This window comes from Janthinobacterium sp. SUN176 (assembly GCF_030587335.1).
Lineage (GTDB): Bacteria > Pseudomonadota > Gammaproteobacteria > Burkholderiales > Burkholderiaceae_D > Janthinobacterium > Janthinobacterium kumbetense.
In genome coordinates this window covers 2618777-2732100 of the sequence record NZ_JAPWIA010000001.1, presented here as the reverse complement: position 1 = coordinate 2732100, position 113324 = coordinate 2618777, and the positions used below count along the sequence as shown (strand labels likewise).

General features: G+C 62.8%; 109 protein-coding genes, 1 tRNA gene and 1 riboswitch (1 of these 111 cut by a window edge). Of the genes, 77 read left to right on the top strand and 33 right to left on the bottom strand.

Annotated features, from left to right (window positions below; all coding sequences use genetic code 11):
* The 5 genes from hscA to O3299_RS12350 all read left to right on the top strand — a co-directional run.
* Positions 1–231, top strand: the end of a protein-coding gene (gene hscA, locus O3299_RS12370) for a Fe-S protein assembly chaperone HscA (RefSeq protein WP_305062421.1). 1650 nt of this gene lie to the left of the window's left edge; the window shows 231 of its 1881 coding nt (coding positions 1651–1881); its start codon lies beyond the left edge, outside the window; its stop codon occupies positions 229–231.
* Positions 232–300: 69 nt separating this feature from the next.
* Complete coding sequence (gene fdx, locus O3299_RS12365) at positions 301–642, top strand: ISC system 2Fe-2S type ferredoxin (protein ID WP_034750070.1); 342 nt, start codon at positions 301–303, stop codon at positions 640–642.
* A gap of 1 nt (position 643) precedes the next feature.
* Positions 644–838, top strand: coding sequence for a Fe-S cluster assembly protein IscX (iscX, locus tag O3299_RS12360; protein ID WP_071322763.1), 195 nt, complete (start codon positions 644–646; stop codon positions 836–838).
* Positions 825–1742 (top strand): SAM-dependent methyltransferase, encoded by a 918-nt coding sequence (locus O3299_RS12355; RefSeq protein WP_251351407.1) that lies wholly within the window; start codon positions 825–827, stop codon positions 1740–1742. The genes iscX and O3299_RS12355 overlap by 14 nt, the downstream gene beginning before the upstream one ends.
* Before the next feature lie 99 nt (positions 1743–1841).
* The gene (locus tag O3299_RS12350; RefSeq protein WP_305062420.1) at positions 1842–2600 is read left to right on the top strand and encodes an rRNA pseudouridine synthase; all 759 of its coding nucleotides are present in this window, start codon (positions 1842–1844) and stop codon (positions 2598–2600) included.
* On the opposite strand, the gene O3299_RS12345 is transcribed toward O3299_RS12350, so the two are convergent.
* The 5 genes from O3299_RS12345 to O3299_RS12325 all read right to left on the bottom strand — a co-directional run bounded on the left by O3299_RS12345 (position 2597) and on the right by O3299_RS12325 (position 5361).
* Complete coding sequence (locus tag O3299_RS12345; RefSeq protein WP_289916432.1) at positions 2597–3025, bottom strand: group III truncated hemoglobin; 429 nt, start codon at positions 3023–3025, stop codon at positions 2597–2599. The genes O3299_RS12350 and O3299_RS12345 overlap by 4 nt on opposite strands.
* 63 nt (positions 3026–3088) lie before the next feature.
* Positions 3089–3625: an RDD family protein gene (locus tag O3299_RS12340; protein WP_099667145.1), complete on the bottom strand. Its 537-nt coding sequence runs from the start codon at positions 3623–3625 to the stop codon at positions 3089–3091.
* A complete protein-coding gene (locus O3299_RS12335) occupies positions 3615–4391 on the bottom strand; it encodes a DUF3106 domain-containing protein (RefSeq protein WP_305062418.1) in 777 nt (258 codons plus the stop codon). The genes O3299_RS12340 and O3299_RS12335 overlap by 11 nt, the downstream gene beginning before the upstream one ends.
* Positions 4391–4795: a DUF3619 family protein gene (locus tag O3299_RS12330; RefSeq protein ID WP_099667147.1), complete on the bottom strand. Its 405-nt coding sequence runs from the start codon at positions 4793–4795 to the stop codon at positions 4391–4393. The genes O3299_RS12335 and O3299_RS12330 overlap by 1 nt, the downstream gene beginning before the upstream one ends.
* Entirely contained in the window at positions 4792–5361 is a 570-nt protein-coding gene (locus tag O3299_RS12325; protein WP_034779551.1) for an RNA polymerase sigma factor, read from the bottom strand. The genes O3299_RS12330 and O3299_RS12325 overlap by 4 nt, the downstream gene beginning before the upstream one ends.
* A 496-nt stretch (positions 5362–5857) precedes the next feature.
* Here O3299_RS12325 and O3299_RS12320 point away from each other — a divergent pair, with 496 nt between their 5' ends.
* The 9 genes from O3299_RS12320 (at position 5858) to O3299_RS12280 (ending at position 15602) form a co-directional block, all read left to right on the top strand.
* Positions 5858–7588: an acetolactate synthase 3 catalytic subunit gene (locus O3299_RS12320; RefSeq protein ID WP_305062417.1), complete on the top strand. Its 1731-nt coding sequence runs from the start codon at positions 5858–5860 to the stop codon at positions 7586–7588.
* A gap of 2 nt (positions 7589–7590) precedes the next feature.
* A complete protein-coding gene (gene ilvN, locus O3299_RS12315) occupies positions 7591–8082 on the top strand; it encodes an acetolactate synthase small subunit (RefSeq protein WP_010399754.1) in 492 nt (163 codons plus the stop codon).
* Between the two features lie 74 nt (positions 8083–8156).
* Complete coding sequence (ilvC, locus tag O3299_RS12310; protein WP_034750044.1) at positions 8157–9173, top strand: ketol-acid reductoisomerase; 1017 nt, start codon at positions 8157–8159, stop codon at positions 9171–9173.
* 156 nt (positions 9174–9329) lie between these two features.
* Positions 9330–9740, top strand: a complete 411-nt coding sequence (locus O3299_RS12305; protein ID WP_305062416.1) for a hypothetical protein — start codon at positions 9330–9332, stop codon at positions 9738–9740.
* A 190-nt stretch (positions 9741–9930) separates the two neighbouring features.
* Positions 9931–11169, top strand: a complete 1239-nt coding sequence (locus O3299_RS12300) for an MFS transporter (protein ID WP_370385277.1) — start codon at positions 9931–9933, stop codon at positions 11167–11169.
* A gap of 206 nt (positions 11170–11375) precedes the next feature.
* Entirely contained in the window at positions 11376–12131 is a 756-nt protein-coding gene (locus tag O3299_RS12295) for an SIMPL domain-containing protein (protein ID WP_251351414.1), read from the top strand.
* A gap of 101 nt (positions 12132–12232) precedes the next feature.
* Complete coding sequence (locus O3299_RS12290; RefSeq protein ID WP_305062415.1) at positions 12233–13000, top strand: SIMPL domain-containing protein; 768 nt, start codon at positions 12233–12235, stop codon at positions 12998–13000.
* Positions 13001–13157: 157 nt separating this feature from the next.
* Positions 13158–14009, top strand: a complete 852-nt coding sequence (gene pssA / locus O3299_RS12285) for a CDP-diacylglycerol--serine O-phosphatidyltransferase (protein WP_077407095.1) — start codon at positions 13158–13160, stop codon at positions 14007–14009.
* A gap of 48 nt (positions 14010–14057) precedes the next feature.
* Positions 14058–15602, top strand: a complete 1545-nt coding sequence (locus O3299_RS12280) for a 2-isopropylmalate synthase (RefSeq protein WP_289898465.1) — start codon at positions 14058–14060, stop codon at positions 15600–15602.
* Positions 15603–15734: 132 nt separating this feature from the next.
* Here O3299_RS12280 and bamE read toward each other — a convergent pair whose 3' ends face one another.
* Positions 15735–16232 (bottom strand): outer membrane protein assembly factor BamE, encoded by a 498-nt coding sequence (bamE, locus tag O3299_RS12275; protein WP_305062414.1) that lies wholly within the window; start codon positions 16230–16232, stop codon positions 15735–15737.
* A gap of 185 nt (positions 16233–16417) precedes the next feature.
* Here bamE and rpsO point away from each other — a divergent pair, with 185 nt between their 5' ends.
* From rpsO to O3299_RS12110, 33 genes are all read left to right on the top strand, one after another.
* Positions 16418–16687 carry a 30S ribosomal protein S15 gene (gene rpsO, locus O3299_RS12270; protein ID WP_010399743.1) on the top strand — a complete coding sequence of 90 codons (270 nt, stop codon included), beginning with the start codon at positions 16418–16420 and terminating at the stop codon, positions 16685–16687.
* A 232-nt stretch (positions 16688–16919) separates the two neighbouring features.
* The gene (gene pnp, locus O3299_RS12265; protein WP_010399742.1) at positions 16920–19037 is read left to right on the top strand and encodes a polyribonucleotide nucleotidyltransferase; all 2118 of its coding nucleotides are present in this window, start codon (positions 16920–16922) and stop codon (positions 19035–19037) included.
* Between the two features lie 226 nt (positions 19038–19263).
* A complete protein-coding gene (locus O3299_RS12260; RefSeq protein ID WP_305062413.1) occupies positions 19264–19959 on the top strand; it encodes a hypothetical protein in 696 nt (231 codons plus the stop codon).
* A 9-nt stretch (positions 19960–19968) separates the two neighbouring features.
* A complete protein-coding gene (locus O3299_RS12255) occupies positions 19969–20265 on the top strand; it encodes a hypothetical protein (RefSeq protein ID WP_251351421.1) in 297 nt (98 codons plus the stop codon).
* A 121-nt stretch (positions 20266–20386) separates the two neighbouring features.
* Complete coding sequence (locus tag O3299_RS12250; RefSeq protein ID WP_305062412.1) at positions 20387–22339, top strand: methyl-accepting chemotaxis protein; 1953 nt, start codon at positions 20387–20389, stop codon at positions 22337–22339.
* A 162-nt stretch (positions 22340–22501) separates the two neighbouring features.
* Positions 22502–22711: a hypothetical protein gene (locus O3299_RS12245; protein WP_305062411.1), complete on the top strand. Its 210-nt coding sequence runs from the start codon at positions 22502–22504 to the stop codon at positions 22709–22711.
* 109 nt (positions 22712–22820) lie between these two features.
* Entirely contained in the window at positions 22821–23582 is a 762-nt protein-coding gene (locus O3299_RS12240; RefSeq protein ID WP_099388387.1) for a GIN domain-containing protein, read from the top strand.
* A 64-nt stretch (positions 23583–23646) separates the two neighbouring features.
* Positions 23647–24255, top strand: coding sequence for a tetratricopeptide repeat protein (locus O3299_RS12235; protein ID WP_289898460.1), 609 nt, complete (start codon positions 23647–23649; stop codon positions 24253–24255).
* A gap of 71 nt (positions 24256–24326) precedes the next feature.
* On the top strand, positions 24327–25307 hold the full coding sequence (locus O3299_RS12230) for an NAD(P)H-quinone oxidoreductase (RefSeq protein ID WP_305062410.1): 981 nt from the start codon (positions 24327–24329) through the stop codon (positions 25305–25307).
* A gap of 72 nt (positions 25308–25379) precedes the next feature.
* The gene (tpiA, locus tag O3299_RS12225) at positions 25380–26129 is read left to right on the top strand and encodes a triose-phosphate isomerase (RefSeq protein ID WP_305062409.1); all 750 of its coding nucleotides are present in this window, start codon (positions 25380–25382) and stop codon (positions 26127–26129) included.
* Positions 26130–26157: 28 nt separating this feature from the next.
* Positions 26158–26562, top strand: coding sequence for a preprotein translocase subunit SecG (secG, locus tag O3299_RS12220; RefSeq protein ID WP_034749996.1), 405 nt, complete (start codon positions 26158–26160; stop codon positions 26560–26562).
* Positions 26563–26753: 191 nt separating this feature from the next.
* Positions 26754–26838 (top strand) — tRNA-Leu (locus O3299_RS12215).
* A gap of 177 nt (positions 26839–27015) precedes the next feature.
* On the top strand, positions 27016–27375 hold the full coding sequence (locus tag O3299_RS12210; RefSeq protein WP_010399734.1) for an NADH-quinone oxidoreductase subunit A: 360 nt from the start codon (positions 27016–27018) through the stop codon (positions 27373–27375).
* A gap of 3 nt (positions 27376–27378) precedes the next feature.
* Positions 27379–27855 (top strand): NADH-quinone oxidoreductase subunit B family protein, encoded by a 477-nt coding sequence (locus tag O3299_RS12205; protein ID WP_010399733.1) that lies wholly within the window; start codon positions 27379–27381, stop codon positions 27853–27855.
* Between the two features lie 17 nt (positions 27856–27872).
* Positions 27873–28466, top strand: coding sequence for an NADH-quinone oxidoreductase subunit C (locus tag O3299_RS12200; RefSeq protein ID WP_289898458.1), 594 nt, complete (start codon positions 27873–27875; stop codon positions 28464–28466).
* A complete protein-coding gene (locus O3299_RS12195; protein ID WP_034749992.1) occupies positions 28466–29719 on the top strand; it encodes an NADH-quinone oxidoreductase subunit D in 1254 nt (417 codons plus the stop codon). The genes O3299_RS12200 and O3299_RS12195 overlap by 1 nt, the downstream gene beginning before the upstream one ends.
* A 12-nt stretch (positions 29720–29731) precedes the next feature.
* Positions 29732–30211: an NADH-quinone oxidoreductase subunit NuoE gene (gene nuoE / locus O3299_RS12190; protein WP_034749989.1), complete on the top strand. Its 480-nt coding sequence runs from the start codon at positions 29732–29734 to the stop codon at positions 30209–30211.
* Positions 30208–31503 carry an NADH-quinone oxidoreductase subunit NuoF gene (gene nuoF / locus O3299_RS12185; protein WP_010399729.1) on the top strand — a complete coding sequence of 432 codons (1296 nt, stop codon included), beginning with the start codon at positions 30208–30210 and terminating at the stop codon, positions 31501–31503. The genes nuoE and nuoF overlap by 4 nt, the downstream gene beginning before the upstream one ends.
* A gap of 22 nt (positions 31504–31525) precedes the next feature.
* The gene (nuoG, locus tag O3299_RS12180) at positions 31526–33859 is read left to right on the top strand and encodes an NADH-quinone oxidoreductase subunit NuoG (protein ID WP_305052717.1); all 2334 of its coding nucleotides are present in this window, start codon (positions 31526–31528) and stop codon (positions 33857–33859) included.
* Complete coding sequence (nuoH, locus tag O3299_RS12175; protein ID WP_071076363.1) at positions 33859–34941, top strand: NADH-quinone oxidoreductase subunit NuoH; 1083 nt, start codon at positions 33859–33861, stop codon at positions 34939–34941. Before nuoG ends, nuoH begins: the two co-directional genes overlap by 1 nt.
* 14 nt (positions 34942–34955) lie before the next feature.
* The gene (gene nuoI, locus O3299_RS12170) at positions 34956–35444 is read left to right on the top strand and encodes an NADH-quinone oxidoreductase subunit NuoI (protein WP_010399726.1); all 489 of its coding nucleotides are present in this window, start codon (positions 34956–34958) and stop codon (positions 35442–35444) included.
* 66 nt (positions 35445–35510) lie between these two features.
* Positions 35511–36143, top strand: a complete 633-nt coding sequence (locus O3299_RS12165) for an NADH-quinone oxidoreductase subunit J (protein WP_034779507.1) — start codon at positions 35511–35513, stop codon at positions 36141–36143.
* Positions 36140–36448 (top strand): NADH-quinone oxidoreductase subunit NuoK, encoded by a 309-nt coding sequence (gene nuoK, locus O3299_RS12160; protein WP_010399724.1) that lies wholly within the window; start codon positions 36140–36142, stop codon positions 36446–36448. Before O3299_RS12165 ends, nuoK begins: the two co-directional genes overlap by 4 nt.
* Positions 36449–36494: 46 nt before the next feature.
* Positions 36495–38597 (top strand): NADH-quinone oxidoreductase subunit L, encoded by a 2103-nt coding sequence (nuoL, locus tag O3299_RS12155; RefSeq protein ID WP_099667161.1) that lies wholly within the window; start codon positions 36495–36497, stop codon positions 38595–38597.
* A gap of 29 nt (positions 38598–38626) precedes the next feature.
* Positions 38627–40126: an NADH-quinone oxidoreductase subunit M gene (locus tag O3299_RS12150; protein WP_251351432.1), complete on the top strand. Its 1500-nt coding sequence runs from the start codon at positions 38627–38629 to the stop codon at positions 40124–40126.
* A 16-nt stretch (positions 40127–40142) separates the two neighbouring features.
* On the top strand, positions 40143–41645 hold the full coding sequence (gene nuoN, locus O3299_RS12145) for an NADH-quinone oxidoreductase subunit NuoN (RefSeq protein WP_099667163.1): 1503 nt from the start codon (positions 40143–40145) through the stop codon (positions 41643–41645).
* Between the two features lie 3 nt (positions 41646–41648).
* Positions 41649–41978 (top strand): DUF2818 family protein, encoded by a 330-nt coding sequence (locus O3299_RS12140; RefSeq protein WP_289910803.1) that lies wholly within the window; start codon positions 41649–41651, stop codon positions 41976–41978.
* A 74-nt stretch (positions 41979–42052) separates the two neighbouring features.
* Positions 42053–42610 (top strand): NUDIX domain-containing protein, encoded by a 558-nt coding sequence (locus O3299_RS12135; protein ID WP_070255807.1) that lies wholly within the window; start codon positions 42053–42055, stop codon positions 42608–42610.
* A gap of 8 nt (positions 42611–42618) precedes the next feature.
* Positions 42619–43314, top strand: coding sequence for a hypothetical protein (locus O3299_RS12130; RefSeq protein WP_180278728.1), 696 nt, complete (start codon positions 42619–42621; stop codon positions 43312–43314).
* 12 nt (positions 43315–43326) lie between these two features.
* Positions 43327–44040: a 2-C-methyl-D-erythritol 4-phosphate cytidylyltransferase gene (ispD, locus tag O3299_RS12125; RefSeq protein ID WP_305062408.1), complete on the top strand. Its 714-nt coding sequence runs from the start codon at positions 43327–43329 to the stop codon at positions 44038–44040.
* A 20-nt stretch (positions 44041–44060) separates the two neighbouring features.
* Positions 44061–44564, top strand: a complete 504-nt coding sequence (gene ispF / locus O3299_RS12120; RefSeq protein ID WP_305062407.1) for a 2-C-methyl-D-erythritol 2,4-cyclodiphosphate synthase — start codon at positions 44061–44063, stop codon at positions 44562–44564.
* Between the two features lie 36 nt (positions 44565–44600).
* Positions 44601–45764 (top strand): PQQ-dependent sugar dehydrogenase, encoded by a 1164-nt coding sequence (locus O3299_RS12115; protein WP_305062406.1) that lies wholly within the window; start codon positions 44601–44603, stop codon positions 45762–45764.
* 57 nt (positions 45765–45821) lie between these two features.
* A complete protein-coding gene (locus O3299_RS12110) occupies positions 45822–46124 on the top strand; it encodes a hypothetical protein (RefSeq protein ID WP_251351441.1) in 303 nt (100 codons plus the stop codon).
* 3 nt (positions 46125–46127) lie between these two features.
* On the opposite strand, the gene O3299_RS12105 is transcribed toward O3299_RS12110, so the two are convergent.
* Positions 46128–47342 (bottom strand): MFS transporter, encoded by a 1215-nt coding sequence (locus O3299_RS12105; protein ID WP_289916414.1) that lies wholly within the window; start codon positions 47340–47342, stop codon positions 46128–46130.
* A gap of 92 nt (positions 47343–47434) precedes the next feature.
* Between O3299_RS12105 and O3299_RS12100 the strand changes: the two genes are divergently transcribed.
* Positions 47435–48055 (top strand): TetR/AcrR family transcriptional regulator, encoded by a 621-nt coding sequence (locus O3299_RS12100; protein WP_077407037.1) that lies wholly within the window; start codon positions 47435–47437, stop codon positions 48053–48055.
* Here the strand turns inward: O3299_RS12100 and O3299_RS12095 are convergent, their stop codons facing one another.
* On the bottom strand, positions 48056–48394 hold the full coding sequence (locus tag O3299_RS12095) for an MmcQ/YjbR family DNA-binding protein (protein WP_099667171.1): 339 nt from the start codon (positions 48392–48394) through the stop codon (positions 48056–48058).
* A 518-nt stretch (positions 48395–48912) separates the two neighbouring features.
* Here O3299_RS12095 and O3299_RS12090 point away from each other — a divergent pair.
* Entirely contained in the window at positions 48913–49569 is a 657-nt protein-coding gene (locus O3299_RS12090) for a CCXG family PEP-CTERM protein (protein WP_305062405.1), read from the top strand.
* A 74-nt stretch (positions 49570–49643) separates the two neighbouring features.
* Here O3299_RS12090 and O3299_RS12085 read toward each other — a convergent pair whose 3' ends face one another.
* The 5 genes from O3299_RS12085 to O3299_RS12065 form a co-directional block, all read right to left on the bottom strand.
* Positions 49644–50624, bottom strand: a complete 981-nt coding sequence (locus O3299_RS12085; RefSeq protein ID WP_289898448.1) for an FHA domain-containing protein — start codon at positions 50622–50624, stop codon at positions 49644–49646.
* Positions 50621–52021 (bottom strand): serine protease, encoded by a 1401-nt coding sequence (locus O3299_RS12080; protein ID WP_305062404.1) that lies wholly within the window; start codon positions 52019–52021, stop codon positions 50621–50623. Before O3299_RS12080 ends, O3299_RS12085 begins: the two co-directional genes overlap by 4 nt.
* A 69-nt stretch (positions 52022–52090) precedes the next feature.
* Positions 52091–52744, bottom strand: coding sequence for a GTP cyclohydrolase II (gene ribA / locus O3299_RS12075; RefSeq protein WP_077407024.1), 654 nt, complete (start codon positions 52742–52744; stop codon positions 52091–52093).
* Between the two features lie 160 nt (positions 52745–52904).
* On the bottom strand, positions 52905–53306 hold the full coding sequence (locus O3299_RS12070) for a DoxX family protein (protein WP_305062403.1): 402 nt from the start codon (positions 53304–53306) through the stop codon (positions 52905–52907).
* A 27-nt stretch (positions 53307–53333) separates the two neighbouring features.
* The gene (locus O3299_RS12065; protein ID WP_305062402.1) at positions 53334–54035 is read right to left on the bottom strand and encodes a pirin family protein; all 702 of its coding nucleotides are present in this window, start codon (positions 54033–54035) and stop codon (positions 53334–53336) included.
* 166 nt (positions 54036–54201) lie between these two features.
* Here O3299_RS12065 and O3299_RS12060 point away from each other — a divergent pair, with 166 nt between their 5' ends.
* A complete protein-coding gene (locus O3299_RS12060) occupies positions 54202–55128 on the top strand; it encodes a LysR family transcriptional regulator (RefSeq protein WP_251351450.1) in 927 nt (308 codons plus the stop codon).
* A 153-nt stretch (positions 55129–55281) separates the two neighbouring features.
* The gene (locus tag O3299_RS12055; protein WP_251351451.1) at positions 55282–57441 is read left to right on the top strand and encodes a bifunctional diguanylate cyclase/phosphodiesterase; all 2160 of its coding nucleotides are present in this window, start codon (positions 55282–55284) and stop codon (positions 57439–57441) included.
* Here O3299_RS12055 and O3299_RS12050 read toward each other — a convergent pair.
* On the bottom strand, positions 57438–58364 hold the full coding sequence (locus O3299_RS12050) for a LysR family transcriptional regulator (protein WP_305062401.1): 927 nt from the start codon (positions 58362–58364) through the stop codon (positions 57438–57440). The two genes, O3299_RS12055 and O3299_RS12050, sit on opposite strands and share 4 nt — an antisense overlap.
* An 86-nt stretch (positions 58365–58450) precedes the next feature.
* Between O3299_RS12050 and O3299_RS12045 the strand changes: the two genes are divergently transcribed.
* Positions 58451–59674: an MFS transporter gene (locus O3299_RS12045; RefSeq protein ID WP_305062400.1), complete on the top strand. Its 1224-nt coding sequence runs from the start codon at positions 58451–58453 to the stop codon at positions 59672–59674.
* A gap of 3 nt (positions 59675–59677) precedes the next feature.
* On the opposite strand, the gene O3299_RS12040 is transcribed toward O3299_RS12045, so the two are convergent.
* Complete coding sequence (locus O3299_RS12040; RefSeq protein WP_305052705.1) at positions 59678–60568, bottom strand: DMT family transporter; 891 nt, start codon at positions 60566–60568, stop codon at positions 59678–59680.
* Positions 60569–60645: 77 nt separating this feature from the next.
* On the opposite strand from O3299_RS12040, the gene O3299_RS12035 reads away from it, so the two are divergent.
* Together O3299_RS12035 and O3299_RS12030 are read left to right on the top strand one after the other, a co-directional pair.
* Complete coding sequence (locus O3299_RS12035; protein ID WP_305052704.1) at positions 60646–61134, top strand: Lrp/AsnC family transcriptional regulator; 489 nt, start codon at positions 60646–60648, stop codon at positions 61132–61134.
* A 16-nt stretch (positions 61135–61150) separates the two neighbouring features.
* The gene (locus tag O3299_RS12030) at positions 61151–61972 is read left to right on the top strand and encodes an APH(3')-I family aminoglycoside O-phosphotransferase (RefSeq protein ID WP_305052703.1); all 822 of its coding nucleotides are present in this window, start codon (positions 61151–61153) and stop codon (positions 61970–61972) included.
* A 13-nt stretch (positions 61973–61985) separates the two neighbouring features.
* On the opposite strand, the gene O3299_RS12025 is transcribed toward O3299_RS12030, so the two are convergent.
* Complete coding sequence (locus O3299_RS12025) at positions 61986–62528, bottom strand: hypothetical protein (protein ID WP_143451502.1); 543 nt, start codon at positions 62526–62528, stop codon at positions 61986–61988.
* A gap of 117 nt (positions 62529–62645) precedes the next feature.
* On the opposite strand from O3299_RS12025, the gene O3299_RS12020 reads away from it, so the two are divergent.
* The gene (locus O3299_RS12020; protein WP_305062399.1) at positions 62646–63029 is read left to right on the top strand and encodes a glutaredoxin; all 384 of its coding nucleotides are present in this window, start codon (positions 62646–62648) and stop codon (positions 63027–63029) included.
* 8 nt (positions 63030–63037) lie between these two features.
* Here O3299_RS12020 and O3299_RS12015 read toward each other — a convergent pair whose 3' ends face one another.
* A complete protein-coding gene (locus tag O3299_RS12015) occupies positions 63038–63274 on the bottom strand; it encodes a DUF3820 family protein (protein WP_034749909.1) in 237 nt (78 codons plus the stop codon).
* A 144-nt stretch (positions 63275–63418) separates the two neighbouring features.
* On the opposite strand from O3299_RS12015, the gene O3299_RS12010 reads away from it, so the two are divergent.
* The 14 genes from O3299_RS12010 to O3299_RS11945 all read left to right on the top strand — a co-directional run bounded on the left by O3299_RS12010 (position 63419) and on the right by O3299_RS11945 (position 89776).
* A complete protein-coding gene (locus O3299_RS12010) occupies positions 63419–64630 on the top strand; it encodes an MFS transporter (RefSeq protein WP_099667185.1) in 1212 nt (403 codons plus the stop codon).
* A 139-nt stretch (positions 64631–64769) separates the two neighbouring features.
* The gene (locus O3299_RS12005; RefSeq protein ID WP_251351464.1) at positions 64770–66770 is read left to right on the top strand and encodes a PhoX family phosphatase; all 2001 of its coding nucleotides are present in this window, start codon (positions 64770–64772) and stop codon (positions 66768–66770) included.
* A gap of 206 nt (positions 66771–66976) precedes the next feature.
* On the top strand, positions 66977–68194 hold the full coding sequence (locus tag O3299_RS12000; protein ID WP_305052701.1) for a YeeE/YedE family protein: 1218 nt from the start codon (positions 66977–66979) through the stop codon (positions 68192–68194).
* 81 nt (positions 68195–68275) lie between these two features.
* Positions 68276–69754, top strand: coding sequence for a sodium:solute symporter (locus O3299_RS11995; protein WP_099668433.1), 1479 nt, complete (start codon positions 68276–68278; stop codon positions 69752–69754).
* 75 nt (positions 69755–69829) lie between these two features.
* Positions 69830–71704, top strand: a complete 1875-nt coding sequence (gene sppA / locus O3299_RS11990; RefSeq protein ID WP_289898435.1) for a signal peptide peptidase SppA — start codon at positions 69830–69832, stop codon at positions 71702–71704.
* 196 nt (positions 71705–71900) lie between these two features.
* On the top strand, positions 71901–72440 hold the full coding sequence (locus tag O3299_RS11985; protein ID WP_305062398.1) for a GNAT family N-acetyltransferase: 540 nt from the start codon (positions 71901–71903) through the stop codon (positions 72438–72440).
* Positions 72441–72847: 407 nt separating this feature from the next.
* Positions 72848–74200: an efflux RND transporter periplasmic adaptor subunit gene (locus O3299_RS11980; protein ID WP_305062397.1), complete on the top strand. Its 1353-nt coding sequence runs from the start codon at positions 72848–72850 to the stop codon at positions 74198–74200.
* On the top strand, positions 74197–77316 hold the full coding sequence (locus tag O3299_RS11975; protein ID WP_305062396.1) for an efflux RND transporter permease subunit: 3120 nt from the start codon (positions 74197–74199) through the stop codon (positions 77314–77316). Before O3299_RS11980 ends, O3299_RS11975 begins: the two co-directional genes overlap by 4 nt.
* On the top strand, positions 77313–80567 hold the full coding sequence (locus O3299_RS11970; RefSeq protein ID WP_305058312.1) for an efflux RND transporter permease subunit: 3255 nt from the start codon (positions 77313–77315) through the stop codon (positions 80565–80567). The genes O3299_RS11975 and O3299_RS11970 overlap by 4 nt, the downstream gene beginning before the upstream one ends.
* Positions 80564–81994 carry an efflux transporter outer membrane subunit gene (locus tag O3299_RS11965; protein ID WP_244517411.1) on the top strand — a complete coding sequence of 477 codons (1431 nt, stop codon included), beginning with the start codon at positions 80564–80566 and terminating at the stop codon, positions 81992–81994. Before O3299_RS11970 ends, O3299_RS11965 begins: the two co-directional genes overlap by 4 nt.
* A 139-nt stretch (positions 81995–82133) precedes the next feature.
* The gene (locus tag O3299_RS11960; protein WP_305062395.1) at positions 82134–84728 is read left to right on the top strand and encodes a chemotaxis protein CheB; all 2595 of its coding nucleotides are present in this window, start codon (positions 82134–82136) and stop codon (positions 84726–84728) included.
* Positions 84725–86845, top strand: a complete 2121-nt coding sequence (locus O3299_RS11955) for a PAS domain S-box protein (protein ID WP_289904259.1) — start codon at positions 84725–84727, stop codon at positions 86843–86845. The genes O3299_RS11960 and O3299_RS11955 overlap by 4 nt, the downstream gene beginning before the upstream one ends.
* Positions 86846–86932: 87 nt before the next feature.
* A complete protein-coding gene (locus tag O3299_RS11950; RefSeq protein WP_370385276.1) occupies positions 86933–89089 on the top strand; it encodes a S46 family peptidase in 2157 nt (718 codons plus the stop codon).
* 153 nt (positions 89090–89242) lie between these two features.
* A complete protein-coding gene (locus tag O3299_RS11945) occupies positions 89243–89776 on the top strand; it encodes a hypothetical protein (RefSeq protein WP_305052692.1) in 534 nt (177 codons plus the stop codon).
* 27 nt (positions 89777–89803) lie between these two features.
* Here O3299_RS11945 and O3299_RS11940 read toward each other — a convergent pair whose 3' ends face one another.
* Together O3299_RS11940 and O3299_RS11935 are read right to left on the bottom strand one after the other, a co-directional pair.
* Positions 89804–90295, bottom strand: coding sequence for a hypothetical protein (locus O3299_RS11940; protein WP_305052691.1), 492 nt, complete (start codon positions 90293–90295; stop codon positions 89804–89806).
* A gap of 52 nt (positions 90296–90347) precedes the next feature.
* A complete protein-coding gene (locus O3299_RS11935) occupies positions 90348–90983 on the bottom strand; it encodes a TetR/AcrR family transcriptional regulator (RefSeq protein WP_251351636.1) in 636 nt (211 codons plus the stop codon).
* Between the two features lie 67 nt (positions 90984–91050).
* Here O3299_RS11935 and O3299_RS11930 point away from each other — a divergent pair, with 67 nt between their 5' ends.
* From O3299_RS11930 to O3299_RS11920, 3 genes are all read left to right on the top strand, one after another.
* Complete coding sequence (locus O3299_RS11930) at positions 91051–91569, top strand: DUF2867 domain-containing protein (RefSeq protein WP_289910771.1); 519 nt, start codon at positions 91051–91053, stop codon at positions 91567–91569.
* A gap of 86 nt (positions 91570–91655) precedes the next feature.
* Positions 91656–92267 carry a nicotinamide riboside transporter PnuC gene (pnuC, locus tag O3299_RS11925; RefSeq protein WP_099667198.1) on the top strand — a complete coding sequence of 204 codons (612 nt, stop codon included), beginning with the start codon at positions 91656–91658 and terminating at the stop codon, positions 92265–92267.
* Positions 92267–92815 (top strand): ATP-binding protein, encoded by a 549-nt coding sequence (locus O3299_RS11920; protein ID WP_305053141.1) that lies wholly within the window; start codon positions 92267–92269, stop codon positions 92813–92815. The genes pnuC and O3299_RS11920 overlap by 1 nt, the downstream gene beginning before the upstream one ends.
* Here O3299_RS11920 and O3299_RS11915 read toward each other — a convergent pair.
* On the bottom strand, positions 92812–94959 hold the full coding sequence (locus O3299_RS11915) for a TonB-dependent siderophore receptor (protein ID WP_305062393.1): 2148 nt from the start codon (positions 94957–94959) through the stop codon (positions 92812–92814). The two genes, O3299_RS11920 and O3299_RS11915, sit on opposite strands and share 4 nt — an antisense overlap.
* An 85-nt stretch (positions 94960–95044) precedes the next feature.
* A riboswitch (TPP riboswitch) is annotated at positions 95045–95142 on the bottom strand.
* Between the two features lie 79 nt (positions 95143–95221).
* Positions 95222–96379 carry an iron-containing alcohol dehydrogenase gene (locus O3299_RS11910; protein ID WP_099667201.1) on the bottom strand — a complete coding sequence of 386 codons (1158 nt, stop codon included), beginning with the start codon at positions 96377–96379 and terminating at the stop codon, positions 95222–95224.
* Positions 96380–96521: 142 nt separating this feature from the next.
* Here O3299_RS11910 and O3299_RS11905 point away from each other — a divergent pair, with 142 nt between their 5' ends.
* Together O3299_RS11905 and O3299_RS11900 are read left to right on the top strand one after the other, a co-directional pair.
* Complete coding sequence (locus O3299_RS11905) at positions 96522–96827, top strand: hypothetical protein (RefSeq protein ID WP_034750230.1); 306 nt, start codon at positions 96522–96524, stop codon at positions 96825–96827.
* A gap of 125 nt (positions 96828–96952) precedes the next feature.
* Positions 96953–97432 (top strand): Imm26 family immunity protein, encoded by a 480-nt coding sequence (locus O3299_RS11900; RefSeq protein WP_099667202.1) that lies wholly within the window; start codon positions 96953–96955, stop codon positions 97430–97432.
* Between the two features lie 38 nt (positions 97433–97470).
* On the opposite strand, the gene O3299_RS11895 is transcribed toward O3299_RS11900, so the two are convergent.
* Both O3299_RS11895 and ompR read right to left on the bottom strand, forming a co-directional pair.
* The gene (locus O3299_RS11895; protein ID WP_077406916.1) at positions 97471–98829 is read right to left on the bottom strand and encodes a sensor histidine kinase; all 1359 of its coding nucleotides are present in this window, start codon (positions 98827–98829) and stop codon (positions 97471–97473) included.
* Between the two features lie 13 nt (positions 98830–98842).
* A complete protein-coding gene (gene ompR / locus O3299_RS11890) occupies positions 98843–99544 on the bottom strand; it encodes a two-component system response regulator OmpR (protein ID WP_223278807.1) in 702 nt (233 codons plus the stop codon).
* Between the two features lie 264 nt (positions 99545–99808).
* Between ompR and O3299_RS11885 the strand changes: the two genes are divergently transcribed.
* Both O3299_RS11885 and O3299_RS11880 read left to right on the top strand, forming a co-directional pair.
* Positions 99809–100198 (top strand): hypothetical protein, encoded by a 390-nt coding sequence (locus O3299_RS11885; protein ID WP_099378341.1) that lies wholly within the window; start codon positions 99809–99811, stop codon positions 100196–100198.
* Positions 100199–100357: 159 nt separating this feature from the next.
* Positions 100358–102217 (top strand): flagellar assembly protein A, encoded by a 1860-nt coding sequence (locus tag O3299_RS11880; protein WP_305062392.1) that lies wholly within the window; start codon positions 100358–100360, stop codon positions 102215–102217.
* Here O3299_RS11880 and arfB read toward each other — a convergent pair whose 3' ends face one another.
* Positions 102218–102616 (bottom strand): alternative ribosome rescue aminoacyl-tRNA hydrolase ArfB, encoded by a 399-nt coding sequence (arfB, locus tag O3299_RS11875; RefSeq protein WP_034779396.1) that lies wholly within the window; start codon positions 102614–102616, stop codon positions 102218–102220. It abuts the gene before it with no gap.
* Positions 102617–102811: 195 nt separating this feature from the next.
* Between arfB and O3299_RS11870 the strand changes: the two genes are divergently transcribed.
* A complete protein-coding gene (locus O3299_RS11870) occupies positions 102812–103294 on the top strand; it encodes a chemotaxis protein CheW (RefSeq protein WP_077406904.1) in 483 nt (160 codons plus the stop codon).
* Positions 103295–103333: 39 nt separating this feature from the next.
* On the opposite strand, the gene O3299_RS11865 is transcribed toward O3299_RS11870, so the two are convergent.
* From O3299_RS11865 to dapC, 9 genes are all read right to left on the bottom strand, one after another.
* Positions 103334–105331 carry an ATP-binding cassette domain-containing protein gene (locus O3299_RS11865; RefSeq protein WP_289897235.1) on the bottom strand — a complete coding sequence of 666 codons (1998 nt, stop codon included), beginning with the start codon at positions 105329–105331 and terminating at the stop codon, positions 103334–103336.
* 48 nt (positions 105332–105379) lie between these two features.
* Complete coding sequence (gene prmB, locus O3299_RS11860) at positions 105380–106270, bottom strand: 50S ribosomal protein L3 N(5)-glutamine methyltransferase (protein ID WP_099667205.1); 891 nt, start codon at positions 106268–106270, stop codon at positions 105380–105382.
* Positions 106271–106326: 56 nt separating this feature from the next.
* Positions 106327–107463, bottom strand: coding sequence for a succinyl-diaminopimelate desuccinylase (dapE, locus tag O3299_RS11855; protein ID WP_305062391.1), 1137 nt, complete (start codon positions 107461–107463; stop codon positions 106327–106329).
* Positions 107464–107511: 48 nt separating this feature from the next.
* Positions 107512–107868, bottom strand: coding sequence for an ArsC family reductase (locus tag O3299_RS11850; protein ID WP_099667207.1), 357 nt, complete (start codon positions 107866–107868; stop codon positions 107512–107514).
* Positions 107869–108013: 145 nt separating this feature from the next.
* The gene (locus O3299_RS11845; RefSeq protein ID WP_305062390.1) at positions 108014–108616 is read right to left on the bottom strand and encodes an RES family NAD+ phosphorylase; all 603 of its coding nucleotides are present in this window, start codon (positions 108614–108616) and stop codon (positions 108014–108016) included.
* A 10-nt stretch (positions 108617–108626) separates the two neighbouring features.
* Positions 108627–109352: a hypothetical protein gene (locus O3299_RS11840; RefSeq protein ID WP_305062389.1), complete on the bottom strand. Its 726-nt coding sequence runs from the start codon at positions 109350–109352 to the stop codon at positions 108627–108629.
* 115 nt (positions 109353–109467) lie between these two features.
* Positions 109468–111015, bottom strand: coding sequence for an FAD-dependent oxidoreductase (locus tag O3299_RS11835; RefSeq protein WP_305062388.1), 1548 nt, complete (start codon positions 111013–111015; stop codon positions 109468–109470).
* Positions 111016–111247: 232 nt separating this feature from the next.
* The gene (gene dapD, locus O3299_RS11830) at positions 111248–112075 is read right to left on the bottom strand and encodes a 2,3,4,5-tetrahydropyridine-2,6-dicarboxylate N-succinyltransferase (RefSeq protein ID WP_070282206.1); all 828 of its coding nucleotides are present in this window, start codon (positions 112073–112075) and stop codon (positions 111248–111250) included.
* A gap of 12 nt (positions 112076–112087) precedes the next feature.
* Complete coding sequence (gene dapC, locus O3299_RS11825) at positions 112088–113317, bottom strand: succinyldiaminopimelate transaminase (protein WP_305058295.1); 1230 nt, start codon at positions 113315–113317, stop codon at positions 112088–112090.
* Positions 113318–113324 lie beyond the last annotated feature (7 nt).

Sequence of the window (113324 nt, the reverse complement as noted above, 5' to 3'; positions counted from 1 at the left end):
CTCGATGAAGACGGCGGCTTGCTGGATGCAGACGAACGCGCAGCCGTCGACGGCTTGATGAACAAGGTGCGCGACGCTATTGCGCAATCGCAAAGCGGCGCCATCGACCACCAGGCCCTGAAGCTGGCGATCGAGGCGCTGGCCGACGGCACCGAGGATTTCGCCTCGCGCCGCATGGACCGCAGCGTGCGCACGGCTCTCACCGGCAAGTCCCTGGACCAGGTCGTATAAAACCAATTGAACAGCGGGCCGCGCACATGCCGCGGCCGCGCACCGAATGACAGACTGAAAGAAGACACCATGCCACAAATCGTTATCCTGCCGCACGCCAAGCTTTGCCCGGACGGCGCCGTCATCGAAGCACCTGCCGGCAAGTCCATCTGCGACATCCTGCTGGAAAACGACATCGACATCGAGCACGCCTGCGAAAAATCGTGCGCCTGCACCACTTGCCACGTGCTGGTGCGTGAAGGCATCGAATCGCTGAACGAAGCGACGGAACTGGAAGAAGACATGCTGGACAAGGCCTGGGGCCTGGAAGCCGTGTCGCGCCTGTCCTGCCAGTCCATCGTGGCCGAGGCCGACCTCGTCGTCGAAATCCCGAAATACACGATCAACCAGGTCAGCGAAGGCAGCCACTAACATGAAATGGTCCGACATTCACGTGATCGCCGAGGCGCTGTACGATGCGCATCCGGACATCGATCCCCTGACCGTGCGTTTCACCGACCTGCACAACTGGGTGGTGGAACTGGACGGCTTCGACGATGACCACACGCGCGGCGGCGAAAAAGTGCTCGAAGCGATACAGATGGCGTGGATCGATGAAGCGCGCTAAGGGCGCGGCAGCCGCCGCCACCGCAGTCGCCGCGCCGAAAGACGTCATCACCGCCGCCAGCAACATGCCCGAAATCAAGGATGGCCAGTCGGTCGCCTTGCTGCAGGAATTGCACATCCTGACGCGCGACGGCAAGATGAACCAGGACAGCCGCCGCAAGTTGAAACAGGTGTACCACCTGACGCAATTCATCGAGCCGCTGCTGCGCGAAGTGCAGCTCGACCACCCTGGCGTGTCGCTGGTCGATCACGGTGCCGGCAAGTCCTACCTGGGCTTCATACTGTACGACCTGTTCTTCAAGAACGGCAACGACGGTTCGCACATCTATGGCATCGAGACGCGCGAAGAACTGGTGCAGCGCTCGCAGGAGCTGGCGAAGAAATTCAAGTTCCCCGGCATGTCGTTTTTGCCCCTGTCCGTGGCCGAATCGACGGAATCGACCTTGCTGCCGCAGCAGATCGATATCGTCACGGCCTTGCACGCGTGCAATACGGCCACCGACGACGCCATCCATTTCGCCTTGAAGAAAAAGGCGAAATTCATGGTGCTGGTGCCATGTTGCCAGGCTGAAGTCGCCTCCGTATTGAAGAAGAACAAGGGCAAGAGCCTGGGCAAGAGTGTTTTGACGGAATTGTGGCGCCACCCGCTGCATACGCGCGAATTCGGCAGCCAGATCACCAACGTGCTGCGTTGCCTGCAGCTGGAAGCCCATGGCTACCAGGTCAGCGTGACGGAACTGGTGGGCTGGGAGCATTCGATGAAGAATGAACTGATCATCGCCAGCTACAAGAACTTGCCGCGCCAGCGTCCGACGGAACGCTTGCAGGAAGTGCTGCAAACCCTGGGCCTGGAAGAGATGGGGCACCGCTTCTTTGCCGAAGAGCTGGCCAAGGCGGGCGCGTAAAGTATCCGCAGGGCAAAGTATCCGCAAGGGCAAACGAGGGGAGGAGCGGGTCGGTTACAATACCGGCTTTCTCCTCCTCTTGCTTTTTGCGCCTCCTCCATGACCACACCTATTGAAATGCCCACCGTCCGCCTGGCCAAGCGCCTGTCTGAAGACGTGCCCTGTTCGCGCCGCGAGGCCGAGCTGTATATCGAGGGCGGCTGGGTGACGGTCGACGGCGTGCTGGTGGAAGAGTCGGGCGCGCGCGTGGCGGACAACCAGGAAGTGGTGCTGTTGCCGAACGCGACGCTGGAAGAAATGCCGCCCGTGACGATTCTGCTGCACAAGCCGGCCGGCATCAATGGCGGCATCGGCAGCGAAGGCAAGCCAGCCCTGAGCTGTTTGCGTCCCGAAGAGATCTTCACGCCGGAAAACGTGGCGCCCAGTTCCGTCACGCGTTTCCTCAAGCGCCACCTGATCGGCCTGACCATCACCAATCCGCTCGACACCATGGCGTCCGGCTTGCTGGTATTCACGCAGGATTTCCGCGTCGCCCGCAAGCTGGTCGACGAAGCGAAAACGGTGGAGCAGGAATTCATCGTGGAAGTGGCCGGCGACATCATGGAAAACGGCCTGGCGCTGCTCAATCACGGCTTGCCCTTCAATGGCAAGCCTTTGCCGCCGATCAAGGTCAGCTGGCAAAATGAAACGCGTTTGCGTTTCGCCCTGAAAAACGTGCAGCCGGGCCAGATCGCCCACATGTGCAAGATGGTGGGACTGGACGTCGTCGCCATGAAGCGCTTGCGCATCGGCCGCATCCCGATGGGCGCCATGCCCGTGGGGCAATGGCGCTATCTGCAGGGTTACGAACGCTTCTAAAGCTGCGGCGCCACGATGGAATGGCTTTCTGCAAAGCTTTTCCATAGCCGCTCGGCAATATTCAAGGCGATGGTGTCGGCCTTCTCTTGCAAGGCCGCATTGCCCATGCTCTCAGTCGTGGCGAAGAACAGGGTCAGCCAGCGGCGGAACATGCAGGGCGTGAGGTGTTCCATTTGCGCGTGCTGGGCCAGCGGCTTGCCGTGGTAGCGCATGGTGCCGCGCAGCAAGCCTGACCAGAAATCGACCAGTGTGGCCAGGTGGGCATCCCAATCCTTGACCTCGGCGGCAAAGATGGGGCCCAGCATGGCGTCTTCGCGCGCGGCCGCATAAAAGGTGTGGACGAGATGCTTGACTTCGTCTTCGCTGCAGACTTCCTCGCGGTAGGGAGCGAAGCGTGTGTGGGGGAGGGGGGCGGTAGTATTCATGGCATGCCATGATCGCAGAGCCCCCGTGGCGCTTCAATGACCCAGGTCAAGCCGCGTCAAAACTCAGGCGGCGACTTTCTTCGGCTTCTTCGCCGGAGCCGGTAATTGCACGATGTGCGTGCCCGCCAGCTTGTCGTGTAGAAATTGTCCATTGCCCGTGAACAGGGCCGTGCTGGACCAGGCCAGGATGCCGACACCGATGGCGCCCAGGGCGGTCCAGTGCTGCAAGTCCAGCAGGTACGATACCAGCAGGGCTGGCAGCAGCCACATCCATGACAGCACGTAGCGGTAGGCGGCCACGCGCAGCGGCACGTGGGCGTGGCCCGGCAGCACGACTTTCAGGCGCCACGTCTTCATGGCCAGGGTTTGCCCTTCGCGGCTCCATTGATGGATGAAATACGCACCCATGACGAGGAAGGCCAGGCACTGGCGCATGTGCTCCGTCAACGGCGTATGCGCACCCTGCACGGCCAGCTCGAACAGCAGGAAGGGCAGGAACAGCACGGCCAGGGCCAGCAGCGACTCGTACACCATGGAAATCAGGCGGCGCTTGATCGTGGGATGGGAAGTGATGCTGGCGGCAGGCGTGCTATTTGGCATTGGTTGGCAGTGGGGCAGGCGTAATAGATGGCGTAACAGATGGCGTGACGGGCACGGTGGCGGGGGCCGCGGCGGGATCGCTCGGCACGGCCGTCGCTGCGGGCGCGGGCGGCAGGACGGGCGCGGTGGCCGCAGGCGCTGCCGGCGTGGCGGGCAGCAGGATCGGGGCCGGCTTGCTCGTATTCGAATTGATCGCGGGCACTTTTTCCAGCGGCTTTTTCGGCACGAGTTCCGTCGCCAGTTTTTTCTTTTGATCTTCCGGCAATTGCTGGTACTGCTCCCATTGCGCGGTTTTTTGACCAGGATCAATCTTCTTCGTGCGCGTATAGTTTTCGCGCACGAGGCGGCGCTGTTCCGGCGTCAGCTTGATCCATTCGCGCATGCGTTCATGCACGCGGGTTTGCTCGTCCGGCGTCATGGAGGCGAAACGGCTGGCAATATCGAGCCATTTCTGCTTGCGCAAGGCTTCCAGCTTGTTCCATTCGCTTGCCAGCGGCTGCAGGGCTTCCTGCTGCGCGCGCGACAGCTTGTTCCACGAGGGATTCTCACCCGTCTTCGGCGGCGTGCCGCCCTTGCCGGCCGTGCGGGGCGAACCGGGCTTGGCTGTCGAGGCCGGCGCGGGCGCCACCACGGGCGCGGCTGCCACGGGAGGAGCGGCGGGCGCGGCATGTTGCTGCGCGCCAACCCAGGCGGCGCCGGCCAGGGCGCAGGCACCCAGGCCGATGCCGCCGGCCAGCCAGCCTTTGCGTACGCTCGAGCGTGTCATTATTGCTCGCGTTTCGTCAGGTAGGCGTTGAAGCCATGGTCCATGTAGGCGGAGAGCGGCAATTCGTCCGACAGCACGGCGGCGTCGATTTCTGCCAGTTCGGCAATATGTTGTTCTTGCTCAAACTGATAGATGCCTACCATGCCGCCGACCAGCAGCAGCAGGGGGATGATCACGCTCATGCGGCCCAGCCACGACAGCGGCTCGACAAACAGGCTGCTGGCCACGCCGGCGAACACATTCTGGCGCACGGCGACGGCGGCGGGCGCGTCCGCCTTCTTGCGCGACAGGGCCAGCTTGCGTGCCGCTGCCAGGCGATCGGTGGCCGATGCGGGCAGGTCGTCGAGTTTTTCGTTCAGTGCATGGCGCACTTTGTAAGCGAAATTGAGATCGTCGGTGTTCATAATTTAATTCCCTTGGCTTTCAGCGATTCGGCGAGCGTGTGGGTAGCTCTAGAGCAATGTGTTTTCACGCTACCTTCGGAGCAACCCATCGCTTCCGCTGTTTCAGCCACATCCATGTCCTGCCAATAACGCATGAGGAAGGCTTCGCGTTGACGTGACGGCAGTTTTTGTACCTCTGCATCAATCAAATCAAGGATTTGCGCGCGCTCGACCTGGTCGGCCGAGGATTCGGCGGCGCTGGAGCCCTGTTCCGATTCATAAGTGTCAAGTATATCAAAATCCTCATGCTCGTCGCCTGAGGGCTTCATGCCGGAAAACAGGCTGACCCAGGTGTTGCGGACTTTTTCGCGGCGGAAATAGTCGAGGATGGTGTTTTGCAGGATGCGCTGGAACAGCATCGGCAGTTCGGCGGCCGGCTTGTCGCCGTATTTCTCGGCCAGCTTGATCATGGCGTCCTGCACGATGTCGAGAGCCGATTCTTCCTTGCGGACCGCGTAGGCGGCTTGCTTGAAGGCGCGCCGCTCGACATTTTCTAGAAAGTCGGATAATTCTTTGTCTGTTGCCATGCGGTATGGGGGATCTTAGCGGCTGCGGGTGCGGTGGGCGAAATGGGGGCGGGTATGCTTTTTGCAACCCCGTGCATGCTAGCAAAAAATGTGCGTTTCCGCAGAGTTTTTGCACTCCGTGCGCGCAAAATGGCCTTTCGGCTGACATTTTCCTTGACCATAATGGTGCGACGCGATACCGTATAGGACGCTTTGAACACCCCAAAGCCCTATGGTCAGGTCGCGACCGGCACACAAGGCCATCCGCGGCAAGACGCGCTTTCATTTGTAGGCAGTTTGTTCTAACCCGCGCCACAAGCGCGAGCGGTTCGTACAGGCGCCACAGAAACTCCGGCCAAACGAGTTGCGTTAAGCGTTGTTTTGTAAGGTATCTATGGGTGCCCAAAGAAATTGCGTGACCGCATGAAAAGGGAAGCAGGAGCACTGTCGCGCACAGCGAACTTCGTCAGGAAAGAACATCCGATCAATCTCCAATGGACCTTGAAAGGAATGTTTCATGAATACCGAAGCAGCAGCAGGAGCAATTACGGGCGCAGAAATTGTCGTGCGCTGTCTGGCTGAAGAGGGCGTCGAGCACGTCTTTGGATACCCGGGCGGAGCCGTACTCTACATCTACGACGCCATCTTCCAGCAAAACAAATTCCAGCATATCCTGGTACGCCACGAGCAGGCCGCGATCCACGCCGCCGATGCCTATTCGCGCAGCTCGAACAAGGTCGGTGTCGCCATCGTCACGTCCGGTCCGGGCGTCACGAATGCCGTCACGGGCTTGTCCACCGCGTACATGGACTCGATTCCCATGGTGGTGATCTCCGGCCAGGTGCCGAGCCACGCCATCGGGCAGGATGCGTTCCAGGAATGCGACACGGTCGGCATCACGCGCCCCGTCGTCAAGCACAACTTCCTCGTCAAGGACGTCAAGGACCTGGCAGCGACGATCAAGAAAGCCTTCTTCATCGCCCGTACCGGCCGTCCGGGACCCGTGCTGGTCGATATCCCCAAGGATATCAGCATGCACAAATGCCATTTCGACTATCCGAAGGAAGTCGAGATGCGTTCCTACCGTCCCGTCGACAAGGGCCACTCGGGCCAGATCCGCAAGGCCGTGCAGCTGTTGCTGCAAGCCGAACGCCCGATGATCTACACGGGCGGCGGCGTGATCCTGGCGAACGCCTCGGCCGAGCTGAACAAGCTGGTCGACCGCCTGGGTTTTCCTTGCACCAACACCTTGATGGGCCTGGGCGGCTACCGCGCCTCGAGCGAGCAGTATGTCGGCATGCCCGGCATGCATGGCACCTATGAAGCGAACATGGCGATGCAGAATTGCGACGTCCTGATCGCCATCGGCGCCCGTTTCGACGACCGCGTGATCGGCAACCCGAAACATTTCGCCTCGCATCCGCGCAAGATCATCCACGTGGACATCGATCCCTCGTCGATTTCCAAGCGCGTCAAGGTCGATATTCCCATCGTCGGCAACGTCAAGGACGTGCTGATCGAGTTCCTCGCGCAACTGGATGCGGCCGAAGCCAAGCCGAACGTCAATGCCTTGAGCAACTGGTGGAAGCAGATCGCCGAATGGCGCGGCCGCGAATGCCTGAAATACCCGACCTCCGACCTCGTCATCAAGCCGCAATCGGTGGTGGAAAAGGTGTTCCAGATCACCAAGGGCGACGCCTTCATCACGTCCGACGTGGGCCAGCACCAGATGTGGGCCGCGCAATACTATGGTTTCGACAAGCCGCGCCGCTGGATCAATTCCGGCGGCCTGGGCACCATGGGTGTCGGCTTGCCGTACGCCATGGGCGTGCAGATGGCCAACCCGGACGCCACCGTTGCCTGCATCACGGGCGAAGGTTCGATCCAGATGTGCATCCAGGAATTGGCAACGTGCAAGCAGTATCACTTGACGCCGAAGATCATCATGCTCAACAACCGTTTCCTCGGCATGGTGCGCCAGTGGCAGGAAATCGATTACGGTTCGCGCTATTCCGAGTCGTACATGGATTCGCTGCCCGACTTCGAGAAGCTGGCCGAGGCATATGGCCACGTGGGCATGAAAATTGAAAAACCGGGCGACGTCGACGGCGCCCTGAAAGAGGCGTTTGGCATGAAAGACAGGCTGGTATTCATGAACTTCATTACCGACCAGTCCGAAAACGTGTGGCCCATGGTGAAAGCCGGCAAAGGCCTGTCCGAAATGATGCTCGGCTCGGAGGACCTCTAATCATGCGCCATATTATTTCTGTCTTGCTGGAAAACGAAGCGGGCGCCCTGTCGCGCGTGGTGGGCCTGTTCTCGGCACGCGGTTACAACATCGAAACGTTGACCGTGGCGCCGACGGAAGACTCGACCCTGTCGCGCATGACCATTGTCACCAGCGGCTCGGACGACATCATCGAGCAGATCACCAAGCACTTGAACCGCCTCATCGAAGTGGTGAAGGTGGTGGACTTGACCGAAGGCCAGCATATCGAACGCGAGTTGATGCTGATCAAGGTTCGTGCCGTGGGCAAGGAGCGCGAGGAAATGAAGCGCACCGCCGATATCTTCCGTGGCCGCATCATCGATGTCACCGAAAAGACGTACACGATCGAACTGACCGGCAACAAGGTCAAGCTCGACGCGTTCATCGATTCGATCGACCGCGCCGCCATCCTGGAAACCGTCCGCACGGGTGGTTCCGGCATCGGCCGCGGCGAACGCATCCTCAAAGTATAAAAATACAAGCAGCTCTACGCGGCCCTGGCGCCGTATTTAAAACAACAACGCATCATCAAATTATAGGAAATACCATGAAAGTTTTTTACGACAAAGACGCTGACCTCTCCTTGATCAAAGGCAAAAACGTTGCCATCATCGGCTACGGTTCGCAAGGTCATGCACACGCACAAAACCTGAACGATTCGGGCGTCAACGTCACCGTCGGCCTGCGCAAGGGCGGCGCGTCGTGGACCAAGGTCGAGCAAGCCGGCTTGAAAGTGGCGGAAGTCAACGACGCCGTGAAAGCGGCCGACGTCATCATGATCCTGTTGCCGGATGAAAACATCGCCCAGGTCTACAACGAAAACATCGCCCCGTTCGCCAAGCAAGGCGCCGTGCTGGCCTTTGCCCACGGCTTCAACGTGCATTACGGCCAAGTCGTGCCACGCGCCGACCTGGACGTGATCATGGTCGCGCCGAAAGCCCCGGGCCACACCGTGCGCGCCACCTACACCCAGGGCGGCGGCGTGCCTCACCTGATCGCCGTGTACCAGGACAAATCGGGCATCGCCCGCGATATCGCCCTGTCGTACGCCTCGGCCAACGGCGGCGGCCGTGCCGGCATCATCGAAACGAATTTCCGTGAAGAAACCGAAACGGACTTGTTCGGTGAACAGGCCGTGCTGTGCGGCGGCGCCGTGGAACTGATCAAGGCCGGCTTCGAAACCCTGACGGAAGCCGGTTACGCGCCTGAAATGGCCTACTTCGAGTGCTTGCACGAACTGAAGCTGATCGTCGACCTGATCTATGAAGGCGGCATCGCCAACATGAACTATTCGATCTCGAACAACGCCGAATACGGCGAATACGTGACCGGTCCTAAAGTCGTGACGTCGGCCACCAAGGATGCGATGCGTCAATGCCTGAAAGACATTCAAACGGGCGAATACGCGAAGAGCTTCATCCTGGAAAACAAGGCAGGCGCACCGACCCTGATCTCGCGCCGTCGTTTGACGTCCGAGCACCAGATCGAAGAAGTGGGCGCGAAACTGCGCGCCATGATGCCTTGGATCGCGAAAAACAAGATGGTCGACCAGTCGAAAAACTAAGCATTTTTTGCTGATTCACCATAAAAAAGCCGGCGCAAGCCGGCTTTTTTATGTGCGCCGGCGCCTGGCTGGCAACATCCGTTACAATCAGGCCCATTCAACAATACCGTCAGCCTCATGCTTGTTTTTTCTAAAGTTTTTGTCGGGAATCTTCATGTGGTCAAGCGCCCCGTTGCGGTTGCCGTCAGCTGCTGGTTTCTGGTCATCGGCTCGCTGTTGGCGCTGGTGTCGGCTTTCCTCGGCCGCCACGACCCCGCCATGCTGGCCGCAATGGGGGACGGCGCGATTCCCGCCGAAGTGCAATACGCGATTTTGCTCTTCAGCCAGGGCATCACCCTGGTGGCGGCGCTGGCCATGCTGCAACGGCAGCGTGGCGCGCGCACGGTGTATCTGGTGTGGGGTGTGATCGACATTGCGCTCTGCCTGGCGACCTTGCCGGTCAAGATGGACGTCTTGCCTGGCGCGCTCATGTTCGCCGTCATCTGCGCCTTCCTGTACAGTCCGAAATCGAATGCCTGGTTTTCGCCACGCAAGGCGGCTAATGATGCCTGCATGACGCCAGCCTGAGCATGGCTGCCTGAACACGGCTATTTCCCTGCGCACGCCGTCGCGGCGTTTGCGCTACAATTCCGCCCTTCCTTTGCAGTTTCATATCGCTGCATCTGTTTCGGTATCTGCCGACCGCAACGCGCATTACCGCTATTTGATAGCACGCCAGGCTCGTTGAGGCGCTGCCTGCGCAACCCGAGGTACCCACATGACTGACCGTATGACCGCCGCCGTGCCTGTTTCAGGCCCTGCCGGCACTGCCATTTCCCGACGCTTTCCGCTGGCCGCCTTGCTGGCGCTGGCGATGACCAGCTTTATCGCCATCCTGGCCGAAACCTTGCCCGCCGGCCTGTTGCCGCAGATTTCGCAGGGCCTCGGCATTTCCGAAGTCATGACGGGTCAGCTCGTTACGGTGTTTGCGATCGGCTCCATCCTGACCGCCATCCCCCTGACCGACATGACCAGCGGCTGGCGCCGCCGCAAGGTGCTGTTGCTGGCCGTCGGCGGCTTCCTGGTCTTTAATACCATGACGGCGCTGGCGCCCAATTACATGGTGGCGCTGGCTTCGCGCTTCCTGGCCGGCATGGCCGCCGGGCTGGCCTGGGGCTTGATGGCTGGCTATGCGCGCCGCATGGTCAGCGTGGAACAGCAGGGCAGGGCGATGGCCATTGCCATGATCGGCACGCCGCTGGCCCTGTCGCTGGGCGTGCCGCTGGGCACCTTGATGGGCGGCGTGCTGGGCTGGCGCAGCATCTTCGGCATCATGTCCGGCCTGGCTGTGGTCCTGGTCGCCTGGATACTGGTGGCCGTGCCCGATTATCCGGGGCAAAAGAATGGTGAGCGGCTGAGCATACGCCAAGTGTTCCTGACGCCGGGCGTGCGGCCGATCTTGGCGGTGATCGTCGCCTGGATGCTGGCGCATAACATTCTGTATACCTATATCGCGCCGTTCCTGGCGCCGTCCGGCTTGCGTCCCCGCATCGACCTGGTGCTGCTCGTGTATGGCGTGGGCTCGCTGGCCGGCATCTGGCTGGTCAGCCAACTGATCGACCGCTGGCTGCGCCCGCTCGTGCTGGGCTGCCTCGCCGCGTTGGCCTGCGTGGTGGTGGCGCTGGGCCTGGCGATGGACTCGCCGGCCGTCATCTATGTCAGCATGGCCATCTGGGGCGTTACCTTTGGCGGCGCCGGCACCTTGCTGCAGACGGCGTCGGCCGACGCGGCCGGCGACGGCATGGATGTGGCGCAGGCGATGGTGGCGACCATCTGGAACGTGGCCATCGCGGGCGGCGGCCTGGCGGGCGGCGTGCTGCTGGACGGCTATGGCGCGGCCTCGTTCCCCTGGGCCATGCTGGCCTTGCTGCTGGTGGCCTTGACCATCGCCTGGCGCGCGCGGCGTTACAGTTTCAAGCCGGGCCGGCGCAGCGGCGGCCCGGTGGCGGGCCACTAATAACATTGTTATTTTGAATGACGGTGTATTGAAATGTGAGCAGATGTGACTGGCAAGCACATTTTGTGACGATTTGTTAATTTGCGCCACAGGAATGAATGAGGCGTTAGAATCTACACAGTTTGACAAGTTTCTCAAGCGAAAGAGGTGGCAACAGCCACCCCTTTCGCGGGCTGTCAGCCATATTAACTACCTAGGAGTACCCCATGACCGTGATGAAATCCGTCCTTGTTGCCGCCGCAGCCACCGTTGCCCTGAGCGCACAAGCCCAATCCCTGCCGACCAACGGCACCCTGGTGGTCGTACCCGCGTTTGGCGAAGTCAAGCATGTCAATGACCAGGTGGTCGCTACCCTGGCCGTCGAAGAACAGGACAAGGACAAGGCTGCCGCCGCGTCGCGAGTCAACCAGAAGATGAACAAGGGCATCGCCATCGTCAAGCAGGCCGACCCGTCGGCGGCATTGAAATCGTACGGCTATTACACCTATCCCGTGTATCCGGAAGAGCGCCCATTGCCAGCCGGCGCCGTGGCCAAGCCGCGTTTGCCAACGGCCTGGCGCGTGGGCCAGTACCTGGAAGTGACGACGGCCAATCTGGCAACCCTGCCAAAAACCGTGTCGGCGGCGCAAGGCGTGCTGACCCTGAATGGCTTGAATTTCGGCCTGAAGCCGGAAACCATCCGCCTGCTGGACGATCAGCGCATCGCCGCCACGTATAAGAACCTGAACGAACGCGTGGCCGCCATCGCCAAGGCCATGGGCCGCAACGTTGCCGACGCCGTGCTCGATACGGTGGACTTCGAAGGTTCGGGCAACTATGTCACCGAAAACCGTGCTGCCGCCGCGCCGATGATGATGCGCAGCGCCAAGATGGCCGAAGACAGCACCGTCGCCGAACCGAGCTTCGAGCCGGGCGAAACGACGCTCGACATGCGTGTCGTCGGCAAGGTCAAGTTCAAGTAAGTGCATTAGCGTGGAAACAATTCCGCGTTAGACTGTTTTAAAAATCATGGGGCTGTTGGCCCCATGGTCGTTTTTGCCCCATTATTTTTCAGGAGAACACCATGACCGTCATGAAAACCATGCTGGCCGCCGCTGTCGTTACCGCCGCCGCTACCGTTGCCCTGGGCGCACAAGCCCAGGCCTTGCCCACTTCCGGCACCCTCGTGGTGGTGCCCGCCAACGGCGAAGTCGTGCATGCGAATGACCAGGTGACCGTCACCCTGGCCATCGAAGAGCAGGACAAGGACAAGGCCGCCGCCGCCTCGCGCGTGAACCAGAAGATGAACCAGGGCGCCGCCATCGTCAAGAAAGCCGATCCGCAAGCCGTGCTGAAGACCCAGGGCTACTACACGTATGCCGTGTACCCGGAAACGGCGCCGCTGCCGCCAGGCGTCGCCGCCAAGCCGCGCGTGCCGACGGGCTGGAGAGTGGGCCAATACCTGCAGGTCACGACGACCAACCTGGCCGCCTTGCCGAAAACCGTTTCCGCAGCGCAAGGCGTGCTGACCCTGAACCGCCTGAACTTCGGCCTGGCGCCCGCCACCATCCGCAAGCTCGACGACCAGCGCATCGCCGCCGCCTACAGGAACCTGAACGAACGCGTGGCCGCCATCGCCGGCGCCATGGGCCGCAACGTCAATGACGCCGTGATCGACACCATCGATTTCGAAGGCTCGGGCAATTACGCGCAGCGCGTCAGCGTGGCCGGCGCGCGCAACATGAGTGCCGACGCCATGGGCTATGGCGGCAACCAGGTGGCCGAGCCGAGCTTCGAGCCAGGCGAAACGACCCTCAACATGGGCCTGGTGGCGAAGGTCAAGTTCAAATAAGGCTAGCTTCGGGATCAATATTGTCAGCTTGACGCCGCTACGCTTTTCTTTGGCGGTAGCTCCTCTATAATGGCAATATCGGCGGGCGCATGGCGAGACAGTCATGCGCCCGCCATCTGGCACCGATTCCCCCGCAGTACACAAGATATGGAACAACATGGCAAACTTCCCCCGTCGTAGAGGCAAGAACGGCACCCCCGCAGCATCCAAAGCGTCCCGCTTCAGCAAATTCGTGCGCCAGCCGGTGACCGATGGCACTGGCAAGAAAACCTTGCGCCGCCGCGGCATCTATCTGTTGCCGAACGCCTTCACGACGGCAGCCCTGTTTTGCGGTTTCTACGCCATCGTCATGGCCATGAACCAGAAATTCGAACACGCGGCCTGGGCCATCTTCATCGCCATGATCCTCGACGGCCTCGACGGCCGCATCGCGCGCCTGACGAATACGCAGAGCGAATTCGGCGCCCAGTACGACAGCCTGTCCGACATGGTGTCGTTCGGCGCCGCGCCCGCGCTGGTGATCTACGAATGGTCGCTGCGCGGCATGGGCAAGCTGGGCTGGTTGGCCGCCTTCGTGTATTGCGCCGGCGCGGCCTTGCGCCTGGCCCGTTTCAACACGAATATCGCCGTGGTCGACAAGCGCTTCTTCCAGGGCTTGCCCAGCCCGGCGGCCGCCGCCATGGTGGCCGGCTTCATCCTGTTGATGAACGACCTGGAATTTGCCGGCAACCAGCTGGCCTGGGTGTCGTGGGCGATCGCCCTGTTTTCCGGCCTGACCATGGTCACCAACGTGCCGTTCTACAGCTTCAAGGATGTGAATTTCCGCAAGTCCGTGCCGTTCATCGTGGTATTCCTGCTGGCATTGTTCTTTGCGCTCATCTCCATCGACCCGCCGAAAGTGCTGTTCCCGATTTTCGTGGCCTATGGCCTGTCCGGCTACGCCGTGTTCTTCTGGCGCATGGCGAAGGGCAAGCCCGTCAGCATCATCCAGACCGACCCCGAGCATTGATGCGCTGAGTCGGTAGCGTCGCCAGTCTTCAGCCAGCCAGGAGCAGCCATGAGCACCAGCAACCGACTCATCATTTTTGACACCACCTTGCGCGACGGCGAGCAATCGCCGGGCGCCTCCATGACGCGCGAGGAAAAGCTGCGCATCGCCAAGCAGCTCGAGCGCCTGAAGGTCGACGTGATCGAAGCGGGCTTCGCCGCCGCCTCGCAAGGCGACTTCGAGTCGATACGGGCGATAGCCGGCGCCGTGCGCGAATCGACCATCTGCTCGCTGTCGCGCGCCAACGACCGCGACATCGCCCGCGCCGCCGAAGCGCTGGCGCCGGCCGAGCGCAAGCGCATCCACACGTTTATTGCCACGTCGCCCCTGCACATGCAGATGAAGCTGCGCATGACGCCAGAGCAAGTGCTTACGCAAGCGCAAAACGCCGTGCGCTACGCGCGCCAGTTCACGGACGACATCGAATTCAGCCCCGAAGACGGCAGCCGCTCCGACGAGGATTTCCTGTGCCGCGTGCTGGAAGCCGTGATCGCCGAGGGCGCCACCACCATCAATTTCCCCGATACGGTGGGCTACGCCGTGCCGGAAATCTTTGGCGCCACCATCAAACGCTTGCGCGAACGCATCCCGAACTCAGATAAAGCCATCTGGTCTGTCCATTGTCATAACGACCTGGGCCTGGCTGTGGCCAATTCCCTGGCCGGCGTCATGATAGGCGGCGCGCGGCAAATCGAATGCACGATCAATGGCCTGGGCGAGCGGGCCGGCAACACGGCGCTGGAAGAAGTGGTGATGGCGCTGCGCACGCGCGCCGCCTATTACAACTTGACGGTGGGTATCGACACGACGCAAATCGTGGCGGCATCCAAGATGGTGTCGCAGATCACGGGCTTTGCCGTGCAGCCGAACAAGGCCGTCGTCGGCGCGAACGCCTTTGCGCACGCGTCCGGCATCCACCAGGACGGCATCTTGAAGGCGCGCGAGACGTATGAAATCATGCGCGCCGAAGACGTGGGCTGGACGGCCAACAAGATCGTGCTGGGAAAATTGTCGGGCCGCAACGCCTTCAAGCAGCGGCTGCACGAGCTGGGCATCGCGCTGGAATCGGAAGCGGACATCAATGCCGCCTTCATCCGTTTCAAGGAACTGGCGGACCGGAAATCCGAGATTTTCGACGAAGACATCATGGCCCTCGTCAGCGAGGAACAGCAGGCGCAGGAAAGTGAGCACTACCGTTTCATTTCACTGACGCAGCAGTCGACGACGGGCGCCGTGCCGCATGCGCGCGTGGAATTCCTCGTCGGCGGCAAGCAACTGAGCTGCGAAGGGCGGGGCGACGGCCCCGTCGACGCCACCGTCAACGCCATCGAAAGCGCGGCCGCCAGCGGCGCGGAGCTGGTCTTGTTCTCCGTCAATGCCATCAGCACGGGCACGCAGTCGCAGGGCGAAGTCACCATGCGATTGTCGCGCGACGGGCGCATCGTCAACGGCGTGGGCGCCGATCCGGACATCATCGTCGCGTCGGCGAAGGCGTATCTGTCGGCACTGAATAAACTGCATGCCAAGGATGAGCGCATCGACCCGCAGCCGTAAGTCGGGGGTCAGACCCGCCGGGTCTGACCCCAGAATTTGATGCTCACCGTACCAGAGTACGGTTGCGCTTCTTAGCCACCTCTCTCTTCCGCTCGCTACGGTTTTATCAGGCGTTGTTGCACAGGTAATGAATCACCAGAAAAACCGCCGCTCCTCCTTGGCCGGATCGGGGCCGTTCATCATCATGCGCACGATGCCGTCGTGGTCGAAGTGCACGTGCATCATGGAATCCCACACGCCCGATTCCTTGTAGCGGTAGGACCAGACGTAGAGCTTGGGCAGCGGCAGGTAGGATTTTTCCGTCGGGCGGCCCAGGGTGTGCAGCACGTCTTGCTGGGTCGATACGCCCACCTTGATGCGGGCAAAGCCCGGCGTGTCGAGCACTTGCTCGTAGGAAATGAGCTTGTCGTCGGGGCCGAAACGGGCCATGTACGTGTACTGGCCGTAGGGACCCGTCGCGTATTCCAGTTCCGCGCCCGTGGGCAGCTGGTAGATGTTGCTTGGCCGGCCCAGGCGCGCTTCCACGGCGGCGCGCGGTTCGCCCGGCTGCGGCTGCGGGACGTTCCAGCTGGCGCAGCCGGCCAGGACGGCAAACAGCATGGGTGTTGCTAATTTGAGCAGATTTTTCATGTTTGACCTCCTGAAATGCAGGAAAACCCTATCATGCACCGAGAAAAGCGCGCACGGCAGGATACAGGCGGGCATTTTTCCGATATACTTGCGCGTCTGGTTGGCAGCATAGGCCAGTATTTTAATAATCGTAGTTCACGGTGGATAGGGTTCAGACTCTGTGCACCGCATGTGAAAGGTTTATCATGACAGTAGAAAACATCAACAAAGCCGCTATCATCGCGGACAACGCACGTGGTCAAAACGACACCGGCTCCCCTGAAGTGCAAGTTGCACTGCTGACAGCTCGCATCAACGAACTGAACGGCCACTTCAAAGCCCACTCGAAAGATCACCACTCCCGCCGCGGCCTGATCATGATGGTCAACCGTCGTAAGAGCCTGTTGTCCTACCTGAAGGCTAAAGACGCTACCCGTTATCGCGACCTGATCGCTAAACTTGGTCTGCGCAAGTAATTTTTGCCGTACAAGGTTTATACAGAAATGCCTGCGCCAGTTCGCTGACGCGGGCATTTTGTCATTTGAATTCCGGATTTATGTCGAGAAGTACAGTATTCTCTACCGATATCATGTTTTAAAAGTAAAGTAGCAAAGGTGGCAACAAGTAAAGGCAGCATTTTTACGCCGCCTGTGGTGAGGTGAACGACAGCCCCTGAAAATCTGTCGGCAATTAGAAAAGGGATACCCCATGTTTAACAAAGTTACGAAAACCTTCCAGTACGGTCAACATCAAGTGACCCTGGAAACCGGCGAAATCGCACGTCAGGCATCCGGCGCAGTGCTGGTGTCGATCGAAGATACCGTCGTTCTGGCAACGGTGGTGGCACGCAAAGATGCCAAGCCAGGCCAGGATTTCTTCCCTTTGACGGTTGATTATGTCGAGAAAACCTATGCTGCCGGTAAAATCCCGGGCGGTTTTTTCAAGCGCGAAGGCCGTCCTTCCGAAAAAGAAACACTGACATCCCGTTTGATCGACCGTCCTATCCGTCCGCTGTTCCCGGAAGGTTACCTGAATGAAGTGCAAGTCATCATTCACGTGTTGTCGGTCAACCCTGAAATCGATCCGGACATCGCCGCCATGATCGGCGCCTCGGCTGCCCTGTGCGTATCGGGCGTGCCTTTCAACGGTCCTATCGGCGCCGCGCGCGTCGGTTACGCCAATGGCCAGTACATCCTGAACCCGACCGTCCAGCAACTGAAAACGTCGGAAATGGACCTGGTGGTCGCCGGTACCGAAACGGCCGTGCTGATGGTCGAATCGGAAGCGAAACAACTGTCCGAAGAAATCATGCTGGGCGCCGTGGTCTTCGGCCACGACCAGATGAAAGTCGTCATCGACGCGATTCACGACCTGGTGCGTGACGGCGGCAAGCCGGAAGTGGAATGGGCGCCTGCGCCGAAAAACGAAGCACTGATCGCCCGCGTCGCGCATTTCGCCAACGCCAAGATCAATGACGCGTATCAAACCAAGGACAAGCAAGAGCGTACGGCCAAGCTGAAAGCAGCGACGTCGGAAGTGATCGCCGACCTGTCGGCCGAAGCGGCTGCCGCCGGCGGCGCATCGATCGACAGCGCTGAAGTCAACAACATCCTGTTCGACATCGAAGCGAAAATCGTGCGTACGCAAATCCTGGACGGCGAGCCACGCATCGACGGCCGCGACACGCGCACCGTGCGTCCGATCTCGATCCGCACCAGCGTGCTGCCACGCACCCACGGTTCGGCCCTGTTCACGCGCGGCGAAACGCAAGCGCTGGTCGTCGCTACCCTGGGCACCGCCCGCGACAGCCAGAAGATCGACGCGCTGATGGGCGAGTTCACCGATTCGTTCATGCTGCATTACAACATGCCTCCGTTCGCCACCGGCGAAACGGGCCGTGTCGGTACGCCAAAACGCCGCGAAATCGGCCACGGCCGCCTGGCCAAGCGCGCGCTGATCGCCGCCCTGCCAGCAGCTGAAGAGTTCAGCTACTCGGTGCGCCTGGTATCGGAAATCACGGAATCGAACGGTTCCTCGTCGATGGCATCGGTGTGCGGCGGCTGCCTGGCACTGATGGACGCCGGCGTGCCGATGAAGGAACACGTGGCCGGTATCGCCATGGGCCTGATCAAGGAAGGCGGCAAGTTCGCCGTGCTGTCCGACATCCTGGGCGACGAAGATCACCTGGGCGACATGGACTTCAAGGTAGCCGGTACCCGCAACGGTATCACGGCGCTGCAGATGGACATCAAGATCATGGGCATCACCAAGGAAATCATGCAAGTGGCACTGGCGCAAGCCAAGGAAGGCCGCGAGCACATCCTGGGCGAAATGCAAAAAGCCATGCCGCACGTCAAAACCGAACTGTCCGATTTCGCACCGCGTCTGATCACGATCAAGATCAACCCGGAAAAAATCCGTGACGTGATCGGCAAGGGCGGTGCCGTGATTCGCGCGCTGACCGAAGAGACGGGCACCCAGATCGACATCAGCGACGAAGGCGTGGTCACCATCGCTTCCGTCGACGCTGCTGCCGGCCAGGAAGCCAAGCGCCGCATCGAAGAACTGACCGCTTCCGTCGAAGTGGGCAAGACCTACGAAGGCACCGTGCTGAAACTGCTGGACTTCGGCGCCATCGTGCAAGTCATGCCAGGCAAGGACGGCTTGCTGCACATCTCGCAGATCGCCAACGAGCGCGTCAACGCCGTGGCCGATTACCTGAAAGAAGGCCAGCTGGTGCGCGTCAAAGTGCTGGAAACGGACGACCGCGGCCGTTTGAAACTGTCGATGAAAGCTGCCGAAGGCAACGAAGCGCCAGCCGCTTGATGTCCTTCAGGTTCGCCTGAGTGCGGCTTCGGCCGCATGCTCAAAAACCGCCGGCGCGCAAGCCCTGGCGGTTTTTTTATGCGCCGCGTTTGCGCTGTATCGAAGGCGTGTGCCGGCTTGCCCGCCTGTCTGCACCGGCCTTGATCCAGCGCGTATCGGCCGCCGCTGCTCTCTGTAGATTCGGCATGGGATCTTCCCCTGAACGAGTCTTCCAAGGAGATGCAGCATGCGCACATACTGCGGGCTGGCCGCCGCCTTTCTGCTTGCCTTCGCGCCCGGTGTCCGGGCGCAGCTGGACAGCGCACCGACGCCGGTGCCGTTGCCCATCCCTATCGCCGCCGCGTCCGCGGCCATGCCGGCGCAAGACCTCGACGCCTTGCGCGCCGTGCATGCGCGCGAAATCAATGACCTCAGCACCTTCAGGACGGCGGGCTTGCAGCGCGAAGCCATCGATCCCTACCTGGACAGCGCGCCGGGCCAGCAATTCCTGCGCGAACTGCGCGCCGCCGATCCTGCCGCCCCGGCCGAGACGATTTACGCGCGCGCGGTCGAGCAGCTCGCCTCCGGCAGCACCTTGCCCGATGTGCAAGCCATGTCGGCCGCGCTGGTGAAGATCGTGCCGCATGGCCAGAATGTGTCGCCGTACTCGCCGTATTTCACCACCAGCGCGCAATTGCAGCTGGCTTCGGGCCAGTGCGCCAGCCTGGCCGACTGTTTCGGCTTGCCCTTGAAGAGCGAGGCGCCGCTGTATGATGTGTATCAGGTCATGCCCAAGGGTACCGTCAGCGTGTTCGTCAGCCAGGTGGCGCCGACGGAAGAGCTGGGCGGGCTGGTGCGGCGCAAGGGCGGGGCGCAGCAGTATCTGCTGCCCAACCGCAGCCTGTGGTCGGCCCCCGTGCTGATCGGCACGATCAAGAATTGAGGAGAGATGATGGATCAACCGCGCCTGCAAGCCCATGCCGCCGAACTGGAACAGTTGCTGACGCGCCTGGCGCCCGCCGATGGAGAAGTGGCCGACCTGCGCAGCGCGCTGGAGCCGCTGCTGGCCCTGGCGGGCAGCGGCGCCTTGACGACGCCCCTGCCGTGGGGCGATATCCCCGGCGGGCGTTATTTCACGGAAGGCGGCTTGCGCCGTTACCCCGAGCTGGAGCAGGCATTCGCCCGTTTCCGCATCGAGGCGACGGGCGGCGAATCGCCGGCCCTGCGCAAGCTGCGCGGCGAGATCTGATTAATATATGGTATCAATTGTTGTTTATGGGTAATTGACTGTCAGTATTGCTTGACGACAAAATCTTATTCCCTGACCATGGCGCATCCCTCCCGATTTTCTCTTTTTTATTGGATGCACCATGTTGTCCTCCCTTAAGGCGCGGCTGATCGCCATCGCCGTTTCCATCGTCGTGCTGGCCATGCTGGCCGTCGCCATCGCCAACTTTTTCACTACCCGCTCCAGCACCCTGGCCGCGCTCGACACGCAGATGCTGCAGTTGTCGCACAGCCATGCCGCGGCCATCGCCGAATGGCTGCGCTCCAAGCAAGCCGTCGTGGGCTCGCTCAAGCAGGGCGCCACGGCGGCCGATCCGCTGCCGGCCCTGAAGGCGGCCGAGCAGGCCGGCACCTTTGACATGGCGTATATCGGCTTTGCCGACAAGCACGCCGTCTTTTCGCAGGAGCGCAAGCGCGCCGCCGACTACGATCCCACGGCGCGGCCCTGGTACAAGCTGGCGTCCGAAGTGGGCGGCCCCATCATCACGGCGCCCTACATCGGGGCCAGCACGGGCAAGCTTGTGGTGACGTTTGCCGAGCCGCTGGGCGGCAAGGGCAGCGTGACGGGCGTGATGGCGGCCGACGTGATGATGGATGCGGTGGTGCAAAACGTCGCCTCGATCAAGCCGACGGCGTCCAGCTATGCCTTCCTCGTCGATGGCGGCGGCAAGATCATCGCCCACCCGGACGGCAAGCTGACCCTGAAGCCGCTGGCCGAGCTGGACCCGGGCCTCAGTGCGCAGGCGCTGGCCGACATCGAAAAGAGCGGTGACGGCGCCGCCATCCGCCTGGGCGAACGCAATGGCATCTTGCATGTGAGTAAGGTGCCGGGCAGCGACTGGCTGCTGGCGACCGTGCTTGACCGTGCAGAAGCGACGCAAGCCTTGAGCTCCATGCTGCGCGCCTCGGCCTTGACGGCCTTGCTGGTGCTGGCCCTGGCCGCCACGGTCTTGAGCGTGCTGGTGGCGCGCGCCTTGCGCCGCCTGGGCCTGGTGCGCGACGCGATGGAAGCGATCGCCACGGGCGACGGCGACCTGACCAGCCGCCTCGACGCGGAAGGCACGGACGAGCTGGCGCAGATCGCCAAGGCGTTCAACTTGTTCGTCGAAAAGATCGCTACCGTGCTGGTGCAGATCCGCAGCATCAGCACCCTGGTGCGCAGCGAGTCGGCCGATATTGCTGCAGGCAATGCCGACCTGTCTTCGCGCACGGAAGCGCAGGCGGGCGCGCTGGAAGAAACGGCCAGTTCGATGGATGAGCTGACGTCGACCGTCAAGCAGAATGCGGAAAACGCGCATGCGGCCAATGAGCTGGCCGTGTCCGCCTCGGAAGTGGCGGCCAAGGGCGGCCGCGTGGTGCAGCAAGTAGTCGGCACCATGGCCGGCATCCAGGAAAGCTCGCGCAAGATCGTCGACATCATCGGCGTGATCGACGGCATCGCCTTCCAGACGAATATCCTGGCCCTGAACGCTGCCGTCGAGGCGGCGCGCGCTGGCGAGCAGGGCAGGGGCTTTGCCGTGGTGGCGTCCGAAGTGCGCAACCTGGCGCAGCGGTCTGCCGGTGCGGCGAAGGAAATCAAGGAATTGATCGGCGATTCGGTGGAAAAAGTCGATGCGGGTGGCCGCCTCGTCGATGAGGCGGGCCAGACCATGGACCAGGTGGTGGCGTCGGTGCAGCAATTGACGACCATCATGAGCGAGATCACGGTGGCCAGCCGCGAACAGAGCGCCGGCATCGGCGAGATCAATACGGCCGTCACGCACATGGATACCATGACGCAGCAAAACGCGGCCCTCGTCGAACAAGCCGCCGCTGCCGCGGAAAGCCTGCAGGAGCAGGCCGTGGACCTGGCGCAAGCCGTCGGCATGTTCCGCCTCGGTGATGCGGGCCCTGCCGCCGCGCCCGCGCCCGTGACCCGCCTCAAGGTGAAGCCGGCCGTTCGTGCTCCCGCGCCGCGCGCGCCAGCCCGCGCACTGTCGCCGGCCAAGCCCGTCAAGGCGGCCAAGTCCGGCGCCGACGAGTGGGAAGAGTTTTAAGCGTACAGCAATCGCGACGCTTATTTGGCACGTTCATCCGCGTTTTTGTCAGGCCAGCCTGCCAAAAGCGCAGTTCGTCGCAATCGGCGTGTCTGCCGGGAGCGGTATGGCTATAGTGACACCATACCGCAAGCCCACTGCCAGACACCCGAGGAGATTCAAATGAACGTCGCTAAAAACATGGAAGTCATCGCCGTTGCCGCCGCCATCCTGCTCGGCGCCAGCTGCTACGTCATCGCCCCGGCCGCCCCGGCCCTGCAAGTGGCCAGTTCCACGGCCACCCTGGCCGCGCCAGCGAACAAGGCGGCCATGCAAGTGGTGGTGGTCAAGGCCAAGCGCCTGACCGCCTTGGAAAAAGCCCGTTTTGCATAATTGATTGTCAGCAATTTTTGCTGCTGCTACAGTGGCAGCCAGCGGCGATGCGCGCGAGTCCCACGAGGGCGCCGCGACACATAAAAACAAGATACCGAGGATGCACTACATGAAAAAGACACTGCAATTGGCGCTGCTGTTCCTGGCGACTCTGGGCCTGGTGCGCGGCGCGGCCGCCGAGACCCGCTTGCTGGAAATGCGCAACATCGACGCCCGCGTGGTGCGCGTCAAGCTCGATGGCGTGATGGAGGTGCGCATTCGCCAGGGCAACGTGCCTTCGCTGAGCATCACGGCCGACAAGCGCTACATCGCCGACGTCAGCACGGCGCAAAGCGGCGATACCCTGCACATCGAAACGGAAGTGCGCGGCTTCAAGATCGGCCCTTCATCGATCCGCGCCGACCTGGTCCTGCCGAATTTGCGCGAGCTGAGCTCGGAAGGCTTCGGCAGCACGGACATCACGGGTTTCAAGGGCGAGGAACTGACCCTGTCGCTGGAAGGGGCGGGCAGCATCAAGCTGGTGGGCGACTACCGCAAGCTCAATGCCAGCCTGGGCGGCGTGGGCAGCATGCAGATATGGATCGGTAACAATGAGCGGGCCGAGCTGGACTTGCAGGGTGCGGGCTCTGTCGTGCTGGGCGGACGCGGACGACTCTTGAAAGCCAGCCTGGGCGGTCTGGGCAGCCTGAATGCGCAGCAATTCGAAGCGGACGCCGTGAACCTGGAATTGAGCGGCCTCGGCAACGCCACGGTGAATGCCCATACGAATGCCAAGCTGAACTTGAGCGGGCTCGGTTCGGTGGTGGTGTACGGCAAGCCGGTCAACCGCGATGTCAGCGTCGAGGGCCTGGGCAAAGTTAGCTGGAAGTAAAAGCATCCTGTCGCAGGCCGTATTGGCAGGACAAGAATAAGTAGTCAGACCACATCCCATTCCGATGAAAAAACTGATCATTACATTACTCATGCTGTTGACGATACAGCTACCCGCGCGGGCTGGCTTCGCCGAAGGCGCCAGTGCCTACAACAACAAGAATTACGCCTTGGCCTACAAGGAAATATTGCCCCTTGCCAAGACCGGCAGCGCCGATGCCCAGCACTTGCTGGGCTTGATGTATTACATGGGGCGGGGCTTGCCGCAGGATTACAAGCAAGCCATGTTCTGGCACCGCAAGGCGGCCGAGCAGGGCAAGGCCGACGCCCAGTATGTGGTGGGTGCCATGTATTACACGGGCAACGCCGTGCTGCAGGATCATAAGCAGGCCGTGGGCTGGTTCCGCAAGGCGGCCGAGCAGAACCATGCCGAGGCGCAGCAGGTGCTGGGCCTGATGTACCGCTACCACATGGGCGGCGTGCAGCAGGATAACGTCATCGCCTACATGCTGTGGAATCTGGCGGCCGCGAACGGCAACGCGAATGCGGCCGACCAGCGCGCCGCCGTGGTGCGCAAGATGACGCATGAGCAAGTCGAAGAGGGGCAAGCCCTGTCGGCGAAATGGAAGCCGGGCACGCCCTTGCCGCGCCAGTCGAAAACGGGCGCCGGTTAAGACGGGGCGGTGGTCTGCAGGGGAGGGCGGCTTGGCGTACAATCGCCGTTTTCCCTTGAGAGAGTCCCGCCATGCGTGCAGTTGCCATCAGCCAGCCAGGTCCCGCCGACGTTTTGCAGATCGCGGAACGTCCCATGCCGCAATATAAGGCGGGCGAACTGCTGATCAAGGTGCACGCGGCCGGCATCAACCGTCCCGACGTGCTGCAGCGCCTGGGCAAGTATGCGCCGCCCGCCGGCGCATCCGACTTGCCGGGCCTGGAAGTGGCGGGCGAAATCGTCGATGGCGACTTTACTAACACCGGATTCAGGAAGGGCGACCTCGTCTGCGCGCTGGTGCAGGGCGGCGGCTATGCCGAATACTGCGCCGCCCCAAGCGGCCAGTGCCTGCCCTTGCCGCAAGGCTTGACGGCGCTGGAAGGCGCGTCCCTGCCGGAAAACTTCTTTACCGTATGGAGCAATGTCTTCGACCGCTGCGCGCTGGCCGATGGCGAAACGTTACTGGTGCAGGGCGGCACGTCCGGCATCGGCGTGACGGCCATCCAGCTGGCGGCTGCACTGGGGCATCGCGTGTTCGCCACGGCGGGCAGCGACGAGAAGGCGCGCGCCTGCGAGGCGCTGGGCGCCGAACGGGGCATCAATTACCGCACGGAAGATTTTGTCGCCGTCGTCAAGGATTTGACCGGTGGCAAAGGCGTCGACGTCATCCTTGACATGGTGGGCGGCGACTACCTGCCGCGCGAAATCGATTGCCTGGCCGACGATGGCCGCATCGGCCTGATCGCCGTGCAGGGCGGCACCAAGGCGGAACTGGACCTGGGTAGCTTGCTGCGCCGCCGCCTGACGGTGACGGGTTCCACCCTGCGTCCCCGTTCCGTCGCCTTCAAGGCGGCCATCGCCAGCCATTTGCGCGCGACCGTCTGGCCGCTGATCGAGGCGGGCAAGATCAAGCCCGTGATCTATCAAACTTTCCCGTTGGAAAAAGCCAACGAGGCGCATGCCTTGATGGAGGCGAGCACGCACGTGGGCAAGATCATGTTGCAAGTTGCCTGAAACGGGGCACTGCCTGTTTGACCGGCATCGGTGCCGGAGTTAGAATGACGGGTTATTAGAATTTAGGCTACTATGCGTCGCAAACTCGTCGTCGGAAATTGGAAAATGAACGGCAGTCGCACCTCGAACGCGGTGTTATTGTCTGAAATAGTTGCTGGCCTGGCTGCCTCTGGCGCCGCCAGCGCCGTCTGTGTGCCTGCGCCGTATCTGGCGCAGTGCCAGGCGCAATTGGCAGGCACGGCTCTGGGCTGGGGCGCGCAGGATGTGTCCGCGCACGCCAGCGGCGCCTACACGGGAGAAATCTCGGCCGCCATGCTGCAGGATTTCGGCTGCGGCTATGTGGTGATCGGGCATTCCGAGCGCCGCGCCTACCATGGCGAGAGCGATGCGCAGGTGGCGGCCAAGACGGTTGCGGCGCTGGCGGCGGGCATCACGCCTATCGTCTGCATCGGCGAAACCCTGGCGCAGCGCGAAGCGGGTCAGACCAATGCCGTGGTGGCGCAGCAACTGGGCGCCGTGCTGGCGGCCATTGGTGGCGACGACGTGGCGAAACTGGTGCTGGCCTATGAGCCAGTCTGGGCCATCGGCACGGGCAAGACCGCCACGCCGCAAATGGCGCAGGACGTGCATCAGGTATTGCGCGCCCAGCTGGTGGCAAAGAATGCGGTAGCGGCCGCCGGCGTGCAAATTCTGTACGGCGGCAGCATGAAGCCGGAGAACGCAAAAGAATTGATGGCGATGCCGGATATCGATGGCGGTCTGATCGGTGGAGCAGCATTGAAGGCGGCGGATTTCCTGGCGATTATTCACGCCGCTGATTGAATTACTTTAAACTAAGAATGGAATTGCAATGAACATGATGTTCAATCTGGTAGTGGTAGTACAGGTTATTTCGGCATTGTCGATTATCGCGCTGGTGTTGTTGCAGCACGGTAAGGGCGCCGACATGGGCGCCGCCTTCGGTTCGGGCGCCTCGGGCAGCCTGTTCGGTGCGACGGGTTCGTCGAACTTCATGTCGAAATCGACGGGCGTTGCCGCCGCGATCTTCTTCGGCGCCACCCTGGCCCTGTCGCTGATGGCCAATCAGCGCGCCACCACGGTCGGCGGCGGCGTGATGGATAAAGTCGTCAAGCCAGTGCCGGTCACCGGCGCGGGCGCGATCCCGACGACGGTGCCAGCAGCAGCTCCGGCTGCCAGCGCTCCGGCAGCAGCGGCTCCGGTTGCCAGCACCCCGGCCGGCGCGATTCCGAAGTAATTCTGTATCAGCTCGATACCTCATCGAGAGTAATTCTCATTACGGGCAGATTATTGCTCAATGTTTTAGCAGTGCGGCAGGAAAAAATCGTGGCGCGCTGGAAGATGTAAAAATTTATCGTTTTTATCTGTGTTTTGATGCATTTGTGCATTAACTTTAGCGGCAAAGCAGAGTAGAATACGGGCCTTACCGCCGACGTGGTGAAATTGGTAGACACGCTATCTTGAGGGGGTAGTGGCGAAAGCTGTACGAGTTCGAGTCTCGTCGTCGGCACCAGAAATCAGAAGCCAGCAACGGCGCACGAGCCATGGCTCGTACAAAGTTGCTGGCTTTTTTTACGAGGATGTGTCGTTCGATCCTGGTCTTAGCTTTGATTGGGGTCGTGCGTTAGATACGCTGCAAATGATCGCAGCGTCCTCATTTAACCGATCGTTCAATATAAGCTCATCAATCGTGAACCTCGAAAATTACTTCCCCGTCCTGCTGTTCATTATTATCGGCCTTGGTGTCGGTATCGCTCCCCAGCTCCTGGGGCGCCTGTTAGGCCCTAACAAGCCCGACGCAGCAAAACTCTCCCCGTACGAATGTGGCTTTGAAGCATTCGAAGACGCGCGCATGAAATTTGATGTGCGCTACTATCTGGTCGCAATCCTGTTTATTTTGTTCGATCTGGAAACGGCATTCTTTTTCCCATGGGGCGTTGCAATGCGCGACCTGGGCTGGGCCGGTTTCGTCACGATGATGGTGTTCATCGCTGAATTCGTGGTCGGATTTTGGTACATTTGGAAGAAAGGTGCCCTTGACTGGGAATAAGCCATGGCTATTGAAGGCGTATTAAGCGAAGGTTTCATCACCACCTCGGCCGACAAGCTGATCAACTGGGCGCGCACCGGGTCTATGTTCCCGATGACGTTCGGTCTGGCCTGCTGTGCGGTCGAAATGATGCATGTGGGCGCAGCCCGCTACGATATGGACCGTTTCGGCGTCGTGTTTCGTCCGTCGCCGCGTCAGTCCGACGTCATGATCGTTGCCGGCACCCTGTGCAACAAGATGGCGCCGGCCCTGCGCAAGGTCTACGACCAGATGGCAGAGCCACGCTGGGTCATCTCGATGGGTTCCTGCGCCAATGGCGGCGGGTACTACCATTACTCCTATTCCGTGGTGCGCGGTTGCGACCGCATCGTGCCCGTCGACGTGTATGTGCCTGGCTGTCCTCCGACCGCTGAAGCCTTGCTGTACGGCATCATGCAGTTGCAGAACAAGATCAAGCGTACCAGCACGATCGCACGCTAACGGGGCCGCTTCAGATTATGACAACACATTTAGAAGTATTGCAAAACGCCCTCGGCACTGCCCTGGGCGATCGCGTTAGCACGACGGTTGCGCTGGGCGAAGTCACCCTGGTCGTCAAGGCCGAGGACTACCTGGCCGTGATGCTGACCCTGCGCGACGATCCGGCCCTGCATTTCGAGCAATTGCTCGACCTGTGCGGCGTCGACTACTCGACCTATGGCGACGGTAGCTGGGATGGCCTGCGTTTCGCGGCCGTTTCGCACTTGCTGTCGGTCAAGCACAACTGGCGCGTGCGCGTGCGCGTGTTCGCGCCGGACGACGACATGCCGCTGCTGCCCTCCGTGGTCGGCATCTGGCGTGCCGTCAACTGGTACGAGCGCGAAGCATTCGACCTGCTGGGCATCCTCTTCGAAGGCCACAACGACTTGCGCCGCCTGCTGACCGACTACGGTTTCATCGGCCATCCGTTCCGCAAGGATTTCCCCGTCTCCGGCTATGTCGAGATGCGCTACGATCCGGAACAAAAGCGCGTGATTTACCAGCCCGTGACGATCGAGCCGCGGGAAAACGTGCCGCGCGTGATCCGCGAAGAACATTACGGGATGAAATAATGGCTGAGATTAAGAACTACACCCTGAACTTTGGGCCGCAGCATCCGGCCGCGCACGGTGTGCTGCGCCTGGTGCTGGAGATGGATGGCGAAGTCATCCAGCGCGCCGACCCGCATATCGGCCTGCTGCACCGCGCCACCGAAAAGCTGGCTGAACAGAAGACCTACCTGCAATCCGTGCCGTACATGGACCGTCTCGACTATGTCTCGATGATGTGCAATGAACATGCGTACGTGATGGCCATCGAAAAGATGCTGGGCCTGGAAGTGCCGCTGCGCGCGCAATACATCCGCGTCATGTTCGACGAGATGACGCGTATCCTGAACCACCTGATGTGGCTCGGCACCCACGCGCTGGACGTCGGCGCCATGGGCCCGTTCCTGTATTGCTTCCGCGACCGCGAAGACTTGTTCGACGCCTACGAGGCAGTCTCGGGCGCGCGCATGCACGCGGCCTACTACCGTCCGGGCGGCGTGTACCGCGACTTGCCGGATGCGATGCCGCAGCACAAGGCATCGATCATCCGCAACGCCAAGGCCATCGGCAAGCTGAACGAAAACCGCCAGGGTTCCCTGCTGGACTTCATCGAAGACTTCGCGCGCCGTTTCCCGAACTCCGTGGACGAGTACGAAACCTTGCTGACCGACAACCGTATCTGGAAACAGCGTACCGTCGGCATCGGCGTGGTCTCGCCGGAAGATGCGCTGGCCATGGGCTTCACGGGCGCCATGCTGCGCGGCTCGGGCGTGCAGTGGGACTTGCGCAAGAAACAGCCGTACGAAGTGTACGACTTGATGGATTTCGATATTCCTATCGGCACCAACGGCGATTGCTACGACCGCTATCTGGTCCGCGTGGAAGAGCTGCGCCAGTCGAACCGCATCATCAAGCAATGCGTGGAGTGGCTGCGCAACAATGAAGGTCCTGTCATGACCAGCAACCGCAAGGTGGCGCCTCCGGGCCGCGTCGACATGAAGACCAACATGGAATCGCTGATTCACCACTTCAAGCTGTTCACGGAAGGTTTCCACGTGCCGCCAGGCGAGGCCTACAGCGCCGTGGAACATCCGAAGGGCGAGTTCGGCGTGTACCTGGTGTCCGACGGCGCCAACAAGCCGTACCGCATGAAACTGCGCGCGCCAGACTACGCCCACTTGCAGTCGCTCGACGAGATGGCGCGTGGGCACATGCTTGCCGACGCCGTGACCATCATCGGGACGCAAGATATCGTGTTCGGCAGTATTGACCGCTAAGAGGCAAAAAGTATGTTGTTATCAGAGCAATGCTATAAGAAAATTGACCGCGAGCTGGCCAAGTACCCGGCCGACCAGCGTCAGTCGGCCGTCATGGCCGCGCTGGCCCATGCCCAGGATGAACTGGGCTGGCTGGCGCCGGAAACCATGAAGGAACTGGCCGATTACATCGGCATGCCGGCGATTGCCGTGCAGGAAGTGGCCACGTTCTACAATATGTACAACGTGAAACCCGTGGGCAAGCACAAGATCACCGTGTGCACCAACCTGCCATGCGCCCTGTCGGGCGGCGTGCGCGCTGCAGACTACCTGAAGCAGAAACTGGGTATCGATTTCCGCGAAACCACCGCAGACGGCCAGTTCACCCTGGTTGAAGGCGAGTGCATGGGTGCTTGCGGCGATGCGCCTGTCTTGCTAGTCAGTAATAAAACCATGTGCAGCTGGATGTCGAACGAGAAAATCGACGCCATGCTGGAGGAACTCAAGAAATGACGTCACTCCACAACCGCCATATCGATCCATTGATCCTGAAGGATCTGGATGGCAAGAACTGGCATTTGCAAGATTATGTGAACCGCGGCGGCTATAGCGCCCTGCGGCGTATCCTGGAAGAGAAAATCACGCCGGAACAGATCATCGCCGACCTCAAGGCTTCGTCCTTGCGCGGCCGTGGCGGCGCGGGTTTTCCTACCGGCTTGAAGTGGAGCTTCATGCCGCGCCAGTTCCCGGGTCAAAAATACCTCGTCTGCAATACAGATGAAGGCGAACCGGGCACTTTCAAGGACCGTGACATCATTCGTTACAATCCCCATGCGCTGATCGAAGGCATGGCCATTGGCGCTTATGCGATGGGTATCACCGTCGGTTATAACTATATCCACGGTGAAATCTTCCAGGAATACCTGCGTTTCGAAGAAGCGCTGGAAGAGGCGCGCGCCGCCGGCTTCCTGGGCGACAAGATCATGGGCAGCGAGTTCTCGTTCCAGTTGCATGCGCACCATGGTTATGGCGCCTACATCTGCGGCGAAGAAACGGCCCTGCTGGAGTCGCTGGAAGGCAAGAAAGGCCAGCCGCGCTTCAAGCCGCCTTTCCCTGCCTCGTTTGGCCTGTACGGCAAGCCGACGACGATCAACAACACGGAAACCTTCGCGGCCGTGCCTTTCGTGCTGAACATTGGTCCAGAGAAATACCTGGCGATGGGCAAGCCGAACAACGGCGGTTCGAAGATCTTCTCGATCTCAGGCGACGTGGAAAAACCGGGCAACTACGAAGTGCCGCTCGGCACCCCGTTTGCGACCCTGCTGGAACTGGCAGGCGGCATGCGCGGTGGCAAAAAGATCAAGGCCGTGATCCCTGGCGGCTCGTCCGCTCCGGTGATCCGCGGCGACATCATGATGCAGACCGACCTGGACTACGACTCGATCGCGAAAGCCGGTTCGATGTTGGGTTCGGGCGCCGTCATCGTGATGGACGAAACACGCTGCATGGTAAAGGCGCTGGAACGCCTGTCCTACTTCTACTTTGAAGAATCGTGCGGCCAGTGTACGCCTTGCCGTGAAGGCACAGGCTGGATGTACCGCATGGTGCACCGCATCGAGCAGGGGCAGGGTCGTCCAGACGACCTAGACATGCTCAACTCGATCGCCGACAACATCCAGGGCCGCACCATTTGCGCGCTGGGCGATGCGGCTGCCATGCCGGTACGGGCCTTCATTAAGAATTTCCGTGAAGAATTTGAATATCATATCGAGCACAAGCATTGCTTAGTGCCCGCATATATCTAAGCTGCGTCAGGTAACGATCACCATGGTTGAAATCGAAATAGACGGCAAAAAAGTCGAAGTCCCTGCTGGTAGCATGGTGATGGACGCCGCCAACAAATTGGGAACCTACATTCCGCACTTCTGCTATCACAAGAAATTGTCGATCGCAGCGAACTGCCGCATGTGCCTGGTCGAAGTGGAAAAGGCGCCCAAGCCTTTGCCCGCTTGTGCGACCCCGGTCAGTGCCGGCATGATCGTGCGCTCCGCCAGCGATAAAGCTGTGCAGGCGCAAAAGTCGGTCATGGAATTCTTGCTGATTAACCACCCGCTCGATTGCCCTATCTGCGATCAGGGCGGCGAGTGCCAGTTGCAAGACTTGGCAGTGGGCTACGGCAAGAGCGAATCGCGCTACAAGGAAGACAAGCGCGTCGTGCAGCCGAAGGAAGCCGGTCCGCTGGTGTCCATGCAAGAAATGTCGCGCTGCATCCAGTGCACCCGTTGCGTACGCTTTGGCCAGGAAGTGGCCGGCGTGATGGAGCTGGGCATGATCGGCCGCGGCGAACACTCGGAAATCGTGTCCTTCGTGGGCCAGACGGTCGACTCCGAACTGTCGGGCAACATGATCGACCTGTGCCCGGTCGGCGCACTGACCTCGAAGCCGTTCCGCTACAGCGCCCGTACGTGGGAACTGTCGCGCCGCAAATCGGTCAGCCCGCATGACGGCCTGGGCGCGAACCTGATCGTGCAAGTGAAAGCTGGCAAGGTCAAGCGCGTATTGCCGCTGGAAAACGAAGCCGTCAACGAGTGCTGGATCTCGGACAAGGACCGTTTCTCGTACGAAGCGCTGGACAGCGCCGAACGCCTGACGTCCCCGATGCTGAAACAAGGCAACGAGTGGAAAGAAGTCGATTGGCAAACGGCGCTGGAATACGTGGCGCACGGTTTGAAAAATATCAAGCACGAGCATGGCGCCGACGCCATCGCCGCGCTGGCAACGCCGCATTCGACGGTCGAAGAGCTGGTCCTGCTGCAAAAAGTGGCCAACGGTCTCGGTTCCGAGCACGTCGACTTCCGCCTGCGCCAGACCGACTTCGCGCTCGACGCGTCCGTCAAACCTTGGCTGGGCATGCCGATCAACGAATTTGGCCAGATCAAGCGCGCCTTCGTCATCGGTTCGTTCCTGCGCAAGGATCACCCATTGCTGGCCACGCGTCTGCGCGCGTCCGTCAAGGGCGGCGCCAAGCTGTCGATCCTGCACGCGTCCGACGATGATCAATTGATCACCATCGCCAACAAGATGATCGTCGCGCCTGGCGATTGGCTGGCGGCCTTGTCGGAAGTGGTCGTTGCTGTTGCTAAAGCGAAAGAAATCGCCGCGCCAGCCGGTTTCGAAGCGGTGAGCGCTTCGGACGTGGCCGTCGCGATTGCCGCCAGCCTGATGGCCGGCGACAACGGCGCCGTGTTGCTGGGTAATGCGGCAACGCAACACCCGCAAGCGTCGCAACTGCATGCTGCCGCGCAATGGATCGCCGAACAGACGGGCGCCAAGCTCGGTTACCTGACGGAAGCGGCCAACACGGTTGGCGCGCACCTGGTCGCCAAGCCGCGCGCCAACGTGCAAGCAGCGTTTGCCGTGCCGAAGAAAGCCTACGTGCTGCTGCACGCCGAGCCGGAACTCGATGCCGCCAATCCACAAGCGGCCCGCGCCGCCCTGGATGGCGCCGACATGGTCGTGGCCATGTCCGCCTTCAAGCACGGCATGGATTACGCCGACGTCTTGCTGCCGATCGCCCCGTTCGCTGAAACCTCGGGCACCTTCGTCAACTGCGAAGGCCGTGCGCAAAGCTTCAACGGCACCGTGAAACCGCTGGCCGATACCCGTCCAGCCTGGAAAGTGCTGCGCGTCCTGGGCAACATCCTGGGCCTGGCCGGTTTCGACTACGACACGTCCGAAGCGATCCGCGACGAAGCGTTTGGTGCCGGCGTGACCGATCTGTCGGCACAGCTGAACAACATCGCCAAGAACGCCCCGGAAGCGGCAGCGTATGCACCGGCCTCGCCGGCGCTGCAACGCATCGCCGACGTGCCGATCTACTTCGCCGACGCGCTGGTACGCCGCTCCGAACCGCTGCTGCGCACGGTCGATGGCGCCGCGCCGCAAGCGCACCTGTCCCTGGCGCTGGCTGACAAGCTGGGCATCAAGGCGGGCGACAAGGTCAAAGTGGCGCAAGGCTCCGGCAGCGCCATCCTAGTGGCGGCACTCCATGCCGGCCTGCCAGCCAATGTGGTGAAAGTGTCGGCGGCGCATGCCTCGACGGCTAGCCTGGGCGGCATGTTCGGTGACATCACAGTTGAAACAGCAGAGGGGAAAATCTGATGGCTCTGCCTGAATTTGTAAACGTCATCAACAGCAGCGGCCAGGATTTGCTGGGCGGCTCCTGGCCGTTCTTCTGGACCCTGATCAAGATCCTGTGCGTGCTGCTGCCGCTGATGGGCCTGGTTGCCTACCTGACCTTGTGGGAACGCAAGCTGATCGGCTGGATCCAGATCCGCGTCGGCCCGAACCGCGTGGGTCCTTTGGGCTTGCTGCAACCGATCGCCGATGCGCTGAAACTCTTGTTCAAAGAGATCATCATCCCGTCCAAGGCCGCCAAGGGCCTGTTTGTGATCGGCCCGATCATGACCATCATGCCGGCCCTGGCCGCCTGGTCGGTCGTGCCGTTCGGCCCGCAAGCCGTGCTGGCCAACGTCAACGCAGGCTTGCTGATGCTGCTGGCGATTACCTCGATGGAAGTCTACGGCATCATCATTGCCGGCTGGGCCTCGAACTCGAAGTACTCGTTCATGGGCGCCATGCGCGCTTCGGCACAGATGATTTCGTATGAAATCCCGATGGGCTTCGTGATGGTCATCGTGCTGATGGTCTCGGGCAGCCTGAACTTCATCGATATCGTCGGCGGCCAGCAAATCGGCTTCTTCGCCGACAAGGGCGTGAACTTCCTGTCGTGGAACTGGTTGCCGCTGCTGCCGATGTTCGTCATCTATCTGGTGTCGGGCCTGGCTGAAGCCAACCGTCACCCGTTCGACGTCGTCGAAGGCGAGTCGGAAATCGTGGCCGGCCACATGGTCGAGTACTCGGGCATGGCCTACGCCATGTTCATGCTGGCCGAATACGCCAACATGATCCTGATCGGCGCCCTGGCTTCGATCATGTTCCTCGGTGGCTGGTCCGCACCATTTGCTTTCCTTGAGTTCTGGGGTGGTTTCGGCGGCTTCTTCTGGTTGTTCGCCAAGACCTTCTTCATCGTGTCGGTGTTCATCTGGGTACGCGGTACTTTCCCACGCTACCGTTATGACCAGATCATGCGCCTCGGCTGGAAAGTGTTTATCCCGTTGACGCTGGTCTACCTGGTCTTCGTCGCTGCCTGGATGCAGACATCCTGGAATATTTGGAAGTAAGAGAGTGCATACGAATGGATAAGGTAAAAGATTTCTTCAGCAGCCTCTTGTTAGGCGAGCTGATCAAGGGCATGGCGTTGACAGGCAAGTACATGTTTTCGCGCAAGATCACGGTGCAATTCCCGGAAGAGAAGACACCGATCTCGCCGCGTTTCCGTGGCTTGCATGCGCTGCGCCGCTACCCGAACGGCGAGGAACGTTGCATCGCCTGCAAACTGTGCGAAGCGGTTTGCCCGGCGATGGCCATCACGATCGAATCGGAACAGCGTGACGACGGCTCGCGCCGCACCACGCGTTACGATATTGACTTGACCAAGTGCATCTTCTGCGGTTTCTGCGAAGAGTCCTGCCCGGTCGATTCGATCGTCGAGACGCAAATCCTGGAATACCACGGCGAGAAACGCGGGGATTTGTATTACACGAAAGAGATGTTGCTGGCCGTAGGCGATCGTTATGAAAATGACATCGCCGCTGCGCGCGCCGCCGACGCACCTTATCGCTGATGGATGCGCCGCAGCTGACCAGCTGTGGCGCGCCCCTCGTTCATCTGTACGTCTATTGGGTTTTTTATGGACTTTAAAACAATTTTGTTTTACGCCTTCGCGCTGATCTTGATTCTGGCAGCGACGCGCGTCATCACGGCCCGTAATCCGGTCCACGCAGTACTGTTCCTGGTACTGTCCTTCTTTTCCGCAGCGGGCATCTGGATGCTGCTGCAAGCTGAATTCCTGGCCATCGTGCTGGTATTGGTGTATGTCGGCGCCGTGATGGTGCTGTTCCTCTTCGTGGTCATGATGCTCGATATTAATATCGACCGCATGCGCGAAGGTTTCTGGGGCTATCTGCCTTTGTCGGTGACGGTGGGCGTGATCATCGTGCTGGAAATGGCCGCTGTCCTGTGGCACGGTTTCCGCAACTTTGCGCCTAGCATCGCTCCGGTGAACGTCAACCTGGGCGGCACCAAGGAACTGGGCCTGCTGATCTACACGAAATATGTGTTCGCCTTCGAGATCGCCGCCGTCGTGCTGCTGGTGGCCATCGTTGCCGCGGTCGCACTGACTTTGCGCAAACGCAAGGACACCAAGCATTTTGCTCCAGGCGATGCGGTACGCGTCAAGCGCAACGACCGCCTGAAGATCATCAAGATGGACGCGGTCGTCGAGCGTCCTGCGGCTGAGCCGGAAGTTAAGGAGGCACCATGACATTATCGCTCACACATTTTCTGGTCCTGGGCGCGATCCTGTTCGCAATCTCGATCGTCGGTATTTTCCTGAACCGCAAGAACATCATCGTATTGCTGATGGCAATCGAATTGATGCTGCTGGCGGTGAATATGAATTTCATCGCGTTCTCCCATTTCATGGGCGACGCGGCCGGTCAGATCTTCGTTTTCTTCATCCTGACGGTTGCCGCCGCTGAGTCGGCTATCGGTCTGGCTATTCTGGTGGTGATGTTCCGTAATCTGGATACCATCAACGTCGAAGACCTGGACAGCCTCAAAGGCTGATGTTTTTCAGACTCGATCTCTCGAATAATAACGATTAAGGTTCATCATGGCGGGGCAACTCCTCAACCCTAACCTCCTTCTTGCCGTACCGCTGGCGCCGCTGGCCGGTGCCGCGATTGCAGGCTTGCTTGGCACCCAGTTCCTGGGTAATTTGGTCGGACGCAAGACGTCGCATACCGCGACGATCCTGGGCGTACTGATTGCGTTCATCCTGTCCGTGCAGACATTGCTGGCAGTGATGGATGGCGCGACATTCAATGGCACGATCTATAACTGGATGACGATCGGCACCCTGAAGATGGAAGTGGGCTTCCAGATCGATTCGCTGTCGGCGATGATGATGTGCGTGGTCACCTTCGTCTCCCTGATGGTGCACATTTACACGATCGGCTACATGAAGGATGACGAAGGCTACAACCGCTTCTTCGCCTACATCTCGCTGTTCACGTTCTCGATGTTGATGCTGGTCATGGCCAACAACTTCCTGCAACTGTTCTTCGGTTGGGAAGCCGTGGGCCTGGTCTCTTACCTGCTGATCGGTTTCTGGTACCAGCGTCCGACGGCCATCGTGGCCAACATGAAGGCTTTCCTCGTCAACCGCGTGGGCGACTTCGGCTTCATCCTGGGCATCGGCCTGCTGCTGGCCTACGCCGGCACCATGAACTACCAGGAAGTGTTCGCCAAGAAAGACGAACTGGCACTGCTGAGCTTGCCAGGTACCGACTGGGCCCTGCTGACCGTTGCCTGCATCTGCCTGTTCATCGGCGCGATGGGCAAGTCGGCGCAGTTCCCGCTGCACGTGTGGCTGCCTGACTCGATGGAAGGTCCTACCCCGATCTCGGCACTGATCCACGCCGCGACGATGGTGACGGCCGGTATCTTCATGGTTTCGCGCATGTCGCCGCTGTTCGAACTGTCCGACACGGCACTGTCCTTCATCCTGGTGATCGGTTCCATCACGGCGCTGTTCATGGGCTTCCTGGGCATCATCCAGAACGACATCAAGCGCGTCGTCGCTTACTCGACCCTGTCGCAGCTCGGTTACATGACCGTGGCGCTGGGCTCGTCCGCGTACTCCGTGGCCGTGTTCCACCTGATGACGCACGCATTCTTCAAGGCACTGCTGTTCCTGGGCGCCGGTTCCGTCATCATCGGCATGCACCATGACCAGGACATCCGCAACATGGGTGGCCTGCGCAAATACATGCCAATCACCTGGATCACCTCCCTGGTCGGTTCGCTGGCCCTGATCGGCACGCCGCTGTTCTCCGGTTTCTACTCGAAAGACAGCATCATCGAAGCCGTCGAAGCGACGCACATCTGGGGCGCTGGCTTTGCCCAGTTCGCCGTGCTGGCTGGCGTCTTCGTTACCGCCTTCTACTCGTTCCGCATGTATTTCCTCGTCTTCCACGGCAAGGAACGTTTCGGCCAGCCGCATGCGCACGGCCATGACGACCATCACGCACCGAAAGCGGCCCATGGCGCGCACGGCGACGCACATGACGACCATGGTCATGAAGAAGAGGAAGATGACCACGGCCACCATGGCCTGGAACCTGGCCAGAAGCCGCATGAATCGCCGTTCGTCGTGTGGTTCCCGCTGGTGATGCTGGCGATTCCATCGCTGATCATCGGCTACCTGACGATCGGCCCGATGCTGCATGGCGATTTCTTCAAGGGCGTGATCTTTGTCGGCGAAAACCATCCAGCGATGGAAGAGTTGTCGCATGAATTCCACGGCGCAATGGCGATGGCGATCCACGGCCTGTCGACGGCACCGTTCTGGCTGGCATTGTCCGGCGTGGTGGCAGCCTACTACTGCTACATGGTCAACCCGCGTGTACCGGCTTGGTTCTTTGCCAAGTTCCACGCGATCCACACCCTGCTGGACAACAAGTACTACATGGACAAGTTCAATGAAGTCGTGTTCGCCGGCGGTGCCCGCTTGCTGGGTAATGGCCTGTGGAACTTCGGTGACAAGAAGCTGATCGATGGCCTGCTGGTCAACGGTAGCGCCAAGGTCGTCGCCTGGCTGTCCTCGCTGTCGCGAGTGTTGCAGACCGGCTACATCTATCACTATGCATTCGTGATGATCCTGGGCGTGCTGGGCTTCCTGATCTATTTCCTGCCATTCTGGCCCGCTAAGTAAGCTGACCTGATAAAAGAATACTGAGAACCATGATGCAGTCTACGATTTCTACACTACCTCCTTACCTGAGTCTGTCGATCTGGGTGCCGATCATTTGCGGCGTCCTGGTCCTGGCTCTCGGCCGTGACAGCAAAGCGGGCTTTACCCGCTGGCTGTCGCTGGCCGGCGCGGTGCTCAGCATGCTGTGCACCTGGCCCCTGATCCAGCATTTCGACAACGCCGCGCACGGCATGCAATTCGTCGAAAAAGCACCGTGGATTGAAACCTTCAATATCTGGTACTCGCTGGGTATCGACGGCCTGTCCCTGTGGTTCGTGCCACTGACGGCCTTCATCACCGTCATCGTCGTCATTTCCGCTTGGCAAGTGATCGAGAAGCGCATCGCCCAGTACATGGGCTCGTTCCTGATCCTGTCGGGCCTGATGATCGGCGTGTTCTGTGCGCTGGACGGCTTGCTGTTCTACTTCTTCTTTGAAGCAACCCTGATCCCGATGTTCATCATCATCGGTATCTGGGGCGGTTCGAACCGCGTGTACGCGTCGTTCAAGTTCTTCCTGTACACCTTCTTCGGTTCGCTGCTGACCCTGGTTGCCATCATTTACCTGCGCAATGTGTCGGGAACTTTCGACATCCTGGCCTGGCATGCGTTCAAGCTGACGATGAACGAACAGATCTTCATCTTCCTGGCCTTCCTGATGGCGTTTGCCGTCAAGGTGCCGATGTTCCCCGTGCATACGTGGTTGCCTGACGTCCACGTGGAAGCGCCTACGGGCGGTTCCGCCGTGCTGGCCGCCATCATGCTGAAACTGGGCGCCTACGGTTTCTTGCGTTTCTCGCTGCCGATCACGCCGGACGCCAGCCACTACCTGTCGGGTTTCATGATCGCCTTGTCGCTGATCGCCGTCATCTACATCGGTCTGGTTGCCCTGGTGCAAACGGACATGAAAAAACTGGTCGCCTATTCGTCGATCGCGCACATGGGTTTCGTCACCCTGGGCTTCTTCATGTTCAACGACATCTCGGTGCAGGGCGGTATCGTGCAGATGGTCTCGCACGGCTTCATCTCCGGCGCCATGTTCCTGTGCATCGGCGTGCTGTATGACCGCATGCATACCCGCAACATCGCCGACTACGGCGGCGTCGTGAACCGCATGCCGAAATTTGCCGCCTTCTTCGTGCTGTTCTCGATGGCCAACTGCGGTCTGCCAGCGACGTCCGGCTTCGTCGGCGAGTTCATGGTGATCCTGGGCGCGGTGAAATTCAACTTCTGGATTGGTCTGCTGGCTGCAACGGCACTGATCTGGGGCGCAGCGTACTCGCTGTGGATGGCCAAGCGCGTGGTGTTCGGCAAGATCAAGAACAAGCATGTGGCCGAATTGACCGACATCAACAAACGTGAATTCTTCATGCTTGCTGTGCTGGCCATCGCCGTGCTCGTGATGGGTCTGTACCCAGCCCCGTTCACCGACACGATGCAAACTTCGGTTGCCGACCTGCTGCAGCATGTCGCCATCAGCAAGTTGCCTTAAATAGAAGACCGATAACATGACTAATGCACCTAATCTGGTACCGCTGTACGCGGAAATCTTTCTGCTGATCGCCACGTCGGCGCTCTTGCTGATCGATATGTTCTTGCCTGCGGCGAAGCGTTCGATCACTTACGTGCTGGCCTTGCTGACCCTGGCCGGCTGCGCCTTGCTGACCGTGGGCGACTTCAACGCGGGCACCACCGTCTACACGTTCAATAACATGTTCGTGTCGGACCCGATGTCGCAGTTGCTGAAACTGTTCTCCTACGGCGCCGTGGCGCTGACCCTGATCTACTCGCGTGCCTACGCCACCGACCGCAGCATGCTGTCGGGTAACCTGGGCGGCGAGTTCTACGTGCTGGCCCTGTTTGCACTGCTGGGCCAGATGATCATGATCTCGGCCAACAACTTCCTGATCATCTACCTGGGTCTGGAACTGATGTCGCTGTCGCTGTACGCACTGATCGCCTTGCGCCGTGACAATGCCAAGGCCACGGAAGCGGCCATGAAATACTTCATCCTGGGCGCACTGGCTTCCGGTTTCATGTTGTACGGTATCTCGATGCTGTACGGCGCCTCCGGTACCCTGGACCTGGGCGAACTGCGCGTGGCGCTGGAAAATGGCAAGACCAACGGCACCATCATGGTCTTCGGCCTGGTGTTCCTGGTAGCCGGCCTGGCCTTCAAACTGGGCGTCGTGCCATTCCACATGTGGGTGCCTGACGTGTATCAAGGTTCGCCGACGGCAGTGACCCTGCTGCTGGGCGCGGCGCCGAAACTGGCCGCCTTCGCCATCACCCTGCGCCTGCTGGCCGAAGGCTTGCTGCCGATGGCGCATGACTGGCAGCAAATGCTGCTGGTGCTGGCCGTGATGTCGCTGGCGATCGGTAACTTCACCGCGATCGCGCAAACGAATTTGAAGCGCATGTTGGCGTACTCGACCATCGCACAAATGGGCTTCGTTCTGCTGGGCTTGCTGTCCGGTACCGTGGATGCACCGAACAACACCCTGAACGCGGCTGGCGCAGCCACCGCCTACGGCGCCTCGATGTACTACGTCATCACCTATGTGTTCACCACCCTGGGCACCTTTGGCGTGATCATGTTGTTGGCACGTAATGGTTTCGAAGCAGACGAACTGGCCGACTTCAAGGGCCTGGGCAAACGCAGCCCGATCTTCGCCCTGGTGATGACCCTGTTCATGTTCTCGCTGGCCGGCGTGCCGCCGCTGATGGGCTTCATGGCCAAGTACTCGGTGCTGGCATCGGTATTGGCCACGGGCCAGCTGTGGCTGACCATCGCCGCCGTGCTGTTCTCGCTGATCGGCGCCTTCTACTACCTGCGCGTCGTGAAGATGATGTGGTTCGACGAGCCGACCGACAGCAATGCGCTGGTCGTGCATGGCGACATGCGCGTCGTGCTGGCCCTGAACGGCGTGTTCGTCCTGGCGCTGGGTGCGATGCCTAACAGCATCCTGGCTGCCTGCGCGACCGCCATCACCAAGACCCTGGCGTCCTGACCGATGGATGTCACCGTCTCGAGCTGGCTGGTGATCGCCCTGGGCATCCTGGGCGCCAACCTGCCTTTCCTGAACGAGAAACTGTTTGCCGCCGTGCCCTTGAAAAAGGCGGCGCAAGCAGACGGGGGCAAAGGCTGGCGCAAGCCGCTGGCGCTGCGCCTGCTGGAGATGGTGATTCTGTACTTCATCGTCGGCGCCGTGGCGTTCGCGCTCGAAGCGCGCATCGGCAACGGTTTCCCGCAGACATGGGAGTTCTATGCCATCACGGGATGTCTGTTCCTGGTGCTGGCTTTCCCAGGCTTTGTCACCCGCTACCTGCGCAAACGACATTAGCCCCATCGACCGAAAGCGGCGCCTCTGGCGCCGTTTTTTTTATTGAGCATAATCAAGGTATGGATACTGAACGCATGGATATGAATTTAACTGAGACCAAGGTGGACGGCGAGCTCGTCTACCAGGGCGGCTTCCTGCGCGTGCAGCGCGACCGGGTTGCGCTGCCGGATGGCAAGATCACGGCGCGCGAATTCGTCCTGCATCCGGGCGCCGTCGTCATCCTGCCGCTGCTCGACGATGGCACGGTGCTGATGGAACGCCAGTACCGCTATCCGCTGGACCGGGTCTTCATTGAATTCCCCGCCGGCAAGATCGATGCGGGCGAATCGCACCTGGCTTGCGCCCAGCGCGAGTTGCTGGAAGAAACGGGCTACACGGCCAGCGACTGGCAATTCGTCTCCACCATCCACAACGCCATCGCGTATTCGGACGAGCACCTGGAACTGTTCCTGGCGCGCGGCCTGGTAGCGGGCGAACGCCAGCTCGATGAAGGCGAATTCCTCGAAACGTTCACGGCCACCGTGCCGCAGCTGCTCGACTGGGTCAAGGATGGCACGATCACGGACGTGAAAACCGTCATCGGCATCTTCTGGCTCGACAAGATTACCAGCGGCGCCTGGCAGCCGGCTTGATCCTGCGCATGCGCACGGCGATCTTCCTGTTGCTGGCGTCGGCCAGCCTGGGCGCACACGGGGCGGCGCGCACGCCGTTCCAGGTGCGCTGCGAAGACACGATCAGCAAGACGGTGTCCGTGCTGACGGCGCAGCAGAACGGCTACAGCATCGACACGCATCTGCCGTACAAGGCCCTGACGGTGATGAAGGGCACGGCGCGCGCCAATACCTGGGTGCTGGGCTTGACGAAGACCGAGTCGCGCGTGGCCATCGCCCTGGCCGGCCCCATGCTGCAAGACCCGGCCAGCGGCTACGAATGCGTGGCGCCGCAGATTACCGTCACCCTCACGTATGCGCCCGTGGTGATCTATATCGGCCGCGAATTTGCCCCCGGCACTTGCGCGTATGATGAGATACTGGCGCATGAACTGCGGCACATGAAAACCTATATGGAACACTTGCCGCGCGTGGAAAAGACCGTGCGCGCTGCGCTGGCGAAGCGCTTCGAGGCGCGGCCCCTGTATGCGCCCAGCGGCACGGCCAAGGCGGCGCTGGCGCGCGAGATCGACACGGGCTGGTTGCCGTACGTCAAGGCCGAAATGCGCAAGGTGGAAATTTTGCAGGCGGCCATCGATTCTCCGCAGGAATATGCGCGCCTGGGCAAGGCGTGCAATGGTGAGATCCAGAATATCCTGGCGGGCAAGACAGCGCCCGCCAACTAGACAAGGAATGGCATGACAGCAGCACCGAATCGCCCCCGTTATTTTGCCCTGATCCCCGCCGCCGGCGTGGGCGCGCGCATGGAAGCGGGCAGTCCCAAGCAATATTTACCCATCGCCGGCAAGCCCATGCTGCGCCACGCGCTCGACGCCTTTCTCGCCAGCCCCCTGATCGCGCATACGTATGTCGTCGTCAGCGCCGAGGATGGCCAGATCGACGCCGTCGTGCCGGGGCAGGGCGCAGGTGCAGGCGTGACCGTGCTGCGCTGCGGCGGCGCCACGCGCATGGAAACGATACTGAATGCCCTGCAGGCACTGCACGGCAGCATAGCCGCCCACGACCAGGTGCTGGTGCACGACGCGGCGCGTCCTGGCCTGACGCCGGCGCTGATCGCAAAACTCATCGCCGAAGTCGCTGACCATCCGGCCGGCGGCTTGCTGGCCTTGCCCGTGGTCGACACCGTCAAGCGGGCAGGGCAGAACAGCCTGTCGGCGCAGACGGTGCCGCGCGACCATTTATGGCTGGCGCAGACGCCGCAGATGTTCAGCTATGCGCTGCTGCACCGGGCCCTGTCGCAAGCGCCCGATCCGCAAGCGATCACGGACGACGCCAGCGCCGTCGAAGCGCTGGGCCTGGCGCCCAGGCTGGTCGAAGGCCACCCGCGCAACCTGAAGGTGACCTTGCCGCGCGACATACACACGGCCGAACTGTACTTGGCCCATCCTTGAATCCTGAACAGAAAGACCGCATGACGACCATCACCACTCCCGTACTGCCTTTCCGCATCGGCCAGGGCTATGACTGCCACGCGCTGGTGGAAAACCGCGACCTGATCATCGGCGGCGTGAAAATCCCCCATCACCTGGGCTTGCTTGGCCATTCCGACGCGGACGTATTGCTGCACGCGATTACGGACGCGCTCTTCGGCGCCGCCGCGCTGGGCGACATCGGCCGCCATTTCCCCGACACGGATGCGCAATTCAAGGGCGCCGATTCGCGCACCCTGCTGCGTGAAGCCGTGCGCCGCGTGCAGGCGACCGGTTATATCATCGGCAACATCGACGCCACCATCATCGCCCAGCGCCCGAAAATGGCGCCGCACATCGCCGCCATGTGCGCCAACGTGGCCGACGACCTGGGCGTGAGTGTGGGCCAGGTCAATATCAAGGCCAAGACGAATGAAAAACTGGGCTACCTGGGCCGCGAAGAGGGTATCGCGGCCGAAGCCGTGGCCTTGCTGCTGCGCGCCTGATACGCCACCGACCATCGACCACTGACAGGAGAGAGCATGTTCCAGCTACGCCGTACCAGCATCCTGCTTGCATGGGCACTGGCCGCCGCGCCAGCGGCCCACGCCGAACTGCAAGCGACGGGCGAACCGCCCGCCGCGAAACAGCCATGGAAGGCCGTTACCGTGGCCGAAGGCGTGCGCCAACCGTGGGGCATCGCCTGGCTGGGCGAGGGGCGCGCGCTCGTCACTAGCAAGCAGGGCACCTTGCATTTACTGAATGGAAAGACTTTTACCGACGTGGCGCTGGAAGGCATGCCCAAGGTGTTTACGGGCGGGCAGGGCGGCTTGCTCGATATCGTCCTGCACCCGCAGGATGCGGGCAAGGCGCAGCAGCGCGTCTACATGACGGTGTCGACTGGCAACAATGACGCCAACCGCACGACCCTCGTGCGCGGCGTGTTCGACGGCAAGAAGGTGACGGGCATCCAGACCCTGTTCAAGGTGGCCACGGACAAGAGCGGCGGCCAGCACTTCGGCTCGCGCCTGCTGTGGCTGCCGGACGGCACTTTGCTGATGAGCGTGGCCGATGGCGGCAACCCGCCGCTGCGCATCGGCGACCGCCTGGCGCGCGAGCAGGCACAGAATCTGGCCACGCACCAGGGTTCCATCCTGCGCCTGACGGAAGACGGCAAGCCGGCGCCCGGCAATCCGCTGGCGGCCAAGGGCGCCTTGCCGGAAATCTGGTCGTATGGCCACCGCAACGTGCAGGGCCTGGCGCTCGACCCTGTTTCCGGCCGCGTATGGGCCACGGAGCACGGTCCGTACGGCGGCGACGAGCTGAACCTGGTGGTGGCGGGCGGCAACTATGGCTGGCCCCTGCAAAGCTATGGCGCCGACTATACGACGCATGAACCGGTCGGCAAGCACGAAGTGGCCGGCATGCTCAACCCGAGCGTGGCCTGGGTGCCGTCGCCGGCTCCCTCGGGCCTGGCCGTCTACACGGGCGACAAGATTGCCGCCTGGCGCGGCAGCATCTTCAGCGGCGGCCTGGCGGCCAAGGATATCCGCCGCATCGCCGTCGATGCGCATGGCAAGGTGACGGGGCAAGACCGCTTGGCCATCGGCGCACGCGTGCGCGACGTGCGCCAGGGGCCGGACGGCTACCTGTACGCGCTGACGGATGAAGACAACGGCCGCTTGTTGCGCATCGTGCCGCAGTAACACGGCAGGCGCCCACTTCGCTTAAGATGGCGCCTTTACTTCATTCAAGGTGGCGGCATGGCCCGTGATACTTATGCATACCGGCACGTCGCCGTCGAATCGCGCGCGATTAATGGCCGCGTGGAAATCCGCCCCGTGCCGGGCCAGGCCTTTTCGCCCGAGCTGGCCGTGCAGTGCTCGCGCCGCCTGGCCGACCTGCAGCGCCATCCGCTGGGCAGCCGCTTTTTACTCTTTGCCAAGCTGACGGACCGCCTGGGCGGCACGCCTTTCCTGTATGCGTATCACGGCGACGCGGACGTGGTGATGACGCCGGCCGAAGTGACGAAATTCCTCGGAGAATTCCGCCGCGGCCGCATCTGATTCCTACGAGGCGATGCAGGCCGCGCCGGCCTTGGCGCCGGCCTGCGGCTTGCCGAAGATGGCGATCGTCAAGCCGCAGCCGAGGGCGAACAAGCCGCCGACCACCATCGCGCTGGACACGCCCAGCCGGTCGACGGCCACGCCTCCCAGCAAGGCGCCGGACGCCAGCGACACTTGCACGATGGCAACGAAGAGCGCGCTGCTGCCTTCCATCAGCTCCGGCGCCGCCTTGAACATCCACGTCTGCACGGCGATCGGCATGGCGCCGAAACCGAAACCCCACACGGCCACCAGCAGCATGGCGGTAAGCGAATGGCTGCCGAACGCGGCCAGGGCCAGGGTGGACACGCCCAGCACGGCGCCCGTCGCCATCAGCGCGGCCCGTTCGTAGCGGCCGGCGGCCCAGCCGCCCACGAGGTTGCCGATGAAGCCGGAAGCGCCGTACACGAGCAGCATGGCGCTGACCGTGCCGGCCGCCAGGTGCGAGATTTGCGTGAGGAAAGGCGCGATATACGTGTAGGCGGCGAACTGGCCCGTGAACAGCATGGCCGTGGCGATCAGGCCCAGCCTGGCCTTGCGGATGCCGAAAATCATCGGCAACTGGCGCAGGCGGATGGCCTGTGTCGGTGGCAGCTTGGGCAGCAGCAACAGCTGGCCGACGAAGACCAGCACGGCAATGGCGCTGGCCGCGCCGAACGCGACCCGCCAGCCCACCAGATCGCCCACCAGCGCACCGGCTGGCACGCCCGCCACCGTGCCCAGCGAGACGCCGGCGAAGATGATGGACATGGCGCGCGAGGCATGCTGCGGCGCCACCAGGCGCGGGCCGATGGCGCTGCCGATGGCCCAGAAGCCGCCCACGCCCACGCCCAGCATGGCGCGGCCCAGCAGTATCCACGCATACGAAGGGGCCAGCGCCACCAGCAGGTTCGAGGCCACCAGCAGGGCCGTCAGGGCCAGCAGCACGATGCGGCGGTCCAGGCGGCCCGAGCCGACGGTGACGAAGATGGCGGCAAAGGCGGCAACGATGCCGGGCGTGGTGATCATCAAGCCCGCCTGGCCCTTGCTGATGGCCAGTTCGGCGGCCATGGCGGGCAGCAGGCCGACGGGCAGGAATTCGGAAGTGACGAGGGCGAAGGCGCCGATGCCGACGGATAAGACGGCCAGCCACGGCGCCACGGTGGTATCGTCGTCGGTAGCGTTGGAAAGTGTATGCATGAGAGGTTCCTGAAAAGCCGAGAGGTTTTTAACCGGTCGGTATATAATCGGGGCAGGTGGACATTGTTGTCAATAATTTTTTACCGAACGGTATGAAACAAGATAAAAAAGAAGAGGCGGTCAAGGCGAAAACGGGGCGGCCACGCACGTTCGACGCGGACGAGGCGCTCGATTGCGCCATGAAAGTATTCTGGGAAAAAGGCTATGAAGGCAGTTCCTTGCCGGAATTGACGAAAGCCATGGGCATGAACCGGCCCAGCCTGTATGCCGTCTTCGGCAACAAGGAACAATTGTTCCACAAGGCGCTGGAGCGCTACAGCGATACGCGCATGCGGTTTTTCGATGCGGCGCTGGAACAGCCGACGGCGCGCCAGGTGGTGGAAGCCTTGCTGACGCAATATGTCGACGCGCAAACGATGCCGGACGGCCCGCACGGCTGCATGGGCGTCAATGCGGCGCTCGCCTGCAGCGACGATGCCTTGCCGATCCGCGATGAATTGTTCGCGCGCCGCTTGCGCGGTGAAATCAAGCTGCGCGACCGCTTGCGGCGCGCGAAGGAAGAGGGGGATTTGCCGCCCGATTCCTGCCCGGAGCAGCAGGCGCGCTTCGTCGTGACCCTGTCGCAGGGCATGGCCATCCAGGCGGCGGCAGGAGTCTCTCGCGAGCAATTGCAGCAGATGGTGGGCTTGCTGCTGCGCAATTGGCCGATGTAACTACTCCGTCGGGGCGATGGTCTTTGCCAGGTCGCTGGGCGCCTTGCGCCGCCAGGCGGCCGTCAGGGCTGCGGCCAGCATGTCCAGCTCGGCATCCGCCAGGCGTACCGTGATGCCGGCCAGGCGTTCGCCCCACCACAGCTTCTCGCAGCCGGACGGCGTGATGACGGTGGCGATATGCGCCGCTTCCGCGTCGAGCAGCACATTGATGTGCTCGTCATCGGGCAGGGTGGCGAAGATCTTCCCGCCCACGCGGAAGGCCGGACGGTCGTGGTGTTCTTCCTCGGTGGCGTCGGGAAACGACAGTGCCAGATAGCGTAGTTCTTCCAGGTCGACCATTCCTCTTTCCCCCAGTTCGGATAGATAGCAGCGTGACTACATTTTGCCATGCTGTTTCGCCGCGTGGTGCAGCGGCATGCGAAAAGAAATGCGCAAGATGCGACACTGGCGCGCGCGCTTGTGGCGCTTGCGCGACAGGTCCTGCCAGCGCGCCAGGGGTAAAATGCCCATCCCGGCAGGCTTGTTCAGCCTGTTTCAAGGTACTTATCATATAAATATCTTACATGGCTAAAAGAAAAATACTTTTCTTCTAGGGAATTTAAGATAGAATAGATTCAACGTTTCACCTGACCCGTCAATTGTCTGGTTTTGTCCCGGGAACCCGAACCCTTTCCAGGACGCTTGCAGTGCCGCCATGGCACGCCGCAAGTCCGCGAAGTTTTGCGGAAGCCACGCCCCCGACCGCTCATTCTTGCAATTCTTGCGCTACGCCGACACGCCTCAATGCAGCGTGTATTCAGCTCAAGCGCCTTCACGCCTGTTGCGCCCGTTGAATACTTACTGACTGGATACCCATCATGAAAAACTTGCCTAAAATCGCTTTGTCCCTGATCGCCGTTGGTGTGTTTGCCCACGCGAACGCCAGCACCATCACCGTTTCCACCGGCTATTCGAATGCCGGCGCGCAAGCGTCCGCCGCCGCTTACCAGTCCGTCGTGAATGCCGCCGTGGCCACGCCGGGCGCCGGCTATGGCACGACGACGATTGCCAGCTACGACAATGTCACGAATAGCAGCCTGTTCGGCAGCGGTTCGAATATCGCCTTCAAGTCGGTGATCAACTTTGGCGTCAGCGCGGCCGATGCGGGCGCCTGGAGCTTCCGCAGCGGCGTCGATTTCGGCAAGGGCGGCGCCCTGTTCCTCGACGGCGTGGCGCTGGACTTCAAGAGCAGCGACCTGTGGTGGGCCGGTAACTACAATAGCAGCAGCCAGTTCCTCGCCGGTTCGGGCACTTTGGCTGCAGGTAACCATACCTTGAGCATCTTCGGCCTGGAAGGCTGCTGCGATGGCGGCCAGCAAGTCCAGTTCAAGGCGGGCAACAACAATTTCGCCAGCTTTTCCAGCGCCGACGGCCTGGTCTCGGCCGTGCCGGAACCAAGCACCTATGCCATGCTGCTGATCGGCCTGGGCTTGCTGGGCTTCACGGCGCGCCGCAAGCAGGAAGACAAGTTTTAAGCGCACGTCCTGAGCGCACGTAAAAAAGCCCGCCGGTCCGTCAGGATGCGGCGGGCTTTTTGCTTGATAGCGGTTCAGTCGCCGCTGTCTTCGTCTTCGTCGGCGCCCTTGGCCGCCTGGCCGCGCTCGGCGTCGACGGCGCGCTGCAGGCTGGCCGCATCGCGGAAGAAGGCGTCCGTCGTGTGATCCTGGCTCAGGCGCAAGGCTGGCGGGTAGATCACGGCCATGTAGGCTTCGTCGGCCAGGCGGCCGCTGGCCTGCAGGTTGCTCAGCAGGATCAGGGTCGAGCCGACGATGGCCAGCACGACGGCGACGAGGCCGAAGCGGCGCGGATGCTGCGGCTTGATCGTGCACAAATGGTAATAGATCATCGCGCATACAATGACGATGAACATATGCCGTCCGTAGCGCGTCAGCACTTCCAGCGACAGCGCATACGCCGTCACATTGCTGCCCAGTTCCCACACTTCCATGGCCAGCAAGCCGCAGCCGATGATGAACAGGTGGCGGCCGAAACGCGCCCCATGGCCAAACAGGCGGTTTGCCACGGCCCAGATCGACGCCCACACGAGGCCGCCGGCCAGCGCGTAGGCGATGATCATCAGGTAGGAAATCGGTTCGAAGGCGTCCGCGTCGCTCAGCCAGTTGCTGAAGGCGGCCGAGGCGCCGATCATGGCCAGGCCGGCGATGGCGGGGCGCAAGCCTTCCCAGTCGTGCCGGGTCGTGTCGCCCAGTTCGGGCGCCACCGGGTGGTCGCTGGCGCGCACGCGCAGGCGCGTGTGGCCCAGGCGCACGATGCTGTTGCCCGTCATGGCCACCTGCAGTTGCCGCTGGCCCCGGTGGATCACGCCATTCTGGCTGCCCAGGTCGCGCAGCAGCAGGCCGCCTGCGCCGTCGTCCTCGACGATGGCGTGCGCGGCGGCCGTATGCGCGTCGTCGAGGATGAAGTCGTTGTCGTAGCCGCGCCCGATGCGGATCGGCAAGGTGGCTATGCGCTGGCGTTGCCGCACCTCGCCATTGTCGGCGAGGATTTCGATGAAGTATGGTGCTTTCATGGCTTGCGGCGGCTTTCCCGCGACAGCGCTTCGAGGAAGGTGCGCGTGACGCGCATGCCGTTGGCGTAGGACACGCCGCGCGCGTCGATGCGGCTTTGCAGGCTCATGAGTGGCTCATCGGTGCTGGCGGCCAGCAGGGCAAAGTCGTACAGGCCGGTAAACTTGCGGTAGGCGCGCACGCACAGGACGGCGCGCAGGGGCAGGGTCTTGTTCTTGACGAACTGTTCGGTGCATTGCGGGCCCGTCAGGCTGGCGCTCTTGTAGCTGCCGAAACTTTCATTCTTGAACGAGGCGCTGGCCAGTTCGGAAAAGCGCAGGGCGCCCAGACCGCTGCTGCGCAAAAATTCGTGGCGCATCGACACTTGCCCCGTCTGCAGGGCGCCGGAGATGAAGATGGCCGATTCCATGGCGCAGCTGGTGTTGTCGAGCATGTAGGGCTTGTCGGACTTGACGTTGGAGCGGCCCCAGCAGCGCATCTGGTCGGACTCGCGCACGGGCACGCGGTACGGGCCCATTGCTTTCAGGCTCAATGGCGTGTCGAGCAGGCGCGCCAGCATGACTTCCTGGTGCGCCAGCAGTTGCGCCGTCACCAGCGGCTTGAAGTCCTTCGGCGCCTTGCCCTGCTGCGCCACCTTGGCCAGCAATTGCTGGGCATAGCGGGCAGGCACGAGAAAACTGACGAGTTCGCCATCGAGGCGTTTCGACACATTCACGCCGGCCACGTCGCCATTCGCCGTGACGCTGGGGCCGCCGCTCATGCCGGAATTGATCGGTCCCGTAAACATCAGCTGGTCGTAGAAGCTTCGTGTGACGACGCCGTTGTACGAGCCTTCCGAAATGGCGAAACCCAGGTCCAGCGGATTGCCCATCGAATACAGGTACTGGCCCTGCGTCAGCGGCGCCAGCGGCTCCGGCATCTTGAAGAAACCCGTGCCATGGCGGTTCACGCGCAGCACGGCCAGGTCGTGCAGCACGTCGACGGCCAGTAATTCCACGTTGCCGCGCTGGCCGCTGGTGTCGACCCATTCGCCCACGTAGGTATCGGGGTCGAGGGCGAATTGCGACACGACGTGATAGTTGCTCACCACCAGGTCGCCCGTGCCGATCAAAAAGCCGGAACCCACGGACGACTGCGTGCGGCCGTTTTTCAGCAGCACGCGCACTTGCAGGATGTCGGCGCGCGCCGCCGTGTACAGCTTTTGCGCGGCCGACGAGGGCGGCGGCAGGGCCGCATGTTCCGTGGCGGCGGGCGCGGCGGTGGCTGGCGGCGGTTTGATGGGGGGAGTCGATGCGGTGGCGGCAGCGGCAGGCGCGGCAGGTACAGGCGCCGCGGCCGCGTGTGCGCCTGCGGCAGCGCACAGGCTGGCCAGCAAGCAGGCGTAGTTAGATAATTTCATGCATCCTTTGTGCGTGAGCAGGAGCGCGGCCGGCGCGGCGCGGTATCGCGCACGCGCCGGCCCGGGGGACTACAGGGCGCCGTCTTCCAGCGCCGGCGCCGTTTGCGGCGTCATCATGTGACCGAGCTTGCTTTGCTTGGTATTCAGGTAGTGCTGGTTGAAGGCGTTGCGGTTGACCAGCAGCGGCACCCGTTCGGCCACCGTGATGCCCAGCGCTTCCATGGCGGCGATCTTGCGCGGGTTGTTCGTCATCAAGCGCAGGCTGTGGATGCCGAATTGCGCAAACATGGGCTTGCACAGGGTGTAGTTGCGCGCGTCGGCCTTGAAGCCCAGCTGTTCATTCGCCTGCACCGTGTCGGCGCCCGCTTCCTGCAGGCGGTAGGCGCGGATCTTGTTGATCAAGCCGATGCCGCGTCCTTCCTGGCGCAGGTACAGCAAGATGCCGCGGCCTTCTTCGGCGATGCGTTTCAAGGCGCCCTCGAGCTGGGCGCCGCAGTCGCAGCGCTGCGAAAACAGCACGTCGCCCGTCAGGCACTCGGAATGCACGCGCGCCAGCACCGGTTCGCCGTTGCCGATATCGCCCAGCACCATGGCCAGGTGTTCTTTACCAGTGGCGTGCTCGACAAAGGCGTGCAGGGTGAACTGTGCCCACGGCGTCGGCAGTGCGCAGGAAGTCGTGTAATCCAATTCGCCTGTCGCCAGGAGGTCTGCGCCGCTTTGCATGGTTGTGCTCATATAGGTAATTGTCAAAAATAAAAGGCGCGCGACACCACTCCGGTGCCGGCGCGCCCTGTCATCATACCAAAAAGCAGGGGAAGCCATTTCCCCTGGCTGAGATTTGAAAGCTGGAATGCCTGGTGATATTGCTCTAATTGCGGCCGGATCAGCCTTTTACAAGACGGCCGGCCTTGCCGAAGCCCCGCTCCACCAGCAACAGCATGCCGCCGAAGATGGACAGGTTCTTCAGGAAGTTCGTCAGCTGGTCCTGGAAGTGGGCCGCGTCCGCGCTCCAGAACGCGTGGAAGATCACGGTGGTCGGAATCAGGAACAGCGCCAGGGCCAGCGCCGCCCAGCGCGCCTGCCAGCCCGTGATCAGGAGCAGGCCGCCGCCCACTTCCAGCACGATCACGCCCACCAGCAAAATATTCGCGATCGGCAAGCCCTGGCTGGCCATGTAGCCGGCCACGCCCGCGAAGGCGCCGATTTTCAGCAAGCCCGAGACAAAGAACAGCACGCCAAGGGCGGCACGGCCGAGGGGCAGCAATACATTGGTTTTGTTTTCCATGATTTTCTCTTTCTTTATATTTATCAATTATTTGGGTAAGTCGAAGACCAGGAATTCCGCGTCTTCAGGCTGGGTGATTGTCACGGCCGCTTCCTGCGTCAGTTTCAGCGCATCGCCCGCTTTCAAGGGCGTGCCGTTGACCACCAGGCTGCCGCGGATCAGGTGCACATAGGCGAGGCGGCCTTCTTGCAGCGCGTGTTCGGCCTGTTCGCCTTCCTGCAGGATGCTGGCGTAGATGGCCGCATCCTGGTGGATCAGCACGGAACCCTGGCGGCCGTCGGAGGAAGCGATCAGGCGCAGCTTGCCCCGTTTGCTGTCCGGCGCGAAGTGTTTCTCTTCGTAGCTGGGCGGAATGCCCGTCACGTTCGGCTGGATCCAGATCTGCAGGAAGTGCAAGCCATCCGTTGCCGAGTGATTGAACTCGCTGTGGCGCACGCCGCTGCCGGCGCTCATGCGCTGCACGTCGCCGTAGTGCAGGACGGAGCCGGTACCCATGCTGTCCTTGTGTTCCAGCGTGCCGTCGAGCACATACGAAATGATTTCCATGTCGCGGTGGCCGTGCGTGCCGAAACCCTGGCCTGGCGTGACGCGGTCTTCATTGATCACCAGCAGGGGGCCAAAGCCCATGTGCAGCGGATCGTGGTAGCTGCCGAAGGAAAAGCTGTGGTGGGAATTGAGCCAGCCGTGGTTGGCGGCGCCGCGTTCTTCGCTGTGACGAATCTGTAACATGGTGGACTCCGTTTCTATAAGTTAATGTGCGATAATTTCGAAGGACCGTTGCCTGGCGCTACGCCGCGGCTCTTTTCTGCCCTTCGCTGTACGATGGAGAAAGTATAGGCCCCTGTGTCGGGAAAGAAAAACGGAAAATCTTGCGACCTATGATCGAAAAAATCGAATGTTAAGACTGAGCCTGGAAGCCCTGCAAATCGTCGACGCCATCGACCGCCGCGGATCGTTCTCGTCGGCCGGCAAGGAGTTGCACAAAGTCCCGTCCACCATTTCCTATACGGTGGCCAAGCTGGAAGACGACCTCGGTGTGCAAGTGTTCCAGCGCAACGGCCCGAAAGTCATGCTGACGGCGGCCGGCCAGGAATTGCTGAAAGAGGGCCGCTACCTGCTGAAGGCGGCGCAAGACCTCGAACACCGCGTGCGCCGGGTGGCGTCCGGTTGGGAAACGGAATTGTCCATCGGCATCGATTCCATGTTTTCCGCCGTGGCCCTGGCCGACGACGTGCGCGCCTTCTATGACGTGGCGCAGCAGACGCGCTTGCGCCTGTCGCAAGACACGCTGTCGGGCACGTGGGAAGCGCTGCTGGACCGGCGGGCCGACTTGCTGGTGGGCGCGCCTGGCGACGGGCCGGCGGGCGGCGGCTATATCGCGCAGCCGATCGGCATGCTCGACTTCGTGTTTGCCGTGGCGCCCACGCATCCGCTGGCGCAGGTGCAGGAGCCCTTGTCGCGCGGCCACCTGCAGCAGCACCGGGCCGTGGTGGTGGCCGATTCGGCGCGCCAGATGGCGCCGCGCACGGTGGGCCTGCTGCTGGGGCAGGATGCCTTGAGCGTGCCGAACATGCAGGTCAAGTTCGACTACCAGGTGCTGGGGCTGGGCTTTGGCTTCCTGCCGGGACCGTGCGCCCGCGCCGCCATCGCGCGTGGCTTGCTGGTGGAAAAGGCCGTGGAAGAGCCGAAACCGTCGGAAACGTTTTACCTGGCCTGGAGAGTGGGTGAGGATGGCGCGGCGCTGCGCTGGTGGATGGCGCGCATGCGCGAACCGGATGTGTTTGCCCGCCTGGCGCAGCATCTGCCGGGCCATTCGGCGTAGGTCTTAAAATGTTGACATACGCCAACATTTTTAAGTTACCATATTCACAGTATTTCCGCCCGACCTCCACGCCCCACAGTGGGATTTTGATGATTACACACACCGCAGCGCCCCTGATCTGTTCCCCTGACCTGGCCCAAGAGTGGGGTTGCCATGCTTGAGGCGAAGGTTGCGCTGTGCCTGCGCCTGGCCCAGGATGCCCGTGAACAGGCGGGGCCGCAGCAGGCCGCCACCCTGGCGCGGCTGGAGGAGGAGCTGGAGCGGCTGCGCGGCGCCAGCCGGCCCGTGGTGCGCGTGGCGCCCCCCGACGCCTTGCTGGAAATCGATCCCGACGGCTTCTTGATCGGCTGGAACCATGGCGCCGAACAGATGTTCGGCTATTCCGAGCTGGAAGCCCTGGGCCAGCACATCCTGTTCCTGTATCCGGAAGACGACGCGGAAGCGAGCGTGCTGGAATTGCATTTCACGCAGGGCGACGTGGCCACCGATGTGCGCCGGCGCAAGAAGTCGGGCATGGTGACGTGGCTGCGCATGCACCGCCACGTGATCCACGACCAGGCGGGCAAGGCGTGCGGCATGGCCGTGCGCCTGTCGGCCATGAGCGAGCCGCTGTCCGACGTGGACAAGGTAAGGTTGCACGCACGTATCATCGAAGACAGCGAGCAAGCCGTGCTGATCACGGATGCGGAAGAGCGCATCGTCTCCATCAACAGCTCGTTTAGCCGCATCACCGGCTATTCGCCGGCCGAAGCCATCGGCCGCACGCCGGACTTGCTGCGCTCGGGCGTGCACGATCCCGACTTCCGCGCCAAGGTGCGCGCCGCCATGCGCGGGCACGGCTCCTGGCGCGGCGAAATCATCGGCAAGCGCAAGAATGGCGAACTGTTCCCGCAAGACGTCACCATCAGCGTGGTGCGCGACGAATTCGGCGAAATCAGCCACGTGTTTTCCCTGTTTTCCGACATCAGCGTGCACAAGGATGCCGAGGCGCGCATGCAGCGCATGGCCAACTACGACAGCCTGACGGGCTTGCCCAACCGCTGCCTGCTGAACCAGCTGGTCGACCAGGGCCTGGCCGAGGCGAAACGCCAGGGCACGCATGGCGCGCTGATGGTCATCGACATCAGCCGCATCGGTTCCATCAGCGACACGCTGGGCCATGAAGTGGGCGACCAGCTGGTGATCGCCATCGGCCAGCTGTTCCGCGGCGCCCTGCGCGACGCCGACATCCTGGCGCGCGTCGACAACAGCAAGTTCGTCGTCGCCCTGCTGCATATCGAAAAGCGCGAACACGCGGCCAACGTGGCGCAAAAGCTGCTCAATTTGCTGGAAGCACCGATCAATATCGATGCGCACGCCCTGCACGTAGGCGCCAGCATCGGCATCACCGTGTATCCGGAAGACGGCCTGGAAGCGCCGGCCCTGTTCCGCTTTGCCGACGTGGCCGTGGCCAAGGCGGGGCAGACGATCGAATCGACCTTCCTGTTTTACCGCGAAGACATGAATCGCCGGGCCAAGGAACATTTGCGCCTGGAAAGCGAAATGCGCCTGGCGCTGGGCGACAAGGAACTGGAATTGCATTACCAGCCGAAAGTGAGCCTGGCCAGCGGGCGTATCGTGGGCGCGGAAGCCTTGCTGCGCTGGAAGCATCCGATGCGCGGCATGGTCTCGCCCGGCCTCTTCATCCCCGTCGCCGAGGAAACCAGCCTGATTCTGGAGCTGGGCACCTGGGTGCTGGACGAGGCGTGCCGCCAGATCCGCAGCTGGGAAGACCGCGGCCTGCACATGCCGGCCATCGCCGTCAACCTGTCGGCGCGCCAGTTCGATGAACAGTTGCCGGCGCGCATAGCCGCCGTGCTGGAACGCTACGGCGTGCGGCCCGACCAGATCATGCTGGAAATCACGGAAAGCCTGTTGATGCGCGGCGCCGACAAGGTGATCGACATCATGAACCAGCTGGTGGCCATGGGCCTGGCGCTGGCGCTGGACGACTTCGGCACCGGCTATTCCAGCCTGGCCTACCTGAAGAAATTTCCCATCAGCACCTTGAAAATCGACCGCTCCTTCGTCATCGGCTTGCCGTTCGAGGAAAACGATTGCGCCATCGCCCGCGCCATCGTCACCATGGCGCAGCAGTTGCGCCAGGAAATCGTCGCCGAAGGGGTGGAAACGGCCGAGCAGATGCGCTTCCTGCGCGAACTCGGCTGCGACCAGCTGCAAGGTTATCTGTTCAGCCCGGCCGTGCCGGCGGCTGAATTCGAGCTGATGCTGGGTGAAGGCCGGCAATTGCGGCTGGAAGAACTGGCGCTTTAAGCGCCACCCAGCTGCACTTTTTCCAGCAGATAATCGAGCATCACGCGCACCCGCGCGGGCACTTGCAAGCCCGGTCCCACGAAGACGGCGTGCACGACTTCCTTGTCGCCCGGGTTGTAGTCCTGCAGCACGGGTAGCAAATCGCCTCGCTCGATGTCGCGCAGCACGTGCTGGCGCGAAAAGCGTCCCAGCCCCATGCCGGCCAGCACCAGCTGGCGCATGCTTTCGCCATCGCTGACGCAGGTATTGCCTTGCGGCGCCACTTGCACGGTGTTGCCAGCCTCATCGAGGAAGGGCCAGGTTTCGTTCTGGCAGCGGAAGTTAAACGCCAATAAATTGTGCTGTGACAACTCCTGCGGCGTGCGCGGCAAGCCGTGGCGCGCCGCGTAGGCGGGCGACGCCACGACGACCATCGCATCCTCGCCCAGTTTGCGCGCCACCAGGTTCGATTCCTTCAGCTTGCCCGTGCGGATGGCGATGTCGGTGCGGTCTTCCAGCAGATCGACGATGGCGTCGCTGACGACGACGTCGAGCACGATGTCGGGATAGCGCTGCGCGAACTCGGGCAGGATGGGCAGCAGATGGCGCACGCCGAACGGCACGAAACAGTTGATGCGCAGGCGCCCGCGCGGCGCGGCGCCCTGCGATGCTTCGCGCTCGGCGCTCTCGATATCGTCGAGGATGCGCTTGCACTGGATAAAGAAGGCGTCGCCCTCGGGCGTCGTGTGCAGCTGGCGCGTGCTGCGCTGGAGCAGCCGCGCGCCGAGCCGCGCTTCCAGTCGATTGACGAGCTTGCTGACGGCCGACGGCGTCAAGGCCAGGCGGCGCGCGGCGGCGGAAAAGGCGCCCGTTTCCACCACGGCGGCAAACACAGCCATTTCGAACGCGCGGTTGATGTCTTGCCTGGCCATTATTGAATCCATTTCACAGGTGTTTCCATTATTGGAGTCTATATCAAAAGCGTTTGCATCGATACACTGGCTGGCTTGAACTCTGCCGGAGAAATACCATGACCACCGCAAACCCTGTTTCCACTTCAGCCAGCAAGATGCCGCCCGGCGTGCTGGCGCTGGCCGTCGGCGCCTTTGCCATCGGCGTGACCGAATTCATCGTCGTCGGCATCTTGCCGACCATCGCGAAAGATTTGCATATTTCCATCGAATCGGCCGGCTCGCTGGTCAGCCTGTATGCGCTGGCGCTGGCCATCGGCACGCCGCTGCTGGTGCTGCTGATGTCGCGCCTGCCGCGCAAGGCTGCCCTGCTGGGGCTGATGAGCGTGTTCCTGGCCGGTAACCTGCTGGCCGCCTTTTCGCACACGTTCGAACTGTTGCTGCTGGGAAGGGTCATCACGGCCGTGGCGCACGGCACCTTCTTTGCCATCGGCGCCACCGTGGCCGCCAGCCTCGTCACCAAGGCGCAGGCGGGCAGGGCGATTTCCGTGATGTTTGCCGGATTGACCCTGGCCATGGTGATCGGCGTGCCCTTTGGTAGTTTCCTCGGCAACTTGATGGGCTGGCGTCTGCCCTTCTTTGCCGTGGTGCTGCTGGCCGCGCTGGGCCTGGCCGCCATGGCGCGCTGGTTGCCGGCCGGTTTGCAGCAGGGCAAGGGCGGCAAGGCCATGACGCAGTTGGCGGCCCTCGGTAGCGGCCCCATCCTCACCATGATGGCGGTGACGACGTTTGGCTTCGGCAGCAGCTTTGCCGCGTTCACGTTTATTACGCCCATCCTGACGGATGTGACGGGGTTTTCCGCCACCATGGCCAGCGCCTTGCTGATCGTGTTTGGCGCCGCCACCTTTGCCGGCAACCTGGCGGGCGGCTACCTGACCAGCCACCTGGGCTGGCAAAAGGCCTTGCGCGCGATGCTGCTATTGCTGGCCGTCACGCAAGCGGGCGTGGCGCTGAGCATCAGTTCGCCCTGGATGATGACGGTGATGCTGTTCGTCTGGGGCGTGTTCGCCTTCGGCCTGTCGCCCGCCCTGCAGGCAGGCATGCTGGCCACGGCCGAGCGCTACACGCCGCACGCCGTCGATTTCGCCTCGGGCCTGAACATTTCCGCGTTTAACCTCGGCATTTCCTTCGGTTCCATGCTCGGTGCGCTGATGGTTTCGCGCCAGCTGATGGCGTCGTCGCCCTGGGCCGGCGTGGCCGCCGCGCTGCTGGCCCTGCTGCCGCTGGCCTGGCTGGCGCGCAAGAACCTGGCGTCGCACGTGGCGGGCGCGGCCGCGCACTGAAGTTCAGGTATGCACGGCGACGGCCGGTGCCGCTTTCTTCATGCGCTGCGCCATGTAGGAGCTGCCCATCGACGCGGCCATGATCATGGCGATGGCCAGCCATTGCGGCGCGTCCAGCCGTTCGTCGAGCAGGATGAACGCCAGCATGGCGGCCACGGCCGGTTCCATGCTGCTCATGATGCCGAAGGCCTGCGGCGTCAGCCGTTTCAGGGCCACCATTTCCAGCGAGATCGGGATGGCGCTGGAAATGAGCGCGACGCCCAGGCCCACGCCCAGCACGACGGGTGAGAGCAGGGCGACGCCGCTATGCATCACGCCGACGGGCACGACCACCAGCGCGGCCATGGCCAGGCCCAGCGACACGGAGTGGCCCGCATGCAAATGGCTGGCGCGCTTGCCGAAGACGATGTACGAAGCCCAGCAGACGGCCGCGCCCAGGGCGAACAGCACGCCCGTGGGATCGAGATTGCTGACGTCGTGACCCAGCGGCAACAGCAGCGCCAATCCCGCCACGGCCAGGGCCACCCAGACGAAGTCGAGCGGGCGGCGCGAGGCCAGCAGGGCCACGGCCAGCGGGCCGGAAAACTCGATGGCGACGGCGATGCCGAACGGTATCGTGCGCAAGGCCATGTAGAAGCACAGGTTCGTCAGCCCCAGCGCCGCGCCGTACAGGGCCACCGTGCGCAGGTCGGCGCGGCTCAGCTGCCAGCGCCACGGGCGCCAGAACAGCAACAGCAGCAGCGCGGAAAAGCCCACGCGCACGGCCGTCGTGCCTTGCGCGCCCACCAGCGGGAACAGGCTGTGCTTGGCCCACGACGTGCCCAGTCCCAGGCAGGTGACGGAACCGAGGATGGCCAGCAGGGGAATCAAGGAGGAATAGCGGCGTAATGGCATGGTGATAAATGGCTTGATATCGAAGTGGTGAAAGTTTATTGTGTCTGCTCCGATATTTGCACTGCATTTTGACCTTTATGACGCAACTTTCGCTCACGCCTGCTGTCGCCCTTGACGCCTTCGACCTGGCCATCCTCGATATCTTGCAGCGCGATAACACGACCTCGCAGCGCGAAATCGCCCAAGCCGTGCACTTGTCCGCGCCGGCCGTGCAGCGGCGCATCCGCCGCCTGCGCGAGAGCGGGGTGATCCGCAAGGAGGTGGCCGTGCTCGACGCCAGCCGCCTGGGCCGTCCCCTGATACTGACGGTGGAAGTGCATTTGCACGACGAGCATCCGCTGCGCACGGCCGGCATGCGCGCCCGCATCATGGCCGAACCCGCCATCCAGCAGTGCTACGGCATCACGGGCGAGGCCGATTACCTGCTGGTCATCACGGCCAGCAGCATGGCCGAATACGAGGCGCTGACGGAACGCCTGTTCGGCGGCGACGACAATATCCGCCGCTACCGCACGTCGGTGGCCTTGACTTGCCTCAAGATGGGCTTGCATGTGCCGCTGACATAGAACAAGGGCCAGGCAGATGAGCATTTCTAACCAGATACAAGCGGCCATGCTGGCCGCCATGCCCGCCAGCATGCGCGCCGCCGTGGCAGGGTACGACTGGGCGCGCGACAGCGTCGGTGAGTCGGACGCTGCCGTCTACCGCTTGCAGGGCAGGGATGGCGCGCCGGACCTGTTCCTGAAACACGGCACGGGTGCCGCCGCTGCCGAGCTCGCCGACGAACTGGCGCGCCTGCGCTGGCTGGCGCAGTACCTGCCCGTGCCGGCCGTGGTGCAATTTGCCCGCGCGGCAAGCCCGGAACAGGCATGGCTGCTGACGGCGGCCATGCCTGGCAACACGGCGTGCCAGGTGCTGGAAGACAATCCTGCGTTGGGTCCCGCCGTGGCCGACGCGCTGGCGGCCTTCCTGCGCCGCCTGCACGCGCTTCCCGTCAGCGACTGCCCATTCGACGCCAGCCATGCCGTGCGGCTGGCCCAGGCGCGCCGGCGCATCGATGCGGGCTTCGTCGATGCCGGCGATTTCGATGCCGAGCGGGAAGGCTGGACGGCGCAGCAAGTGTGGCTGGCGCTGCAAGACTACCTGCCGCTCACCCCCGACCTCGTCGTCACGCATGGCGATTTTTCGCTGGAAAATATCCTGATGCACGATGGCGCCGTCGTCGGCTGCCTCGACGTGGGCCGGGCGGGCGTTGCCGACCGCTATCAGGACCTGGCCATCGTTTGGCGTGCTCTTGGTGAGTTGGACGCCGCGCTACCGCCAAGGTTTGTTCAGCACTATGGGATCGTTGATATCGATCAAGGCAAGCTGCAATTCCATTTGCTGCTCGACGAGCTGTTTTGAATGCAGGCAGTCATCACGGCTCTTCGCGCTCGGCGTCGCGTTCGCGGCAACTCAAGGATGCGTAATGGCCCTTGGGCAGCGTGGCCTGGATGGCCACTTCGCGCAGGTTTTTCCGGATATCGACGGGGTCGGTCAGGGTGCAGCGCTGGGCGCGGGCGAACGCCTGCAGCTTTTGCGTGCTGCCGTTTACCTTTACCGTCACGCCGGCCCCGGGGCTGACGCAGCAGCCTATGTATTGCGTGATGTATTCCTCTTCGATGAGCACCAGTTCGTGTCCCATGAAGCTGGCCGGTTTCTTGAGCAGGTAATAATCCGTGTAGTCGAAGCGCTGGTTGGGGCGCTTGCCGATAAAACCTTCGCGCATGTAGGCGGCGATGGCCTTGCCGGAGGTGCCCACTCGCTGCGTCGTGCCCTTTTTCAGGTGCAGCGCATGGATCAGGCCGTTTTCGAGTCCCCCGTCGGCAGCGGCAGCAGATGCTGCAGCGGCGGCGCTGGTGCAAGTGGCGGCGGCGAGCAGAAGAGCGCCGAGCAGGCGGCGGGTGCGGTATTCAGGCATGGGAATGATTTCTTGCATATATTTCACGGGTGGAGGAGAAGAAGCGCAGTGTAGCCCACGCCGGCCTGGGCGCGTGGCACAATGCGTGTTCCGCATGCCACTCACCCCAGGACTTTCATGACCCGCGCCATCCTTGACCAAGCCCAGATCCATTCCGCCGCCCGCCCTTTGATCGGCAGCAAGCACAAGGACATCGTGCGCGAAGTGCAGGCGGCCATCGCCGCGCACCAGGTGGTCGTCGTCGGCATGGCGCTCAATCCGTTTCCGCGCAAGGCGCGCAAGATCCTCGACGTGCTGGGCACGCCCTACCAGTACTTGCAATACGGCAGCTATTTGAACCAGTGGCACCGCCGCAATGCCCTCAAGATGTGGACGGGCTGGCCCACGTTCCCCATGGTCTTTGTCAACGGGGTGCTCATCGGTGGCGCCAGCGAGCTGCACAAGCTCGTGGAAAACGGCGAGTTCAGCGCCATGCTGGCAAAGAAAGTGCGCGAGTTTTAAGCGCTGCCTTACTCGCCCGGCCGCCACGGCGACTTGCGCGTGCGCAAGGGGTCGAGCAAGCTGCGCAGATCGTTGTGGTCGAGCTCGTACATCAGCGCAATGAGACTGCCCAGTTCGCCCGAGGGAAAGCCCTCGCGCGCGAACCAGCCCAGGTAGTGGCCCGGCAAGTCGGCCAGCAAGCGTCCCTGATATTTCCCATATGGCATTTCGCGCGTGACCAGCAGCGCCAGTTTTTCTGAATTCATGGTGGTGACCCCGTGTGGATGCGGCCAGTGTAGCAGATCGCTCAATTGTTGATTCGTACGCAACTATCTTCTGCCTGATGAGGTATTTTTCGAAACAAAGAAAACCCCGATACTGCATGCCAACATCATTTATCGGAGTTTGCCATGCCCATTGCCTTGCTCGCGCTGACCCTCAGCGCATTTGCCATCGGAACCACGGAGTTTGTCATCGTCGGGCTGTTGCCTACCATCGCCGCCGACCTGGGCGTCAACCTGCCATCGGCCGGCTTGCTGGTCAGCCTGTATGCGCTGGGTGTCGCCGTCGGCGCGCCCGTGCTGACTGCCCTGACGGGCAAGATTGCGCGCAAGACCTTGCTGCTCTCGCTGATGGTCTTGTTCACCTTGGGTAACTTGCTGGCCTGGAAATCGCCGGGCTACGAAACTCTCGTCATCGCCCGCATCCTGACGGGGCTGGCGCATGGCGTCTTCTTTTCCATCGGCTCGACCATCGCCACGTCCCTGGTGCCGAAAGACAAGGCGGCCAGCGCGATCGCCATCATGTTTACGGGCTTGACCGTGGCCCTGGTGACGGGCGTGCCGCTGGGTACATTCATCGGCCAGCATTTCGGCTGGCGCGAAACTTTCCTCGCCGTTTCGGCGCTGGGCTTGATCGCCTTTGTCGGCAGCCTGCTGTACGTGCCATCGACCATCAAGCACAGCAAACCGGCCTCGCTGCTGCAGCAAGTGCAGGTGCTGGGCCAGCCGCGCCTGCTACTGGTGTACGCCATGACGGCCGTCGGCTATGGCGGTTCCTTCATCGCCTTCACGTATTTGGCGCCGATTCTGCAGCAAGTGTCGGGTTTCAGCGCCGGCGCCGTGGGCGTGGTGATGCTCGTGTATGGCGTCTCCGTGGCGTTCGGTAATATCTGGGGCGGCAAGCTGGCCGACAAGAAAGGCCCCGTCAGCGCCCTGAAACTGATCTTCCTGCTGCTGGCGGCCGTCTTGTTGCTGCTCACCTTCACGGCGCCGCATCCCGTGCTCGTCGTCATCACCGTGCTGCTGTGGGGCGCCGTGGCTTTCGGTAACGTGGCTGGTTTGCAAGTATATGTCGTGCAGCAAGCGGAACATTTCACGCCCCGTGCCGTCGATGTGGCGTCCGGCCTGAATATCGCCGCTTTTAATCTGGGCATCGCCGGCGGCGCCTGGGGTGGCGGCCTCATCGTGGAACACCTGGGCCTCGTGCACACGGGCTGGATCGGCGCTCTCGTCGTGCTGGGCGCATTCGGCTTGACGGCCCTGAGCGGCCGCCTGGACCGTTTGAACCCGATCTCCGTGCGGCCCGCTGGCGCAAAAGCGATGCGGGCGACGGGGCATTGAGAAGCGGGGCGTCCGCTTGGCGTCGCTTCCACGGTGCAGCTTGCCTGTAATCAAGCTGAAATATTTGTCGTTTATGCTCCGGCCTCGTATTCCAGCAGGTCTGTCCCACGATATTTATTTATAACGGAAGAAACAAAAAATGTCGAATTACGCCCCTGAGTCCTCACGCCGCCGCCTGTTGCAACTGTTTGCCGGTGCCCCCATGCTGCCTTTGGCCGGCTTGACCGGCGTCAGCGCTTTTCTGTCCGGTTGTGGCGGCAGTTCGGATAACGACGTGCCAGCGGTGACGCCGCCAGTCGTTCCTGCCGCGACGTTTACCACGGCGGAATTCACCGGCATGGCCGCGCCACTGGCGAGTTCGCCTGCCGCGCTGGCCACGACCACCGTCGGCTCCAAGCTCAAGGTCAATTTCAGCGATGGCAGCAGCAACAGCTATAACCTGGCGTACCAGCCTTTCTTCCTGACGGGCGACCGGGTGCCGGACGGCAAGGGCGGCACCGTGATCGCGGGCGGCTACTTCGACATCAAGAACCAGCCCATCATCGACAGTTCGGTGCCGGGCAAGGAACGCCAGTTCTTCTCGGATTCGCCGGACGGCAGCTCGATGCTGACGGTGGCCAACGCCAGCGTGAGCGGCGTCAAGGGCAAGCCGGTGTTTGCCGTGGTGCAATTTGAATACAACTCGCTGAACCAGGCCGGCGCCTCCACCTATGGCACGCTGCCGTCGCCGATCGCCGTGCTGAGCCTGGACCAGGACCAGACCACCGGCAAGCTATCGCTGGTGAAATACCACAACGTCGATACCTCGCTGGTGAAGGGCCTGTGGATTACCTGCGGCGCCAGCTTGTCGCCGTGGAATACCCATCTGTCGAGCGAAGAGTACGAACCCGACGCCTTCGACCAGGGCCTGGGTGGCCAGACCTTGGCCGTGCTCAAGGAATTCAGCAAGAACGTCTTCGGCGATACGACGACCGCCAATCCGTACGACTACGGCCACCTGCCGGAAGTGTCGGTCAACCCGGACGGCACCGGCAGCATCAAGAAGCACTATTGCCTGGGCCGCTACTCGCGCGAACTGGTGCAGGTGATGCCGGACCAGCGCACCATCCTGGGCGGCGACGACTATACGAATGGCGGACTGTTCATGTTCGTGGCCGACAAGGTGGCCGACCTGGCCGCAGGCGGCACCCTGTACGTCGCCAAATACACGACCCAGCTGACCGAGACCACTACCGGCAAGCTGCAATGGGTCAAGCTGGGCCATGCGACGCACGCCGAGATCAAGGCGCTGGTCGACGGCGGCATCAAGGCCACCGACATCATGGATTCGACCCTGGCCGATCCGTCCGACGCCAGCTACACGAAGATCGTGCTGAACAAGAAAACCGCCTGGGTCAGGGTCAAGGCCGGCCAGGAAAAAGCCGCCGCCTTCCTGGAAACCCACCGTTACGCGGCCCTCAAGGGCGGCAGCATGGCCTTTACCAAGAACGAAGGCACGACGGTCAACGCCAAGGACAAGATTGCCTACTCGGCGTATGCCAACATCCAGGATTCGATGGTCGAAGGCGGTTCGGGCTACGTGGCCGGCCACAACGTCAAGTTCAAGAAACTGGTGGCGGGCGCCGTCGTGTCGCACAAGCTGACGGGCGGACAGAAGGATGACACGGGCGCGGCGATCGACAGCGAATGGGTGCCAAGCGAGTCGACCCTGCTGATCGCGGGCGAAGACATCGCGGCCGATGGCCTGGGCAACACGGCCAACCCGGCCAAGATCGCCAGCCCCGACAACCTGAAGTTCTCGGAAAAACTGCGCACCCTGTTCATCGGCGAGGACAGCGGCAACCACCTGAACAACTTCCTGTGGGCGTATAACGTCGATACCAAGAAGCTGGAGCGCTTGCTGTCGTGCCCGGCGGGCGCGGAATCGACGGGCCTGCATGCGGTCGATGAAATCAATGGCTGGACTTATGTGATGAGCAACTTCCAGCATCCGGGCGACGAGTGGAGCCGCTTCCCCGCCTTGCCGTCCGCGCTGAAGGACCAGATCAACATCATCATCAACACCAACTACAACAGCAAGGCCAGCGGCGCTGTCGGCTACCTGACGGCGGAACTGGCGCAGGTGAAACTGTCGAAATGATGCGCGTCAGCTGACGCCGCAGCGGGCACGCAGGGCAGGCAGGCGCAGGCCTTCCCTGCCGGTGCGTGCCCCTCGCCATCCGCTCCGTCCCTTGACGTTGGTGACGGGGCGTTGGGCGTGGCGGCGCCCGGCGGACGGCTAACTTGCTGGCAGAAAACAGCAAAACGGGGGAAAATGGCGCTTCCCTTCCTTTAGCGTCCCCCATCATGTCCGATATTGCAGCTTCGCCGCCAGGCCTGCGCGCCGCCATCAATCCGAAACCGCTGGGCGTCGCCCTGTTGCTCATCCTGATCGGTGCGTGGTACCTGGCGCACACCGTCGGCATCAACCAGGCCGCGCTGTACGTGGTGGGCGCCTTGCTCGGCATCACCCTGTATCACGCGGCTTTCGGTTTCACGTCCGCCTGGCGCGTCTTCATCGCCGACGGCCGCGGCGACGGCTTGCGCGCGCAAATGCTGATGCTGGCCGTGGGCGTGGCGCTGTTTTTCCCCGCGTTGTCGGCCGGCACCCTGTTCGGCACGCCCGTCGCGGGCCTCGTTTCGCCCGCCGGCACGTCCGTCATCTTCGGCGCCTTCATCTTCGGCATCGGCATGCAGCTGGGCGGCGGTTGCGCGTCCGGCACCTTGTATACAGTCGGCGGGGGCAGCACGCGCATGCTCATCACCCTGGCCGCCTTCATCGTCGGCTCCGTGATCGGCACGGCGCACATGCCGTTCTGGACTTCATTGCCGCAGCTCAAGCCGATTTCCCTCGTCACGACCCTGGGCCTGGCGCCCGCGCTGGCGCTGAACTGGATCGTTTTTGCCTTGATCGCCGCCATCACGGTCTTCGTTGAAAAGCGCCGCCATGGCAAGCTCGTCGCCACGCCCCTGCGCCCGGCGCAGGCGTCGCCCTGGCTGCACGGCCCGTGGCCGCTGGTGGCGGGCGCCGTTGCGCTCGTCGTGCTGAACTTCGCCACGCTGGCGTTGTCTGGCAAGCCGTGGGGCGTGACGTCGGCGTTCGCCCTGTGGGGTGCCAAGGCGGCCTCCGTGGTCGGTATCGACACGGCCAGCTGGGCTTACTGGTCCACCAAGGCGAATGCCGCCGCCCTTGCCGCGCCATTGACGCAAGACAAGACTTCCGTGATGGATATCGGCATCGTGCTGGGCGCCATGCTGGCGGCCGCGCTGGCCGGCCGCTACGCGCCCGTGTGGCGCATTCCGCGCCGCTCGCTGATCGCCGCCATCGTCGGCGGCTTGCTGCTCGGCTACGGCGCGCGCCTGGCCTATGGCTGCAACATCGGCGCCTATTTCAGCGGCATCGTCTCGGGCAGCTTGCACGGCTGGTTGTGGCTGGTGTGCGCCTTCCTGGGCAACGTCATCGGCACGCGTTTGCGTCCGTGGTTCGGCCTGGAAGTGGAAAAAGTCAAACCGACCGGCTGCTGACGCCTGATTGCCTGGGGGCATTGCTGTACGCTTTGTTGTATATTGCTGCCCCTGTTCACCTTTGCCGCCAGCGCAACATCCATGTCCCCAGTCATCCTGTTTGCCGTCGTCCTCGCATATTTCCTGATCTTGCTGGGCGTGGCATGGCGCACCTCGCGCCATGCCACCAACGACAGTTTCTTCATCGGCAACAAGGACAGCAACTGGATGCTGGTGGCCTTCGGCATGGTGGGCACGACCTTGACGGGCGTGACCTTCATCAGCGTACCCGGCGCCGTGGGCAGCAACGGCTTCGGCTATATCCAGCTGATGATCGGCTATGTGCTCGGTTACCTGGCCATCACCTTCATCTTGCTGCCGCTGTACTACCGGCTGCAGCTCACGTCGATTTACCGCTATCTGGAATTGCGCCTGGGGCGGCGCTCCTACCAGAGCGGGGCGGCGTTTTTCATCGTTTCGCGCCTGCTGGGCGCCACGGCGCGGCTGTATCTGGTGGTCAATATCCTGCAGGCAACTATTCTCGACAGCTTCGGCGTGCCGTTCTGGCTGACGGCGTGCGTCGTGCTGCTGCTGATCCTGATCTACACGTATGAAGGGGGCGTCAAGACCATCGTCTGGACCGATACCCTGCAAACGGCGTGCATGCTGGCCGGTCTCGTCATCTGCAGCGTGTTTTTGCTGCGCGAGATGGATTTGTCGCTCGTCGACAGCCTCGAACGCATGCGCGCGCAAGGCCTCACGCGCATCTTCACCACCGACCCGGACAGCCCCGCCTACGTGTGGAAGCATATTCTTGCCGGCATGTTCATCACCATTGCCATGACGGGCATGGACCAGGAAATGATGCAAAAGAACATCTCCGTGCGGACCCTGCGCGACTCGCAAAAGAATATGCTCAGCCTGACCGTGGTGCTGACCGGCGTGCTGCTGCTGTTCCTCTTCCTGGGCGGCTTGCTGCACCTGTACGCGCCGCTGGCCGGCGTGACGGCCACGGGCGATAAATTGTTCCCCGCCGTGGTGCTCGGGCATTTCCCCGCCGTGGTGCAGCTGATTTTCTTCATCGCCCTCATTTCCGCCCTGTTTCCCAGCGTGGACGGGGCGCTCACGGCCTTGACGTCCACCTTCTGCATCGACATCCTGGGCTTGCAGCGGCGGCAGGATTTGAGCCCGGCCGTGCAGATGCGCTGGCGCCGCAAGGTGCACCTGGGCTTTGCGGCCCTGTTCTTGATCCTGATCATGGCCTTCAAGTGGCTCGATGATCCCAGCATGATAGGCGTGATCCTGAAGCTGGCCAGCTATACCTACGGTCCGCTGCTGGGTTTGTTCGCCTTCGGCCTGCTGAGCCGGCGCGGCGTGCGCGACCGCTGGGTGCCTTTGGTGGCCGTGGCCGGGCCGCTGCTGTGCGCGCTGATCGAGCAGGAGCAGGCGCTGCTGTTTGTGCATTACCGCCTCGGCCTGGAATTGCTGATACTGAATGGTTCCCTCGTGCTGGGCGGCCTGTTCCTCATTTCCACGCCGCCAGGGCAGGGCGCCCAGGGCGCGCAATACTTGTCAAAATAAGACGAATCCCAAGGCGATCACGGCGATTTTCAGCTATATTGATTTCCTTTAGGTACATAACCTCACGGAGCATCAATGTCACTCAACCCCTTCCCGCCGCTGCGCCGCGGCTTCGGCGCATTCTGGCGCGCGCTGGACGCCACCCGCCGCGCGGTCATCAATCTGATTTTCCTGCTGATCGTCATCGCCATCCTGATCGCCATCTTTGGCGGCGGCGCCAAGCCCCTGGCGGAAAAGACCACGCTGGTGCTGGACTTGCAAGGCCCGCTGGTCGAGGAAACCCCGGGCGGCGTGCGCGAAGCGGTGCTGGCCAATGTCAGCGGCGAAGTCAAGAAAAACGTGCAGCTGCGCGACGTGCTGGCCGTGCTCGATACGGCGGCCAAGGACAAGAACATCGGTTCCATGGTCATCCTGCTCGACGAATTGCAGGGCGGCGGCCTCGCTTCGCTGCGCGAAGTGGCGGCCGGCGTGGAACGCTTCCGTGCCACGGGCAAGAAAGTGACGGCCTGGGGTTCGAGCTACAACCAGCGCCAGTACCTGGTGGCGGTCAAGGCCGACGAGGTATTCCTGCACCCGATGGGCGGCGTCATGCTGGAAGGCTTTGGCCGCTACCGCAATTACTACCGCGATGCGCTCGACAAGGTCGGCGTGACGGTGAACCTGCTGAAAGTGGGCACGTACAAGAGTGCGGCCGAGCCGTTCATCGCCAACGGCCCGTCCGAAGCGGCGGCCGAAGCGGACCGCTACCTGAACAACGGCCTGTGGACCACCTACACGACGGACGTGGAAAAGGCGCGCAAGCTGCCGGCCGGCGCCATCATGCAATCGATCGATGCGCTGCCGGCGCTGATGACGGCGGCCGGCGGCGACCTGGGCAAGCTGTCGCTGGACGCCAAGCTGGTCGACGGCCTGAAAACACGCGACGAACTGCGCCAGTTCATGATGGCGCGCGGCGCGAAGAACACGGAAGGCACGAATTTCCGCCAGGTGAACTACACCGACTACCTGGCGCGCCTGCGCCCCGTACACATCGGCGACGCCGTCGGCGTGGTCATCGCCTCCGGTGAAATCGGCGACGGCATCGCGCCACCGGGCGCCATCGGCGGCCTGTCCACCTCGCGTCTGATCCGCCAGGCGCGCGAAGACAAGTCGATCAAGGCTGTCGTGCTGCGCGTCGATTCGCCTGGCGGCAGCGCCTTCGGCTCGGAATTGATCCGCCGCGAGCTGGAACTGACGCGCGCCGCCGGCAAGCCGGTGGTCGTCTCGATGGGCAACGTGGCCGCTTCCGGCGGCTACTGGATCAGCACCTCGTCCGACGAAGTCATCGCCGACGCGGCCACCATCACCGGTTCCATCGGCGTGTTCGCGATTCTGCCGACGGCCGACAAGGTGGTGGAAAAGCTGGGCATCCACACGGCCGGCTCGCCGACCACCTGGCTGGCCGACGCGGGCAACCCTTTGCGTCCGCTCGACCCCCGCTTTGCGCAAGTGATCCAGGGTTCGATCAACCACGTGTATGGCGACTTCCTGAACCTGGCCGCCAAGGCGCGCAAGACGACGCCGGAAAAGATCAATGAAGTGGCGCAGGGCCGCGTCTGGACGGGCTTGCAGGCCAAGGAACGCAACCTGGTCGACCGCATCGGCAGCTACGGCGATGCGCTGGCGTCGGCCGCCAAGCGCGCCAACCTGGGCGCCGACTACCGCGTGACGTACCTGGAGCAGGAAACGTCGAACGTGGACCGCCTGATCGGCATGTTCGGCTCCAAGGCCATGGCCTCGCTGGGACTGGGCGAGCACGTGAAACTGGGCCTGGCCGGCACGGGCTTGCCGGCCGACGCGGCGCTGGGCATGGCGCAGGACCTGAGCTGGCTGTCGGGCATCACGCGCGAGCACAAACCGTTCATGGCCCTCACGCACTGCCTGTGCGAAGTGCCACTCGGCAGCAAGTAACACCTGACCAAATCTACTGCGCTCGATGATTTGCGGCCTGCGATGCTCACTGTGCTCAAGCACAGCTCCGCTTCTCGGTCACAACTCATCTTCGCTCGCTACGATTTTGTCAGGCGTTACACGGCAATATAGATGACATACTCAAGCCGGCTTCGCCCGGCTTGTTTCACATCAGGAGCAAGGCATGGCAAGCGACATGAACGAAAAAACCGGCACGGCCATCACCATCCGCCCCTGCGCCAAGGGCGACGAGCTGGCGCTGGCGCTGGTGGGGCAATCGACCTTCCTGGAAGCGTTCGCCGGCATCCTCGACGGCGCCGACGTCATCGCCCATTGCCAGCGCCAGCACGACGCGCAGCTGTACCGCGACTGGCTGGCGCTGCCGGCCATGCGCCTGTGGCTGGCCGAGGCCACGCCTGGCGGCGCGCCCGTCGGCTACCTGGTCCTCAGTCCCGCCGGCCTGCCGGTGGCCGACCCGCGGCCGGACGACCTGGAAATCAAGCGCATCTACCTGCTGCACCGCTTCCAGGGGCAGCGCGTGGGCCAGCGCCTGATGCAGGCGGCCGTGGAACAGGCGCGCGCCAGCGGGGCGGGAAGGGTGCTGCTGGGCGTGTACGCGGAAAACCACGATGCGCTGGCGTTTTATGCGCGCTGCGGCTTTGCGCAGGTGGGCCGGCGCACCTTCCGCGTGGGCCGCACCGACTATCAGGATGTCATCCTCGGCATGACGCTGTAAGCGCCAACGGCCTGCGCGGCGCCAGGTCAAGCCGGCTGGCGGGAGATTTGTAGCGAGTTTGTATCTGCATGCGAGTCGCCCGCGCGCCGCCGGCGCCGGGGCGCGACGCCCCGCAAGCCTGATTCTTCCACCGTTCCCCCACAGGGGCGGCGTGCCTGCCGGCCCGCCTGATCCTTCCATGCCTGCCTGGCTGTGTGTAATTGTTTCAAGTAGAAATGAAACAGTTACATGACTATGCTAGAGTCGTTTCACGCTAGGGAGCGATGTTTTTTCAGCTGACTTTCAGCTCTTGACTCCCCCGGCTTTGTACCGAAACAACCCCGAAAAACGGTCGTCCGGCCTGAGTGTGTTCCACCTCGGCCGGCGCCACAGACTCGCCGTGCCAGCGGCCTAGACAAGGATAAGCGATGGATTCGCAGACTACACCCAACACCCCGCGGCGCAGCCGCCGTTCGAAAATCGTCGGTACGGTCATCGCGCTGGCCGTGATGGCTGCGCTGGGGGGCGGTGCCTGGTACCTGACCCATTCGGGCGTCAGCGCGCAGCCCGGCGCCGGTGGCCCCGGAGGGCCGGGAGGCCCGGGCGGGCGCCGCGGCGGCCCCTCGACCACCGTGGGCGTTGCCACGGCCGTGAAATCGGACTTGCCCGTGGTGCTCGACGCGCTGGGCACGGTGACGGCCGCGTCCACCGTGACGGTGCGCCCGCAAGTGTCGGGCATTTTGAAGGAGCTGAAATTCAAGGAAGGCGGCATGGTCAAGGCGGGCCAGGTGGTGGCGCAGATCGACCCGGCCCAGTTCGAGATGGCGCTGATGCAGGCCACGGGCCAGCGCCAGCGCGATGAAGCGCAGCTGGAAAACGCGCGCCTGACTCTGAAACGCTATCAAACCCTGCTGGGCCAGGATTCCATCGCGCGCCAGGATGTCGACACGCAGGCCGCCCTGGTCAAACAGTTGGAAGGTACCGTGATGACGGACCGCGCCGCCGAAGGCACGGCCAGGCTGAACCTGGGCTACACCAGGGTGGTGTCGCCGATCAGCGGCCGCGCGGGCTTGAAGGTGGTCGATATCGGCAACCTGGTGAGCACCAGCGACACGGGCGGCGTGGTGGTGGTGACGCAGCTCTCGCCCATCGACGTGGAGTTTTCCGTGCCGCAGGATAAGGTGCAGACCATCCAGGAACGCCTGAATGGCGGCACGGCCCTGGCGGCGCTGGCGCTGGACCGCACGCGCACGCATACGCTGGACAAGGGCAGCCTGACGGCGCTCGACAACCAGGTCGACGTGCAGACGGGCACCGTGCGCGCCAAGGCCCGCTACACGAACGACAAGATGGCCCTGTTCCCCAGCCAGTTCGTCAACGTGCGCCTGGAACTGGGCAACATCACGGGCGCCGTGCTGGTGCCCGTCACGGCCTTGCGCCACAGCAACAACGGCGACTTCGTGTATGTGCTGAAAGCGGACAAGACCGTTACCGTGCGCATGGTCACGCGGGGCCAGGCGACCACCGACATGGTGGAAATCCGCGCCGGCCTGGAAGCGGGCGAGCAAGTCATCACGGAAGGCGCCGACCGCCTGAAGGAAGGCGCGAAAGTGACCCTGGCGGGCGACAAGCCTGCCATGGGCGGCGCCGGTGCGGCCGGGGCGAACGGCGAACGCCGCCACCGCCGCCAGCACGCTGACGGCGCGGCCAGCGCCTCGGCGTCCGCATCCGCGCCAGCCGCAGTGCCAGCTACGGCGCCGGCGAAGGGCGCGGCGCAATGAGTCCATCGACTCCCTTCATCAAGCGCCCCGTCGCCACGGCGCTGCTGATGCTGGCCATCGTGCTGGCGGGGCTGGTCGGCTTCAAGTTCCTGCCGCTGGCCGCCTTGCCGCAGGTGGACTTCCCCACCATCCAGGTGCAGACCCTGTACCCGGGCGCCAGTCCCGAAGTCATGGGGCAGACCGTGACGGCGCCGCTGGAGCGCCAGTTCGGGCAGATGTCGGGCTTGCAGCGCATGAGTTCCACCAGCGCGGCCGGCGTCTCCATCATCACCCTGCAATTCACCCTGGGCCAGACCCTGGACGTGGCGGAGCAGGAAGTGCAGGCGGCCATCAACGCGGGTGGCTCGCTGCTGCCGACGGACTTGCCGGCGCCGCCCGTGTACGCGAAGATCAACCCGGCCGACGCGCCCGTGCTGACCCTGGCCATCACGTCGGACACGATGCCGCTGACGCAGGTGCAAAACATCGTCAACACGCGCCTGGCGCTGAAAATCAGCCAGGTCAATGGCGTGGGCCTGGTGTCGCTGTCGGGCGGCCAGCGTCCCGCCGTGCGCATCCAGGGCGACACCAAATTGCTGGCCTCGTACGGCCTGGGCCTCGACAGCCTGCGCACGGCCATCGCGGCGGCCAACGTCAACAGCGCCAAGGGCAGTTTCGACGGCCCCACGCGCTCGTTCACCATCAACGCGAACGATCAACTCGTGACGGCGGAAGACTACAAGCGCCTGATCATCACCTATAAAAACGGCGCGCCCGTGCGCCTGTCCGACGTGGCGAATGTCGTCGACAGCGCGGAAAACACGCGCCTGGGCGCCTGGTCCGGCAAGCAGCCGGCCATCATCCTGAACGTGCAGCGCCAGCCCGGCGCCAACGTCATCAAGACGGTCGACGCCATCAAGGCCCTGCTGCCCGACCTGCAGGCCAGCCTGCCGGCGGCCATGAAGCTCGACGTGCTGAGCGACCGCACGACGGGCATCCGCGCTTCCGTCGAACACGTGGAAATGGAACTGCTGCTATCCGTGCTGCTGGTGGTGCTGGTGATCTTCGCCTTCCTGCACAGCATGCGCGCCACCGTGATCGCCAGCCTGTCCGTGCCGATTTCGCTGATCGGCGCCTGTGGCGTCATGTATCTGCTCGGCTACAGCCTGAACAACCTGTCCCTGATGGCGCTGACGATCGCCACGGGCTTCGTCGTCGATGACGCCATCGTCATGATCGAAAACATCGCCCGCTACATCGAGGAGGGCGAAACGCCGATGGCCGCCGCCCTGAAGGGCGCATCGCAGATCGGCTTTACCATCATCTCGCTGACTGTCTCCCTGATCGCCGTGCTCATTCCCCTGCTGTTCATGGGCGACGTGGTGGGCCGGCTGTTCCGCGAATTCGCCATGACCCTGGCCATCACCATCCTGATCTCCGCCGTGGTGTCGCTGACGCTGGTGCCGATGATGTCGGCGCGCTGGCTGAAGAGCCACGCCGATGAAAAGATCAGCGCCACGGGCCAGCGCATCCAGGCTTTCCTCGACAAGGTGATCGTGCAGTACGACCATGCGCTCGAGTGGGTCTTGAAACGCCAGGGATTGACCCTGCTCGTCGCCCTGGCCACCTTGCTGCTGACCGTCATCCTGTACATCACGATTCCGAAAGGCCTGTTCCCCACGCAGGACACGGGCCAGCTGCAGGCGCGCATCGAAACCTCGCAAGCCGTCTCGTACGAGCGCATGGCCACCTTGCAGCAGGCGGCCGCCAGCGCGCTGCTGGAAGACCCCGCTGTCGATACCTTGAGTTCCCTCGTGGGCGTCGATGCGGCCAACAATACCATGCTGCACACGGGTAGCATGCTGATCAATCTCAAGCGTCCGCGCAGCGGCAGCCAGGACGAGATCATGGAGCGCCTGCGCGACCGCGTGGCCAAGGTGGCCGGCGTGACCCTGTATCTGCAGCCGACGCAGGATCTGACCATCGATGCGGAATCGGGGCCGACGCAGTACCGCGTCTCGCTCGAAGGGGCCGACACGGCCACCGTCACCGAGTGGGCCGGCAAGCTGGCGGCGCGCATGCGCGAGAAATCGCAGCTGCGCAACGTCGTCACGGATGCGGGCGCCACGGGCGCCGCCGTGACGGTCGCCATCGACCGCGACAGCGCCGCGCGCATGTCCGTCACCACGGCCACCGTCGACGATGCGCTGTACAACGCCTTCGGCCAGCGCATCATTTCGACGATTTTCACGGAAACCAACCAGTACCGCGTGATCCTCGAAGCGCAGCCGGGCATCGTCACGACGCCGTCCGACCTGTCGGACCTGCAGGTGCGCACGGGTTCCGGCAAGTCGACGCCGCTGTCCGCCTTTGCCAGCGTCAGCGAAAAACAGGCGCCGCTGCAAATCACGCACGTGGCGCAATACCCGGCCACGACGCTGGGCTTTGATACGACGCAAGGCGTGGCCCTGGGCAGCGCCGTCGACGCCATCCGCCAGGCGGCGAAAGACATCGCCTTGCCGCCATCGGTGACCTTGACCTTCCTCGGCGCGGCCGGCGCGTATGAAAACTCGCTGTCGAACCAGCTGTGGCTCATTCTGGCCGCCGTCGTCTGCGTCTACATCGTGCTGGGCGTGCTGTACGAAAGCTATATCCACCCGCTGACGATTTTGTCGACCCTGCCGTCGGCCGGCGTGGGCGCCTTGCTGGCGCTGATGATTTCCGGGCAAGACCTGGGCGTGATCGGCATCATCGGCATCATCCTCCTGATCGGCATCGTCAAGAAGAACGCCATCATGATGATCGACTTCGCCATCGAAGCCGAGCGCGATGAAGGGAAAAGCCCGCAGGAAGCCATCCACCAGGCGGCGCTGCTGCGCTTCCGCCCCATCCTGATGACGACCCTGGCGGCCCTGTTCGCGGCCGTGCCGCTGATGCTGGGCTGGGGCGAGGGCGCCGAGTTGCGCCGTCCGCTGGGCCTGGCCATCTTCGGCGGCTTGATCGTCAGCCAGGTGCTGACCCTGTTTACCACGCCCGTCATCTACCTGGGCTTCGACCGCCTGGGCCAGCGCTTCGCGCGCAAGACGCCCGGGGTGAAGCTGGACAAGCCGGCCGATAACGCGGGGAGCGCCGCGTGAACCTGTCCGAACCGTTCGTCAAGCGCCCCATCGCCACCGTGCTGCTGACCATCGGCATCGCACTGGCGGGGATCGGCGCCTTCTTCGTGCTGCCCGTCTCGCCGCTGCCGCAGGTCGATTATCCGACCATTTCCGTCAGCGCCAGCCTGCCCGGCGCCAGCCCCGCGACCATGGCCACGTCGGTGGCCACGCCGCTGGAACGGCGCCTGGGCGTGATCTCGGGCGTGAACGAGATGACGTCGTCGTCGGGCACGGGCTCGGCGCGCATCAATCTGCAGTTCGACTTGAACCGCAAGATCGATTCGGCCGCGCGCGAAGTGCAGGCGGCCATTGCCGCCTCGCGCGTGGACTTGCCGGCCACCCTGCGCAGCAACCCCACCTACCGCAAGGCCAATCCGTCCGACGCGCCCGTGATCATCCTGGCGCTGACGTCGAAGACGCGCACGCCGGGCCAGATCTACGACGCCGTGTCGAACCTGGTGCAGCAAAAGGTGGCGCAAGTCAAAGGCGTGGGCGATGTGGAACTGGGCGGCGGCTCGCTGCCGGCCGTGCGCGTGGAACTGCTGCCGTACCAGCTCAATCACTATGCCGTGTCGATGGAAGACGTGCGCGCGGCCATCCAGGCCAGCAACGCCAACCGCCCGAAAGGGGCGATTTCCGGCGACGAGCGCAGCCTGCAGATCTATTCGGGCGCGGCGACGGCGTCGGGCGGGCGCAGCGCCGCCGATTACCGCAGCCTGGTGGTGGCCTGGCGCGACGGCGCCGCCATCCGCCTCGACGACGTGGCCGAAGTGGTCGACGGCGTGGAAAACAACAATACCCTGGGCCTGTTCAACGGCGACCCGGCCGTCATCGTGCTGATCACGCGCCAGCCCGGCGCCAACGTCATCGCCACGGTGGACGGCGTGCGCGCGCTGCTGCCGCAACTGCAGGCGCAGCTGCCCGGCGACATCAAGCTGCAGGTGGCGTCCGACAGCACCAATTCCATCCGCTCGTCCCTGCACGAGATCGAGTTCACGCTGATCCTGTCCATCGTGCTCGTCGTGCTGGTGGTCAGCGCCTTTTTGCGCAGCGTGCGCGCCACCATCATCCCCGCCGTGGCCACCATCGTCTCGCTGCTGGGCACTTTCGGCGTGATGTACATGCTGGGCTTTTCGCTAAATAACCTTTCCTTGATGGCGCTCACGGTGGCCACGGGCTTTGTCGTCGATGATGCCATCGTGGTGCTGGAAAACACGCAGCGCCACATCGAGGCGGGCATGGACCGTTTCAAGGCGGCCCTGCTGGGCGCGCGCGAAGTGGGCTTTACGGTGCTGTCGATCAGCCTGTCGCTGGTGGCCGTCTTCATCCCGCTGCTGTTCATGGGCGGCCAGGTGGGGCGGCTGTTCCGCGAATTTGCCGTGACCCTGTCGGCCGCCGTGATGATTTCGCTCGTCATCTCGCTCACCACGACGCCGATGATGTGCGCCTGGCTGCTGAAAAGCGGGCAGCACCACAAGCCGCCAGGCGTCGTCGCGCGCTGGTTCGAGCGGGGTTTCGAGCGCATGCTGAACGTGTATGAACACTGCCTGGACTGGGCCCTGTCGAGCGCTGCTCTCGTGATGACGATCCTCGTGTTCGTCGTCGGCCTGAACGTGTACCTGTTCGCGGCCGCGCCCAAGGGCTTTTTCCCGCAGCAGGACACGGGCCAGATCAATGGCGGCATGCGCGCCGACCAGAGCATCTCGTTCCAGGCCATGCAGGCCAAATTGCGCCAGCTGGTCGACATCATCAAGGACGATCCGGCCGTCGCCACCGTCGTCGGGTTCACGGGCGGCGGCAGGGCGGGGGGCGGCTTCATGTTCATCGACTTGAAGCCTGCCTCGCAGCGCACGGACAAGGGGCAAGCCGTGATCGCCCGCCTGCGTCCGCAGCTGGCCAAGGTGACGGGCATTTCGCTGTTCCTCAACCCCGTGCAGGATTTGCGCATGGGCGGGCGTTCCAGCAATTCCACGTACCAGTACACCCTGATCAGCGACAACCAGGCGGACTTGAAGAAATGGGCGGCGAAACTGGCCGACCAGATGAAGCTGCAGCCGGCCCTGATCGACGTGGACACGGACCAGGCGGAAAACGGCGTGGAAACGTTTGTTTCCATCGACAAGGACCGCGCCACGCAGCTGGGCGTACAGGTGAAGGATATCGACAATGCGCTGTACAACAGCTTCGGCCAGCGCCAGGTGGCGACCATCTACGATGAGCTGAACCAGTATCACGTAATCATGGAAGTGGCGCCCCGCTACGCGCAAAGCCCGGAAGCGCTGCGCTCCGTGTACGTGCCGGCGTCGAATGCGGCCGCCGTCGCCGCCACCGGGACGACGGCCGCCAGCACCGCCGCGGCCAGCACCAGCGTGGCGGCGACGACGTCCAATACGACGGCGGCGCGCGACCCGTCCAGCGGCTCGGCCTTGAGCACCACCCTGGCGAAGATGGTGCCGCTGTCGTCGTTCAGCAGCTTCGCGGAAAGCTCGACGGCGACGTCGATCAACCACCAGGGCGGCGAACTGGCCACCACCGTGTCGTTCAACCTGGCCGACGGCTATCCGCTCAGCGACGGCCAGGCTGCCGTGGCCCAGGCGGAGTCGGAAATCGGCATGCCGGTGAACGTGCGCGGCAGCTTCCAGGGTTCGGCGAAGAGCGCGCAGGACAGCAACAAGGAGCAGCCGCTGCTGATCCTGGCGGCCATCGTGGTGATCTACATCGTGCTGGGCATCCTGTACGAAAGCCTGATCCATCCCGTCACCGTGCTGTCGACCTTGCCGTCGGCGGGGGTGGGCGCCGTGCTGGCACTGCTGCTGTTCCGCATGGAGTTTTCCATCATCGCCCTGATCGGCGTGTTCCTGTTGATCGGTATCGTCAAGAAAAATGCTATATTGATCATCGACTTCGCGCTGGAGGCCGAGCGTTCGCGCGGGCTGACAGCTGTGGAAGCGGTGCGCGAGGCTTGTTTGCTGCGTTTCCGCCCCATTCTGATGACCACCCTGGCGGCTGCGCTTGGCGCCTTGCCGCTGGCGATCGGTTTCGGCGAGGGGTCAGAGCTACGCCAGCCCTTGGGGGTCGCCATCATCGGCGGCCTGATTGCCAGCCAGTTACTCACATTGCTGACCACCCCGGTGGTCTACATCCTGCTCGACAAGCTGCGCACGCGCAGCGCCGACGAGCAGCAATTGAGCCGCATTCCTGGGCCAGATAACCCGAGCACACAATCATGAAGCAAGTAAAACCTATCGTATCGACCGTCCCTGCACGCCACCTGCTGGCACTGGGCGTGGCTACCGCCGTCCTCCTGCTGGCCGGCTGCGCCGTCAGCCCCGCGTATGAAACGCCGACGGCCGCCGCGCCGCAAACGTTCAAGGAGGCGGCCGGCTGGCAGCCTGCCGTGCCGGCCGACACCCTGGAGCGGGGACCGTGGTGGACCCTGTTCGGCGACGCGCAATTGAACCAGCTGGCCGAAGGCATCGACATCTCGAACCAGAACGTGGCCGCCGCCATCGCTTCCTACGAGCAGGCGCGCGCGCTGGTGCGCGAACAGCGCGCCTCGCTGTTCCCCACCGTGAACCTGACGGGCAGCGGCGCCCGCTCGGGCGGCGGGGGCGAGCAGCAGACCAACAACAACTTCAAGGCCGCCATCGGCGCGTCGTGGGAACCGGACGTGTGGGGCAAGCTGCGCGCCGGCGTGACGGGGGCGGACGCCAGCGCCAGTGCCAGTGCGGCCGACCTGGCCGCCGCCCGCCTGTCGGCGCAGGGCGAACTGGCCACCAATTACTTTTCGCTGCGCCAGAGCGATGCGCAGATCGCGCTGCTGAATGCCACCATCGATGGCTACAAGCGCGTGCTTGACATCACCAGCAACCGCTTCAATTCGGGCATCGCCGCCAAGTCCGACCTGCTGCAGGCGCAGACGCAGCTGGCCAATGCGCAGATCGACCTGTCCAGCCAGACGCGTTCACGCGCGCAGCTGGAACATGCGATCGCGATTTTGCTGGGCAAGGCCCCGTCGGACTTCAGCCTGGCCGTGGCGCCGTGGACCCTGACCGTGCCCGAAGTGCCGTTGGGCGTGCCGTCGACGCTGCTGCAGCGCCGTCCCGACATCGCCGCCGCCGAGCGCCGGGTGGCCGTGGCCAACGAGCAGATCGGCATCGCCCGTTCCGCGTATTACCCGAGCCTGAACCTGACGGGTTCCTACGGTTCCGGCGCCAGCAAGGTGGGCGACCTGTTCAATGCCTCATCGAGCCTGTGGTCGCTGGGCGTGTCGGCCGCGCAAACCCTGTTCAACGCGGGCGCCACCACGGCCAGCGTGGATGCGGCCAAGGCGGGACACGAGGCGGCCGTGGCGCGCTACCGCCAGACGGTATTGAGTGCCTTTGGCGCCGTGGAAGACCAGTTGTCGGCCACGCGCGCGCTGGCCGAACAGCTGGCCCTGCGCCAGCAGGCGTCATCCGCCGCCGACCAGGTCGAGCAGCAGATGCTGAACCGTTACAACGCGGGCCAGGTCGGCTATACGGACGTGGTGACGGCGCAAGTGACGGCCCTGTCGGCGCGCCGTTCGCTGGTGCAGGCGCAGGCGGACCGCCAGACGACGGCCGTGGCCCTGATCCAGTCGCTGGGCGGCGGCTGGCACGTGCCGCAGGCGCAGTAAAGGGGACGGCACGGGGGCAGCCTGGCGCAGGGAAAAGCCCTGCGCCAAATTCGTGTTTTTCCGCGCATCTTGAGTGCTAGAATGCAAGATTATCAATTCCCAGCCTGACGCTTTGGCCGTGGCTGCACTCTTGCAGAAGATGACACGCAGTAAACACAGCAATGCTTCCGTCCCTGAAGTGGCCACCATCGTTTTCCCCGTGGTGGCCATCGGCGCATCCGCCGGCGGACTCGATCCCATCGTTGCCTTCCTGGCGAACGTGCCGCAGGAGAGCGGGATTGCCTATGTGGTGATCCAGCATCTTGATCCCACGCAAAAGGCCATGCTGCCGGAACTGCTGCAGCGCGCCACCAGCATCCCCGTCACGGAAATCACGCACCAGGCGGAGTTGCGGCCCAACCATATCTATGTGATACCGTCGAATGCCGACCTGGGCTTGTCCAAGGGGCGTTTCGTGCTCAGCGAACCGGTGCAGCTGCGCGGGCACCGCTTGCCCATCAACACCTTTTTCGAGAGCCTCGCAAGCGAACTGGGCGAACTGGCCGTGGGCGTGATTTTTTCCGGCATGGGCAATGACGGCACGCGCGGCTTGCAGGCGATCAAGCAGGCAGGGGGCCTGACCCTGGCCCAGCTTCCGGACACGGCCAAGTTCGACATGATGCCGCAAAGCGCGATTGCCGCGGAAGTGGTGGACCTGGTCGACTTTCCCGACAAGATGCCGGACAAGATCATCACCTATCTGTTCCGCAGCAGCTTCCTCAGCCTGCCGGGCCATGAGCCGAACGGGCGCAATTCCTTGCAGGAAATTGTCGCCTTGCTGTCCGAACACACGGGCAACAGTTTTACGGATTACAAGATCAACACGGTGCTGCGGCGCATCGAGCGGCGCATGAGCTTGTATCAAATGTCGTCGATGGAAGAATACGTGCCGTATCTGCGTGCCAATCCCACCGAAATCGACTTGCTGTTCAAGGAATTGCTGATCGGCGTGACGAGTTTCTTCCGCGACCCGAAAGTGTGGGAATACCTGAAGATGGTCGCCTTGCCGCAATTGCTGGCGGCCCATCCGGACGGGCGTGCCTTCAAGGCCTGGGTGCCCGCCTGTTCCACGGGCGAGGAAGCGTATTCGCTGGCCATGGTATTCCATGAAGTGGTGGCCAGCATCAATCCGCCGTCGAAGTACAGCCTGCAGATCTTTGCCACCGACCTGTCGGCCGACGCCATCGACCGTGCGCGCCAGGGGCGCTTTCCACACAGCATCAGCAGCGACGTGTCGGCCGAACGCCTCGGGCGTTTCTTCTTGCGCGACAAGAACGATTATCACGTGAAAAAAGAGATACGCAACACGATCATCTTTGCCCAGCAAAACATCATTTCCGATCCGCCGTTCACCAAGCTCGACATCCTGTGCTGCCGCAATCTGCTGATTTATCTCAATGCCAAGCTGCAGCAGCGTTTGATACCCCTGTTTCATTACGCCTTGAACCGCGACGGGATTTTGCTGCTGGGCAGCGCCGACACGCCCGGCCATTTTTCCGACCTGTTTTCACCGCTGACCACGTCGACCCGGCTGTACCGCCGCCTCGACAACCTGGCGCGTCAGCGCCTGCCCACGTATTTCCCCACCAAGGTATCGTTGGCATCCCCCCCTACACCTAGCGACACGAGAGAAGTCAGCATGACTGGAAAGATTCAATCCCATGTCGAGCAATTATTGCTCCAGAAATATTCACCGGCTGCCGCGCTGCTGAACCAGGATGGCGACATCCTGTACATCAACGGGCGCACGGGCGCCTTCCTCGAACCGGCAGCCGGCAAGGCCAACTGGAATATCCATGCGATGGCGCGCGAAGGCTTGCGCTATGAGCTGGCTGGCCTCATCAAGGAAGCCTTGCAGAGCGAGAGGGTGGTGCGCCTGAAGGGGCTGGTGGTCAAGGATCACCTGGGACAGTCGCTGGGCGTCGACCTGAGCGCGGAAGCGCTGAGCCAGCCTGAATCCTTGCGCGGCATGGTGTTTGTCACGTTTGCCAGCGCGCCGCTGGTGGCCGAGGCGCGCCGCGGCCGCTCGCCGAACCCCAAGGTGCTGGAACTGGAACAGCAACTGGCGCAGGCGCGCAATGAAATCCAGGCCGTGCGCGACGAGATGCAGACGTCGCGCGAGGAACTCAAATCGGCCAACGAGGAACTGCAGTCGACCAATGAAGAGCTGCAATCGACGAACGAAGAGCTGACCACGTCGAAGGAAGAGATGCAGTCGCTCAACGAAGAGTTGTACACGGTCAATGCCGAGCTGCAATCGAAGGTCGATGATTTGTCGCTGGTCAATAGCGACATGAAGAATCTGCTCAATAGTACCGATATCGCCACCATTTTCCTCGACAGCGACCTGCGCATCCGCCGCTTCACGGCGCCGGCCACGCAAATCTATAAGCTGATCCAGACGGACTTGCGCCGTCCGCTCAGCGACATCGTCAACGACCTCGATTATCCGGGCCTGGAAGACGATGCGCTGGAAGTGATCCGCAGCCTGGTGTTTTGCGAGCGGCAAGTGGAAACCAAGACGGGGCGCTGGTACAACGTGCGCATCATGCCGTACCGCACGATCGAAAATGTGATCGATGGCGTGGTGGTGACCTTCATCAACATTACAGAGTCGAAACTGCTGGAAGCCCAGCTGCGCCAGATCCAGTCCGGCGCCGTGGCCGGCGGCAGTAGCGGCGAGCACGCGTCATGAGCGAACCATTCGACGGCAGCGCGCCGGCCCGCCTGAGAGAGCAGGCGGAGCAATTGGCCGCGGAGCAGCGCCAGCCCGCGCCGCAGTCGAATGAAGACGTGATGCGTCAGCTGCATGAGTTGCAGGTCAGCCAGATCGAGCTGGAAATGCAGAGCGCGGCCCTGGCCGAGCTGGAACAGCTGAAAAATGAATTTGAAAGCAGCCGCGACCGTTATGCGCAGCTGTATGAACAGGCGCCCGTCAGTTACTTTTCGCTGGCGCGCGAAGGCGTGATCACGCGTGTCAACGTGGCAGCTTGCGGCTTGTTGCAACGCGACAAGAACCGGCTGCTGGGACGGCGTTTCGAGCAATTCGTCGCGCCCCAGGCACAGGGCGGTTTCCGGCGCTTCCTCGACGCCGTCTTCACCGGCGGCGCGCGCCAGGTGCTCGAAGCGCCGCTGTTCGAAGGCGAAGCGGGCGGCATGTGCGGCATGGTGCGCATCGAAGCCAATTACGATGCGGACAGCGCCACGGCGCGCATGCTGGTGACGGACCTGGGCGACGAGCACGCGCGCGAATCGGCCTTGCGGCGCGCCTTCGTGATACTCGACAGCATACGCGAAGGCGTGCTGGTGACGGACAGCGCCAACCGCATCATTTCCGTCAACCCCGCGTTCACCACCATCACCGGCTACCAGGCGGAGGAAGCCATCGGCCGCGATCCGTCCTTCCTCGGCGGCGGCACGCATCTGCCGCACTTTTATGAAGCCATGTGGCGCAGCCTGCACCAGGATGGCAGCTGGTATGGCGAACTGGTGAACCGGCGCAAGAATGGCGAGCGCTTCGTCGAATCGCTGTCGATCACGCCGATGCGCAGCCCGGATGGCGCGATCAGCCATTTTGTCGGCGTGTTTTCCGATATCACCGAGCGCAAGCTGGCCGAGGCGGACTTGCGCGAACTGCACCGCGAGCTGGACCAGCGGGTGGTCGACCGCACGGCCGAATTGCTGCGGGCCAACCAGCACCTGCAGCTGGAAGTGCACCAGCGCGAGCGGGCGCAGGAAGCCTTGCGCGATGCCGAGCGCTTCTTTCACGCCACCATCGATTCCCTGACGGACCGGGTGCTGGTGCTGGACCGGGCGGGCCGCGTCGTGCATGCCAACCAGGCTTGCCTGGCCTTCGTCGGGCAAACGCCGCAGCCGCTGCACTACCTGGAATTTTGCGACACGGACCCGCGCTGGCAGCGCAGCGCCGGGCGCGAGCTGGCTGCCGGCATCCGCTCCGTCATCGCCGGCAACGCGGACACGTTTGCGCTCGAGTATGAGTTTGCCACGCGCTCGGGTCCCCGCTGGTCGCAGGCCAGGATCAGTCGTTTCCTCGGCGAAGGGCCGCTGCGCGTGGTGGTGGCGCACACGGACATCACCGAACGCAAGCTGATGGATGGCGCCCTGCGCCAGTCGCATGCGCAGCTGCGCCAGCTGGCGCTGCACCTGGAAACGGCCAAGGAAGATGAGCGCAAGCGCATTTCGCGCGATATCCACGATGAACTGGGGCAAAACCTGCTGGCGCTGCGCATCGATATTTCCATGCTTAGCGCACGCACGGAAGGGTCCCATCCGCGCCTGCACCGCCGGGTCGGCGCCGTGCTCAGCAACGTCGACACCACCATCAAGAGCGTGCGCGGCATCATGAACGAGCTGCGCCCGATGGCGCTGGACCTGGGCTTGCAAGCCGCCATCGAGTGGCAGGTGGGCGACTTCCGCAAGCGCAGCGGCGTTGCTTGCCAGCTGCTGATACGCGACGAGGCATTGTTTTCCGCCATCGGCAGCCAGGTCGAGATCGTGCTGTTCCGCATCGTGCAGGAAGCGCTCAGCAACGTCATGCGGCATGCCCAGGCCAGCCAGGTCGAGATCGAACTCAGTTCGGATGCCTGCGCCGTGTACGTGGCCATCAGCGACAACGGCATCGGCATCACGCCGCAGCAGCAGCGCAAGAAGCAGTGCTTTGGCCTGATCGGCATCGCCGAGCGCGTGACGGCGCTGGGCGGGCAGTTCGAGGTCGGTGTGCCGGCCTCGGGCGCCGGTTGCCGGCTGGCCCTGCAGATCCCCTTGCAGGGGACGGGACGGCCGGCCGCCTGATACAGAAATTGCAATGGGATAATTTTTGCCGACTCAGGCCGCCTGGACAGGCTATACTTTCGCCTGCTTTTTATGGAGGAGCAAATCTTGTTCAAGACAATCGTATTACCAGTCGCCTTGCTGGGCGCGTTCGCCGGCGCACACGCCGACGAAGGGCAGTGGCAACCACACCAATTGCCGCAGCTGAAAGCCGAACTGAAACGGGTCGGCATCGACATTCCTGCAGAAAAACTGGCCGACCTGAGCAAGCACCCGATGAGCGCCATCGTGTCGCTGGGCGGCTGCTCGGCCGCCTTCGTCTCCGACGCCGGCCTGGTGGTGACGAACCACCATTGCGCGTATGGCGCCGTGCAGCGCAATTCCACGCCGGAACACAATTACATCACCGACGGCTTCCTGGCCAAGACGCGCGCCGCAGAGCTGCCGGGCGGTCCGAACAGCCTCGTGTATGTGACGGACAAGGTGGAAAACGTCAGCGACCGCGTGCTGAAAGGCTTGACGGCCGACATGAGCGGCCGCGCGCGCCACGAAGCCGTGGAAAAGCGCGTCAAGGACCTGATCGCCGAATGCGAAACGGACAAGATGTACCGCTGCTCCGTGCCCGCCTTCCACCGCGGCCTCGAGTACTACCGCATCCGCCAGATGATGATACGCGACGTGCGCCTCGTGTACGCGCCATCGGACAAGATCGGCAACTTCGGCGGCGATACCGACAACTACGAGTGGCCGCGCCACACGGGCGATTACTCGTTCCTGCGCGCCTACGTGGGCAAGGATGGCCGTCCGGCCGACCCGTCGCCCGACAACGTGCCGTACCAATCGAAGGATTTCCTGGTGGTCTCGGCCGAAGGCTTGAAAGCCGGTGACGGCATCTTGCTGGCGGGCTACCCCGGCCGCACCAGCCGCTACAAGCTGCCGGCGGAAATCCGCTTCGCGCGCGATACGGCCTTCCCCCTGAAAGTATCCGAACTGCAAGCGGACCTGGCCGTGATGGCCGACTCGACGAAGGGCGACGCTGCCGCTGCCGTGCGCTATGCGAGCGTGGTGAAAAGCATCAACAACGTGCTGAAGAAAACCCAGGGCTTGCTCGACGGTTTCGCCCGCAAGGACATCGCCGCCATCAAGGACGTGCAGGATGCCGAGTTCCGCGCCTGGTACGCGAAACAGCCGAACGTGTCGGCCACCCTGCTGGCCGAACTGGACGCGGCGATCGCCAGCGACATGGCCTTGAGCGAAGAAGAGTTCGCCTGGAGCGTGGCCACCAACAGCGACTTGCTGAAAAGCGCGCGCACCATCTACCGTTTGTCGCTGGAGCGCCAGAAAGCGGATGCCGAGCGCGAATCGGGCTTCCAGCAGCGCGACCTGGCCTTCATCAAGGCCCGCCTGGCCCGCCTGGAACAGTCGTATGTCAACAAGGTCGACCAGGCGCGTTTTGAAGCCGGTCTGAAGCGTTACGCGCAACTGGCGGCGAAGAGCCATCCGCAAGGCCTGGACGCGCTGCTGCCGGCGCCAGGCGCCGTGGCGGCCCTGTACCAGCAGACGCAACTGGCTGACACGGCCAAGCGCCTGGCCTGGCTGGAAAAGGACCAGGCCGCTGTTGCCCAGTCCGACGACGCTTTCATGGCGCTGGCCATCAAGCTGCAGCCCGTCGAGGCGGCGCTGGAAGAGCGCCGCAAGGAAATCGACGGCAACCTGGAACGCGTGATTCCGCAATACATGCAAGCCGTGATTGCCTGGAAGAAATCGCAAGGCAAGCCGGTCTATCCTGACGCCAACTCGACCCTGCGCGTCACGTATGGCACGGTATCGCCGTACTCGCCGCGCGATGGCATCACCAAGGGGCCGTTCACGACCGTGGAAGGCATCGTCGAGAAAGTCACGGGCAAGGCTCCGTTCGAAGCGCCGCAAGGCTTGATTGACGCCGTCAAGCAAAAACGCTACGGTCAGTTCCGCGACCCGGCACTGGGCACGGTGCCCGTCAACTTCCTCACCAGCGCCGACACCACGGGCGGCAATTCCGGCTCGGCCGTGATGAACAAGCGCGGCGAATTGATCGGCCTGAACTTCGATTCGACGTATGAATCGATCACCAAGGACTGGTACTTCGACACGGCCATCACGCGCGCCATCCACCTCGACATCCGCTACATGCTGTGGGTGATGAAGGAAGTGGACCACGCGGATAACTTGCTGCAGGAAATGACGATCAAGTATCCGAAGGCAGTGAAAGCTGCCAAGAAATAAGCTTCAGCTTGCGCTAGCGCAAAGCCGCATCCGCCGCAGGGCCGATGCGGCTTTTTTGCGGCCGCACCGTACGCGCGGCCGGCGCCTGCCGCATCGGTTGCGCCACGTATAATTCCGATCACTTTCCACTCTTATTTTTTCGACAGGCCCGCCATGCCCCCGACTCCCGCTTTACCACTTGATTGGCAGACATTTGAAACTGCCTACGACGTCGAAGAAACCTGCTTCAAGCTGGCCAGCGCGTCGCTGGCCTTGCTGGGCGCGTCCCCATTCAAGGACCAGGCATTTTCCGCCTTTGCCTTCAACGCCGTATCGTTCCCCTCCCTTTCGCTGAGCCTTGACACTGATCCCGCCAACCGGGAGCGCGATTACTATCCTCCGGACTGGTCGAACGAGTGCATCGAAGTCGACGTGCCGGAAATCGGCCAGCTGTGGGAGGAGGGCTATGCAAGGATCGAAGGCGCGCTGCTCGAGCTGATCGACGCTGCCGATGACGAACTGCTCGATGCCATCGAGGAGGGCTATCTGCACAGCCTGAGGAAAACCATGGTGCGGCTTGAAACGAGCCATGCGTTCGAGCAGATCAAGACCTGCCCGCGATTCTGGACCGTCGTCACGCAAATCGACGCGGATACGGAGGAGGAGGAGCGGCTGCTCGACCAGGTGCGCCAGGGTCTGCCGGCGTGAGCCTCCGCCGCTATTGCAAGCCGCGCGCTATAGCAGGGCTTGCCAGCGCCTGACTTCCGCGTCCGTCAGCATCGGCCCCCAGCCGCCACGCAGCGCCGCATCGTGCTGCACATAGTGCGCAAGCGGCGGCGCCGCCACGCCATGCCTGGCACAGATTTCAAGCACGGCTTCCAGCTGGCGCCGGCTTGCCGCAAGGTCATCGCCATGCCAGGTACAGGCGCTCGTTTCCAGCACATGCCCGACAAGTTGCTCCAGCGCGCCGAGCAGGTGCCCGGGCAGCGCCATGCGCAGGTCGTCCGGCCAGGGATCGCCCATGCCCGTCACTGCCAGGCCAGCAAAGCCGCGCTCCCAGGTGGCAAAATCCCCAGGCGCGAGCTGCGCCACCTTCCACACGTGGCCGGCGAACGCGGACAGCGCGGGGTGGTGCAGGGCATGCTGCCGGCAAAAGCGTTGCAGGCACGTGAGCGCAAGGCATTGCCTGGCAATCACGGAGAGCGTGTCTATCGATATGTCATGCATGAATCATCAGTTCCTGAAGGTGGCACTTGCCGATAAGCGAGTCAATTTGGCTTTATTGCGGTTGTCCCGCCTGGCAAGGCAGCTGCCGCAGCGCCTCCACGGGCAACTGAAAAAAGCGCGGCACCATGGCGGGCGACAGCTCGTCGCCGCCGTCCGCCATGGCCAGGCGGCCACTCAGCAGCAGCATCACGTAGCCGTGGCCCAGCGACCAGCCGGCGCTGGCGGCGGCCTTGTCCCAGCGCGCATCGAGGCCCGCTTCGCGCACGGCCGCGCCGGCCGTCTGCAGCACGTACTGGAAGCACGCCTGCGCCGCGTCCTGCAAGGCGGGGAACTGGCGCACGTCCTGGTGTTCGAACATCAGCCGGTAATGGGCCGGCGCGGCCAGGGCGAATTCGATGTATTGCTGGCCCAGCAGCTGAAAACGCTGTTCGGAAGGCAGGCTGCCCTGCGGCGGCAGTTCGGCTTCCCATTTGGCGATCAGGCTGGCGAAGCCGGCCGCCGCCACGTCGGCCAGCAAGGCTTCCTTGCTGGGAAAGTGGCGGTACACGGCGGCGATCGACACGCCCACCGTGCGCGCCAGTTCGCGCAGGGAAAGGGCGGCGTCGTGCTGTTGCGCCAGTTGCGCGATGGTGGCGGCGACCAGGGTGTCGCGCAGGTTGCCATGGTGATAATTGCTGTTCGTGCTCATGTTATGTTATCGCTGTTCACATTGTCGTGTATGATGGCCATGTTATCACTGAACACATGGAGAGCACATGCAAGAGATGAACAATGCGGTACGCGCCGTGGCCTTGCCGCCGGGCGCCAGCATCGCCCCCTTGTACCCGGGCAGCCACTTGGCCGACGCGTATGCCGTCGAGTTGCCGACTGCGCAGGCGCGCCAGATGGACATGGAAAGCCTGGCGCGCGTGCTGCTGGGCAGCCAGCCGGGCTGGGCGCGCAAGCTGATGGTGGTGCGCGACGCCATCGTGGCGCGTTTCGGCATCCGGACGGCCAGGCAGATGGAAGCCAGGCCTGGCAAGCGCATCGGCATCTTCCGCATCTTTGCCGTCAGCGACGATGAAATCATCGTGGGCGAGGATGACAGCCACCTGGATTTCCGTTTGTCGGTGCTGCGCAACCGCGACGCGGGGCGGCATGGCAGCGTGACCATGTCCAGCGTCGTGCATTGCCATAATCGGGTGGGGCGCGCCTACATCCTGGTGATCCGGCCCTTCCACAAGCTGATCGTGCAGCGCTCGCTGGCGCGCGCCGTCAAGGGCGGCTTTGCCTGAGCGGGGGAGGGGGCTGGCGGTGCGGGCAATCTTGCTTATTCATGGCTGGTATTGCATACTGCACCACCAGCCTCATCACGATTCCCATGAACGATACGCTTCTCCTGCTGGGTTTTGCCACCACGCCGCTTGAACTGATTTCCTTTGTCCTGGCATTGACAACCGTTGCGCTGAACATCCGCCAGAATCACTGGGCGTGGCTGTTCGCCATCATTTCCTCGGCCGCCTACGGTTTCGTGTTTTTCGAATCGCGCCTGTATGGCGACATGGCCTTGCAACTGCTGTTCATCAGCGTCTCGTTCTGGGGCTGGTACCAGTGGCTGCATCCGGCCAGCGGCGGCAAGACCCTGCCCGTGACGCGCCTCGACGGCCGCGGCTGGCTGGCATGCGCCGTCGGCTGGCTGGTGGGCTTCCTGCTCATCGCCTGGCTGCTGACGACGACGGACACGGACGTGCCCCATGCGGACGGTTTCCTCACGGCAGGCAGCCTGGTGGGACAATTCCTGCTGTCGCGCAAGAAACTGGAAAACTGGATCGCCTGGATCATCGTCGACGTGCTGTACGTGTGGCTGTATGTGCACAAGGGCCTGACCCTGACGGCCGTGCTGTATGCGTTCTTCGTCGTGATGGCCGTCATCGGCTTGCTGGCGTGGCGAAAGTCGGCTCCGGCCGCGCCGAGCGCGATGGTCCTCAAGTGATGGAGCGTTGCGTGCGCGTGGCCATCCTGGGCGCGGAATCGTCGGGCAAGTCGACCCTGGCGGCGGCCCTGGCCGAGCGCTATGGCAGCGTCTGGGTGCCCGAGTATTTACGCGAGTTTGTGGAAACGCAAGGCAGGGTGCCCGTGGCGGCGGATCAGTATGGTATTGCGCGTACGCAAGTCGAACGCGAAGCGGCCGCTGCCGCCCAAGCCCGCCACTTCCTGTTTTGCGACACGACGCCCTTGATGACGGTGGTGTACAGCCGCCATTATTTTCACGGTGCAGATGCGCAACTGGCGGCGCTGGCCGATGCCACGCAGTACGATCTGACCCTGGTCACGGCACCCGACAGCCCCTGGGTGGCCGATGGCTTGCAGCGCGAGTCGGAAGCCGTGCGCCAATTGATCTACCGCTACCTGCTCGATGAGCTCGACGCGCGCGGCATCGTCTACCACGTGCTACGCGACAGCCTGGAGGCGCGCCTGGAACAGGCGGCGCCTTTGCTGCAGCAGGCGCTCGCTGCGGCGCCTGTCATTTCCCTCAATTAGAAGTCAAACTGCGCCGAGACCTTGAACGTGCGGCTGGCGCCCGGATACAGATAGCCATCCGACTCCGGCGTCACGTCGCGCCAGTAGAACTTGTCGGCCACGTTGTTGACGGCGGCGCGCAGCACGGCGCGCGTGCCGGCGATGCGCGTGGCGTACGCGGCGCCCAGGTTGAACACGTTGTACGACGGCACGAAGGTCGTGTTGCTGTACTCAAATGCTTTCTTGCCCGCATATTCCCAGCTGCCATTCACGCTCAAGCCCGCCACCTGTTGCACGGCGTAATCCGCATGCACGGCCGCCTTGAAGGCCGGCACGTTGGGCACGCGCTTGCCGTCGAGGTCGGCATTGCCCGTGCCTGACTGCTGGCTGTTCAGGGCCGTCACGGATGCGCCCAGGCTCAGGCTGGACGATGCCTTTCCCTGGGCCGACAATTCCAGCCCCCGGTGCTGGGCCTGGCCCTCGCGCACGAAGTTATAGGCGGTGCTGTCGACGTACTGGTTGAATTCCAGGCCCTTGCGGATCTGGAACAGGCTGGCCGCCAGCATGAAGTCCGGCGTCACATCCATCTTCACACCCAGTTCGACCTGCTTCGAGCGGCTGGGCGACAATTCCACGTTCGCATTGAGCGCCTTGCGGTCGGCCGTGCCGCCATGTTCCATGCCTTGCGAATAGGCCGCGTACACGGAGAGGTTGTCGAGCGGGGTGTAGACGAGCGAGACGTTGGGCAGCAGGAAATCGTGCTTGGCGCGGATTTCCGTATCGGCCTTCAATACATACTGGTAGCCGTCGACATTGATATGGCGCAAGCCGCCATGCAGCTTCCAGTTCGGCGCCAGGCTGACGATGTCCTGCACGAAGACGGAGTTTTCCGTGTCCTTGCGCACCAGGCGCACGGGGCCTTGCACGCCCGTCGACATGTCGACGATCTGCGGGCGGTAGATGTTGCTCACGCCAGCCCAGTCGTACACGTACAGGCCGGCGCGGTCCTTGCGGCGGAAGGTCGAGACGCCGGCCGTGAATTCATGGCGCAGGGAACCGGTGGCGAACTTGCCCTGGATCATGGCTTGCGCGCTCAGCGGTTTTTTCGTCTCGCCCAGGCTGCGGTAGTCGTACACGTCGTAGTCGCCATTGCCGCAGAAGCCGGGGTACAGGTCTTGCGCGCTGCAGCCATACGGGAAGGCCGTGTAGTCGTCGCGCTTGAACGAGTGCTGGTTGGCCGACAGGGTGGCATGCCAGTCGTCGCTGAACGCGTACTGGAAGCGCAGGCCGAGATTGCTGGTGACGGTTTCCACGGGACGCGTCCACGGCTGCAGGTTGAGCATGGCGTCGGCGCTGATGCCGGTCGGCAAGGTTTTATTGTTCAGCAGCTGGAAGCCGGGCGCCGTCGCCTGCGCCTTGTCCTGGTAGTCGGCATCGATTTGCAGCAGGGCTTGCGGCGAAATCTGCCAGTCGAAGGCGCCGGAAATGAACTTGCGGTTGCCGTCCGCGCCCTTGATGTAGGAGCGCAGGCGCTCGGCCGCCACGTTGACGCGGTAACCGAAGCGCGTGTCTTCCAGGCGGCCGCCCAGGTCGATGGCGCCGTACAGGGTGCCGCGCTCGCGCGTTTCCACGGTGACCGTGCGCAGCGGGGCGGCGGTGGGGCGCTTGACGATGAAGTCGATCACGCCGCCCGGCGCGGCCACGCCTGCCTGCAAGCCGGCCAGGCCCTTCAGCACTTCGATGCGTTCCTTGTTTTCCAGCGGGATTTGCGTGTCGCCAGGAATGGCCACGCCATCCTTGCGGTAGCTGGAATTGTTATCGAGCTTGAAACCGCGGATGGAAAACTGTTCCGCATAGCCGACGGCGTTGTAGGCGTCGTTGATGCTGGTGTCGAGCTTGACGGCATCGCTGAGATTGCGGATCTGCAAGTCCTGCATGTCTTTTTGCGAAATGACGGTGACGGATGCCGGCGTCTGCAGCAGCGGCGCGTCACTGAAGCCGCCCACGGAGGCGCGCTTGGCGGCCGGCGCCTTGCTGGCCGTGACGACGACTTCGGCCATGCTTTGCGCCTGCGGGTCGGCTGCGTCGGAAGCCAGGGCGGGCGCGGCAAACGCGTGCAGGATGGCCAGGGTCAGAACAGAAACGGATAAATTCGGTGTGGACATAGATTGCTCGTGGTTCAAGCCGGCTCTGTAAAGAGCACGGCAGGCTGCTTGTTCGGCTGGCGCCAACGCAGGAGCTATCAAAGGAGGGAGGTACTTTGCGCTTTCCTTCGCTGGCATTATCCAGATCAGGTACGAAGGGTATCTCTCACCCGGATGACTGCTCCAGGACCCCTAGCGAAATGACAGCTTAGCATGAACCACGGCCAGCTGTCCCACCCGGCTGACCGTTTTACAACAGTGTGGCTGGAATTTGTAAACTGAGCTACAGACTGAGTTCCAGCACCTTGCGGCTGACGGCGGGCGTCACTTCGCGCTGTTCGCCCAGGGCCGTCATGCCGTGCGCTTCCAGGGCGGACACGACGGCGTCCACGCTGGCGTGATTCAGGCCGTAGTCGGCCAGGCGCGTCTTGACGCCCATGTGGCGGAAGAAGAATTCCGTGCGCGCGATGGCGGCCTCGATGCGGCCATCCTCGTCGCCGCCGTCCAGGCCCCAGACGCGGGCCGCGTATTGCAGCAGCTTGGCGCGCTTGGCTTGTTTGCGCACGCGCAACATGCTGGGCAGGATGATGGCCAGGGTTTGCGCATGGTCGAGCTCGTACAAGGCCGTCAATTCGTGGCCGATGGCGTGCGTGGACCAGTCCTGCGGCACGCCCACGCCGATCAGGCCGTTCAAGGCCAGGGTGGCGCTCCACATCACGTTGGCGCGCACGTCGTAGTCGTCCGGGTGCGACAGGGCTTTCGGGCCTTCTTCGATCAGCGTCAATAAAATGCCTTCGGCGAAGCGGTCTTGCACGGACGCGTTCACAGGGTAGGTCAAATACTGTTCCATCACATGCGCAAACGCATCGACGACGCCATTGCCCACCTGGCGCAGCGGCAAGGTGAACGTCTTCGACGGGTCCAGCACGGAGAATTTAGGATAGACCTTGCGGCTCATGAACGAGCGCTTTTCCTGCGTGGCCTTGCGCGTGATCACGGCCGAGCCATTCATTTCGGAACCCGTGGCCGGCAAGGTCAGGACCGTGCCGAAGGGCAGGGCGGCTTCGACGATCTTGCCGCCTTTGGCCAGGATGTCCCAGGCCACGCCTTCGTGCAGTGCGGCCGCGGCGATGAACTTGGTGCCATCGACCACGGAACCGCCGCCGACGGCCAGCAGGAAATCGATGCGCTCGCTTTTCACCATGGCCACGGCCTGCATCAGGGTTTCATAGCTGGGATTGGGTTCGATGCCGGCAAATTCCAGCACCGTATGGCCGGCCAGCGCCGCCTTGACTTCATCGTAGACGCCGTTCTGCTTGATGCTGCCGCCGCCATACGTCATGAGCACTCTGGCCTGGGGCGGGATCAGCGCCGTGATGGCGGCGATCTGGCCCTGGCCGAAAAGGATTTGCGTCGGATTGTAAAAGTCGAAATTGAACATGGGGCTCCTGCCGCTGAGGTTTAGGCTGTTGCTGAGCCATGATTATGGCCGAATGGGTGGAAACGTGCCGTGGACGCTTGAGCTTTTCGTCCGCGCGGTGGAGAATGCAGCCGATGTCACCACCACGCGAAAAGGAATGCGCATGACCACCGTCCCACTGGAAGAATCCGGCTTGCCGGCCACCGCGCTCGACATGCACCGCGCCATCGGCGCCACCATCGCCGCGCTGCAGGCGCTGGACTTGAACAGCCAGCGTTTCGAGGCGTGCACGGACCCGGAACTGCGCCGCGTGCTCGCGCATGCGGGCGACACCAGCCGCAAGGAAGCGGCCATGCTGCTCGAATGGATGCGCCGCCGCGACGCGCGCCTGGACACGGCCATGAAGGAAGCGCTGTTCAAGGCGGGGCCAATTGTTGCCCAGTATCACTATGACGAGAAAATATTGTAACTATTGGTTTGTTGCTGTGGCGTACCATGCGCCACTTTCGCATCGCTTCGCGTAGACTGTGCCCCTAATTAAATTTAACGTCGGATAGCAGCGGCTGTCCGGTGTATTTCAGGGGGCTTCAAGAAATGAGATCATTACCATACCGAGAAGGCAGCTGGTTTGCCGTGCCCTTGCCGGGCGGCGGCTATGCCGTCGGCGTGGTGGCGCGCAGGGCGCCTGCCGGGCGCATCATGCTGGCGTATATGTTCGGGCCGAAGCGCGACAGCTTGCCCACGCTGGAAGAGCTGGAAGGCTTGCGCCCGGAACAGGCCGTGCGCCGCCTGCGCACGGGCGACATGGCCCTGCTCAACGAGCGCTGGCCCCTGCTGGGCGACAGCCGCCACTGGGAGCGCGACGCCTGGCCCATGCCGGCCTTTATCCGCCGCAATGAATCCTTGCAGCGCGCCTGGCGCGCCAGCTATGCGGATGCCGACCCTGCCAAGCTGAACCGCGAGGAATCGATTCCCTTCGATACGCCGGGCATGGAAAGCGATTCCCTGTACGGTTATGGGGCGACGGAATTGTTGATGAATAAATTGCTGGCGCAGGAACAGGCTTCCGCCTGAGCGGCAGGGAACGGCACAACTGTACCGTTCCCGTCCGTTTATGCCGCTGGCAAGCTGATCTGAAACGCGAGGCCGCCGCCTTCGCGGTTGCGCACTTGCAATTCAGCCCCGTGGCGCAGCAGCACGCGGTCGACGATGGCCAGGCCCAGCCCGGCGCCATTTGCCTGCCCGCGCGCCGTGTCGAGGCGGGTGAACGGCTTCATCAGCTGTTCGATCTTTTCCGCCGGCACGCCCGTACCGTGGTCCTGCACCTCGATGATCACCTTTTTCGCGCCGTGGCTGGTGCGCACCTGGCAGGCGATGTCGATTTCCGTCACGTCGCTGTCCGGCGTCTTGCCATAGCGGCGCGCATTCTCGATCAGGTTGTTCAGCACGCGGCGCAGGTCCGTGGGATTGCCCATCGCATGCGCGCCGTCGGCGATGCTGGCGTTGATCTTCACGTCCGGCAGGCGCATCGCTTCGCGCGTCATGTCGTTGAGCAAACCGCTGAGGTCGACGTCGGTAAAGCTCGACGCCTCCGTCGGCCTGGCATAGTCGAGGAACTGGCCGATGATGGCGTCCATTTGCCCGATATCGGACTGGATGCCTTCGCGCGCCTCGTCCGACAGGTTCGCCATTTCCACTTCCAGCTGCATGCGCGCCAGCGGCGTGCGCAAGTCGTGCGAAATGCCGGCCAGGATCACGGCGCGGTCCGATTCCACCTGTTTCAGGTCGTCGACCATCTGGTTGAAGCTGCGGTTCGCCTCGATGATTTCGATCGGCCCCTTTTCCGGCAGCGGCGCCGGCTGCTTGCCCTTGGCGATGTCGCGCGCGGCCGCCGTCAAGCGCGACAGCGGCAGATTGATCAGGCTGGAAATGATGGCCGCGCCCAGCAGGGACAGCAGGGATACGAGGCTGGCCCAGCCCAGCCACTGGAAGCCCGTCAGGCCGCGCAGGCGCTCGCGGTCCAGCATCAGCCAGTACTCGTCGTCGTCGATCTTGAAGCTGACCCAGAAGCCGGCCACGCCGTTGACGCGCGCGGAAAAGCGCGTGTCCTTGCCCAGCTTGGCCTTCACCAGCGCCTCGATGTCGGGCATCAGGTAATTGTCGGGCGGCGGCTCGATGCGGTCGTCTTCTTCCAGCGAGAAGATGCGGATGCCTTCATTGCTGACGAGGTCGAACAGCAGCTCGCGCCGCAACTCGGGCGCCGAGTGCGTCAAGGCCGCATGCGTGATGGTGACGACGGAAATGATCTGGGCGGAAATCTGCTGCGCCTGCGGCTCGCGCTGGATGAAGGAAATCATGCTGAACCACGCGATCATGCTGACCGTGGTCAAGGTGCCGAGCAGCAAAAAGGTGCGCCAGAACAAGCCGCTTTTCAGCCGCGCCAGGCTGATATCGGGAAAAAGCTTCATCATGCCTCGCCAGCGATCAGCGCGGCTGTCCGTCCGGGATGAAGACGTAGCCGAGGCCCCACACGGTCTGGATGAACAGCGGGCTCGACGGATCAGGCTCGATCAGCTTGCGCAGGCGCGAGATTTGCACGTCCAGGCTGCGGTCGAACACTTCGTATTCGCGGCCGCGCGCCAGTTCCATCAGTTTTTCGCGCGACAGGGGCTGGCGCGCATGGCGGGCAAACACTTTCAGCACAGAAAACTCGCCCGTGGTCAGGGGCACCGTCTCACCATTCTTTTTCAGGGTACGCGTGCCCAGGTCCAGCACGAAGTCGCCGAATTCGAAGGTTTGCGGCGTTTCCGACGGCGCGCCCGGGATTTCATCGGGACCCTTGCGGCGCAGCACGGCGCCGATGCGGGCCACCAGCTCGCGCGGATTGAACGGTTTCGGCAGGTAATCGTCGGCACCCATTTCCAGGCCCACGATGCGGTCCACGTCTTCGCCCTTGGCCGTCAGCATGATGATCGGCGTCTGGTCGCCCGCGCCGCGCAGGCGGCGGCAGATCGACAGGCCGTCTTCGCCCGGCAGCATCAGGTCGAGCACCAGCAGGTCGTAGCGTTCGCGCAGCCACAGCTTGTTCATGGCCGTCGCGCTCTCTGCCGTGAAGACATTGAAACCCTGTTCGGTCAGGTAGCGGCGCAGCAGGTCGCGCAGGCGCACATCGTCATCGACCACCATGATTTTTGCCTGGTGGCCGTGGATCGATTGCGTTGGTGTGTTGCTGCCGGAAGTGGAGGTTGTGGTCATTTAGGGTGTCGTGTTATCTTATATTAGTTGCTATAGTAACGCCTCGCGCGGCGTCGGCAAGGGGCTGTGGCGACCCATTACAAAGTGTTACAAACTTTACCCAATTACTCTTACTGCACCGTGTAAAGCATCATACACTGGGGCCACAGTGGAAATCAGCTTTAAGTTTATACGGCATCGCGGAAGAGGAACTCAATGAATATCTTTACTAAAAAAATTCACGCCGCTCCCAGCGCAGCTATTGCCGCACGTACAACTGTGCTGTCCGCATTTGCCGTTTGCTCCGTGTTTGCCGCCAGCCTGGCGTCAGCGCAAAACCAGCCGCCGCCACGCCGTGACGACCAGCAGCAAATGCAGGCCCAGCGGTATGAACAGGTACAGCGCACCAGCAGCAATGATACGCGACTGCGCGAACAGCGTGACGCACGCAGTTTCGACACGCGCGCCGAAGAGCAGCGCCGCGCCAACGAAGGCGCCGACGCTTCGCGCCGCACGGGCCGCATGACGCCCGACGAACGGCGCGACCTGCGCCGCCAGATCAACGAAGTGGGCCAGGATATCTATTCCAACCCGCCGCGCCGCTAGGCAGCCATCCCCCCTCCGACAGGGCCATCTCGCAAGACATGGCCCTGTTTGCATCTGGCCGCATGCATTGTTGCCGAGTCAGGCACACGGCCCCGCCCCGTGATATTGTTCTAGTGCACGGAGGCAATTCTTTGAAATGGCTGCTGGGGGAGGCAAGGCGTGAGCGACGACGACACACCCGTTCCGGATGCGGTCCCCGCAGGCGGCTTGCCGCACGGCCTGGTCCAGCGCGACGAGGGCGTGTTCCTGGACCTGTCGCTGGCGCCGGCGCAGCTGCGCGCCGCCGTCGACCAGCTGTTCCAGTCGGGGCAGTTGCTGGCGGGCCTAGATTACGGTTTGTTCCTGCTGACCCTGTTCCATGCCCCCGCACCCCGCGCCGCGCCCAAGGGCGACGCCTTGCTGCGCATCGCCGTGCGCGTGGCGCCGTTCCCGCCCCAGCGCCGCGCGCTGTATAAACAGGTCAAGATCCGGGGCGACAGCGCCGAGTTTTATTTTGAAACCTTGCCTGCCGACGCGGATGGCCAGGCGCCGGCGCGCCGCGAGTTTGACGAGCTGGTGGCTGACTTGTGGTGCAAGGGCGTGCACTACGGCATCGATAGCGTGGCCGTGCGCGCCATGCTTGCCAGCGGCAAGGCCGAGCGCATCACGGTGGCGCGGGTGCTGCCGCCGCAGCCGGGGCGCGACGCCCAACTGGTCGAAGTGTCGCAAGGCATCCACCGCGACGATGCGCCGCGCGAACGCTCCGATGGCCGCCTGGATTTGCTCAGCTTCAAGAACCGCTTCCCGCAAGTGAAAAAGCACGCGCGCCTGCTGCGCCTGCTGCCGGGCACGCCCGGCTTGCCTGGCTATGACCTGGCCGGCAAGCCAATGCCGCCGCCCGCGCCGCTGGAGCTGGACCTGGCTGCGGTGGCGGGGCCAGGCACGTCGGTCGAGTATTTCAGCGATGGCGCTTTCGTCGTCGCCACCATGGATGGCTATGTGAATGTCGATGAGCACGGCAAGATGTCGATCGAAAACAAGATCGTCAGCCGCGAAGGCGTCAGCAGCCGCACCACGGGCAATCTGAAGCTGCGCGCCGCCTACGAGGAGTATGGCGAAGTGCAGGAGCAGCGCCAGCTCGACGGCAGCGACATCACCATCCATGGCGACGTGTATGGCCATCTGCACTCGCATGGCGGGTTGATATGGCTCAAGCGCAACCTGGTGGGCGGCACGGCCTTCAACGAGCACGGCGACGTGCGCGTCGAGGGCGTCGCCTCCGGTTCCGTGCTGCAGGCGCTGAGCGGCGAAGTGCACGTGAAGCGGGCCGAAAGCTGCGTCATCGCCGGCACGCGCGTGGTGATCGACAGCGCCAGCAATTGCGAGATCATCGCCGACGAGGTCGTCATCGAACTGGCCGAAGGCTGCGCCGTGGCGGCGCGCACCATCCGCATCGGCAGCGCCGGTCCCCGCAGGCAGGTGGAAATGCTGCTGTTTCCCCTCGTGCCCGACTTGAGCGCGCTGGAGCAAAAGATCGGGGAAAGCCTGGCGAAGGCGGCGCAATTCCTGCAGGTGCAGCACAAGCGCCAGCAGGAAATCGATGCCATCGCGCAATTGCCCGAGGTGCGCAACTACCTGACCCTGGCCGGCCAGCTGCGGCGCGGCGAATTGCAGTTGCAGCCAGCGCAGCAGGTGCAGTACGACAAGCTGGCCGCGCGCATCGCTCCCGTGCTGAAGGAGGTGGCGCGGCTGCGCGTGGAAGTGAAACAGTCGGAAATCCTGCACGCGCAGATGCTGGCGCTGGTGGAACAATTGCGCCAGGAGCGGCAGGCGACGGCGGGCCAGTCGCGCTGCACCCTGGGCCTCGTCGATGGCGAGACGACGGTGCGCGCCCTCGTCGTGCCGCCCGGACCGGCCAAGGTCTACGACCGGCCGCCGAAAGAAATCAAGGCCTTGCTGCGCAGCGCCACGCCGGCCACGCAGCCTGTGTTCGCGGACAGCACGGGCAGCCTGGACTGGACTTACCAGCCACCGCCCTGATCAGTCGATAACTTTGCCGCGGGATTGCTTGAGGACGCTGTGCGTGCTCTTGCTGTCGAGGCGGCGCCGCTGCGAGCTGCGCGTGGGCTTGGTGGCGCGGCGCACGGCGGGCAGGAAAGTCACGCTGTCGATGATTTCCTGCAAGCGCCGCAATGCCTCTTCCTTGTTCTGCTCCTGGCTGCGCGACTGCTGCGCTTTGAGCACCAGCACGCCATCCTTGCTGATGCGGCTGTCGCGCAGGGCCAGCAGCCGTTCCTTGTACGCTTCCGGCAGCGACGAGGCGGCGATGGGGAAGCGCAAATGGATGGCGCTGGACACCTTGTTGACGTTTTGCCCGCCCGGGCCCTGGGCGCGGATGGCGGAAAATTCAACTTCAGCGGGGTTGACGAGGTGTTGCATGGCCTGCCTGTTGGGGGGAATGTGGGTATTGTAAGGGAAGATGGCTGCGCCGGCGCAAGGCGGGGCGCCGAGGTCAGGCTGGCCTTCCGGGAAAGTTGAGTTTTCTCAACGCCGCTTGCGGCGATGCTGGTTAGCATGGGGCCAACGTTGCGCCACTGCGCATCCTGGCAGCGCTTACCGGATGAAAGGAACACCATGCAGCCCACGACCACGCCTGGCGCCGCAACCGCGCAATACCTGACGCAGTACTTGAGTTTCCGGCTGGGCGGCCTGGAATACGGCCTCGATTACCGTTGCGTGCGGGAATTGCGCCCCCTGAAGGAGCTCGACCGCTTTTCCTCGGAAGGGGAAGTGCTGCACAGCGTGGCCGTCTCGCGCGGCGTGATCATTCCCATCGTCGACATGCGCGCCGCGTTCGGCAGCGCCCACGGCGCGCCCGACCCGGCTACCGACGTGATCATCCTGCAGCTGAGCAATGGCGTGATGGGCATGGTGGTCGATGGCGTCACCGATATCGTCAGCCTGGCCCCCGCCGACATCGCCGCCGTGCCCGGCCTGGGCGAGACGGAAGCCGATTACCTGCTGGGCCTGGGCACGGTGGCGGGTCGCCGATTGATCCTCGTCGACATCGACCGCCTGATGGCGATCCGCAGCCCCAGCCCCATGCAGGCGGCATAAAAAAAGACGACCCGGAAGTCGTCTTTTGTCGCTACTTGCTTAACCGAGCTTTTCGAGTTGATCTTGCAAGTCCAGCCATTCCGCTTCCAGCTGCGCCAGATCCTTGGTGAAGAAGGTCTGGTCGGCCAGCAATTGTTTCAGCTTGGCCTTGTTGGCCGCGTCGTAGATGGTCGGCTCGCCCAGCTTGGCGTCGGTTTCCGCCTTTTGCGCATTGCGCTTGGCGATCTGCTCTTCCTGGCGCTTGATCTTGTTTTCGATCGGCTTGCGCAGGGCGGCTGTTTTCTGGCGCTCTTCCGCTTCCTTGCGCTTGTCGCGCACGGGCGCGGCAGGGGCGGCAGCTACCGGCGAAGGTACGGAAGACGTCACGGGGAAGTCCGTCTTGTTGGCCTTGCCGGCGGCCGGCAGCACGTCCGTGCCTTTGCCCAGCTTGGTCTTGAACAGCCAATCCTTGTAGTCGTCCAGGTCGCCGTCGAACGGTTGCAGCTTGCCGTCGGCAACGATGATGAATTCGTCGGTGGTGGCGCGCAGCAAGTGGCGATCATGGGACACGACGACCAGGGTGCCTTCGAACTGGGCCAGCGCTTCCGTCAGCGCTTCGCGCGTTTCCAGATCCAGATGGTTGGTCGGTTCATCGAGCAGCAGCAGGTTAGGACGCTGCCAGACGATCAGGGCCAGCGCCAATCGGGCTTTTTCGCCGCCCGAGAACGGTGCGATCGACGCGGTGACCATGTTGCCGGGGAAGTTGAAGCCGCCGAGGAAGTTGCGCAGTTCCTGCTCGCGCACGGTCGGGGCGATCTTCGCCAGATGCCACAGCGGCGATTCGTCGTGGCGCAGCATTTCCACCTGGTGCTGGGCGAAGTAGCCGATGTTCAGGCCCTTGCCCATGGTGGCGTCGCCCGTCAGCGGCATCAGTTCGCCGGCGATGGTCTTGATCAGGGTCGATTTGCCGGCGCCGTTCTGGCCCAGCAAGCCGATGCGCTGGCCGATCTGCAGCGAAAACTTGATGCCGTTGACGATGGTTTTATGCGTGATTTCGCCCGTCGCTTCGTTCTCGATCTTGTAGCCCGCATCGACGTCTTCCATCACCAGCAGCGGGTTCGGAGCCGACAGCGGCTCGCGGAATTCGAACGAGAATTCGGCGGCGGCGCGCAGTGGCGCCAGTTCTTCCATCTTCGCCAGCGCCTTCATGCGGCTTTGCGCCTGGCGGGCCTTGGACGCTTGCGCCTTGAAGCGGTTCACGAACGATTCCAGATGGGCGCGCTTGCGCTGCTGCTTTTCCAGCGCGCCGGCGGCCAGGATCATCTGCGCCGCGCGTTGGCGCTCGAAGCTCGAATAGTTGCCCGAGTAGCGTTTCAGCTTGCGCTCGTCGATATGCACGACCACGTTGACGACTTCGTCGAGGAAGTCGCGGTCATGGGAAATGATCAGCAAGGTGCCGGCGTAACGCTTGAGCCAGTCTTCCAGCCAGATGATGGCGTCCAGATCCAAGTGGTTGGTCGGTTCATCGAGCAGCAGCAGGTCGGACGGGCACATCAGCGCTTGCGCCAGGTTCAGACGCATGCGCCAGCCGCCGGAGAAACTCGCCACCGGTTGCTGCATCTGGTCCAGGGTGAAGCCCAGGCCCAGCAGCAATTGCTCGCCGCGCGATTGCACGGTGTAGGCGTCGGCATCGGCCATGGCGCTGTAGATTTCGCCGATGGCGATACCGTTTTCCGACGTGGCAGGCTCCGATTCCAGGCGCGCCAGTTCCGCTTCCAGTTTGCGCAGGGTGACGTCGCCGTCGATCGCATAGTCGAGCGCGGCACGGTCCAGCGGCGGCGTTTCCTGCGCCACGTAAGCCACGCGCCATTTGGCCGGGAAATCGATCTCGCCCTGGTCAGGGTGCAATTCGCCACGCATCATGGCGAACAGGCTCGATTTGCCCGCGCCATTGGCTCCGATCAGGCCGATCTTGTCGCCCGGATTGAGGGTGACATCGACTTGTTCGAGCAACGGTTTGATGCCGCGCATCAGGCTTACTTGTAGGAAACGTATCATTTTTTTCTTTGTGTTGTAAATTAAGGCGCTGCGCGCTGACGCCAGCGCTTATACCAGCTTGAGCTGCTCGGCCGTCAGCAGGAAGACCATGTCGTCGCCGGCGCTCGTCGTCAGCCAGGTCAGGCCCAGTTCGCCGAAGGCCGCTTCCGCGTATGCGCGTTCGTTGCCGATTTCAATCATCAGGATGCCGTCATCCGTCAGGCGCTCGGCCGCGCCGGCGATGATCTTGCGCACCAGGTCCATGCCGTCGCTGCCGCCGTCGAGGGCGATTTGCGGTTCGGCCAGGTATTCCTGGGGCAGGGCGCCCATCGACGCGGAATTCACGTACGGCGGGTTGCTGATGATCAAATCATATTTCTTGGCCGGCACGTTCGTGTACAGGTCCGATTCGATCAGGGTGACGCGGTCCTGTAATTTGTACGTGTCGACGTTGCGCTTGGCCACGGCCAGCGCATCGGCGGAAATGTCCACTGCGTCGACCTGGGCGTTCGGGAAGGCGTCGGCCATCATGATAGCCAGGCAGCCCGAACCGGTGCACAGTTCCAGGATGTTTTCCACGGCTTCCGGTTCCGCCACCCACGGCGAGAAGTATTCAGGGATCAGCTCGGCGATGAAGGAGCGGGGCACGATCACGCGCTCGTCGACGTAGAAGTTATACGTGCCCAGCCAGCCTTCCTTGGTGATGTAGGCGGCCGGCACGCGGTCGATGCTGCGGCGGTCGATGACGCTCATCACGCTGGCCACTTCCGACGGCAGCAGCTTGGCGTCGAGGAACGGTTCGAGCTTGTCGAGCGGCAACTTCAACGTGTGCAGGATCAGATAGGCCGCTTCGTCGAACGCTTCGGCGCTGCCGTGGCCGAAAAACAGCTTGGCGGTATTAAAACGGGTAACGGCGTAGCGCAGCAGGTCGCGTGGCGTGGAAAACGGGTTCGGGGTCATGGCATTCTCGAAAAGACGGTGTTCTGGCCCGCCGTGACGGGCCTCGGTATTCTGGTTCAGACGGGCAGCAAATGCTCCAGAGTGCGCCGGTAAATATTCTTCAGGGGATCGATGTGGCGCAGTTCGATGTGCTCGTCGATCTTGTGAATACTGGCATTGGGCGGCCCGAATTCTATCACTTGGGGGCAGATTTGCGCGATAAACCGGCCATCCGAGGTGCCGCCCGTGGTCGACAGCTCCGTCGCGAGGCCCGTTTCTTCCAGGATGGCGGCCGACAGCGCATCGCTCAAGGTGCCGCGCGGCGTGAGGAAGGGCAGGCCGCTCAGGGTCCACTGCAAATCGTATTGCAAGTCATGCCGGTCGAGGATGGCGTGCACCCGTTCCTGCAATCCCTCGGCCGTGCTGGCCGTGGAAAAGCGGAAATTGAAGTCGATCACCATGTCGCCCGGAATCACGTTGTTCGCGCCCGTGCCCGCGTTGATATTCGACATTTGCCACGAGGTGGGCAAGTAATACTCGTTGCCCGCATCCCATTTCTCTTCGACCAGGTCGGCCAGCGCCTGCGCCGCTTCGTGGATGGGATTCATTGCCAGGTGCGGGTAGGCAATGTGACCCTGCACGCCCTTGATCGTCAAACGGCCCGACAGCGAACCGCGGCGGCCGTTCTTGATCATGTCGCCCAGCTGCGCGCTCGACGTCGGCTCGCCCACCAGGCAATAGTCGATCTGCTCGCCGCGTGCCTTCAATTGCTCGCACACGATGACGGTGCCGTCCGTGGCCGGGCCTTCCTCGTCGCTGGTGATCAAAAAGGCGATCGAACCCGTGTGCTCCGGCGTGGCGGCGATAAATTCCTCGCAGGCAATTACCATGGCGGCGATCGAGGTCTTCATGTCGGCCGCGCCACGGCCGTACAGCTTGCCGTCGCGGTGCGTGGGAATGAAGGGCTGCGAACGCCATTGCTCGACGGGGCCGGTCGGCACCACGTCCGTATGGCCGGCAAAGACGAATACGGGCGACGTCGTGCCGCGGCGCGCCCACAGGTTGGTGACGTCGTTCGACTGTATCGTTTCGCAGACAAAGCCCAGCGGCGTGAGGATGTCGATCAGGTGCTGCTGGCAGCCCTTGTCGTCGGGCGTGACCGAGGACAGGGCGATCAGTTTTTCGGTCAGGGCGAGGGTTTTGGAGGTGGTCATGGGTAAGGTCGTGCCGGCAACATCGTTCCGGTTGTCAACTAAGTATGGTTACAGCGAGAAAAGGGTCTGGTACTGCGCATCCGAAAACGCCACGCTGAACTGGCCATCCTTGTCCAGTACGGGGCGCTTGATGATGGACGGGTTTTCCAGCATCAGCTCCAGGGCGCTGGCGGCGTCGGTGATCGATGCTTTGCGCTCGTCGGACAGGGCGCGCCAGGTCGTGCCTTTCTTGTTGACCAGCACGTCCCACGGCAATTGCGCCAGCCACGCCTCGACGGTGGCGCGTTCCAGGCCCTGCTTCTTGAAGTCGTGGAAGGTGAAATCGAGTTGCTGCGCGGCCAGCCAGGTGCGGGCCTTTTTGACGGTATCGCAGTTGGGGATACCGTAGAGTGTAATGGTCGTCATGGGTAGGGCTAAGGAGGTATGAATGCGGTTCGCTTGATCGCGGCGCTTGCGCTGGCGCGATATGCGATGTTAGCCGACATTATACAGTCGATGCGCGGTCGATGCGGCAGTGCAACAAGGTTGCATGTTCATGGCAGGTTCAGGGCTAGGCGCTGCGGATGCCCAGCAGCGTGGCGGCCTGGCCGAAGTCCGGATGGACCGAGAGCGGCGTGGCGGACACCCGCGCGAGCTTGGGCGCGGCGCGGTGGAACAGCACCAGGGCCGTTTCATCGTTTTTGTGGCGCGACATGTAGAGCATGCCGTCAACGGTGTCCGGATGCGCATGGATGGCCGCTGACCATGTCTTGGTCGTCTGGTACGACGATGTACCGCTGAGCCCTCCATGGCCGCCCAGCTTTCTGAGGGCGGCGCCTGTCAGGTCGGCCAGGATGAGCGTTTCCCCCGTGAGCCGAATGACAAAACGCGCCCGAATCACGGCCAGCTCGATCACGAAGCGGTTATGGATGGGTTTGCGGTCATGCAGCAAGGTTTCAGCGAGGGCGACGGCCAGCGAACTACCGAGATAGCAGGTGCCGAATCGGGCCGCCACCTGTGGATGGGGATCGTCGAAGCGGTAGGTGTTTGCCCTGCCGAAATACGGTTCGCCCGTGGCATGGCCGGAGATCCGGTACAGCGTGGCGGGATCGCAGCGCGCCGTCTGCAGCGCTGCGGGCAGTTGCGGCAGACGGGGCAGGCGCAAGATTGCCACGGTCGTGCTGCTATTCGTCTGCGTAGGCGCGGGCGGCCGCCATCACGGCATCGAGCTTGCCTTTGGCCAGGGCCTCCAGCGGCGACTTGCCGCCCAGAGACAGGCGCGGGGCGGTAAAAAAATCCCATTTGGCGGCGCCGGGCAAGTCGCCGAGGATTTTGCTGATTTTTTCCAGGATGTGGCGGTCGTGGCGGGGATCGGCGAAAAATGCTGGATAGACATATTCTCCGGAGGCGCCGCGCAAGGCAAACAGGCGTCTGGCTTTGAGTGCCGCACTGAGCGCTTGCGGCGTGACTTCCAGCCGGGCGCGCAGTTCCGGGCCGGATAGCAAGCTGTGCGACGCCAAGTCTTTTTCACGCTGCTGCCGTTCCTGCTCTTCCAGGCCGCGCATGAATTGCCGGGTGCTGACGTGGCCGGCATGTGCGTCGATGCCGGAAACCCGGTTCAACTCCCGTTCGGCCACGATATCGAGGTCGCGCCGCATTTGCGCGAGCAGCGCGGGCCGGTCGTCGCGCGGTACGGCGTCCAGCAGCGATGCATACGCTTCCTGGAACGTATCTTGTGCAATATTAAAGCGCAAGCCGGTGGCGCTGGATGCGAGTGTGTCCGCCAGCTTGCTGGCCAGCGAGGGCGTGGCAGGCGCATGCCCGGTGTCGGCGGCGGCCTCATCGATCATGCCGGTGTCGCCCTTGCCGGCAGGGGCGCGAGTATCCGAGGTGTTCGATGTATTCGACATGGCCCTATCCTTGAAACGCATGTTTCAGCATAGGACAGGAAGTCAAACAAAGCAAACAAAGCAAAGAAATTAAGTTGGTTGGCTTGATGTGGCACAAACCGTCAACTCTGTGATGTTACACAGGCCGTGGCGCCGCCTTGCCCGATTCGGCCGGACCGAAATGCAGGCCCAGCCGCAGGGCCAGGGCGCGCAGGGCGCCGCTTTCCTGCAGGTGCAGGGCCAGCGCGATGTGGCCGTCGGGGCGCACCAGATAGGCTGCGTCGCGGCCCAGGCCGGCCAGCTTGGCGGCGACATTGAAGGTGTAGCAATGCACGGGCAGTTTCAGCACGCGCGCCTCGTCCAGCAGTTCGGGCGCCGCTTCGCCATAGATGTGCAATTGCCAATCCATGCTGCGCAGGGCCGTGAAATTGTCTTGCGTGCCGTCCGAGAACCACGGCAGGCGGTCGCCGCCGCGCAAGTATTCCGCGTGGCCCGCGGACAGGGCGCTGTCTTCATAGCTGATCTGGATTTGCGACACGGTCCGGAACAGCAAGCGGCGCGCCCGCCCGAAGCCGGAGAGGAAGGGCAGCGCGTGCGGCACCAGCCAGCGGCGCAGGAATTGCCCGGCGATGCCTTGCGCGACGATGGCCTGGAAGGCGCGGTCGGTGGTGGCGACGAGCTTGCGGGCAAACACGATGCGCTCGCTTTCATAGGTGTCGAGCAGGGCGTCGTTGCTTTGTCCCCGCAGCTTTTGCGCCAGTTTCCAGGCCAGGTTGACGGCGTCGCCCAGGCCCGTGTTCATGCCCTGGCCGCCCACGGGGCTGTGCAGGTGGGCCGCGTCGCCGAGGATGAAGCAGCGCCGCTCGCGAAACTGCGCCGCCACCCGGTGATGCACTTTATACGTGGAAAACCAGTTCACGTGCTCGACCTGGATATTCAGCAAGCTTTCCACCTGTTCCCGCACGTCGTCGAAGACGGGCGCGGGCGCGCCTTCCGGCCGGTCGGGCAGGATGCCGATCAGGCGCTGCATGCCGCTGGTGCGCACGGGCAACATCAGCGCAAAAGAGTTCGCGCCCAGGTGGGCGTGCAAATCCGTGTTGTTGCCGGCCACTTGCGCATCGGCCACGTAGTACAGGTGGTCGTAGGTGCCGCCCGAGAACGCGAAGCCGGCGATTTCGCGCACCTTGCTGCGGGCGCCGTCGCAGCCGCAAATATAGTTAAACGTGCAATATTGCCGTTCGCCATTATTGAGCAGAATGGCTTGCACTTCGCTATCGTCCTGCGTCCACAGGTCCAGCGCGACGTTCCATTCCACATGCACGCCGGCCGCTGCCAGCTTGCTGATGAGGAAGCGCTCATGCTCGTCCTGGGGCAGGCTCAGCACGAAAGGGTAGGGACTCAGGCCTTCGCCGATCTCGCCCAGCGCCAGTTTCACCAGCTCCTCGCCGCCTTCGTGGATGTGCATGGCATTGATCTTGATGCCCAGGCTGACCAGCTCGTCGGCAAAGCCCAGCTGCTGGTAAAACTCCAGGGTGCGCGCATGCACGGCCATGGCCCGCGACGCCTGGCCCGGTCCGCTGTTTTTATCGATGATGCGGCAATCGACGCCATGGCGCGCCAGGCGCAAGGCAAGCATGAGGCCGGTAGGACCGGCGCCGACGATCAATACGGGAGGAGTATTCATGCCATCCAGTATAGGACAGGATGGGTGATGGCTGCGCGACGATTGAAGTTGCTATCTGGAAATGAAAATGTCCCGCCGGTTGGCAGGACATGATTTTTTACGTGCGTCACGACGCCTCTGCAAACCGTAGCGAGCACGCTCAATATCGGGTCGAGTAGCGGAACTGTACATGTAGTACAGTGAGCAACGGAAACCGGATAGTGGGCAGCGCAGTAGGTTTACAGAGGTGTCATCAAATACCGCGCAGCAGCTCGTTGATACCCGTTTTTGCGCGGGTCTTCGCATCCACGCGCTTGACGATCACGGCGCAGTACAGCGAGTACTTGCCGTCTTCCGAAGGCAGGTTGCCCGAGACCACGACGGAGCCGGCTGGCACGCGGCCGTAGGTCACTTCGCCCGTGGCGCGGTCGTAGATCTTGGTCGACTGGCCGATGTACACGCCCATCGAGATGACGGAATTTTCTTCGACGATCACGCCTTCGACGATTTCCGAACGGGCGCCGATGAAGCAGTTGTCTTCGATGATGGTCGGGTTTGCTTGCATAGGCTCCAGCACGCCGCCGATGCCGACGCCGCCGGACAGGTGGACGTTCTTGCCGATTTGCGCGCAGGAACCGACGGTGGCCCAGGTGTCGACCATGGCGCCTTCATCGACGTAGGCGCCGATGTTGACGTAGGATGGCATCAGCACGACGTTCTTGGCGATGAAGCTGCCGCGGCGGGCGACGGCTGGCGGCACCACGCGGAAACCGCCCTTGGCGAAGTCTTCCTTGGTGTAGTTGGCGAACTTGGTCGGGACCTTGTCGTAGAACTGCATCGTGCCGTCCGATGGCAGCACGACGTTGTCTTCCAGGCGGAACGACAGCAGCACGGCTTTCTTGACCCACTGGTTGACGACCCAGTCGCCCGAGGTTTTTTCCGCCACGCGGATGCTGCCGTTGTCCAGGCCATTGATGACGTGGGAGACGGCGTCGCGCAGTTCGGCCGTGCCGTTGCCCGGATTGATCTCGGCGCGGTTTTCCCAGGCCTGGTCGATGATGTTTTGCAGTTGTTGGCTCATGATGATGTCTTATTAGTGAGTTAATGCGGATGCGGAAAGCTGCTGGCAGAATTTTACTATGCGTAAGGCTGCTTCCAGCCCTTCGGCCGTTTCGGCCACGAGGGCCATGCGGATGCGGTTGCGGCCCGGATTGATGCCGTGCGCGTCGCGCGCCAGGTAGCTGCCAGGCAATACCGTCACATTATATTCGGCGTACAGGCGTTGCGCGAATTCGGTGTCGGACAGGCCCGTGCGGCTGACGTCGGCCCACAGGTAGAAGCCGGCGTCCGGCAATTGCACGTCCATCACCGATTGCAGCAGCGGCGTGATGGCGTCGAACTTGGCGCGGTACTTGGCGCGATTTTCCTCGACATGGGTTTCGTCGTTCCAGGCCGCGACGGAGGCCGCCTGCACGGCAGGGCTCATGGCGCCGCCGTGGTAGGTTCGGTAGAGCAGGAATTTTTTCAATACTTCGGCATCGCCGGCAACAAAGCCCGAGCGCATGCCCGGCACGTTCGAGCGCTTCGACAGGCTGGAAAATACCACCAGGCGCGCATACGGGCGCTCGATGGTGGACAGGCCCAGCATGTGCGCCGCCTGCAGCGCGCCCAGCGGCGGCGTGTCGCCGTGGTAGATCTCGGAATAGCACTCGTCGGCGGCGATGACGAAATCGTAGCGCTCGGACAGGGCGAACAGATGTTCCCAGTCCGTCAGGGTAAGCACGGCGCCCGTCGGGTTGCCTGGCGAGCACAAAAACAGCAGTTTTACTTTTTCCCACACGCTGGTCGGTACGCTGTCGTAGTCGCAGCCGAAATTGCGCGCCGGGTCGGAATTGACGAAATACGGTTCGGCGCCGGCCAGGTAGGCGGCGCCTTCATATATCTGGTAAAACGGATTCGGGCTGATCACGAGCGAACCGGCGGCCGGATCGATCACCGTTTGCGCCAGCGCAAACAACGCTTCGCGCGAACCGTTCACGGGCAGGATTTGCGTGGCAGGATTGAGCTTGGGGATGCCATAGCGGCGCTCGAGCCAGCCGGCGATGGCTGTACGCAAGGCTTCCGAACCGATGGTGGTCGGATAGCTGGCCAGGCCATGGATATTGTCGACCAATGCCTGCTCGATGAAAGCCGGCGTCGGGTGCTTGGGTTCGCCCATGCCCAGGCTGATGGGCGCATACTCGGGATTGACCGTCACGCCGGCAAACAGCTGGCGCAGCTTTTCAAAGGGATATGGTTGCAGTTTAGCAAGAAGTGGATTCACGGAACGG

Excerpts from the sequence above, each read along its gene's own strand:
- fdx (WP_034750070.1), top strand. The coding sequence starts at position 301 with ATGCCACAAATCGTTATCCTGCCGCACGCCAAGCTTTGCCCGGACGGC.
- iscX (WP_071322763.1), top strand. The coding sequence starts at position 644 with ATGAAATGGTCCGACATTCACGTGATCGCCGAGGCGCTGTACGATGCG.
- O3299_RS12355 (WP_251351407.1), top strand. The coding sequence starts at position 825 with ATGAAGCGCGCTAAGGGCGCGGCAGCCGCCGCCACCGCAGTCGCCGCG.
- O3299_RS12350 (WP_305062420.1), top strand. The coding sequence starts at position 1,842 with ATGACCACACCTATTGAAATGCCCACCGTCCGCCTGGCCAAGCGCCTG.
- O3299_RS12345 (WP_289916432.1), bottom strand. The coding sequence starts at position 3,025 with ATGAATACTACCGCCCCCCTCCCCCACACACGCTTCGCTCCCTACCGC.
- O3299_RS12340 (WP_099667145.1), bottom strand. The coding sequence starts at position 3,625 with ATGCCAAATAGCACGCCTGCCGCCAGCATCACTTCCCATCCCACGATC.
- O3299_RS12335 (WP_305062418.1), bottom strand. The coding sequence starts at position 4,391 with ATGACACGCTCGAGCGTACGCAAAGGCTGGCTGGCCGGCGGCATCGGC.
- O3299_RS12330 (WP_099667147.1), bottom strand. The coding sequence starts at position 4,795 with ATGAACACCGACGATCTCAATTTCGCTTACAAAGTGCGCCATGCACTG.
- O3299_RS12325 (WP_034779551.1), bottom strand. The coding sequence starts at position 5,361 with ATGGCAACAGACAAAGAATTATCCGACTTTCTAGAAAATGTCGAGCGG.
- O3299_RS12320 (WP_305062417.1), top strand. The coding sequence starts at position 5,858 with ATGAATACCGAAGCAGCAGCAGGAGCAATTACGGGCGCAGAAATTGTC.
- ilvN (WP_010399754.1), top strand. The coding sequence starts at position 7,591 with ATGCGCCATATTATTTCTGTCTTGCTGGAAAACGAAGCGGGCGCCCTG.
- ilvC (WP_034750044.1), top strand. The coding sequence starts at position 8,157 with ATGAAAGTTTTTTACGACAAAGACGCTGACCTCTCCTTGATCAAAGGC.
- O3299_RS12300 (WP_370385277.1), top strand. The coding sequence starts at position 9,931 with ATGACTGACCGTATGACCGCCGCCGTGCCTGTTTCAGGCCCTGCCGGC.
- O3299_RS12295 (WP_251351414.1), top strand. The coding sequence starts at position 11,376 with ATGACCGTGATGAAATCCGTCCTTGTTGCCGCCGCAGCCACCGTTGCC.
- O3299_RS12290 (WP_305062415.1), top strand. The coding sequence starts at position 12,233 with ATGACCGTCATGAAAACCATGCTGGCCGCCGCTGTCGTTACCGCCGCC.
- pssA (WP_077407095.1), top strand. The coding sequence starts at position 13,158 with ATGGCAAACTTCCCCCGTCGTAGAGGCAAGAACGGCACCCCCGCAGCA.
- O3299_RS12280 (WP_289898465.1), top strand. The coding sequence starts at position 14,058 with ATGAGCACCAGCAACCGACTCATCATTTTTGACACCACCTTGCGCGAC.
- bamE (WP_305062414.1), bottom strand. The coding sequence starts at position 16,232 with ATGAAAAATCTGCTCAAATTAGCAACACCCATGCTGTTTGCCGTCCTG.
- rpsO (WP_010399743.1), top strand. The coding sequence starts at position 16,418 with ATGACAGTAGAAAACATCAACAAAGCCGCTATCATCGCGGACAACGCA.
- pnp (WP_010399742.1), top strand. The coding sequence starts at position 16,920 with ATGTTTAACAAAGTTACGAAAACCTTCCAGTACGGTCAACATCAAGTG.
- O3299_RS12260 (WP_305062413.1), top strand. The coding sequence starts at position 19,264 with ATGCGCACATACTGCGGGCTGGCCGCCGCCTTTCTGCTTGCCTTCGCG.
- O3299_RS12255 (WP_251351421.1), top strand. The coding sequence starts at position 19,969 with ATGGATCAACCGCGCCTGCAAGCCCATGCCGCCGAACTGGAACAGTTG.
- O3299_RS12250 (WP_305062412.1), top strand. The coding sequence starts at position 20,387 with ATGTTGTCCTCCCTTAAGGCGCGGCTGATCGCCATCGCCGTTTCCATC.
- O3299_RS12245 (WP_305062411.1), top strand. The coding sequence starts at position 22,502 with ATGAACGTCGCTAAAAACATGGAAGTCATCGCCGTTGCCGCCGCCATC.
- O3299_RS12240 (WP_099388387.1), top strand. The coding sequence starts at position 22,821 with ATGAAAAAGACACTGCAATTGGCGCTGCTGTTCCTGGCGACTCTGGGC.
- O3299_RS12235 (WP_289898460.1), top strand. The coding sequence starts at position 23,647 with ATGAAAAAACTGATCATTACATTACTCATGCTGTTGACGATACAGCTA.
- O3299_RS12230 (WP_305062410.1), top strand. The coding sequence starts at position 24,327 with ATGCGTGCAGTTGCCATCAGCCAGCCAGGTCCCGCCGACGTTTTGCAG.
- tpiA (WP_305062409.1), top strand. The coding sequence starts at position 25,380 with ATGCGTCGCAAACTCGTCGTCGGAAATTGGAAAATGAACGGCAGTCGC.
- secG (WP_034749996.1), top strand. The coding sequence starts at position 26,158 with ATGAACATGATGTTCAATCTGGTAGTGGTAGTACAGGTTATTTCGGCA.
- O3299_RS12205 (WP_010399733.1), top strand. The coding sequence starts at position 27,379 with ATGGCTATTGAAGGCGTATTAAGCGAAGGTTTCATCACCACCTCGGCC.
- O3299_RS12200 (WP_289898458.1), top strand. The coding sequence starts at position 27,873 with ATGACAACACATTTAGAAGTATTGCAAAACGCCCTCGGCACTGCCCTG.
- O3299_RS12195 (WP_034749992.1), top strand. The coding sequence starts at position 28,466 with ATGGCTGAGATTAAGAACTACACCCTGAACTTTGGGCCGCAGCATCCG.
- nuoE (WP_034749989.1), top strand. The coding sequence starts at position 29,732 with ATGTTGTTATCAGAGCAATGCTATAAGAAAATTGACCGCGAGCTGGCC.
- nuoF (WP_010399729.1), top strand. The coding sequence starts at position 30,208 with ATGACGTCACTCCACAACCGCCATATCGATCCATTGATCCTGAAGGAT.
- nuoG (WP_305052717.1), top strand. The coding sequence starts at position 31,526 with ATGGTTGAAATCGAAATAGACGGCAAAAAAGTCGAAGTCCCTGCTGGT.
- nuoH (WP_071076363.1), top strand. The coding sequence starts at position 33,859 with ATGGCTCTGCCTGAATTTGTAAACGTCATCAACAGCAGCGGCCAGGAT.
- nuoI (WP_010399726.1), top strand. The coding sequence starts at position 34,956 with ATGGATAAGGTAAAAGATTTCTTCAGCAGCCTCTTGTTAGGCGAGCTG.
- O3299_RS12165 (WP_034779507.1), top strand. The coding sequence starts at position 35,511 with ATGGACTTTAAAACAATTTTGTTTTACGCCTTCGCGCTGATCTTGATT.
- nuoK (WP_010399724.1), top strand. The coding sequence starts at position 36,140 with ATGACATTATCGCTCACACATTTTCTGGTCCTGGGCGCGATCCTGTTC.
- nuoL (WP_099667161.1), top strand. The coding sequence starts at position 36,495 with ATGGCGGGGCAACTCCTCAACCCTAACCTCCTTCTTGCCGTACCGCTG.
- O3299_RS12150 (WP_251351432.1), top strand. The coding sequence starts at position 38,627 with ATGATGCAGTCTACGATTTCTACACTACCTCCTTACCTGAGTCTGTCG.
- nuoN (WP_099667163.1), top strand. The coding sequence starts at position 40,143 with ATGACTAATGCACCTAATCTGGTACCGCTGTACGCGGAAATCTTTCTG.
- O3299_RS12140 (WP_289910803.1), top strand. The coding sequence starts at position 41,649 with ATGGATGTCACCGTCTCGAGCTGGCTGGTGATCGCCCTGGGCATCCTG.
- O3299_RS12135 (WP_070255807.1), top strand. The coding sequence starts at position 42,053 with ATGGATATGAATTTAACTGAGACCAAGGTGGACGGCGAGCTCGTCTAC.
- O3299_RS12130 (WP_180278728.1), top strand. The coding sequence starts at position 42,619 with ATGCGCACGGCGATCTTCCTGTTGCTGGCGTCGGCCAGCCTGGGCGCA.
- ispD (WP_305062408.1), top strand. The coding sequence starts at position 43,327 with ATGACAGCAGCACCGAATCGCCCCCGTTATTTTGCCCTGATCCCCGCC.
- ispF (WP_305062407.1), top strand. The coding sequence starts at position 44,061 with ATGACGACCATCACCACTCCCGTACTGCCTTTCCGCATCGGCCAGGGC.
- O3299_RS12115 (WP_305062406.1), top strand. The coding sequence starts at position 44,601 with ATGTTCCAGCTACGCCGTACCAGCATCCTGCTTGCATGGGCACTGGCC.
- O3299_RS12110 (WP_251351441.1), top strand. The coding sequence starts at position 45,822 with ATGGCCCGTGATACTTATGCATACCGGCACGTCGCCGTCGAATCGCGC.
- O3299_RS12105 (WP_289916414.1), bottom strand. The coding sequence starts at position 47,342 with ATGCATACACTTTCCAACGCTACCGACGACGATACCACCGTGGCGCCG.
- O3299_RS12100 (WP_077407037.1), top strand. The coding sequence starts at position 47,435 with ATGAAACAAGATAAAAAAGAAGAGGCGGTCAAGGCGAAAACGGGGCGG.
- O3299_RS12095 (WP_099667171.1), bottom strand. The coding sequence starts at position 48,394 with ATGGTCGACCTGGAAGAACTACGCTATCTGGCACTGTCGTTTCCCGAC.
- O3299_RS12090 (WP_305062405.1), top strand. The coding sequence starts at position 48,913 with ATGAAAAACTTGCCTAAAATCGCTTTGTCCCTGATCGCCGTTGGTGTG.
- O3299_RS12085 (WP_289898448.1), bottom strand. The coding sequence starts at position 50,624 with ATGAAAGCACCATACTTCATCGAAATCCTCGCCGACAATGGCGAGGTG.
- O3299_RS12080 (WP_305062404.1), bottom strand. The coding sequence starts at position 52,021 with ATGAAATTATCTAACTACGCCTGCTTGCTGGCCAGCCTGTGCGCTGCC.
- ribA (WP_077407024.1), bottom strand. The coding sequence starts at position 52,744 with ATGCAAAGCGGCGCAGACCTCCTGGCGACAGGCGAATTGGATTACACG.
- O3299_RS12070 (WP_305062403.1), bottom strand. The coding sequence starts at position 53,306 with ATGGAAAACAAAACCAATGTATTGCTGCCCCTCGGCCGTGCCGCCCTT.
- O3299_RS12065 (WP_305062402.1), bottom strand. The coding sequence starts at position 54,035 with ATGTTACAGATTCGTCACAGCGAAGAACGCGGCGCCGCCAACCACGGC.
- O3299_RS12060 (WP_251351450.1), top strand. The coding sequence starts at position 54,202 with ATGTTAAGACTGAGCCTGGAAGCCCTGCAAATCGTCGACGCCATCGAC.
- O3299_RS12055 (WP_251351451.1), top strand. The coding sequence starts at position 55,282 with ATGCTTGAGGCGAAGGTTGCGCTGTGCCTGCGCCTGGCCCAGGATGCC.
- O3299_RS12050 (WP_305062401.1), bottom strand. The coding sequence starts at position 58,364 with ATGGATTCAATAATGGCCAGGCAAGACATCAACCGCGCGTTCGAAATG.
- O3299_RS12045 (WP_305062400.1), top strand. The coding sequence starts at position 58,451 with ATGACCACCGCAAACCCTGTTTCCACTTCAGCCAGCAAGATGCCGCCC.
- O3299_RS12040 (WP_305052705.1), bottom strand. The coding sequence starts at position 60,568 with ATGCCATTACGCCGCTATTCCTCCTTGATTCCCCTGCTGGCCATCCTC.
- O3299_RS12035 (WP_305052704.1), top strand. The coding sequence starts at position 60,646 with ATGACGCAACTTTCGCTCACGCCTGCTGTCGCCCTTGACGCCTTCGAC.
- O3299_RS12030 (WP_305052703.1), top strand. The coding sequence starts at position 61,151 with ATGAGCATTTCTAACCAGATACAAGCGGCCATGCTGGCCGCCATGCCC.
- O3299_RS12025 (WP_143451502.1), bottom strand. The coding sequence starts at position 62,528 with ATGCCTGAATACCGCACCCGCCGCCTGCTCGGCGCTCTTCTGCTCGCC.
- O3299_RS12020 (WP_305062399.1), top strand. The coding sequence starts at position 62,646 with ATGACCCGCGCCATCCTTGACCAAGCCCAGATCCATTCCGCCGCCCGC.
- O3299_RS12015 (WP_034749909.1), bottom strand. The coding sequence starts at position 63,274 with ATGAATTCAGAAAAACTGGCGCTGCTGGTCACGCGCGAAATGCCATAT.
- O3299_RS12010 (WP_099667185.1), top strand. The coding sequence starts at position 63,419 with ATGCCCATTGCCTTGCTCGCGCTGACCCTCAGCGCATTTGCCATCGGA.
- O3299_RS12005 (WP_251351464.1), top strand. The coding sequence starts at position 64,770 with ATGTCGAATTACGCCCCTGAGTCCTCACGCCGCCGCCTGTTGCAACTG.
- O3299_RS12000 (WP_305052701.1), top strand. The coding sequence starts at position 66,977 with ATGTCCGATATTGCAGCTTCGCCGCCAGGCCTGCGCGCCGCCATCAAT.
- O3299_RS11995 (WP_099668433.1), top strand. The coding sequence starts at position 68,276 with ATGTCCCCAGTCATCCTGTTTGCCGTCGTCCTCGCATATTTCCTGATC.
- sppA (WP_289898435.1), top strand. The coding sequence starts at position 69,830 with ATGTCACTCAACCCCTTCCCGCCGCTGCGCCGCGGCTTCGGCGCATTC.
- O3299_RS11985 (WP_305062398.1), top strand. The coding sequence starts at position 71,901 with ATGAACGAAAAAACCGGCACGGCCATCACCATCCGCCCCTGCGCCAAG.
- O3299_RS11980 (WP_305062397.1), top strand. The coding sequence starts at position 72,848 with ATGGATTCGCAGACTACACCCAACACCCCGCGGCGCAGCCGCCGTTCG.
- O3299_RS11975 (WP_305062396.1), top strand. The coding sequence starts at position 74,197 with ATGAGTCCATCGACTCCCTTCATCAAGCGCCCCGTCGCCACGGCGCTG.
- O3299_RS11965 (WP_244517411.1), top strand. The coding sequence starts at position 80,564 with ATGAAGCAAGTAAAACCTATCGTATCGACCGTCCCTGCACGCCACCTG.
- O3299_RS11960 (WP_305062395.1), top strand. The coding sequence starts at position 82,134 with ATGACACGCAGTAAACACAGCAATGCTTCCGTCCCTGAAGTGGCCACC.
- O3299_RS11955 (WP_289904259.1), top strand. The coding sequence starts at position 84,725 with ATGAGCGAACCATTCGACGGCAGCGCGCCGGCCCGCCTGAGAGAGCAG.
- O3299_RS11945 (WP_305052692.1), top strand. The coding sequence starts at position 89,243 with ATGCCCCCGACTCCCGCTTTACCACTTGATTGGCAGACATTTGAAACT.
- O3299_RS11940 (WP_305052691.1), bottom strand. The coding sequence starts at position 90,295 with ATGCATGACATATCGATAGACACGCTCTCCGTGATTGCCAGGCAATGC.
- O3299_RS11935 (WP_251351636.1), bottom strand. The coding sequence starts at position 90,983 with ATGAGCACGAACAGCAATTATCACCATGGCAACCTGCGCGACACCCTG.
- O3299_RS11930 (WP_289910771.1), top strand. The coding sequence starts at position 91,051 with ATGCAAGAGATGAACAATGCGGTACGCGCCGTGGCCTTGCCGCCGGGC.
- pnuC (WP_099667198.1), top strand. The coding sequence starts at position 91,656 with ATGAACGATACGCTTCTCCTGCTGGGTTTTGCCACCACGCCGCTTGAA.
- O3299_RS11920 (WP_305053141.1), top strand. The coding sequence starts at position 92,267 with ATGGAGCGTTGCGTGCGCGTGGCCATCCTGGGCGCGGAATCGTCGGGC.
- O3299_RS11915 (WP_305062393.1), bottom strand. The coding sequence starts at position 94,959 with ATGTCCACACCGAATTTATCCGTTTCTGTTCTGACCCTGGCCATCCTG.
- O3299_RS11910 (WP_099667201.1), bottom strand. The coding sequence starts at position 96,379 with ATGTTCAATTTCGACTTTTACAATCCGACGCAAATCCTTTTCGGCCAG.
- O3299_RS11905 (WP_034750230.1), top strand. The coding sequence starts at position 96,522 with ATGACCACCGTCCCACTGGAAGAATCCGGCTTGCCGGCCACCGCGCTC.
- O3299_RS11900 (WP_099667202.1), top strand. The coding sequence starts at position 96,953 with ATGAGATCATTACCATACCGAGAAGGCAGCTGGTTTGCCGTGCCCTTG.
- O3299_RS11895 (WP_077406916.1), bottom strand. The coding sequence starts at position 98,829 with ATGATGAAGCTTTTTCCCGATATCAGCCTGGCGCGGCTGAAAAGCGGC.
- ompR (WP_223278807.1), bottom strand. The coding sequence starts at position 99,544 with ATGGTGGTCGATGACGATGTGCGCCTGCGCGACCTGCTGCGCCGCTAC.
- O3299_RS11885 (WP_099378341.1), top strand. The coding sequence starts at position 99,809 with ATGAATATCTTTACTAAAAAAATTCACGCCGCTCCCAGCGCAGCTATT.
- arfB (WP_034779396.1), bottom strand. The coding sequence starts at position 102,616 with ATGCAACACCTCGTCAACCCCGCTGAAGTTGAATTTTCCGCCATCCGC.
- O3299_RS11870 (WP_077406904.1), top strand. The coding sequence starts at position 102,812 with ATGCAGCCCACGACCACGCCTGGCGCCGCAACCGCGCAATACCTGACG.
- O3299_RS11865 (WP_289897235.1), bottom strand. The coding sequence starts at position 105,331 with ATGATACGTTTCCTACAAGTAAGCCTGATGCGCGGCATCAAACCGTTG.
- prmB (WP_099667205.1), bottom strand. The coding sequence starts at position 106,270 with ATGACCCCGAACCCGTTTTCCACGCCACGCGACCTGCTGCGCTACGCC.
- dapE (WP_305062391.1), bottom strand. The coding sequence starts at position 107,463 with ATGACCACCTCCAAAACCCTCGCCCTGACCGAAAAACTGATCGCCCTG.
- O3299_RS11850 (WP_099667207.1), bottom strand. The coding sequence starts at position 107,868 with ATGACGACCATTACACTCTACGGTATCCCCAACTGCGATACCGTCAAA.
- O3299_RS11840 (WP_305062389.1), bottom strand. The coding sequence starts at position 109,352 with ATGTCGAATACATCGAACACCTCGGATACTCGCGCCCCTGCCGGCAAG.
- O3299_RS11835 (WP_305062388.1), bottom strand. The coding sequence starts at position 111,015 with ATGAATACTCCTCCCGTATTGATCGTCGGCGCCGGTCCTACCGGCCTC.
- dapD (WP_070282206.1), bottom strand. The coding sequence starts at position 112,075 with ATGAGCCAACAACTGCAAAACATCATCGACCAGGCCTGGGAAAACCGC.